Genomic DNA, 115,343 nt, shown 5'->3' with positions numbered 1-115,343 from the left:
CGGCACCATAATATCTTTTGCAACACGTTCATCAAAAGCAAATACATTTTCTAAATATTTCAGTTCTTGCTGGTCTATTTGGCCGCCCTGGAAACTTTGAGCCATAATAATTTTCAGTTCCTCTTCCGAATAGGCCTGCTCTTCACTTGCTGATTTAACACCGATTGCGCGTAATAATAAACGAGATGTTCCATTCAATGCCTGGATAAACGGATACATAATTTTACCGAACCAATAAAGCGGTCCTGCAAGCATTAATGTCACTTTTTCGGAAAACTGAATCGCTAAAGTTTTTGGCGCCATTTCCCCAATTACTACGTGCAAATAACTTACAATAGCAAGTGCAATTACATAAGAAGCAGCCGAAGCTACTACATCAGAAACATTTAACCAGTCAAATACCGGGTGCAGCAGTTCTTTTACATACGGCTTTGTAAACGCACCTAAACCGATTGCTGTAATTGTAATTCCAAGCTGACAGGCAGATAAATAATAATCAAGATCCCCTGCTACTTTTTTTGCAATGACTGCTTTTTTATTGCCTTCTGAAATCAATTGATCAATACGGGATTTACGGATTTTTACGACAGCGAATTCTGCTGCTACGAAAAATGCGGTTAAGCCTAAAAAGATAATTAATAAAATAATGTTTAATATGGTGTTTACGTCCAATTACTTCCCTCAGCGTGAGGGATTCACCTCCACAAATAATTTAATAATAATTGGTCTTTCTCTTATGTACCCAACTATCTTATTGAACATGCTAACAATGATGGTGAAGTTACTAATTCATTTAAGAGAATTCTGCCCTCTAAAACCATCACGTTATAGTTTAAGAAAATTATATAGTTTTTATTTTCAAATCACAATTAATTGTGCCCAAAAAATATAAAATTACAAAAAAAGCTTTCAACTTTGAAAAACCAAAGCTGAAAACTTTTAATAAATTTATTCTACATCGACAGAAGATTTTATAATTTTCCCGTTATATAATTGGACTTTTTCATAATCATCTTTCTCTACTTGGAGAACGAATGTATGAGGCATACCTTCGTCTTCACATTTTTGTCCGACATTGTCGATCAATTGAACAGCCAAGTAATTATCATGTTTGTAAACATTATCGACTGAAGTACCACAGCTGCCAGAGTAAGTGACAATAAATACTGCCATATACTTATCCATATCAATTGTGAAATTGTCTACATCAAAGCGACCTTGAAGTGATTCAAATTGTCCTTGTGTATTTGCATAGGCAATATGCGGAACGAGCGATTCATAAATGGGCGCAATTTTTTCATCATACTTAATAATTTCAAATGGTACTGCCTGTTTCTCGGTAAATGTAACTTTTGTACTTTCTCCATTACTACAACCTGCCAACAACAATAGGATTATAGCAAACAAATATTTTTTCATTATAAATTCCCTTCTCTTTCTTATCTACATAGTAAATTTTAGTCCAGTTACACACATTTTTCAAATCTTCTATCCTTATTTAAATAATTATCCTTTCATTAACAATTTCCCCTAATTCATTATGAAATAAAACATCCTAATGGAAATCACATCTTTGGGCGAAAATTATGATCATTACGGTATTTCATCTATTAATAGGCGAATTCCTATTGGCGTTTACCCGCATCTACATACATTACAAAGAATACTTAAGAAAGAAGGTATGCTTGTTGTATCAAAATCCGTTTGAACGCTTTGATGAGAGCCCTGAAGGACAACCATTTCAACAACAGTTTTTCCCTGCACCACCAGGACAAGGCCCGGGAGGTTTCCCTGGAGGCCCAGGTGGTTTCCCTGGAGGCCCAGGTGGTTTCCCTGGACCTGGACCGGGATTCCCGGGAGGTGGTCCTGGAGGTTTCCCAGGCGGTGGTCCTGGTGGCTTCCCTGGAAGTCCTGGTGGTGGACCGGGCGGCAATACTCAAATGCCAGCCGGACCGCCCCCTAGCTTTACTCCGCAAATGCAACAACTATCCGCTAGCCAGTCACAGCAAGGTTCCAGTGGTATAAGACGTTGTATTTTCCGTAATACGTTTATATGGCAACGAAACGGAAACACTTTCTGGTTCTTCCCGACGTTTGTTACGCAAAATGTTATTTTAGGCTTTAGATGGAGTCGTTTCGGTTGGGTATTCAGTTCCGTTAACCGAAATTCAATACTGACTTTCCAATGTTTCTAATTTAATTACAAAAGCTCTTATGCGGTAGTATTCATTACTACGCCATAAGAGCTTTTATTTATTGTTGTGTGCTTTTTTTGCAGTGTGACTTTTATGTAATTTTTTCATAGCAAAGAATCCAGGACAAACTATTTCTGTTGCTTTCATCGTTCCCCATTTATGCTCACGGTTAAATAAAATAGCAAAATAAATTAACTTGGATGCTGATTTTTATTCTTAACAACAGAAAAAGCAATGACAACGATATGCCATTGCTTTACTAAACTGATTAAATTAAGACTTTACAGTTTCAGCTCCTGGGGTTCACCATCATTCATTAATTTGATTGTAATCGGATCAAATTGAAGCGTAACCATATCCCCGTCTTCAGAAGTAAATACATCTTTAAAGAAGTTTGTGATTTTCAATTTTAATGAATCATCCTTTACTTCGCTTAGTTTTGCTGTAATTTCTAAATACGGTGCATTCAGATTTTCTTTTGTATAGCCCAGTAAAATATGAGTGTAAGGATTTTCATTTAAATCGTACACTTTCTGAGAGTCCTCAGTTGTTGTCGCATAGAGCGTGAAATCTTCATTTGTAAATGTCATGTAACGAACATAAGGGTGACGTCCGTTTAATGTAGCCATTGTCCCGATTTTATGGTCTTTAATAATTGAAAGTACTTTCTCTTTTAATGTTTCCATTACACTGCCTCCCTTAGTATAGTTGAATCTCTTCCTGGTTTTTTCCGTTTTTATTCATAATTCTCATTCGTGTCGGCGTAACTTGAATTAGCACAAAGTTTCCGTCCGCATGCTCCGGATATTTTTCAAGCAGCTGCTGCTTCACAGCATCGTTTAATGTTGTCGCTGCATTGCCTTCAATTTCTAAAAACGTTTCAAGTAAGCCATCGCTTTCATAGCCTAATAAAATATGGGTACCGCCATATTCGGTAATTTCGCGGACTACTTCAGAATCTTCCAGCGCCACCGTATACAGCTTTGACTGTACGTAGTCAAATGTCATATAGCGCGAATTCGGCACACCATTATTATTTGTGGCCATAACGCCAATACTGTTTTCATTTAAAATTTGCAATGCAATTTCTTTATTACTTTTACTCATATTTTCACTCCTCCGGTAAATTAAGTTCCATTATTCGTGAGATGAGAAGCACGTCCAACCGTATATAATTCCAAATTAACGGGAAAAACCGCTGTTGTGCTGATGCTTTTATAATTCCCTTAATAAATTTAAATAAAACAAATTTCTTCATATTTAACTTGGCTTAAGACCCTCTCCCCTTCTCCATTCCAGAAATTTCATCACAAAAATTTATTTTTTTCAAGTCAGCAACTGTAAAAATTTAAAAGTTATAGGGATATTTGTTTGAATATTAAAAAATTGTAGATAAAATGAAATTGGAATAGATATCCTTTTATTCTGAATGAAAAAGAAAAAACTTTATGTAAGGAGGACATCGGATGAAAAGATTTACTTGGCTTTCTCTTATTCTCACAACTCTTTTATTAGTTTTGGCTGCGTGTAGCGACGCCGAAGAGACGACAAATGAGTCAACGCAAGGCGATAGCGGCACGACAGAAGGTACGACAGAAGAAAATGCTTCCGGCAAGCTCGTCATTTACACAGGGCGTGACGAAAACATGGTACAGGGTGTTATCGAAAAATTTAACGAGCGTTACCCGGATATCGAAGTGGAATATATGACAATGGGTGCACAGCAGATTTTAGAGCGTGTCCGTGGCGAAAAAGCCAACCCACAAGGCGATTTTTGGTGGGGCGGTACACAGTCAGCGATGATGGTTGCTGCAAATGAAGATTTACTTTTACAGTGGGATCCTTCATTTATCGATTCCATTGACCCTCTTCATAAAGATGAACAAAATCGTTGGGTCGGTGAAATGCTGTTACCTGAAGTGATTATGATTAACAGTGAGGTAATGTCACCAGAAGAAGGACCACAGGATTGGGACGAATTACTTGATCCGAAGTGGAAAGATGAAATTTTAATTCGCGGTGTTCTTGCTTCAGGAACGATGCGCACAATTTATTCTTCCATGATTTTCCGCCAAGGTGCTGATGATCCGTCAAAAGGCTATGATTGGCTGATGCAACTGGATGCGAACACGAAAGAATATACACAAGATCCTAACGCATTGTATTTAAAACTGGCTCGCCAGGAAGGTTCAATTTCGTTATGGAACTTACAGGATATTTTACTGAAAAAACATACAACGGATTACACGTTTGACTTTATTTATCCGGAAAGTGGCGCACCGATTTTAGTCGATGCAGTCGGTATTGTAAACAATGCTAAAAACGAAGAGAACGCGAAGTTATTTATGGAATTCCTGTTCGACCAAGAAACAATGGTTGAACTTTCAAAAGAGTATTACCAAATTCCAACACGTACGGATATTGCGGCGGATGCAATGCCGGACTGGTATAAAGAGTTGGATTTAAAACCATTGGATATTGATTGGCAAGTAATGGCCGATAAAGAAGCGGAATGGATGGAACATTGGGATACAAATATTAAAGGAAAAGGCAAATAGCAGTTATATGACTGACCTCTGAATTAAGAGGTCTTTCTTTTCCTAATTTGTCGGTGTGAAGGGAGTTGGATTGGATGAAAGCTGTTCATATTAACGACGTTTCAAAAAAATTCGGTGATGTCGTAAGCGTCAAAGATTTAGAGCTGGATATAAAATCGGGTGAATTTTTCACATTTTTAGGTCCGAGTGGCTGTGGTAAAACAACAACATTACGGATGATCGCCGGATTTTACTACCCCTCTCAAGGAAAGATTTACTTTGACAATCAGGATGTCACAACATTGCAGCCTAATAAACGTAATATCGGAATGGTGTTTCAAAACTATGCACTCTTCCCGCATATGACAGTCAATGAAAATATTGCATTCGGTCTTGAAATCCGGAAATATGATAAAAAAACGATTAAAGAAAAGGTTGACCGGATACGCGAGCTCGTTCATTTAGGACCATATGGCTCACGCAAAATTAATGAATTATCAGGTGGACAGCAACAGCGTGTTGCTTTGGCACGTGCTCTTGTCATTGAACCTGATATCTTGCTGCTGGATGAGCCATTATCCAATTTGGATGCAAAGTTACGTGAGGAAACGCGTATTGAAATTAAACGGATTCAGTCAGAGCTGGGCGTGACGACAATTTACGTTACCCATGACCAGACTGAAGCCATGGCAATGTCAGATCGGATTATGGTAATGGAGCATGGCGTCGTCAAACAAATTGGTACGCCTCAGGAAATTTATCACCGTCCAAACAACCGCTTTGTCGCTACTTTTATAGGAGAGACAAACTTGCTTACGATGAAAGTAAAATCGATTGAAGACAATATTATTACTGTAACAAATGACAAAGGACTTGAATTGCAAGGCCTGACAGAAAACTTGGCAGCGGGGCTTCAAGTATCAATTGGGGACGAAATTTATGTATCCGTCCGACCTGAAGCATTTGAAAGCGGTCCTGGTGAAAACTCCGTTACAGGGATCGTCGAGCTGATTGAATTTACCGGACTCAGCGTAAATTACTTTATGAAATGGAATGATACAACGTTAAAAGCAATGATTATTAGTCGGGGTACTGCAATACTGCAAGCTGGCGATATGATTGAATTACATATCCCTAAACAAAATATTTATTTCCTAGGAGAATAAGAGAGGGGGCACACAATGAGCAAAAAATCCGTTGACACATACGAAGCGAGTTGGTGGTCTCGTCTTACACAATCACGCTATTTTGTCTATATCCTTATCTCCCCGCTGTTTTTAATATTGTTTGCCTATGTGATTTATCCATTTTACTCGACATTTATTCAGAGCTTTGCTGGCGACAATCAGCTAGCAAACTATCAGAAGTTTTTTAGTTTAGAAAGCACAGCCAATTTAGAGGCTCTCTGGAACAGCTTTTATATATCAATCATTAGTGTCATATGCTGTGCTGTTGTCGGAGTTATGATGGCCTTTTTACTGGAACGCTATGATTTCCCGGGGCGCCGTCTGCTCTCTATTTTAGTACTTGTCCCGATGGCATTACCTCCTTTAGTCGGGGTTTTATCTTTTACATTTTTATATGGTGAAAGTGGCATATTCCCTCGCTTATTTCAGCAGATGTTTCAATTGGAAGATGTTCCGTTTGCATTAAAAGGGATTTGGGGTGTCATTGTGGTTCATACGTTCACGATGTATACGTACTTCTATTTGACTGCTTCTGCTGCGATTAAAGGGCTTGACCCTTCTTTGGAAGAAGCCGCAACAAGTCTTGGGGCAAGCCGGATACGGGTTTGGCGGAAGATTATTCTGCCGATGCTTACCCCATCTTTAATCGCATCTTCCCTGCTCGTTTTCATGGTGTCGATGGCATCCTATACCGCGCCACTCATGTTCGGGGTTGAACGTACAATGACGATGCAAATTTATTTATCGCGGACAAACGGCAATTTGGATATGGCGGCAACTCAGTCAACCATTTTATCGTTCGTTTCCATCACCTTTTTACTTATTATGCGCTGGTATCAAAACCGACGTAACTATCAAAATTTAAGTAAAGGCGTAAGTGTTCACCGGTCGGAAGTGAGCTCGAAGCCTTTGAAATATTTAGCGGTTGCCTTGTCCTTCATTGGAACATTAATTTTAATCATGCCGATTTTAGTGCTGATCTTAATATCATTTTCAAAAGACGGTGCCTGGACAATTCAGATTTTGCCAACCGAATATACACTCGACCATTACAAAGCGCTATTTACTGATGAGCGGACATGGCGACCAATTTGGAACTCGCTGCAAATGGGCTTCATCGCAACAGTCGGCAATATTATATTCGGTGTTGCTGCTGCTTATGCGATGGTCAGACTTAGTTTCAAAGGGAAAACAGCACTCGATATTTTAATTACGATTCCTTGGGCATTGCCGGGGACGGTTGTAGCTGTTAACTTAATCGCTGCGTTCTCTACGGAAAGTGCGTTTACATTCAATCAAGTATTGATCGGTTCATTCTGGATTTTACCGCTTGCGTATTTTATCCGGCATTTACCACTTGTCTTTAGGTCAACATCCGCTTCCCTTATGCAACTGGATCAGTCCGTAGAGGAGGCTTCGCGAAGTTTAGGGGCATCGTGGTGGTATACATTCAGAAGAATTGTCATTCCGCTTACTTTGTCTGGTGTTCTTGCCGGTACATTGCTCGCATTTGTCCAAAGTATTGGGGAGTTCGTCGCATCGATTTTGATTTATAATACGTCGACGATTCCATTGTCGGTTGCAATTTTCCAAAAGCTGTATGCCTTCAAGTTCGGTACAGCATGCGCATACGGTGTGCTGCAGATTATTTTAATCCTCATTGTTCTGATCATTTCAGAACGCTTATCAAAAGGCTCTGCAGGAAGCGCTATATAACATAAAAAAGTAAAAGCAGAAAAAATGCTTTTACTTTTTTTTATTAGCTATAATTCTTTTGCCATCCACACTTGATCATAATAGTTGCCGTCAATCTTTAGTGCACGCTGTTCCTTTGCGAATTGCTTGAATCCTAGTGATTCGTAAAGAGAGATTGCCTGTGCATTTGTTGACTCGACAGTTAAATGCAGCTGTTCAAGACCCTCGTTTTCTCTTAATAGGCGCAACAGTTCTTCAATCATATCCCGCGCTACACCTTTTCCTCTTGATTCAGGCATAACATAGAGACCGACAAGAACGCCTTTATGATTTAGTTTTGCACCCGTTTCTCTTTTAAATGTCGCAATTCCGATCAGCTCGTTCTCTTCAAATGCCCCAAGCGTAAATTTATCGGCTTGTGGGCGAAGTCGTTGTTCAATTTCCGGAACCGTATAATTGTTCTCATGTTCAAAAGACGAGCTAAATAACGTTGGGGAATTTAAAAGCCCGTGCAATCTAACCTTTTTATATTGCTCTGCATCTTTATAACCTAATATCCGAATATTCATCTTTTCACCTCATAACATTGCGTTCGCGTTCTATAATCTATACCCCATTTCTTAATCTTTTACACTATTTCTCTATTATCGCTAACTCTATTTCGCTACGTAAAAGCGCGGGCGCGTCTGCATAAACCCCAATATACTTTGCCTTTTTTTCAAATCCGCCTACTACTTGAATTGTCTGCAATTCTTTCAGCTCAATAATAAAATCAGGCTGCTCCTCTGTATTTCCTAATACTTTAAAATGATGGATCTTTTCATCTTGTACGGACGTATGCAACCTGGAAATATTTTTCAGATCAATTTTTGTTTGTTTCAATAAGCCGTTGGAAAGATATAAATTTCCGTTTTCGATACGGACTGGATTTAGTACTAATGCGCGGGAATCTGCTAGCAAGAATATGAGTCCATAAAGTGAGAGAACTGTATGGCCCCAAGCTAAAATCGGCATACGGTCATGGAAGAACCAATGAAAGGCGACTGCTTCAAATAATGCCGCATGGAAAATCATCACTAAAACACCTACGTACATTGTATTTTTGTGAACGGTATATCCGCTTGGCTGTTTTTTCTTCCAACTGCAAAACGCATAATAAAAAACAAGTATCTCCTGGCAAAGTACTCTCATTAATACATTATCTTTTACTTTCTCTGCTACGATTCGAGGAAATGCAAAAATAAGTTGCTCCTGCTCTAATTTGACCGACCGAATGGTGCTAGGTAAATATTTTATGAAAACAAATAAAATGATTAATTCTATTAAAACCAATCCCGCTTCAACAGCGATTGCAGAAAAAGTTATATAACGGAAAGGTTCCATCAATCCATTAGGGATGACTAGTCGAGCAAATAAAATACCCGTAGCAACAAAGACAACAAAATTTTTGATAGTCCATTTTCCTTTTTGCAGCAGGAGAAGTGCCGGTGCCACAACCGCACAGTCTATTAGTGAACCGATTACCATTCCATGTACTTGCTCATCTGAAAGTGCGGAAACAAACGATAACTGATAAACAATCATATTGCCCAGTAAAATGACACATGCAATCAAGAGCCATTTATAATCAACTACTCTTTGAAAAACCATCGCAATCCCCTTCCTTAGATACACCGTATAAATTCCATAAATCTGGTACTTTCATTATAATTGAATATTACCCTTATATCATAAAAAAACGCAGAAGTTCACAAAAACTTCTGCGTTGTAATTATTCTATTTGATCGTACTAGCCGTTCACCAGAATGTCCTTCATTAGTTCCCTGTTGCGTTTTTCGAACACTTCATTATGCGAAGAAACTTTTGCATACTGATCTGCTGTTGGTTCAAGGCTAATTTTGATGGCATTGATCGCATTGACCGCATCCTGGAATGTACCGGTAATTAAATATACTTTGTTATCATATTTGGAAATATCACCAACAGCGTAAATACCGTCAACCGATGTCAGCCCTTTACCGTCCGTCAAATAATAATAGTCATAGTCTTTATCCTTTTCCGGAGAGAGTGCCGCATCAAAAGAAAAGGAAGAATCCCGGTCATAGCCGTGGTTGACAAGGACATCATCCACTACGATTTTCGATGTTTCCTTTGTTACGACATTTTCCAAAATGACTTCTTCTATTTTTGTTTTCGTCTCATTAGCCACAAGGGTTTTAATCTGTGTATTTGTAATGATCGGAACGCCATTATCCTGCAAATGTCGGATTTGTGCTTCGTGTGCAGATAGCTTTTCGCCTCGGTAAATAACTGTAATCTGCTTGGCAATGCCGATCAGATCCTTCGCCCAGTCAATCGCCGAGTTGCCACCGCCTGAAATCAGCAGTGACTTGTCCTTAAAGCTTTGAATGCCTCGAATTGTATAATGCAAGTTCGATACTTCATACTTTTCCGCGCCTTCAATATGCAATTTAATCGGACTGATAATGCCGCCACCTACTGCAACGATCACTTTTTTCGAATAGTGTTTTTCGCCTGAACTTGTCTCAATCACAAATAAATCTTCTTTTTTTGTTATGAAATCGACTTTCGTATTTAGACATACGGTTGGCTTAAATGTCAGCCCCTGTTTAATGAGATTTTCAATGACTTGCTGTGCTGGTGTTGGAGGCATACCGCCGATATCCCAAATGATTTTTTCAGGATAAACATGAAGTTTCCCGCCGAGCGTCGGCTGAAACTCAATGATTTTTGTTTTTAAATCTCTCAACCCTGCATAGAACGCACTGTATAATCCGCTAGGACCACCGCCAATTATCGTTACATCATAAATATCGTTCATTCGAAACACTCCATTCTTTTCATTTGTCGGACAATAACGCTTTTCGCGAAATCGCCTCCGGATTCCATTGACTAAGTTGCAGCTAAACGAGCATTCCGGATTTCGAATGGTGTCTTCCGATAGGTACAACAGAAGGCGAATCCGAAACAGGATCTTGTGTGACAACACAGTTTAAATTAAATATATCTTTGATCAATTCACTCGTAATGACGTGTGCTGGTGCTCCCTCCGAAACAAGTCGACCTTTATGTAAAGCAAAAATATAGTCGGCATAGCGGGCGGATAAATTAATATCATGAAGTACCATCACAATTGTCGTTCCGTGCTTACGATTTAAATCCGTCAATAAGTCCAAAATCTCCACTTGGTACGTAATATCCAAGTATGTAGTCGGTTCGTCCAAAAACAAAATGTCGGTTTGCTGTGCAAGTGCCATTGCAATCCATACACGTTGTCTTTGCCCCCCTGAAAGCTCATCGATATGACTGTCGGCAAGTTCGGTAATGTTCATCATTTCCATCGCTTCCGCAACTGCATCGTAATCCTCAGTTGACCAGCCTTTTAAAAAGCTCTGATGTGGAAACCGGCCCCTGCCAACTAAGTCAGCAACTGTGATGCCTTCAGGTACGATCGGTGATTGCGGAAGAAGTCCTAAAACACGTGCAAGCTGCTTCGGCGGGATTTTGTTAATCGATTTATCATCCAACAATACTTGGCCGGAGATTGGCTTGATTAATCGTGCCATCGTTTTTAAAAGTGTCGATTTTCCACAGCCATTCGAACCGATAATAATGCTGATTTTATTGCTTGGAATCGCTAGACTAACACCTTGTAAAATCGCTTTGTTGTCATAGCCTGCAACAAGATTTTCCGTTTGGAATGTATGTGTCGATTTCATCATAAATCTCCTTTCCGATTAATACGGATTAATAAATAAATTAAGTATGGTGCACCGATTATCCCTGTAATGACCCCTACTGGATAGCGTGTCTCAAAAGCAAACTGTCCGATAAGGTCTGCCGCCAATACTAAAATGACCCCGATTAAACCTGCAGGAATAAGACCTGAAAATCCGACACCTACTAATTTTTTTGCGATGGGACCTGCCAAAAAGGAAATAAAGGCAATCGGACCGGTTGCAGCAGTCGCCAATGCAATCATGAGCACCGACGTAATAATAAGGATGACTCTCGTTTGATTTGTATTGATGCCTAGAGATGTTGCCGCCTGTTCACCAAGTTCCAGCATTTCCAGACGCTTTGCAAAATACATTAAAATCGGAGTGCAAATACACACGATAAGAATTAGCGGGTATAAGTTCGTTAATTTTGCACCGTTTAAACTACCGCTCAGCCATCTCATTGCAGCCGGAATATCATGTGTATCCCCGATGAGCATTAAATAGTTGATAAAGGCCGTCAGCATCGCCTGAATGCCGATACCGATTAAAATAAGTCGACCAATCGAAAAGGATGTGCCTTTTGCCAGCAGATAGATAAAGATAGCTGTTGCAAGACCTCCGATTACAGCAGCGATGGATACGACCGTATTGCTTGCATTTAATACAATGATGCAAAATACAGCTGCCGCACTTGAACCTGTTGTAATTCCGATTACATTTGGATTTGCAAGCGGGTTGCGCAGCATCGTCTGGAAAATATAGCCCCCGACACCAAATGCAAAGCCTGCAAACAAACCGGCCACCATTCTTGGAAAACGAATTGTATTTACCGCAAAGGATGCTCCCTTCACTTGTTCACCTAATAAAACCTTTATGACATCCTGTACCGGATAAATCGTGTTGCCAAGCATAAGCATCAAACCGCAAAGTACTAGCGAAATGATTGCCATCAAAGTAGTCATCAATATAAACCGGCGTTTTCTTTTTAATCTTGACGTCTTAATCATCTTCATCGTTTCATTCATCATATTGCACGCATTTTCGCTTTCATCGTAATTAAAATTAAAATCGGCGCACCTATAAAGGCCGTCACAATTCCAACTTCGAGCTCACTTGGACTGCCAAGAAGCCTTCCGATCACATCGGAAAAGGTTAAAATAATCGCCCCCGACAATGCTGACATCGGAATAATATAACGTAAATCAGGACCTACTACGAGACGTACGATATGTGTAGCTAATAAACCAATAAAGCCGATTGGACCTGCCAATGCCGTTGCAGCACCACATAATAATACGCCACCTAATGCCGCTACAATTCTTACAGTACCTGTGCGTACACCCAGCCCTGTCGCAACATCATCACCTAATGCCATCGCATTTAATGCCGGAGCTGTAATTAAGGCAATAAATAGTCCTACTACTATAAATGGAATAAATAACGTGATCGTATCCCAGCTGCCGGAACCGACACTTCCGACTTGCCAAAATCTAAACTGATCCATTACATTCGTTCTTGGTATCATGACTGCCACAACCAGTGATGATAAAATTGCACTCGTAGCTGCACCTGCCAACACAAGCTTTAGTGGTGTCGCACCACCTTTCCCCATTGAACCAATCCCAAATACAAAAATAGCGGTAATAAAAGCTCCCGCTATCGCAAGCCAAATATACTGATTTGCTGAACTGATATTCAAAAAGGCAATGCCGCAAACGACAAAAAGGGATGCCCCTGTATTGACACCTAATATACTTGGATCTGCAATAGGGTTACGTGTCACCGATTGCATAAGCGCTCCGGAAACACCTAATGCTGCACCACATAGTAAGCAAAAAACTGTTCTTACTACACGCTGCCTTACGACGTTCGCTTCATGAGACTGAGCCTCTGAATGGAATAACCCATTCAGAAGGTCTGTCCAGCTAATCATCCGCGAACCAAATACAAGTGATGCTAGTATACATAGTCCGAGTAAAATTATTAAAAGCAATAATACTTTTATAAAATTGCGCGGCATCATAATTTGTTTCTTTTCTAAAACGGATGTACTTTTCATATTACTTTAACTTTTTTGCAACTTCCGAAATTAAAGTTACATATTCGTCGATTGTATATTGAATTGACAGCGGGTTCGGATTTCCTGCAGCAGCAAGTGGTGTGTTGTCAGGAATAATTAAAACCGTACCATTTTTGATTGCAGGTACTTTACCTAAAATCGGATCTGCCTGAAGTGCTTTTAATGTGTTGTCATCGCCATAGGCAATCAGAATTTCAGCATCATTTAAAGCATCTGCATTTTCTGCACTTAACTCGATATAGAAGCTGTTTTCATCCTGAACTTGCGCTTTAATGCTTTCCGGATATTCCATACCTAGCTCTTCCAGTAATTCACCGCGTGGATCAGCTGGTGTATAGATATAGAACTTCGATAAATCTGTCGCGTTAAACATACCGAACGCCGCTTTCTTACCTTTGATTTCCGGGAATTCGTTTGCTTTATCTTGGATTAATTTTTCTGTATCAGCGATCAATTGTTTACCTTCTTCTTCCATACCCATACCTTTTGAATTGTATAGGATTTGGTCACGCCATGTAATAACCCATGGAATTTCCGGATATGCAACAACTGGTGCAATCTCGCTTAATGTATCATACTCTTCTTGTGTAATTCCTGAATATGCCGCTAAAATCACATCCGGATTTGAATCTGAGATTGCTTCAAAATCTATACCATCTGTATCTTGGTAGATGTTCGGATTTTCTTCACCAAGCTCTTTTAATTTTTCTGCTGTCCATGGAAGCATACCGCTTTCATCTTGTACACCGTAATTTGCTGCTGAGAAACCTACTGGTACTACACCAAGAGCAAGTGCCACATCATGGTTTGCCCATGCAACTGTTGCTACACGTTCCGGTTTTTCTTCAATTACTGTTTCACCTAATGCATGTTTAATTACGATTGGGTATTGAGTTGCCGAATCTTCAGAATTCGAAGAGCCTGTTGTTTCATTTGACTTATTCTCATCTGTACTTGTTTCTTTATCTGAGCAGCCCGCAACAACTAGTAAGCCCATTGCTACGAAAAGCATTGCCATTAAAGAATAGAACTTTTTCGTTTTCATCTAATTAACGCCCCTTAAAATTGATTGATAACAATTATCATTTTCACTAATTAAAATAATAATGCTATTTGATAATGATTGTCAATGAGATTATTACTTATTGCGGATTATTTTTTATATAGTAAGAATTTTATACGAATATAAATAAAAAAGCGGCTTCTCGATTGAGAAACACGCTGAATTTAATAAGGGCTATTAACCTTATCATAACTTCTAAAGTATAACGATTGTATTTGACTCAAACCTCACTTCCCCATTATTTCATCCCTTAATAAATATTTTTTCTATTTTAATCTTTATTTCTCTTTAAATTGACGTTAACGTAAATGGTATACTTTCGCCAATGGGGGGTGTCTATGTGAAATCCATTAAAACAATCGCTAAAGAATATGCACTCACACCTAGAACATTGCGCTACTATGAAGAGCTCGGGATTTTAAAACCGACACGACCTCATAATGGAATGCGCCATTATTCCAAACGGGAGGAGGCAAAGATCAAGCTAATTATCAGAGGAAAAAAGTATGGCTTTTCTATGGAAGAAATTAAGGAAATGATTTTGCTTTTTGACCTTGACCGTACAGGTATTAAACAGCTGGAGCGGACAATCGAATACGGTCAGCAAAAGTTAAAGGAGATTGACCAGAAGATTCAAGAGTTGTATGAAATCCGTCAAGATATCGAAAGGACGGAAGCTATTTTTCGAGAAAAACTAATTCTATTATTGGAGGACCAATCATGAATATTTCTAATCTGTTAGCTCGTCATGCAAGAAAGTATCCGAATCAAATTGCTGTCATTAGTCTCGGTCAGGAAACGACGTATCAACAATTGGATGAACAAGTAAATAAAATCGCCGGCTCATTGCGTACAAGCGGAATCGTTAAAGGTGATAAAGTCGGGATTTTCATGCCAAATGTGCAAGAGTTTGTCACGCTTTACTTTGCCATTCAGCGTGTTGGTGCTGTCGTTGTACCGATCAATGCCAAGTTTGTCACGCGTGAAATTGAGTATGTGCTCAATCATAGCGATGCAAAGGCGATCTTTGTCCATGAGTTGATTTTCGAACAGGCTGCTACGATTATGTTCAATGGTCTAAAAGTAAAAACAGGTCCTGCTGTCCATGACTGGCAAAGCTTCGATCATTTCCAGACAGCTGCCCCTAATGAAGTTGTATGCTGTGATTTAGTGGAGGATGACGATTCGACTTTACTTTATACTTCCGGCACAACCGGCAATCCAAAGGGAGTTTTACTGACTAACCGTAATGTACTTGCTGTATCGCATATGATTGCAATTGAAATGGAAGTAAAGCCTGAAAGTCGAATGCTGATTATGATGCCGTTAACGCATTCAGCTCCATTGAATTTATTTTTAGTTACAGCTGTTTTAGTCGGGGCAACCGCTGTACTCACACCGACGTTTACGCCTGACTTGTTAATAGATACGGTAGAAAAATACAAAACGACACACTTTTTCGGGGCACCTGTTGCCTATCTTTTAACTGCCGGCTCACCGCGCATCGCAAATGCAGACCTTTCGTCAATGAAATGGTGGGTTTACGGAGGGGCACCGCTGTCTGAAAAAGAAGTCGTCTATATTCAACAGCAGTTTAATACGGACAACTTAGTATGTGTGTACGGTTTAACGGAAGCCGGTCCGAGCGGGTCGATTTTACATGCTGCCGACCATCCTCATAAAGCAGGTAGTATCGGAAAGCGTGCACCATTCGGAACAGAGCTGCGTGTTATTAACACATTAAATGAAGATGTAACTCCTGGAGAAATTGGCGAAATCGTTTTATATGGTGAAGGTAATATGAAAGAGTACTATAAAAATCCTGAAGAAACGAAAAATACTTTCGTTGATGGCTGGGTACGTTCAGGCGATTTAGCCCGCATTGACGAGGAAGGCTATATTTACATTGTTGACCGTAAAAAAGATGTAATTATTTCCGGCGGCGTCAATATTTATCCGAAAGAAATTGAAGATCAGATGCTGCTGCATGACGCTATTTTTGAAGTAGCGGTGTTCGGCGTGCCGCATCCTGAATGGGGTGAAACTGTAAAAGCGGTTTACTGTGCGAAAGTCCCTGTTTCCGAGCAGGAAATTCGCGAGCACTTAGAAAGCAAACTTGCCGCATTTAAAATCCCGAAAATCTTTGAACAAGCTGAAGCACTTCCGCGCAATGCTTCCGGTAAAATATTAAAACAACAGCTAAGAGGTGAAGCAAATGCAAGTGTTAGCCAATAAACGTGAAAAGAGCCAGAACTTTTATGAATTTGATCAAACATTGCATCAGCTATTACAGCAAAAGCTTTCGCCTTCTTTTTACCGTTATGCAGATGAACGGCTGACTGCATTCGGTGCGCTTTGTGCAGGACCAATTGATGCCCGTGCCAAAGTGACAGACCGGGAAGGCGAACCGAGATTACGTCGGTATAATGCATACGGCGATGAAGTGAGTGAAGTCATTGTAAACGAAGGCTATAAACAAACGGTTGCCGAGACTTATGCAACAGGAATTGTCGGCTATGTGCATAAAGACATTCCGGAATTAGGTCATAAAGGCAATTATGTATACAGCTTTGCACAAGGTTATTTATTGTCGCAAACTGAGCCCGGCTTTTACTGTCCTGTTACATTGACGATGGCCACGGCTTATTTATTCGAGCACTATGCATCTGATGAGCTCAAGCAGAAGTTTATGCCGCATATTTGTGCAACAGGCGAAACCGAATTATTTGAAGGAGCCACGTTTTTAACGGAGCGTCAAGGAGGTTCCGATGTCGGTGCGAACATCGTGGAAGCGCGATTCGAACAAGGTGAGTGGCGTTTATACGGCGAAAAGTACTTTGCGTCGAATGCGGGTATGTGCGGAGTGGCAATGGTACTTGCACGCCAGACGACCAATTCCAAGCAAGGCTCGAAAGGCTTAACATTGTTTGCTGTACCGTGGCGTGAAGACAATGGTGAGCTTAATCACATTACAATCCGCCGATTGAAAGATAAGCTTGGCGTAAAAGCGGTACCATCAGGTGAAGTTGAATTTAACGGTGCGAAAGCATATGTTGTCGGGGATCCGTCCAAAGGGATTTACTATATGCTCGAAGCACTGAACTTATCCCGGATTTGCAATGCCGCAGCATCAGTCGGCATTATGAAACGTGCCCTTGATGAAGCGGTCCATTATACAAACGGGCGTATTGCTTTTGGCCAGACTGTTGCCGAGTTTCCGATGGTGAAGCATTCATTAGGCGCATTGCACGCAAAATGGCATGCATCACTTGTCGCGTTATTTGATTTAGTATCGCGCTATGAGGAGGTTATCGGCGGTAATGCATCTGAAGACGAACAGCAAATCGTCCGCCTGTTAATTGCGTTAGTGAAAAAGGAAACCGCAGAATGGGCGATCGAATTTACCCATGAAGCAATTGAACTACATGGCGGCAACGGCTATATCGAGGATTTCGTACTCCCCCGTTTACTTCGGGATGCCCAAGTATTAACCGTTTGGGAAGGAACTGCGAACATTTTGGCACATGAGCTCATTCGCCTTGTGCAAAAAAATGCGCATATTACGCTCCTTCATGAACTACAGCAAACGAGCCATCCGTATTTGCAGCAGCTTGCCTCTGTCGTGGAGCAGCGTTTTGCAGTGTTTGTCACACTAGATCCGGCAATGCAAACGCTCGAAGCAAAAGCGCTGATGCAACAGCTTGCTCGTCTATACGAAGCAGTTGTCGCAGTAAAGCATGCTGAATCGGCCGGTGAACGCGAGCAGATGCTGGCGGAAATTTATATCGAAGAACAATTTGATCAAAAGCCCTTTGGTGAAGTGCCGTTAGCGGTGAAAGGGTTTAAATTGTTGAATAGCGGTTATTGATTGGTTGAGTGGAACGCCTTGGTTGAGTGGTTACCGGGCGTTTTTTGTTGGGCTGGATTATGTTGTCCGGGATTTGTGCCGGGTGTCACTAGAGTTTGGCCGGGTATTCTAACATAGTTACAGAAGTTCTAATATCATTTTATTTGTTCTAATAAAGTTGCGATTTTCAAATTTATTCTCCAGTTGTTCTAATATCACCTCCAGACTTTCCAATATCGGGTTGAGTTTTTCTGAAATCGTGTTTAATTGTTCTAATAAAAAAAGTGCGAGAAAAAAAGATTCCTTTTTTTAACTTTCTGTTGTCTAGTTACATAGTTTAATGGGTATGAGATTTTAGATAGGATATGGAGGATGGAAAATGATTCGATTATTAAAGAAAATGAACGGTGGCACACAATTTTGGCAAGCCTGGAAAATGAATAAGCAGATTCATATATTATCCGGGACATTAGGTGAGCAAGGTAAGGAGGAGGAACTGCCGTTAGGATTTTTCCAAAGTTCTAAACGCGTCATGGAAAAACTGGCAGCAGAGAAGGTCAATCAAGGCTATGAATATGTAGATCCCGGTTCTTTAATTAAAATTGCTGTTCAATACCGTTATGAACTGGAAGAGCAGTTTGAAGAAGCGGAAGAAAGAAGCCTGTTTGTGGAGGATTTATTAGATGATATTTTGCACGAAACTGGAAACGGCGAGCTTTATGGCTCCGAAATCGGGGATGGTGCCGGCATTACGTTCTGCCTCGTTGTTGATTTAGGATTAGCACTGAGATCAATCTTAACAGTACTAACCGAACATCAAGTAATTGATGGAGCGGAAATTGCCTATTTAAATGATGAGGAGACCTATATTGGCATTTATCCTGAAGGCATAGTGTTTGAGCTCGTATAAATAAAAAATAAGGGTGTGAACCATATAAAACACTGTCCACACCCGTTATATCTTTAAAGTTTACTTCGCTTCTTCAATCGCTTCCATTAAAGCAGGAAATAACTTTACATCGTCTGCATCTTCATCTGTTACTTCATTTAAAATCTCAAAATCATCTGCATCGATGACAAACAGGCTTATGCCTTCTTTTAAAAATTCATCGGCTTCTACTTCGCCTTCGTAATATTGATACGTTGCTAAAACGATGTTTGAACCTTCTTCTTCATCAAAGAAGAAATAAAGCTTTTCCGTGTTGCCGTATACTTCTTCTAACACATCTTCCAGTGCTTCCGTACCTTTACTCCACTTCACTTCATTATTTATTGTCGCTGCCACGAGCGATTCTAATAGTTCGTCTACTGTATTTGTCATAATAAGCCTCCAACTCCGCTCTATTTCGCGGTTAGTATTCCCACTGTAACATAAATCTAACGTTAAAACGTTAAAGGCAGAGTATTATTTGCTTACTATTTGTTCATTCACCTCATAATGCGCAGCGAATAATTTTTCAATTGTCAATTGCAATAGATCGACTAATGTTACAAATGCAAAATCCGCGTCAAGCCGCTCTGTCCACTTATGCGGATCTCTCCCAACCGGACCAATGTTCAGCACCGGTACATTCAGCTTTTTCATATCCCCGATCGGCAGCGAGTAGCCTTTATCCCAAACCGGCATATTGTTTATAAGCGACGCAATTGAACTGTTTTCATAGTTTAAACCTACATAACTTAAATCCGATATTCCGGCGAAATAGTTTTGAATGTGGAACTCCATATCATATGTTTCCTGCGTGTATTGCTTCAACTCATTTACAAGGTTGCTGATGCGTCCATTTTTGCCCGAACTGATTGCAGGATAAAATGGCGGCGCAAAGAAAATGACAATCATCGGTGCCAGTTCATTACATAACGCAGCTAATTGATCGACTAGATCAATTGTTCGTTTCCGATCATCTTTTTCGCTGTCCCGATTTGATAGAAGCCCTTCAACTTTTTCCTCACCGTATTTCTCTAGCGCATATTCATAAATTTCCTCATACGTCATGACCTTCACTTTTAATTCTTGCGGTGTAAACTCCGTATGCTGTGAGTACTTCGTAGCTTTGTTCATATAGGACTGTTCTATTTCACTTGCTGCTCTAATCGCTTTTTGCTGAAGCAATGAAACAACGTCTGTCATGCTTCTTTCAAATAGAAATAAATTAAACAGCGTCACAGCCCGGTGTGAAATTTGTGTGGAATACTCCGTTTTCAAGTCGTGATAAATTAAGTTCGTAGGAGGCGGTGTAATTTCTTTGCCCACCTTTTCACAAAAATCTGTATTTAATTCCATTTCAGCTGTGATTACCGATGCCATATAATTTGCATTCAATCCCCCGAACGGTTCCCCAACATGGGCTTCCTTCCCGTAGCATAAAAAGCCCGGCAATGCTTTTCCGATAGATCCTGTATAGAAGTAATTATTTTTATCACCCGGAAAATTGCTGAACATCGGCTCTGAATTTAAAACCGTAGTGTATTCAAGACCATGCTCTTTTGAAAGTTGTACAAGTTTTGGAACCGCTGCTCGCATTCCTTCAGAGTTTACTTCCTCATCAGGAACGGTCAATAAAAGAATGTTGCCGTCGTACTCTCCGAACGTCGCTCGCTCAATAATGGACATATGCAAGGCAAGCCCGCATTTCATATCCATTGTCCCTCTGCCGAATAGCCAGTTTCCGCTCTCCATATCAACTCGCACTGCTTCAGGCAAGTCGTCCTTGATCGAGTAAAATTGTTCCGTTAGCTTCTCAGGATCAAAAGCATATTGTTTCCATTTTCCGTAGTCCTGAACATCCACTACATCAAAGTGACTAATTAATACAATTGTTTTTTTTGTATCTGGAGATTTTTTGACCAACGCGTTAATAAAACTGCGCCCGTCACTCAAATATGTTCGATTTAAATGGCCAGGGTTTTCTTTGAAATACACCAGCTCCGACAGTTTATTCACTACAATATCAGGGAATTCCTTTTCTGCCTGTGAACCTGAAACACTTTGCACTTGTACAAGTTCACATAATAATTGCCTTAACTGCTCTTTGCTCTTCCATTTAATCACAACATACCCTCTCCTTTGTCTAATTCTAGCTGTCTCTCTATGTCGCCTCATTTTCCTCAGTGTAAATAAATGTGAATATTCAGTCAATCATTTGTTTAAGACTATACTATTCTTCGAGAGTTGAAATTGGTGTTGGTTATAAAGAAAAAGTTGAAGTTTGCTTAAGGATTAAATACTCTCGGTAAACGAACATACCTCTATGAAGATAAAAAATCCCGCTAACATAAAAGATAGCGGGATTTGCTATGTGCATCTAAGCTTATTTCTTTTCTTTACCCATTGAATGGAATAATTGAATTGAAGATAATGCGTTAAACGGCATTTCTAAGTTGTTGTTAATGCTGTCTTCGTAAGTTGCTTTTAAGTCTTTTTGTAATACTGCTAATGCTGTATCTGCAGTCCACTCAGATACATCTGACCAGTTACGTGCTACCCAGCTGTCGCCAGTACTTACTTGTAATAACTTAATAATTTCTTCTTGTGGTAATCCGTAGTGGTTACCTAATTTTAAGCCTTCTGCAACAGCATTCATGTTGATACCTAAGATCATGTTGTTCACTAATTTCGCTACTTGGCTGTTGCCTGCTTCAGAACCGTAGTAGAAAGTGTTTGAGCCCATAGCATCGAAGTATGGAGTGAAACCTTTCACGATTTCTTCTGCACCTGAAGTCATGATTGATAATGTACCAGCAGCTGCACCTGATGCGCCGCCGGAAACTGCAGCACTGATTAATTTTAAGCCGCTTTCCGTTTCAACACGGTTGCCCAATTCGTTCATAGCATCAGGAGAAAGAGTACTCATAACGATTACCGTTTTACCAGCAGCGTTTTCAGCTGAAAGGATACCGTTATCACCGAAAATAACGTCTACGTTTTGTGCATAGTCACGAACCATTGAGATGATTGCCTCATCTGCTAATTCAGCAACTTCTTTCACTGTATCTACCATTGTGAAACCAGCAGCTTCAGCTTTCTCGTAAACACCTTTCCAAGCGTCAAAGCCGATGACTTCAAATCCAGCTTTCTTTAAGTTAGCCGCCATCGGGAAGCCCATAGTTCCTAATCCGATAAATCCGATTTTTTTAGCCATTACAAATTCCTCCAAAAAATATATTTGATAAGACGATGATTTATAAAATCCAACTTCTTTTCATACTTAATTCATCAACTTCGCACCAGCGGACACGCCCCTGAATGAAGATAAAGCGTTTTCAAAAATTCACTTTGCTTAAGCTAAGCCCATTACCGCCATAATAACGACAATCGCCATTGCTACCCAGTGTGTGACACAAACAGAAATGAAACCATTTTTAAACGATTCTTTCATCGATAACCCTGTGATTCTGTTGAAAATCAGTAGGAATCCAGAATAAGGAACGATGGAAAGTGACACGGAACCAATTGCAACTGCACGGTGAATTGTTTCTGGATCTAAGCCTAGTTCTAAATAATATGGTACAAAGTTTGCGATCGAAATGCCGATTGCCCCTACAGCAGATGCCGTAATACCACCGATTAAACCAGTACCTACCATTAAAGAAAGAACTGGTGGTCCAGGAATCGACTGAATTAACGAGAAGATACCTTTGAATGCTGGTACACCTGTTGCAATACTACCGAATGCGATTGTACTACCAGTTGTAATTGTTGAACCAACAGATTCATTTGCACCGTCACTAAGTAATTCTTTTTGATTCTTAATTTGTTTTCGGAATAATACAGCGCTTAAAAGAATCGCGATAATTAATGCAATAAAAATAATGTAGTTTACTTTACTGAAGATTAGGATTGTACCTAATAACACAATGATTGGCAGTAAACTGATGAAGAATGACGGAAGTTCACGTTTTTGTTCAGTAGGAGATTCTACTGCAGCAAAGCGATCTTCAAATACTTCATTTTTACTTAAGCTGCGGTTCAGAACAATTTTCATAAATACTAAAATGAAAATGATTGCAGCGATAGAAGTCACAATACCGATTAATGGTGCTGCCGTTAATGTTGTACCTAAAGCTGTTGAAGGAACAATGTTATGCAGTGAAGGTGCACCAGGAAGCATCGTCATTGTGAATGTTGTCGTACCGCCAAACACCGGAATAACAACCAATTTCCATGAAATATTTAATTGCTGGAAAATCGGTCTAGCCATTGGAACTAAAGCGAAAATAATAACGAATACGTTAATACCACCGTAAGTTAAAATGGCAGAAATAATAAATAATGCTACTAACGCGTTATATGGGTTTTTCGTACCAACTATTGACAAGATTCTATTGGCAATCGATACAGTGGCACCACCCACATCCATGTACTTCGCTAAAATCGATCCTAATAGGAAAATCGCGAAGTTCGATGCAACGAAGCCGGCAAGGAACGTCATGTACGAATTTTCTTTACCAAATACCGATTCAAGTATCGGCACATCGTTAAACAGTAGAAGAACGATTGTAGCAATTGGTGCTGCAACAATTATGTTGTGCTTCTTAACGATAAAGAGAATAACTGTTAGAATCCCTAACAAAATCCCTATAATTCCTAAAATATTCATTATGATTAACCTCGTGTTCTATTAAAAATTTTTTAGATTGTGCATTTGATTAATGCAAGATGTTTGCCTTAATGACCTCCTTAATAATTAATGGGAATGTAAAAAGATAAATCTCGAATTAGTAGTTCAATTCGAGATAAAGTGAATGGTAAAATGAAAATTTATTGTAAATTTGTATTACAATAAGCTATTAACATTTTCGAACAAGGTGGAAAAAATATTCACAACTCGTACACATTTAGTATACAACCGTCCTTATATTGAGTAAAATTCATAGTTAGAATGTAAAGTATGCATAAAATTCATAGTTAGGAGGAGACGTACTAAATGGATATTCGCCAACTTACTTACTTCATTGAAGTAGCAAAGTATAATAGTTTTACAAAAGCTTCAAAGTCTCTCCACTTATCCCAGTCAACACTAAGTAAAGTAGTCAAAAGTTTGGAGGAGGAATTGAATGTGGAGTTGATTGACCGCTCTGCAAAAAAAATCAAGTTAACGGAAGCCGGAGAGATTATATTGGCGGAAGGCGAAAAGATCATGGAATCATTGGATGATATATCCGTTCATCTCTATGATTTAATGAATTTGAGAAAGGGAAAAATTAGAATGGGGATTCCACCCATTATCGGATTTTTATTTTTCCCGAAAATTATTAAAGAATTTAATGAACTATATCCCGATATTAAAATTCAAATATTCGAGGATGATTCAAAAACGGTCAAACAAAATGTTATGGAGGGCAGTTTGGATATTGGTGTTGCGATGCTGCCGGCAAATGAAAAGGAATTTAATGTCGTACCGTTCCTAAGTAACGAACTTTCGCTTTTCGTTCACCATACCCACCCTTTAGCGGACCGGGATCACGTGGATTTAAACGAGTTGGAACATGAAACGTTTATATTGATAAAACAAAAATTATTCCATGATCTTATTATCCAGCAATGTTTGCATGTCGGGTTCCATCCGGAAGTTGCTTTTGAAAGTTCGGAGTGGGAATTCATCAGCGGCATGATCAGCGAAAATTTAGGCGTTTCAATTTTACCGAAGCCGATGGAAACGAAAGTCGATCATAAGCTGATCAGGTCGATTCCAATCGTGAATCCGAAACTCCCTTGGAACCTCGGTCTCCATACAAATAAAAAGAAAAACAGCTCCCCGGCTGTTCGTGCTTTCCTGAAATTTATGGAAGAGAAGCTGCCATACGAGCTGTAATATAAAAAAGACGCTTAATCGCTGCTTGCCGGAGATTTTCCGCACATGCCACGATTAAGCGTCTTTCTATTATATAACTCTAAAATCTGTTGGTAGCCAAATTCAATGAGCAATAAATTGTTTCCAGTTACTCTTTTAATTCATAAACATTAGTTATCCGAATAGAATATTTCTGTTGCACATTATTATTATTGATAAGTTCTCCTTCATATAGTAATGTACCTTGTTCAATATCAAAAATTTGGATTACAAAATCATTATTCACTTCTCGCATGACGTAGAATTTTCCGTTTAGTGCTATTGTGCTGTTAAGTTCAGGATATAACATTTTTACAGGATACGATTCATTAATCGGTTCAAGCCATCGCTGCTGTCCGATATTATATCTGTAAATGACTATTTCCTCTTTTGTTGAATAGGCGATAACTAAGTAATTATCATCCACCTCAATACTTTGCAGGTTCTGTTCTAAACCTTCTGGTAAGTGAATATCTGTTATTTCATTCGTTTCCGTATTTAACGCACTGAACTGATGTGAAATAAGATCTTGTTCAGGACTCTTCATATCAAAAGAATTTATAGAATAGACATGGTATTTTTCATGACCTAAATATGAATACGAATTATAGGAATCAATACTTTTTCTTGTCGATTCATCTGTTGTTGCTTCTTCAAGTAAAGTTTCACTCAGCAGCTGCTGTTTTTTCAAATCGATAATTACATGATACATTTTTTCGCTTCCGTCATTATCAACTTGCTTTGTAATAAGTTTAAGCTCATTATCAACAACAGTAATATCACTGTAAAAAACCCAGTTATATCTATTTTTCAGCTGTGACTCGATAGTAAATGAAGTTTTCTCATCCTTCACTTTATCCAGTACATCAATTTCATAACTGTATGTGTTCCCCTCTTTTACCTTCCAGCCTTCCTCAGGTTCCTTCACATAAATAAGCTTCGTATCATCCTCAAAAAAGTTATTTGCAATTAATGCTTTACCGCGCATAAAGTTTTTATGTTCATTTATGAGTCTTTGAAACATTATCGGCTCTCTAAGGTTATTGGTAGAATCGATTAATGTGGATTCATCTTTACTAATAAGAAGTGAATTGTAGCTTATCCCATATTCAAAGCTTGTTTCGAACATCAATGAATCTATATATTTATCATCACCTGAAATTTTTTCGAATGTAAAATCGTACTCTTTGTTTTTTGCGTTCACTACTTGTATATAGTGCACAGTAAATGTTACAACGATTATTCCGGCAATTAAAAGAAGTTGCCAATATTTTTTCATGTAATTCCCCTCCTCTACACATTAATCTTTCGTTTTAATAAATAATCTGCTAAATAAATCGCAAGTGCAGTTGTTAAAATACTGAACCCAGTAACGATTAAATAAATCTCATTCCTATAAAAATAATCGGTGATCGTTTGAATGATTACTGGAACCATTACAATGACTACTGAAATCACACTATAGATTAATGCCAGGAAAATCCCTTTAAGATGATAGCTGCGTTCAAATAATATAGAAGTAAAGACTACTGCAACAGCTGTAATACCAATTACATAATAGAAAACAAATAATAACGGTGATTGTGGATACAATAAATCCAGTATTTCAGTAGAATAAATATAAATTACACTTTCATCCATCCATAATTGGTCAGGTACTATTCGTTGAGTAATTTGTTTCACAACTTCCAGTAAGATGATTTGCATTCCTGTTAAACCGAAAACAAAAAGCAAAATTGTTGTTAATTTGGCAAAATACACATTTCTGCGTGCTGTAGGCAGCATGAGCAAACGATAAATAACCGATGATTTTCCTAACCAATCACGATACCAAATAAAAAATACATAAATCATAAGTAACGCTGCTGCAAATACAAGGGATAGTATGAAGTATTCCGAGAATAAAAAGTTCTGCAGTGAATACGCACCATAGTTTTGTATATAGTCACTTACTGTCATTTGGTCACGCAGCATCGTTGTTTCCGCATTGCTTACATAATGTAAAGACGTGATAATAGCCCCGAAAATTTGGGCTGCTACTACCGCAATTATTAAAGCTAGAAAGAGTTTACTAAATCGTTTCACTTCAAAATTGACGAGCTTTATATAATGATTCATCCTACATACACCTCCCGCATTACATCTACTACGGATTTGCCTTCTGTTTCCCGCATCTGTTCTACATTCATTTCTCTTAATACACGGCCGTCTCCGATAAGCACCGCTTTGTCGATTAAATGCTCGATATCATTAATTTCATGTGTTGTAATAATAACGCCGCGGTTTTCGATTAAATGACTCGTAAAGACATTTGCAATCTGTTCCCTAGAAAAGATATCGATTCCTGAAAATGGCTCATCCATTAGTATGTAGTCTACATCCAATGCCAAGCCAAGCAGTAAATTGACTTTTGCTGTGTTCCCTTTTGACAAGCTTGAAATTTTATCGCTCGGATCCAGTTGAAAAAATGCGAGAAGTTCTGTTGCCCGCTGTTCATTCCACACTTTATAAAAATCGGCCATAAACTCGAAGCTTTGTGCAATGGTATAGTTTGGCGACATTGTCAGACGGTCTGGAATATACGTAATTCTTTCGTACGCATCTTTACTGATTTTTTTGCCATCGATTAAAATTTCGCCACGGTCAATCGGAGTGAGCGCCATGATTGATTTCATAATGGTCGTTTTTCCTGCACCGTTAATTCCGATCAGGCATGTAATTTGCCCTTTTTCTGCAGTAAAGCTCATATCTTTCAATACTTGCTTTCTTTTATATTTTTTAGAGACATTTTTAACTTCAATCACGCTGCTCCGCCTCCTCATACTGTTTCTGTACGAGCTCCATTATTTCGGGAAGTGGCGCATTGATTGATTTTATCGAACTGATAAATACTTGCACCGCTTCACTGATTAATTCTTCACGTACACTTTTTAGTACCGCTTCATCTTTCGTAATGCAACTTGGCATATTTCCTTCTGTATAAATCAATTTCTGCTCCTCCATTTCCTTATAGGCACGCTGCACTGTATTCGGGTTGATTTTGAGCTGATTAGCCAACTCCCGTCTAGATGGGATGACATGCCCTGGCGCAAACGAACCTTTTGCAATTTGTTCCTTAAAATGACGGATAACCTGCACATATACAGGATCCCGGTTATTGAATTTCACATCCACCTTGTTCAGCTCCTTTCGTGTATTACTCACTTAGTACACTATCTGCAAAAAAAATCCATCTAACCGAACTCTGTACTAATCGCTTAATACAGTATGCATAAAAAAATGTATTAAGCACTTCATACACCTAATAAGTGTATTATGTGGTTAATACATTATTTTGTCAATATTATTTTTTACAGGTAATCATTTACAGATGTTTTCGGATAATCCGCTTTAATCCATTCATGGTCATTCGAAAGTTTTTCATCGCTTATGAGGAAATATTGATAATGGACTCGATCTCCCTGATCCGGAACCGGGTCATTCCATGTAATATCGAGGTGATACCACTGTCCATCCACTTTCACCAAATTCCAGGCATGGGGTCCGCCGGCATTACCGACAACATATTTCGCCTCGATACCGAGCGCTTCAAACATTAATAATGCAGCCAATGCATATCCTTCACAGACACCTTCCCCATTCATTAAAACAGAATACGGTGTATGTGGATTCGCTTTACTGTTCACATTGTACTCAGTATGCACAACTAGATAATCATTCACAAATTTCACTTTTTCCGACACCGTTGCGTTTTCCGGAATTGTACTTATAATTTGATCGATTTTCCCTAGCACAATAGCATTTTCTTCTGCTGTTAAATCATAGTTTACCGTTGCATGCCATTCAACTTTATTGCCGTAGTATTTGGCGCGTGTTGAGAACTCGCCCATGACCGCCCATAAATACGGTTCATTTACTTCCAGCCATGCAAATACTTCATCTATTGTCGTTTCAAAATCGGAGACATCCCCTTCATAGTAAACCGTAAACTGATGTTCAAACTGCGACATATGATGGGCGATTGCCTGGCCTAACTGCTCCACATTGGTCACTGCCTGCGGTAAATCTTTTACATCATAAACCGGAACAACCTTCTTATTCGCCAAATCCTGAAAATTAAAGCTTTGCAGTTTATTTTCACCTTGCATAAAGCTTGTCACGATCTGATCGATTTTATCTTCCAAGTTAACATTCAGTTTTAATTGAATGTCTTGGTCAACTGTCGGCAATGTCAATGAAGAGGCTTTTACTTCCTCTTTCAAAATTCCTCCTGAAAGAATTGTCGCAATAAGAAAAAGACATGTAAATAACCCTTTTGAATACGTTAATGCGCTTGCATACAGTTTTGTAAAAGGATTTCTCGTCATACGGTTTAATTCCGTATTTGCTTTCAGTTCAAACTTATCTCGGTCTCTGGAGGCAAATAATCGATTTGGTTTTGATGTCGCGTTATTATAAACACTTTTATATACGTCAAATAGCTGTTGCTTATTGCCTTTTGCCAATTTAATTTGTTTAAAATTCTGCCTGATTCCTTTTCGTATTCTGCTTCGAATATATAATTGTGCAGTAAAGGAACGAAACAGCTTGATAAAAATTACTAGGACGATTAGAAAAATGATTGAAAAAATAATTAAATTACTCATATTACCCCCTACTAATTTTACTTATTTCTATATTACTTAATTATAGTTTCAAATGATAAATAATATGCATGACATTCTCATAAATAGTCCTTTTACTATTTTTCTCGCCCCTTATTTATAGATTAGTTTTACGGTAAATGAATTTTCCGAAAACAATTTACTTCCACTGCATAAAAGTGTAAAATTACACTAATAGAGTATCATTACTTTTATTGAAAGAGGTGATTGTGTGGAAAGAGATACAGAAATGCTGGAACGGATTGCGGCTTTGGAACAGGAAGTACGCTCATTAAAAACAGAAGTACAGCATTTAAAGCAACATGTGAAAATAGAGCAAGTTGTACCCGTTCAAAAAGAACCGGTAAAACCTGTTGTACGAAAAAAACTACCTGTACCAAGTAGTACGGTTGCTGTTCCTAGAGAAGACCCTATTCCAGAAAAGGAAAAGCGGTCACTGGAAGACTTGTTTACCCGGGCATTACCGCGAATCTTTACGGTCATTTTAGTGCTCGGTGTCCTCTGGGGCTTAAAACTCGTTAGTGATTACGGCTTCTTATCCGATAGCGTCAAAATTATTGCCGGCTTTGTATTATCGATTGGTCTTGGCGCATGTGCCTACTATATGGAGAAAAAGGAAAAAGGGTCACGGGTTGTCGCGTTATCGCTTTACGGTGGTGCCTTCATTGTCGGGATTTTAACAACTGCTGCGGGGGCCATTTTATATGATGTGCTCAGTTTATATGTAGCATTAATTTTTGCCCTAATTTATATTGTTTACGGCGTTTTCATCAGCTATGTTAAAGGAAATGAAGCGTTGACAGCACTCGTTGTCTTTACGTCATTATTACTGCCGTATTTATTGGAATACATGCAGTTTAGCGGAGTGATTATCGGCATTTTCGTCGTGTTGCTTTTCGCCGTTGTGCAAGTCGTTATTTTAAAACATACACAGCGTAGAGCACTTTATATCGGGACGGCCTTTTCAGTTTTAGCACTGGCGGTTGTTTCGATATTCCATGATGAACGACTGGCCTTTTTTGCATTTGCGATCATTGCCGTTTTCAGTCTGTTTCTCATAAGTTTCATACGGTTATATTCTAGTAATAGTAAGTTGCATGCTAGTTTACTATTCACTTTTACAGTCATCGTATTGTCACTCATAAACGGAATACTTGCTCGTGAAGAGACTCCGTTACTAATCGCTCTTATTTTGTTCTTTGCGATTGTAGCCGGCGCTTTATATATCGTATTCAAGCGTGCGGAACGACTGTTAATTGATATGTTCGGGACATTATCGATTATTGTACTGCTGAATATTATTACCCAGCTCAATATTTCAAGCGAAATGTCATTGCTTCTGATGATTGTCGTGTCATTTGGCGGACTGGTCGTTGCGTTGAAGCATGCGATTTTCTTCATGAAATGGGTTAAAGGTATTACGTTTTCTGTACTCGCCTTTTTCGTTTTAATGTTTTATGAAGTGGAGCCATTCTTCTCATTGAAGCATTTGAACATTGTTCTTGTTATAGCGATGCTAATAGGTCTTTATAAAGTCCTGCTTCAGTATAAAGCTGCACCGGTTGAAGAGAAAAAGAGACTTTTCAAATTGGAAGATATTTATCCGTGCCTATTATATTTAGTTGCCCTACTTTATGTTTGGAAACTGGACTGGGCGTATATGCCGCAGCACTACACAACGTTTTTAGCAATTAGTTTAATTGCATTTGCATTTGCTGCTGTTTTAGTCGTCAAACCCGAAATCGTCGGTCATTTTCTTCCTTGGCTTGCTTCTGGCGTTTATGTGTTTGCGGGACTTGTTTTACTTTCCACTGTATGGGTTGATGACCAGGCAGTTATCGTCGCCCTTATCGTTCGCATTTTGTATTTTGCCATTCTGTGGGCAATTGTTGCTGATGCTTGGGAAAAAGGATGGATTTATAAAAACTACAAAACGTTTTTCGGCCAATATATAGAGCAACTGACGATCGCCAGTATGATTATTTCGATTATGTGGATTTTCAGTATAACGAATTTCATGAATTTCCATGATCTTATCAATTGGAACTCAGCGGTTATTCTAAATACTGTATTTATTTTCACCTTCGCCTGCTTCTCGTTGTTCCTTGCAGCGAAACGAAGCTACTCGAATTTGAAGATGGTCGGTATTGGCTTACTGTTCTTCGGGATTATCAAGATGATTTTCTTTGATTTATCCGAGCTCGACATCCTTATTCGTTCGATTTCGTTCATCATTATCGGTGCAATCGGACTTGTCATTTCAAATAAGCTACTCGGAAAAGGAAAGGACGAATAATTGTTATATGAAAGTAGTCTGGGCGATTTTGCTCAGGCTATTTTTTATTTCAATTCGTCGAAATAGAAATGGCATTATGTTATATTTAGTGTATTATTACACGAGGTGATTCGATGGATCGAGATTTTATTATACAAATAACATCGGAAAGTTTGAAACTTATCCGCACTGAAAATAACTATACACAAGATAAAATGGCCGAAATTTTGGGCATTTCGAAAAAGACACTCGTACAAATCGAGAAAGAGCGTACTTATGCAAACTGGACAACGACGATTGCGATCTGCGCCCTCTTCCGTCATAGCGAAACATTACAAAACCGTATTGGCGGCGACCCGATGGAAGTCATTGAACTTACCGCACATAATGTCATCATTACCCCACGTGAAAAAACAATGGGCGGTTATGTTTGGTGGAAGAACATCGACGAATATAAACACCACCGACTTCAGCAAAATCTTTTAAGCAAGCATTACCGCATTTTAGATGACGAAAACTATCGAATCATTAGTACGTTTGATGAAGATGTCGTAATGGAAAAATGGCAAGCAATAAAAACGATTGTTTAATTGAAATTACGAGTAAATAAACGGTCCTGCTGAGTGAATTTCCCCTGTCAGCAGGACATATTAATTTAACCCCTCTTTTAATTCATTCACTAACAAATATCTCATAAAAAGAAATTAAATAATTGTTCTCCTACCCTTTTGTGCATTTTAACGAAAAATTTATATAAACTAGACAATTTGATGTTTTTTTAACTTTTTTAAACTTTTTTAATAATAAACATTGAAAATTACCTTAATTCAGAATATTATTATCTATAAATATTATGAACTTTGTTCACTATATTAATAATTTAAGTCGGTTCAATGGGGATTGGGGACTTTTAGGGGGAATGCATATGAAGAAAATTAACGTAGCACAGGTTATTGCAGACAGTAAGTTTAACCGCTTTCATTTCAGCTTATTGGCATGGTGTTTTCTCATTATTTTATTTGATGGGTATGATTTAGTGGTCTATGGTACAGTTGTCCCTGTACTGATCGAGGAATGGGGATTGACGACAGTTCAAGCCGGAGCAATTGGCAGTTATGGTTTGTTCGGTATGATGTTTGGTGCGATCATTTTAGGAATTTTAGCAGACCGTATTGGCCGAAAAAAAGTTACCGCGATTTCGATCGTATTATTTAGCTTATTTACAGTCCTATGTGGCTTTACAACAAATGTATTGTTATTTTCAATTTTCCGCTTTTTCGCTGGGTTGGGCCTCGGTGGCATTATGCCGAATGTCATCGCATTATTGACAGATTATTCACCTAAAAAAATGCGCAGTATGGTCGTTTCCATTGTATTATGCGGCTATTCTGTCGGCGGGATGTTAGCCCCTATTTTAGGTATCTTAATTATGCCAAGCTTAGGCTGGGAGTCAATTTTTTGGGTGGCCGGAATTCCACTACTATTATTACCATTGATGTATAAAAAGCTGCCGGAATCAGCAGTTTACCTTGCTAGAAGGGGAAAGACAGAAGAGTTATTCAAGAATTTACGAAAAGTAGATCCGAATATAACATTTGACGGAACGGAAGAGCTCGAACATATTCCGGTTGATAATTCCAAAGTTCCTGTTGTCGGATTATTTAATAATAAACGTGGTTTAAGTACGGTCATGTTTTGGACAGCGTTTTTCTCATGTCTTCTAATGGTTTATGGATTAAACACATGGTTGCCAAAGCTCATGATTGAAGCGGGCTATGGGTTGAACTCGAGCTTAGGCTTCCTCATTACACTTCAAGGTGGTGCAATGGTCGGTACGATTATTATCGCCCGGTTATGTGATAAATACGGTTCAAAGAAAATGCTCGTTCCGATGTATGCCTCTGGTGCAATCGCTTTAACACTTCTAGGGTTTGGCGGTAATACGTTTTACATTTATGTGTTAGTTGCTGTCGCTGGTGCTGCAACAATCGGTGCTCAAAATATTGTACAAGCATACGTTTCACAGTACTACCCTCCAAATATCCGTTCCACTGCATTAGGGATGGCATCCGGGATTGGGCGTATGGGCGGCATGATGGGTCCCCTTCTAGGCGGCTTCCTATTATCAATTGCATTGCCGATTGAAATGAACTTCATCGCATTTGCCATTCCGGGTTTAATTGCTGCGATTGCTTTAACATTCGTTTCGGATAAACGCTCGTATGTAAATATGCAAAATCGCGTGTCTCCAGAAAATGTTACCGCAACTAAAGCAACACTGTCCGAAGCAGTTGATTAACAGAACTGAATTTAAAGATAATGCAACATAATTGGAAATTTCGTTAGACAAGTAAAATCTCTTATTAAGAAACGTATATTTTTAAGCATAGTAAAAACACCCTTTTTCTTATAGAAAAAAAGGGTGTTTTCGGGTTTTGCCCCCTTCCTTTTTGCTTCGGCAGCTTTCGAATATCGTGACCACTGTCTGAGTTATTTAATATAAATAATCTTCCCCACGTTGAAAATAAACTTCGAATTTCGGGTATTATTTAAAAAACAACTCTTTTAAGGATGTGTGCATAATGTGGAAGGAAATTTATGCGGATTTACATATACATATTGGGCGTACTTATAAAGGACGCGCAGTCAAAATAACAGGAAGTAAAAACCTGACGCTGACAAATATTTTGGAAACCGCTACATCGAGAAAAGGTTTGGATTTAATCGGCATTATCGATTGTCATTCACCAGAAGTAATCGAAGAAGTAGAACAGCTGCTTCATGAACAAAAAGCAACAGAATTAGCGGAAGGCGGCATTCGTTATAAAAAGACGACGCTTATTTTAGGAACGGAAATCGAGATTTATGATGCCAATTGTCATGGACCGATCCATGTCCTTTGCTATATACCAACGCTTACGAAGATGAAGCAGTTTTCAAGCTGGCTGCAGCTTCATCAGAAGAACATCCATTTGAGCACACAACGTACACGATGTGATGGCCGTAGCCTGCAGGAAAAAGTCCGTGAACTTGGCGGCCTGTTTATTCCTGCACATGTATTTACCCCATTTAAAAGTCTTTTTGGAAAAGGTGTTAAAAGCAGCTTAACTGAAGTTTTCGATCCAAACCTCATTGATGGAATTGAACTTGGATTAAGTTCGGACACAATGATGGTCAAAGGGATTAGCGAGTTGGCCCCTTATAGCTTTGTAACAAATTCGGATGCGCATTCTTTAGGAAAGCTTGCCCGTGAATATCAGAAAATCCGGCTAAAGGATGCTAATTTTGAAGAGCTGAGAAAAGCGCTCCATCAGATAGAAGGCAGACAAATCATAGCCAATTACGGACTCAATCCCCTTCTTGGCAAATATCACGAGACGGTATGTGCCAACTGCGGTGAACAATTAATAGAGGAAGGTCATAGCCGCTGCCCTCATTGCGGAAAGGAGCAGTTGATTAAAGGCGTTGCAAAAAGAATTGTAGAATTAACGGATAACCCGCAGCTGGAAATCAGCAGACCTCCGTATATTCACCAAGTTCCGCTCGATTTTATTCCGGGTATTGGTTCTAAAACAATCGAAAAGATGCTGGATGTGTTTGGTACAGAGATGAATATTTTGCATGAGGCTTCATTGGAAGAACTAAAAAACGTCATTCCCGAAAAACTCGCAGTCCTAATCGACTTATCTAGAAAAGGACAAATTGCCATAACGGGAGGCGGTGGCGGGATTTACGGGAAAATTGATACGAATTAAATCCATTATATCAATTAAACATTGTAATTCTTTCCACTTTTTCAATCATCATATTCGTACACTCTACTAAGTTATAGTATACTTAGTTGATAGAAATTTTATATAAAGGCAGGGTAGGAACATAATGAAGAAAAAACGTAAATTGGGCATTGGCTTCAAAATTACGAGTGGATATATTATTCTCATAGTATGTTTAATCGTCGCAGCTCTTGTCTTGAATAATCAAATAACAAGTTTACAAAAAGAACGAAACGACATTATTAAATATGATTCTCAAATGCGTATGATGTCAAACAATTTGGAACGCCAAATTCTTAATATGGAATCCTCCTTACATCGTTATTTAATTACGGACGATGAAACGCATTTAGATAAGTTTAATGAAGAAATGGCAACATGGAAAGCTTCCTATGATGAATTAAGCACTATTGTTTATGACTTTTCAAGCGGTCAGGAACAGCTGGAAGTAGTACATAGCGGTATCGAAGATTGGATTAACAATACTGGACAACCTCTATTGAATGCGATACTTGCTAATAATAATGAAGAAATACTTGGAGCGTTCAACGGTGTTGAAAGCAGCTTGGCCATTAGTGAACTGCAACAAAAATTCACTGCTTTCCGTACTTTTGAAACAGAATCGATTCAAGAAAAAGTAGCGGATCTTAATGATCAAAATACAGCGTTAACGTATAGTCTTTTTGCAATCCTAACATTAATTGCGACAGTGACAATCGTTATTTTCACAATTATTTCACGTAATATTGCCGGTTCGATCAACGAAGTTACGGAAGCGATTCAGGATATGAATGCTTCAGACGGTAAAGTACGGAAACGTATTACTGCCAAAACAAACGATGAAGTAAAAGATCTCGTTCTGGCAACGAATTCGCTTCTTACGACATTGGAAAACCGTCAATGGTACCAAACGAACTTGGCCGAAGTTGTAACAGCCTACCAAGGTGTCGATACGCTTGATGAATTAGGTGAAGTATTGCTGAAATCATTAACGACTCGTACACATTCGGTGTATGGTGCATTTTACATTCAGGATATTCGCAACCATAACAAGTTCAATAAAATTTCTGCCTTTGCAGAAACAGGCGATAATGTAGGTCGTGACAGCTTCGAAGTTGGACATGGCTTCATCGGTCAAAGTGTAAAAGAAAAACGTGTATTGAGCTATGACAATAAAGATAACAGTTTCCACTACTTAGAAACGTCACTCGGAAATATTCCGATTTCGAACGGTATTATCGTTCCTGTACTTTTCGGAAGAGAAGTTGTAGCTGTTTTTGAATTGGCTTCACTTAAGCCTTATAGCCAACAGCATCGTGACCTTATTAAAGAAGTTGTTGTGCATCTAGGTGTAACGATCAACAGTATTATTGGTCGTATGGAAGTTATTCGTCTATTAAATGAATCACAGGCAATGACAGAAGAATTGCAAGTTCAGTCAGAAGAGCTTCAAACGCAATCTGAAGAACTGAAAATGCAAACAGAAGAACTGACAACAATTAATGAACGTTTAGAAGAACGTACACGTGATGCGGAACAGAAAACACATGAACTGGAAAAAGTACAGGTTGAGTTAAGACAAAGTGCAGAACAGCTGCGTCAAAGCTCAAATTACAAATCAGAGTTCCTTGCGAATATGTCTCACGAATTGCGTACACCGCTCAACAGCATTTTAATCTTGTCTGAAATGCTTGCGGAAAACCATGAGCATAATTTATCTGATGACGAGCTGGAATATGCAAAAGTTATCCATGATTCAGGCGAAGATTTACTGAACCTGATTAATGACATACTGGATTTATCGAAAGTTGAAGCCGGAAAAATGGATTTATGGTTCAGAGAAATGGATATTTATGAAATTCCACAGCATATTCAAAGTCTATTCCTGCCGGTAGCGAAACAAAAAGGTTTGGAATTATCGGTGGATGTAGCAAATAACCTTGCTGAAATTTTCCATACAGATGTGAAACGATTCCATCAAGTTTTAAATAACTTGCTTTCCAACGCACTGAAGTTTACTGAGGAAGGTTCGGTAACAGTGAAGGTGGATAAAGCACGTATAACACCTACCATGAGACAGCTAAGCGACACATGGATCTCGATTAGTGTGACAGATACCGGTATTGGTATTCCGAAAAATAAACAAAGCATTGTATTTGAATCGTTCCAGCAAGCGGACGGAGCCACTGTTCGTAAATATGGCGGAACAGGCTTAGGTTTATCCATTTGCCGCGAAGTTACTAAACTTCTTGGTGGCTGGATTACGTTAACAAGTACTGAAGGTCAAGGTAGTACGTTTACTGTGTACTTGCCAAGCTTACCTGATGGAAATGCTGTACAATCGACAATTGCTGAACAGGAAGCAGTTTATACAGATGCCACTCCAGCACTTCCGATGGGTGCATCAAAGTCGATATTTGATGAAAAGCATATTTTGATTGTTGATGATGATTACCGTAATATTTATGCGCTTCGTCAGGCATTGGAACATAAAGGTGTTCACATTATAGAAGCGTCTAACGGTGTAGAATGCTTGAATATTTTACAGACAGCAACACGTGTTGATGCTGTTCTGATGGATATTATGATGCCTGAAATGGACGGATATGAAACAATGGAGCGTATCCGCAAAGATTTACAATTACATGAGCTGCCGATTATTGCATTAACAGCAAAAGCGATGAAACAAGACCAAGATCGAGCATTTGAAGCTGGGGCTTCCGATTATATTAGTAAGCCTTTAAACTTGGAACAACTATTCTCCGTACTAACGGTATGGCTCACAAGTGGGGAAAGTTTACGAAATGTATAGAAAGAAGTTAGAAGTACGATTATTATTGGAAGCAGTTTACACATTATCGGGATATGATTTCCGAAAGTATAATCAACAATCTATATTGCGACGCATTGAACATCGCATGCGACTTAATAATTTTTCATCAATATCACAATTAACCGAATCGGTTATATACAATAAAGAGTTGTTAAAAGTGTTGTTGAACGATTTTTCGATTAATGTAACTGAAATGTTCCGGGACCCCTCATTCTTTAGGGCGTTCCGGGAAGAGATTATCCCACAGTTGAAACAGCTTGATAAAATACGGATATGGCATGCAGGTTGCGCAACGGGTGAAGAAGTTTATTCAATGGCTATCCTTCTGCAGGAAGAAGGTCTGCTGGATCGTACGATGATGTATGCGACAGACATGAACGAAGATGTGCTGAAAAAAGCAGCGCATGGTGCCTTCCCTCTTCATAAAATGCAAGCCTATACAAAAAATTATATTTTAGCTGGCGGAACTGAAAGCTTTTCCCATTACTATAAAACGGATGATAGCTTTGCCACATTTCAACCTTACTTAAGCGAAAATATTATGTTTGCACAGCATAATCTGGCGACGGATAAATCATTCCAGGAATTTGATGTTATCATTTGCCGCAATGTGCTCATTTATTTTACACCTGAGCTGCAGCATGAAGTACATCACCTCTTTTACGATAGCTTAGCAAGAAACGGATATCTTGGCTTAGGAGATAAAGAAACATTGCAGTTCACTCCGCTCGTATCCAAATACCGCACCGTTAACGGGACGGAGCGTATCTATCAAAAGAGATTTTAGTAACTATTTAAATATGTAAAAGTTGAAAAAATGGTACATCTAATACGGATGTACCATTTTTTATTTTGGATTAAACAGCAAAAAACTCAATTTTTCTACAAGAGAAAAATTGAGTTCTTTTATTTAAATCCGTTAATTAACTGTTGGCACGCAATAATAGTACACACATATCATCTGGCTGATTATGCTGCTGTTCGCCCTTCAACAAGTAGTCGATTGGTGAAGTTTCCGTCGACCAGTGGCTACTCGCAATTTCACATAGCTCTTTTTCAGATTCCAGATCACACGGACCCATCGCTTCCAGAACACCATCTGTAAAGAGGACAATTTGGATAGAAGAATTATATGGTATAACTGCTTTTTCAATTTTGATATCTTCCACAAATCCTACCGCATAGCTCGTCGACGTAATCGGTACTGTCTTTTCCCCATCAACCAAAGCATACCCTTTCGGATGACCTGCATTGACGTATTCCACTGTCTTTTTCTTCGTATCAATAATAAAATACACACCGGTGAAATAATACAATATATTTTCTTTTTCATTTTGCAGTAAATTCATATAACGATTCAACTCTGCAATAACAAGCTCTGGGTCGGTCAGCTTTTTAATTGCCTCACGCAAAACAGATGAAATATACATACAAACAAGCGATGCGGACACCCCATGCCCCATCATATCCAATAACATGACAGCATAGCGGTCTTCATCAAGCTTGTCCCAGTAATATAAATCGCCTGCCAGATTCGATGATGGTAAATAAGAAGCAGTAATTGAGATATTCGGTTCATGAACAGCTGGGCTTAAAAGACTTTGTTGGACACGGGCTGCCAGATCCAACTCTCTTTGAATAATCTTTTCCTGATTTGTATGCCAGTCCAGTTCTTTTTTCAACCTTTTCCCAACACGTATACGGGCTAATAATTCTATTCGATTAATAGGTTTTGTTATGTAATCAATCCCGCCAACATCTAAAGCTTCCGACAATTTCACTTTATCTTCAAGTGCCGTTACGAATATCACCTGGATATCTTTCCATTGAGGATTTTGTTTTAAAATACGACAAGCTTCAATTCCATCCATCTCCGGCATCATAACATCCAATAAAATAACATTAATGTCATAGCACTTAGGAGCATTGGATGGATCTAAGTAGTCAAACATTTCTTTTGCAGATTGTACGGAAACATACTTCTCATAACCATCACTTTTCAATATTTTTTCAATAACGAAGAGGTTAACTTGGTTATCGTCTACAACAAGAATGGTCATTACATCAACTTCTCTCTATTTTTTTAGATAAAGCATATAAATTCATTGCCCGTTCCCCATAATTATACAGAAAACAACAGTTAAAAGAAATGCGGAGGCTTTCTTGTCACATTTTCAGTCTATAAGTCTCATTAGCTATGTACTATGTATAATATAAGTAATTAATAAACCTATTACGAAAGCTCCTGCTAGTCTCTTTCACTGAGTATAAAAGTAATAAGTAATAACGAATAATTTTCTATGGATTATCCTCATATATGTTTCCCACAAATAACGGATGGGTAAACATATAAGTTATGTTTATTTTGAGAAATTTTGTATAGAATATTTTTTATTGGGAAATTAGCCAGGGTGTATAATACGTTGAATAATACTTCTCTATATAATCTTATCTATTGCATTTGTAAGAGTGTACATATATGATGAGCATAATTATTTAAAGAAAAGGATTCGATTTGATGAAAGAAATTTTACTTATTCTATTATTACAACTTCTTTACGTTCCTTTATTTACACTGCGTACAATTTTTTTAGTCAAAAATATTACAACGCTCGCTTCAATGATCGGAATCGTTGAAATGCTCATCTATGTGTTTGGTCTGTCTCTTGTTTTCAGTGGCGACCAAGGTTTTCTTGCAATGGTCGTTTATGCGGTCGGTTTTGGTCTAGGTATTATTATCGGGACTCGCATCGAACAAAAGCTGGCGATTGGCTATATTTATGTAACGATTAATACGCAAATCCGCAATGAAGAGCTGATCCAAGTTATGAGAAATGAAGGGTTTGCGGTAACGACATACGTTGGTGAAGGGCGTGACAGCCAACGTTATAAATATGAAATTTTAACAAAACGGAATCGTGAAAAGGAATTATTTATGCTAGTCCAACATCATGAGCCATCCGCGTTTATAATTTCCTATGAACCGAAATCGTTTAAAGGCGGTTTCTTAGTAAAACGAATGAAGCAGCATAAGAAATATAAATAAAAAAGTCCAATGAAGAAAGTGCCGTACTGTGCTCCCCCTTCATTGGACTTTTTATATTATTTCACTTTTTGAACTGTTACTTTTTCCAGTTCCTGCCCTAAAAACTTAGCAAGCTGCAGCATTGCATACTTCTCTTCTTTTGCCTCTGCATCCGGGTTGTAGTTCGTATTTGTATTGACATCATACGTAAATATTTCCCCTCTTGCATTGCGGATAAATTCAATGCCCGCTACATCAATTCCACTGTCTTTCAGGAAATTCGCATAGTTTTCAAGCAGCTTTGTTTCGTTGTTTTCGACGATTTCAAATTTTGCACGCTGTTCTTTCGGCTCTTCTCCTACCGGACAGAACAGATCGCCAATTTGGCATACATCTGCTGGACAAAGCTCGAATCCTTCCGACGTATCGACTTGAACTGAGTAGAAATATTCTCTTCCGATAAATTCAACACGTGTGATGTACGATTCAGGTGATTCAATATATTCCTGGATCAGCACAATTCCATCAACAGGCTCTTCATAGTCCGGTTTAGCCAAATGCTCTTCCAGTGCAGCGATTGAATAGAACAGCTGAACGCCCAATCCTTTACCTGCACGATTATGCTTCGTAATAAAAGGTACGATATTCAGTGCTTTTGCCGCTTCAACAATTTGCTGTTTTCCAACAGCCGCAATTGTTTTCGGTGTTTTAATTCCGTGCTTTTCCAGTGCCGTGTACTGTTTTACTTTACTTAACTCCAGGCGTAGTGCATTGCTGCCATTTAATACTTTTCTTCCGTGGAATTCAAGCCAGTCCAGTACTGCTCCTGTCAGTTCAGGTGCGTAACGGTGATCACGCGTATGTGATGAGGCACTCATTCGGTTGTAGAATACTCCTTCCGGTGGGGCCTCAGTCAAGTTGACGATCCCCTCGTCTAAATGCCAAGTTTCATATGGTAAGTTTAATTCTTCTAAACGATTTACTAAGTGACGCGTCCAATCATCATTTTCATGGATTACGTAGATTTTTGCCATCTGTCATTCCTCCGATATGTTGCAAGCTTTTACACAGAATTTTTCAACTTTAAAGATTATACTTCCATCATACATTAATCCATATGAAATTAGTATGATTTGTTACCCGGTAGTTAATAAAACTTCATTAGAAAATAATAAAAGAACACCATAGCGTTAACTAAGGCGTTCTTTTAACGTGAATACTCTGCTACTTTATTGCGTCCTGCCTGTTTGGCTCCGATATAAAGGGCACGGTCAGCGTTACGTAAAAGCCCTTTCGTTTCATCCGTATCATCCGGCACATTCGAAACGCCGATGCTCACTGTAATAAATACTAGCTCTTTCTGACCCTCTTCGGCCAAATCGGATTCAATTAAAAATGGTGTTACTTCTACACATTGACGAATTTCTTCACCTAATTGGACTGCCTCTTCCTTCGTCATATGCGGTAGAAGCATGACAAATTCTTCTCCCCCATACCTTGCCAAAACCGATTCTTCCGGAACAAAGTTTTCCAGTAGTTTAGCAAAATTTTGAAGGATAATATTACCTGCATGATGGCCATACGTATCATTAATGCGTTTAAAATAATCGATATCCATCATTAACAATGAGAACTGCAGATGGGGGTTCGCTATAATCCGCTCCTGCTCCATCACTAGCCTTTTATCTAAATAATGATAATTATATAAACCTGTTAATGCACATGTCTCACTTTTCTCAACTGCCGCGCTGAAATACTTCGCTTTTTCCAGCGATACAGCAAAATACGTCGACAGTAAGTGAACGATATCCATCTGGTACTTTTCGAAAGCGTTCTTTTTGCGTGCCGTTAAAATCAATGTTCCTTCCGTCTTTTGATTACGGTGTATTGGAACAATCATGACACTATTCATATCAAAAGGAATAAAATCCGGAGCATCCTTTTCCCATTCTTTCGCAGTGGAGAACACTTTTTTGTCTTCTGTCTGGAAGCAAATATGAATAAAGGAATCTCGGATTGAATCGGAATCTGCTTGAATTTCGATATCCTTTCCATCTACTCTTGCACGCAAAATCACATATTTCCCTTGAATATGATCGACAAGATACATCGCATCATGGGCAAAGAGCTGACCAACCCGGTGCATAAACAGTTCAATAATTTGCTGTGCGCTTAATCGATCTGCCAGCTCATGACCAAACTCACTTGCTTTACTGAGCGAATAGTTGACGCGTTCCGAAATATTGTACATTTTTGCAATAAACGTTACCGCAAAAAAAGGAATGCCTAGCAGGAAAATCGCCGGTGCTCCAATTCCATTAATCAGGATAACTAATGTAACCGCAAACGGGATCGTAATAGTCGCACTGCCATAATCCCATAATATATGTTCACTGAAAAACTTTTCATCTTCTCCTGTAAAACGGTCACGCACATACAAAATCGTATGATTGATAAACAAATGCAATACGACAAATACTGTTCCGTAAAGCAGTAAGTGCGTTAAATTCGTGTTCCCTACTTCAAACCCCGCTAAATGTACAATGCCAGCAGCGAAAAACGACGTATAGGCAAACATCCACGAAGTAAAAATAATCCGGTAAAATGCATCTTTATGATTTCTCATCTGGTAAATAATCGGCAAAATACTTAACTGGACGATAAGCATTTCTGCCCCGACACCGTACAGCAAAAAGGCTGCCAATGTCACCCATTGAGAAAGAATAATCGTCGTATTCCCGATTTGGAAAGGAATCGCTGTTGTTATGAGTGCGAAAATAGTCAGATACACGAAAATTTCCCAGTCGATTGGCTGACTTGGAAACAGAAAATATAAACCGTACATGAGGGGTAGCCCAGTAGCTAACCAAAGCAATAATACATTCTGTTTTGTTCTTTGATTAAATTCCATACCGGCCCCCCCACCACTTTAACTGAAATGTCTGACAACTATTAGTATATCATGACTACTAAGGAATGTAGCATGTTTTAGTTCCTAATTTTTTGTTTCTATTATCCTAATAAATAGAGAATTGATAGGTTTTTAGCTTTACCGTACTGTAAAATAATAACATAATTATACAATTTTTCAATAATATTATTTGAAATAACACAAAAAATGTAAATCTTTTATTTAGACCGTTGGATTACTTTTTCTACATTGTTCCATACATAAATCTCTTCATTTACTGTCTTACCTGCTATATTTAATTGAACCGTTTTAACATACTCAGCTCCATAATATTGATAAAACAGTCTTGTTTTATTATCTGCTAATACATCCACATATATTTTCTGATAGCCCTGCTCTAAAAAGGTACTCATAATTTGATTCAATAGTTTTTTCCCGACGCTTTTGCCTTGCCATTCTTCAAGTAAATAAATCGATGTTAAATCGCTTGCTCCTGCCTCTTTATTTGTATTACGTGTGCCCCCTGTGACAAAACCAATAATTTCTCCCTCATTTTCTGCAACGAAGATTGTATTAGTTTTATCTAAAATATTGTTTTCCCAAAGTTTTGTGCGTTGCGCATAGCTGAGCCCATCCAGAAAGCTCTGTGGAATAATTCCCTTATATGTAGTCCGCCAACTATCAACATGGACTTTGGCTATCCCAGTGGCATCACTTATATTTGCTTTGCGAATAATCATCCCGTCTCTTCCCTTCCTATTTAAAATATTTCAAATTGCTCAACGTCACCTGTTTTCATATCTTTCAGCTCATATCGTCCGCGTTGAATTTCATTTTCCCCTAAAATAACTACTTTCCGGATATTTTCACGATTTGCTTTTTCCATTGCTTTTCGCAATTTCTTCCCACTTAATTCAACTTCTACACGATTTCCTTGCTGACGTAATTGCCAAGCTATACGCAGGGCTTCCTTTTCCTTATTTAATGGAATAATATAAATATCCACCAACGATTGGTTGGCATTATTTTCTCTTTGCTCCATCGCTGTATATATAACGTCTAAACCAAATGAAATGCCGACAGTAGAAATTTTCTCCTCTGAACCGATCAATCCTCCAATGGCATTATCGTAACGACCGCCGCCTCCAATACTTGATTTAATGGCACCATCTTTTAGAAACAGCTCATAAATCGTTCCTGTATAGATTTCCAGACCACGTGCTAAAAATGGATTAAACACACAACTTTCACCGACATTTAAAACTTGTAAATAATCTAGCAGCTCGACTAATTCTTCATATCCTTGCTTAATTAATTCATTCTCCATTCGGTACTGTTCAAAATATGCCAGTGTCGGATTAGCATTTAAAAACTGCTTAATAAACTCAATTGTGGAAGGTAAAAGGTTCTGTTCTTCCAGTTCTTTCAGTAAAGTGATTTGATCGATTTTCTCCATCTTATCAAGTATAAGAATGACGCTGTTTATTTTTGTTTGAGGGACTTCAAAAAATTGCAGTAACCCTGCCAATAGCTTACGGTTATTGAATTGAATCACCATTTCAATATTCAACTTGTTAAAAGCATCGATTGTCATCATCATCAATTCAGCTTCTGCGGACTGGGATTCTATGCCGACAACATCCACATCGCATTGAGTGAACTCTCTAAACCTTCCTGCTTTAATCGGTCCATCCCGGAAGACTTTCCCGATTTCGTAGCGCTTAAAGGGCATTGATAATTGTGGGTTCATCGCAATTACTTTTGCAAAAGGTATCGTTAAATCATAACGAAGTGCTAAATCACGTTCCCCACGATCTGTTAATGTGTACATTTCCTTTAAAATTTCTGCCCCACCTGCATATTTGGAAGCCATTAACTTTGTATAATTTAATATCGGTGTCTCCAATGGCTTGCATCCATACAATATAAACGTATCTTCTAATGTGCGCCGTATGTTGCGTCTGATGACTTCCTGGCTTGGTAAATAATCCTGTGTTCCTCTTACGTTTTGATAGTCCATTTTTTTCATACAAATCCTCCTATTTTTGAGAAATAAAAAAATCGTATAATGATAAAGCTCCAAAACGGCTTTATTATACGATTCAATGCGAAAAAGTCTTCCTATTCATTATTAAAAATCTAATAAAGATAGCAAGACTACTTAGTATGAAGATGTAATTGTGTAAACTGCTGCTGAGTATAAATGAACCCTTTCATAAAATTTCCCCCTTTTTAATTACTACACTATACTGCATGCTTCCAGATTGTGTCAACATAAGTTTCAGAATTTTCTTTTTATAGTTGGAGAAGTACTCATCTAATTTGAGGTGTTCTAATATGACTTTACGATTTTCTAATAACGCTTGGATCTTTTCTAATATCCCCGAGTTATCTTCTAATAAAATTCCGATTACCCATAATCTCCCAAAAATTGTTAATTTTCTGCATAATTTTTTTATTTCATTTATTAAATGACAAGTATACGTTAAAATTGAAAATGTTGGAGGTCGAACCTCTACATAATGTATTTAAAGTAAAGGACTGGTGAAATGAAAAGAAGATGGTTGTTTTTGATGAGTCTTCTCGTTGTAGTCGTGCTCTCTGCCTGCTCTCAGAAGTCAGAGGAAGAGAATAAGGAACGGGTGAAAATTGGGGTCATGCTGTCAGATGCAGGACTTGGTGATCAGTCGTTTTCAGATCTTGCTTTTGAAGGTCTCGAAAAAGCACGCGATGAGTTAAATATAACGTTTGATTACCGTGAACTTGAATTTACCGGTACATATAAGCAAGGGCTGGAAGAACTCGTTGCGGAAGGACAGGATCTGATCATTGGAATCGGGTTTACAGTCCAGGAAGATATGGAAGCAGTGGCTGCTGCTAATCCGGACGAGCAATTTATATTAATCGACGCAGTGTCTGACCTGCCGAATGTTCATAATATAACTTTTAAAGAAGATGAAGGTTCCTATTTACTCGGGGCGCTCGCTGCGATGAAAACAGACAGCAATACTATCGGATTTATCGGCGGTGTTGAAAATGAAGTTATCAAGCGTTTCGAAACTGGGTTTAAAGCCGGTGCCAAACAAGTAAACCCTGACATAGAAGTATTATCTGAATATGCAGGTGATTTCGGTGATGATCAGCTTGGTGCTTCAATTGCCCGCGATATGATTGCGCAAGGTGCGGATTATATTTATCCCGCTGCCGGCTTCACAGGGGTCGGCTCTATTTTGGCGGCACAGGAATCCGGTGTACATGCATTCGGTGTGGACAGCGATCAGTTTTTCCTTGCTGAGGATACGATTGTTTCTTCAATGCTAAAACAGGTCGATACTGCTGTTTATCAGGCAATTAAAGAAATTGCGGAAACAGGGACACTTTCAGAAAAAGATAATGTGCTTGGCATTAAAGAATATGGTGTTAGTCTTGCACCAATCCGTGTCGTGAATTTAACTGCGCAGGAACAAAAGCAAATTGATCAGTTACAGCAGGAGATTTCGGACGGCCAAGTGAAGATTAAGTAGAAGGAAGGATCGTACAACAGTGAAATTAAAAAAGAAAATATTAATGTTAGCATTGTTACCGCTGCTTTTAGCTGTCTGTATTATCGGCTATAATATTAGCCAGCTTATGAGCCTGAACGCATCAACAGAAGAAGTCGTGGATTCCTTAGTTGCCGTTGAGGAATTAAACAGCTCAGTTCAAAGCCTGCAAAAATCATTGAGCGTCTATTCGATCAATGTATCCGAAAACAATAAATATAATATTGAAACGGATTTAGCGCGAACTGAAGAAGTTTATAACAATCTGAAAGGCAGTTTTTCAACAGAACGCCAACGTCAAATTAGTGCACAGTTTGAAGAAAAGTTCGCAAAAATTGCCGAAGCGACTGCCGCTTCCCTACAGGAAACAAATGTTGCTGAAATTAAGCGTCAATCCCAGCGTACACGAGGAATCGTTAATGATGTAATCGAGTTGAAACGTGATGTGAGCGCAAACTATAATGCGATGCAGCAAGAGCTTGGTAATAAAATAAACGCGATTACATGGATCTCCATTATTTCCGCTATCGCACTTATCATCGTAAGTGTCGTGTCGGCACTATATTTCACAAACAAAATTGTTGGCCGCATCAGTCGATTAACAACAGGTGCAAAAGAAATTGCTGCCGGGAATTTAAATGTGCAGTTTGAAGATCAGGAAGCTGATGATGAAGTTGGTGAATTACAGACTTCATTCCGCCAGATGACCGGTAACTTAAAGGAAATCATTACGCATGTTTCTGACAGTTCTGATCAGGTTGCAGCATCTGCCGAGGAGCTGATGGCCAGTGCCGATGAAACAATGCTTGGTACAGAACTGATCTCCACTTCCATTCAAAATGTTTCGGACGCAGCAGATAAGCAAAAAGAAATGTCGAGCTCCTCTGCTGCCTTTGCGCAAAAAGTATTGGAAGAAGCTGAAGAAATCGCGAATCAGGCAAATCAGGCGACAGCACTTTCTATTTCAACCAATGAGAAAATCGAAAAAGGTTCGGTGTATGTAGAAAACACCGTGTCTCAAATGAACCTCATTCAATCAACAGTAGAAGAAACAGCAGATTCGTTAACACTTCTTGCTAGCCGTACGACTGAGATTGTGAATATATTAAAGCTTGTACAGGATATTTCCGACCAGACGAACCTGCTTGCACTGAATGCTGCAATTGAAGCAGCGCGTGCAGGTGAAGCAGGTAAAGGCTTTGCCGTTGTCGCGGATGAAGTGAAGAAATTATCTGAGCAGACGAAGCAGTCCGTATCCGATATTTCGCGCATTGCCGCTGAAATTGAAAACGATACGACTACCACCGTTTCGTCAATCCAGCAAGTGAAAGACCGCGTCAATGCGGGAATCACGATTTCGCACGATACGAAGGCAACGTTTGATGAAATTCTTGTTATTATCGGTCAAGTACAAGCTCAGGTAAACGAGATTACCGCTGTATCTGACAGCATTCATTCGAAAATGGAATCGGTGTCAGAGCAATCACTTGAGATGGCGTCGGTTTCTGAAACTACAGCAGATAATGCCGTTTCAGTCGCATCCGCTTCAGAAGAGCAGCTTGCATCGATGTCCGAAGTGAATACCGCAGCAGGTTCTCTTGCCCACCTTGCCGAAGAACTGCAAGGCATCGTGGCGAAGTTTAGAACTTGATGCTACATGTGCCAACCGAAATCCTTTAATAGGGTTTCGGTTTTTTTGTTGGGGTGGGTCTACTAGAAGAGTTACAACTGATATTAGAAAATCCTCATTCGTTATTAGAACATTCACCACCTTTATTAGCACATCTCGGATACTTATTACAACTGACACTTATATTAGAAAATAAGACTTTTTTAGATAACTTTTCGCTATATTAGAACATCCCGGCAATTTATTAGAATATCTAACCTCTGCAATTCACCCCCATCCATAGAAATGTTATATGACAAAATTCCCTGCTTAAACCATAATAAATTTTACTTAATTCCAAAACTTCATTTTAAGCCTAAATAACTACCTATCACCTATAAAATTAGTCTTAAGTACTTTAAATTTAAACCGAAGTTATAAATATATTTTAACTATGAATTCGGAGGAAAATAAATATGAATATTGGAAAGAAACTGTTCGGTAGCTTTGGTATCGTTATTGTAATTCTCATTTTTCTTTCAATTTTTTCTGTCATTAAAATGACTGAAATTGATGAGGATTATTCGTATGTAATCGATGGGGCCGTATTTAATGCGATGGAATTATCGGCAATTCAAAATGCGACATCATTACAGGGACTATATATCCGTTCCTATGTTTTACGCCAAGATCCAACTGATATAGAAAGACTTACTACTCAAAGAGAAACAATTGCAGAAAAAATCGGTGAAATCGAAGGATTATTTAGAACCGCTAAAATGCAGGAACAATTAAGCATATTAAAAGAACAACAAGCTTTATATAACGGCTATGTAGAAGAAGTAATTGCGTACGTCGATAATGAAGAAACAGATAGAGCTTATAATATGTTATTCGAATTCGCTGTACCAGCTAACCGCAATATTCAGCAAACAATCAATGGTATGGTTGATTTCCAAAAGGAACAGATGAACACTACTAGTAAGGAAACAACTGAAAGCGCAAATATAATTAAAATTTCGCTTATTACAATTTCTGTGATAGGTACACTCATTGCAGTTGCTTTAGCCATCTACATTACACTCAGCATTACCCGTCCATTACGCAGATTAACAAATGCTGCAAATGTGATAGCGAATGGGGATTTACGCGAAGAAGATATTCATGTTAAATCAAAAGATGAGATTAGAGACCTTGCGACTGCCTTTAATGCAATGAAAGCCAATCTTGCTAGCTTGATCAGTAATGTATCATTAAACGTTTCAAGTACAACAGCAGCTTCTGAACAGCTGGCGAGCAGTACCGATGAAGTATCTGCAGCTTCTGCTGATATTGCAAAACGTGTGGAAACTGTTGCTGAAGGCGGTAGTAACGCTGCAGCAATCGGCAATGATTGTGCTGTTGCTATGGATGAGACAGCTCAAGGTGTAAGCCGAATCGCTGAAGCCGCGCAAGTATTGAACTCACATGCGATGGACATGCAGACAATTGCTGGAGAAGGCGGTCATACATTACAGACAGCTGAACAGCAAATGTCGGTTATTCAGCAGTCTTCTTATGAAACAAAAGAAAAAATTAAACAGCTGAGCAGACAATCTGCCGAGATCGAGAACATTACAAAAGTGATTACGGATATTACAGATCAGACAAACCTTCTTGCTCTAAATGCAGCAATTGAAGCGGCCCGTGCAGGAGAACATGGTAAAGGGTTTGCCGTTGTTGCTGACGAAGTGCGCAAACTTGCTGAGCAATCGAAAAGCTCGGCATCGCAAATTGCCGGCTTAACATCTACGATTCAAGCAGATACGAGAGAAGTTGAAGAAAGCGTTAATGCAACAGCTCAAAATGTTGATCAAGGTGTTATTTACTTACAAAATGCGCAAGTTTCATTTAATCATATTGTCGGGTCGATCACAGAGATGACTTCTCAAATTCAAGAAGTGTCTGCATCATCCGAACAAATTTCCGCAAGTACAGAGGAAGTTGCAGCATCTATTGCTGAAATGGCTCATGCAGCTAACGGAGCTGCCGGTGAGATTGGCATTGTCCTGTCAGCAGTTGAAGAACAAACTGCCACTATGCAGGAAATTAACGCTGTCGCCCAATCATTGAGCGTAGGCGCTGTCGGAGTTCAAGAACAAATTAACGAATTTAAAGTGTAAAATTTAAGACGCAAAAGCTGTAAAATCAGCTTTTGCGTCTATTTGTATTATTGGATTCTACTAAACTCTAATCCAACGAATTAATCTGCTTGTACCATTTTCACTAGCACACTTGCCAATGCTTTCTTTTCGCTTTCATCTGCTACTTTCCATAATTCCTGCAGCACTTTTTCTTCACTGTTTCGAGGTTCTTCGTTTTTAGCTAAATGCTCCGCTACAAACTTGGCGCCTTTTGCCAACATGTCATCGCTCAAACCTAGTCGTTCACCTTTAGCAAGCTGGTCGTTCAAATAGCTTTTGAACGTTGAAAAGCTTTCTAAAATCTGATCTTTTTTCTCTGGAGATAATTCATCAAGTTTCTTGTTAATGTTATTCATTTCACTCATTTTGTAATTCCTCCTAGATTGTGTTTTGGCGTTCCCCTAACAATTACCCGCCTCATTTGTGATTAAACTTTATTTCATAAAAAATCTTCTAAATAAAAATTATTATACATATTATAACTATGATTGCTAAAAAACGGGTACCGCTTCACCTGTTAGTGAGCAGTACCCGTTTTACGATTTATTTTTTGGGTTTATTTTCAGTTTTTTCGATATGCTCCATAATTCGTTTATGACGACGGACATCCCGCTTCGTAATAGGAATGACTTCATGTCGGATCATTTTGAAGAAGGAAACAATGAGTAAGAGCATGACGACTGTAAATGGAAGGGCTGATATGAGTGAAGCTGTTTGCAAAGCTTCGAGCCCGCCTGAAAACAATAGTACACTTGCAATCGCAGCAATTAAAACACCCCAAATTACTTTTAATCGATTATGAGGGTTCATCGTCCCTTTATCCGTCATGCTTGCCATAATAAATGTCGCTGTATCCCCTGATGTAATAAGGAAAATAACAATTAAAACAATCCCTAATATCGAGGCGATCGTTGTTAACGGAAGCTGTTCCAGCATTAGAAATAATGCGACAGTCAAATCAGTATCAACTGCTTCGGCAATTGTTGTGCCTTTGTTCAAATCAAAGTAAAGTGCTGAACCGCCAAATACCGCAATCCAGAAACAAGAAATAACCGGCGGAATGATTAAAACGCCGACGATAAATTCACGAATTGTACGCCCTCTCGATACGCGCGCTACGAAAGACCCGACAAAAGGTGACCAGGCAATTGCCCACGCCCAATAGAAAATTGTCCAATCCTTCACCCACGTTCCCCCTGCATACGGCTGCAAACGTAAGCTGTACTGCACAAAATTCGTAATATAATCACTGATTGCTAAAACGAAACTTTCCAATATGAAAACTGTAGGGCCTGTAACAAAAACAAATACTAGTAAAATCAAGGCTAAGTACATGTTTACATTACTCAATATACGAATCCCTTTTTGCAGGCCGCTTATAGAAGATGCCATATATCCAATGAAAACTACACCTATAATTGCTAGCTGTACCCAAATTGAAATCGGTGTGTTAAAGACGGCATTTAAACCGCCGTTTGTTTGTAAAACACCTAATCCAATTGATGTGGCAACACCCATTACTGTAGCAATAACAGCCAATATATCAACTGTATTTTTAATGCCCTGATTTGTTCCTGTGACAGGCTCTAACGCTGTAGATATTAACAAATCTCTTTTTTTATTGAACTGCATATAGGCCATAACTAATCCAATAATCGCAAATACGGACCATTGGCTAATCCCCCAGTGGAAAAAGGCATAGCCCATTGCGAGACGGGCAGCATCCGTTGTTTGCGCCTGGACATCGTTAAATGGTGTTTTAAAGTAATGACTCATCGGCTCGGCCACACCCCAGAAAACTAACCCAATTCCAAGGCCCCCTGCAAATAACAGCGCAATCCATGTATGGAATTTAAATTCCGGTTGTGCATCTTTTCCTCCTAAACGGATTTTCCCATACTTGGAAATAGCCAGCACTAATAGAAATACAATAATAATAAAAACGGAGAGCAAGTAAAACCAGCCAAAATAGTCGGTTGTCAAACCAAATAAATATGTAGCAACATTACTGAAGGCATCTGGTGCGATGCTACCAAAAATAACACAGATTAAAATAAATACTGCTGAAACTGTAAATACAGTATTCGAAAAATATTTCCCTTTCATATATTCACCTCTTTAAATACATTGAAGAGAAATTACCCATATTATGCTATTTCAAAACATCCTTACCATGAATGTTACTATCTTTCTATAATTATTTTGGTGATACTCATTAGATTTACCACTAATTTTTATTATTTTCCAAAATACCATGCCGACGCATTCGAATATAAAATCTTATCGCTAGCCTGTTCATCGAAAAGTTGCTGGATCAGTGTAATATCAGCAACCTCAAATGGCCTTTTTGCCCGGGTTGACGGCAAGTCCGTTCCGAACATCAGTGCATCCGGGTTAATGCTGTATACCTCCTGCAGTGCTTTTTGTACATTCAATTCGACACGGCCAAAACCTGTCGCTTTCACACGAACCCCTTTATCGACCAGCTTCAGTAAATGCGGCAGCCCTTCTTCGGATAACCCTAAATGATCGATGGAGATCGCCGGTAATTTTTCAATGGTTGCAGCTATTTCAGGCAGTTCTTTCGCATCAATATACAGCTCGCTATGCCAGCCGACCAATTCATGCACACGTCTTGCAAAATAATCAAGCTTCGATAAATCTTCCGAGCCTCCGCGTTTAATGTTAAAGCGCAATGCTCTCACTCCACTTTTGTGCAGTGCTTCAATTTCTTCGTCGGACACCGTATACGGCAATTGGGTTACGCCGCAAAATGCCGGTCCAAGTTTCTTCAATGAATGCAGTAAATATGTCTGGTCAAATCCTTGAAATGAGCCCGAAACAATTGCTCCGCCTTTAATTGATAGATCTTTTGTTTCCTTATTGTAAGCTGCAACGTCATAGCTTGGCGGCATATACCCCTGACTTTCAATAATCGGAAACTGATAATCGATAATATGAAAATGTGCATCAAAAATTCTCATTTCGCTTCCCCCTTTGTTTTACTATATATTTTTTGTTAAAATATGTCTCTTAAAGAAGCGGGGGGTTTTATTAGAACAGTTACCAATTATTTAGAACTTACGAATATTATTAGAAGATTTTCCATGATATTAGAACATTTTCAGTTTTATTAGAAAACCTCTTCTATAAAAAAAGACTGTAAGGAATTAACCCTTCAGCCTCTTTACGTTTAATTGTACACAAGCTCTTTTGGATTCATTTGTTCTGCCGGGGTACGTTCCCCTAATACCGATCGTTCAACTAGCTCGGCGATATCGTAAGTGCCGACAGTATCTTCCACTTCTTTTGCCTTCGTACCGTCTGTCAGCATTGTTAAACAATATGGACAGCCGGATGAAATGGCTGAAGCATTCGTTTCCAATGCCTGTTCTGTACGCGTAACATTGATGCGGGACCCTTCTTTTTCTTCCATCCACATTAAACCGCCGCCTGCACCGCAGCACATGCTGTTTTCGCGGTTTCGTTCCATCTCCACCAGCTTCACTCCCGGAATGGATTTCAGAATTTCCCTCGGTGCATCATATACATCGTTGTATCGCCCTAAATAACAGGAATCGTGGAAAACAATCGTTTCCTTTACTTCATGTTCCAACGATAAACGGGATGTACTAATTAGGTCGTACAGCATTTCCGTATGATGCAGTACTTCCCCATCCCAACCAAAATCCTGATATTCATTTTTGAAAATGTTATAAGCATGCGGATCAATCGTAACAATCTTTTTCACATTATATTTTTCAAACATTTCAATATTTGCAGTCGCAAGCTCCTGGAATAAAAATTCATTCCCTAGCCGACGCGGGGTATCTCCTGAATTTTTTTCCAGATTCCCTAATATCGCAAACTTTACGCCCGCCTCATTTAACAAACGAGCAAATGAAAGTGCTATTTTCTGCGAACGATTATCAAATGACCCCATCGATCCTACCCAAAATAAATACTCAAACTCTTCCTCAAGTTTTTTCAGTTCTTTTACTGTAGGAATGATAACCGATGGATCAAGATCACGCCAATTTTCTTTTTCTTTGCGGTTTAGACCCCAAGGATTTCCTTGTCGTTCAATATTGTTCATTGCACGCTGCGCATCCGAATGCACACGTCCTTCCGTCATTGTTAAGTAACGGCGCAAATCGATAATTTTATCCACATGTTCGTTCATTACCGGGCATTGATCTTCACAATTACGGCAAGTAGTACATGCCCAAAGTTCTTCTTCCGTAATGACATCGCCGATTAAACTTGGCATTTCTACCGGGATATTCGAAGCCCCTTGCATTGCAAGCTGATTGCCATGCGAATTACTGAATGCAAAGGCCGGTACCCATGGCTTTATTGAAGTAGCCACTGCCCCTTTTTCTGTTAAGTGATCTCGCATTTTTATGATGAGATTCATCGGAGAAAGAGTTTTGCCCGTATTTGATGCTGGACACATATTCGTACAGCGCCCGCATTCTGCACAAGCATACAAATCGATTAGCTGTGCCTGAGTAAATTCTTCAATTTTTCCGACGCCGAATGATTCCGCCTCTTCATCTTCAAAATCAATCTTCTTCGGTTTTCCTTTAGGGCCAACTTTTTTGAAAAAGACATTGATGGCTGCAAAAATTTCATGTGCCTGTTTAGACTGTGGAACAAACACCATAAAGGCAAATACCGATAAAATGTGAACCCACCAAAAACTGTAAAATAGTATCGTGCTGCTCATCTCACTTAACGAGCTAAAAGCAATGGCCAATATGCTGGAAAATGGCGCATAGGTAAAATCAGATTCTTTGCCAATCATGACCGCTTCAAAAGCAAGCATGAGGAAAATGGAAAGCGTCAATGCGCTTAAACCAATATAAACAAACAATGCTTTTCCGTCACGTTTCCATTGCAGTCTCGCCAGCTTCTCAAAATATCTTCTATAAAAACCATAAAGCACTGCAGCTAGCATGAAAAATACTGTCCACTCCTGCAAAAAGCTGAAGTACTTATGAAAATTTCCAAATGGAAGTTCATATCCTTCAATAAAGCCTTTAAGGATAATCTCGATCAGACCGACTTGAATAATAATAAATCCGTAAAATAAGATAAAGTGCATGATGCCGCTTTTCTTATCTTTAAATAGTTTCTTTTGGCCCACTACATTAACTAATACTGTATTCAAACGCTCTTTTAACTGTAAATCGAACTCCGTTTTTTTCCCTAATTTAATATAAGAATAGCGACTGTATAATAGGTGTCCTAATAAATACAGTGCATAACCTGCAACGAGCAAGAACAAAATTAAATTTATTGTTGTAAGCATGTATCCACCCCGCATTAATTTAGTTAAAGGTATGTTCACTCGTGTTTAGAAAAATTGTGAGAAGCGAAATGAATAATTGTGTAGGTTAAACTAAATTGTTCTTTTTACCGTTGTCTTTCATAGTAAACGTTCCATTCATATCAACTTCTGTATAATCGAAGCGGAGCGCCCTATTTTGCAGCCCCGCCTTGATTTAGTAAAGAATATTTATAATTGAATCTGGTGGGAAATCGTTTTAATATCGATATAGTCTTCGATTCCCTGTCTGCCGCCTTCTCTGCCGGATCCACTTTCTTTAATACCTCCGAACGGTGCCTGGGCTGTAAATGGCGCTGCATCATTAATGCCGACCATGCCGTATTCCAATTTTTCTGCAACTCGGTGCACACGGGACCCATCATTTGTATAGAAGTAGGCCACTAGTCCGTATTCAATATCATTCGCTTTTTGGATTACTTCATCTTCGTCGCTGAATTTAATAAGCGGTGCAACAGGTCCGAATGTTTCCTCATAAGTGATGACCATTTCTTCGGTTACATTGCCGAGTACGGTCGGTGCATAGAAGCTTCCTTTCGAAAGAGTCCCTTCATTGTAATTATTGCCTCCGCACAAAACTAATGCGCCTTTAGCGACTGCATCCTGTACTTGGCTATCTACTTTTTCAACTGCCGCTTCGTTTACTAAAGGACCGATATTCGTTGATTCATCGATGCCATCACCGACAACGAGTGCTTTCGAACGCTCCGTAAATTTACGGGCAAATTCATCATAGATCGTTTCATGGACATAAATGCGGTTTGAACAAACACATTGCTGACCGGCAGAAGAGAATTTACTTTTAATAGCCCCTTCAACCGCGAGATCAAGATCAGCATCTTCGAACACGATAAAAGGTGCATGTCCGCCAAGCTCCATCGAAACTCTCTTTAACGTGTCGGCCGCCTGCTTTACGAGGATCTTACCGACATCCGTTGAGCCGGTAAACGTGACCTTTCTTACCGTTTTGCTTTCCATAATCGGACCGACGATATCGTTAGTTCCGCCGATTAGTAAATTGACGACACCTTTCGGAAAACCGATTTCATCCATTAATTTAATAAGTTCCAGTGAAGATAGTGGTGCTTCCCTTGAAGGTCTAAGTACGACTGTGCAACCTACCGCCAATGCCGGTCCCAGTTTCCGTGCAACCATCGATAGCGGGAAGTTCCACGGAGTAATTGCCGCAACTACGCCTAATGGTTGTTTAATAACAGAAATTCGTTTATTCGGTACAGGACTCGGAATAATTTCTCCATATACGCGACGCGCTTCTTCGGCAAACCATTTGAAGTAAGATACCGCGCTATCCACTTCATAACGTGCATTGACAATCGGTTTTCCCATCTCCTTCGTAATGATTTGGGCAAAGTGTTCTTTTCGTTCGACGAGTTGATCCGCCAGTTGATGCAAGTAATTGGCGCGCGTGTCTGCCGTTAGCTTCGACCATTGTTTGAACGCTTCGCTTGCTGCATCAATCGCCTCTTTTGTTTCTTCGCTTCCAACTTGAAAAACTTCTCCTACCTTTTGACCATCTACAGGATTAAGCACTTCCAAAATAGAATCCGTTTGAATCCATTCACCGTTAACATACATACCTTTTCCACCTTTCCATTCGTAGGAGATTATTAAATTACATTGTTTTTAATGAGTTCTCTAATTTTTTCATCACTGTATCCGAGACTGCGCAATACTTCTTCCGAATGCTCTCCCAATAAAGGAGGGGCATATCTGACTTGAGGCTTCGTTTCCGAGAATTTCACCGGAAATGCAGGTACTTTTAAATTCGGCACATTCGGATGCTCTATATCGATCATCATTTCTCGTGCAATGACTTGCGGGTGCTTTAATACTTGATCAATTGTTTGAATTGGACCACATGGCACGCCCGCACGATCGAGTTTTCCTGTAATTTCTTCACTGGACATTTGAAGGAAACGTTCTTGAATCATTGTTTCCAGTTCATCACGGTATTTCACACGATCGGCATTTAGCTTGAATTTCTCTTCGTTTTCCATATCGGTCCATCCTAATGCTGTGCACATTTTATTCCATAGACCATCATTTGCAACCGCGATAACGACATCATGATCGCCGGTCTTGAATGCCCGATACGGTACGAGTGAACCATGTGCAGTACCCATGCGTTTCGGGTACGTACCCTCAGCCATGTAGCCGACTGCCATATGATTTAATAGCGCCACTTGGCTATCGAGTAAACTGATATCCAAGTACTGACCGATTCCTGTACTTTTTGATGCATGCAGCGCACTCACAATGCCAAATGCCGCAAACATGCCTGTCGTTAAATCCGCAATGGACATCCCTGCTTTAGCCGGTCTGTCCTCCTCACCGGTAATACTCATCAGACCTGCGAATGCCTGCAACAGAACATCGTAGCCGGCGCGGTTTTTTTCGGGCCCCGTACGTCCGAATCCCGAAATGGAACAAAATATTAGCTTCGGATTAATTTCTTTTAATGTTTCATAACCTAGGCCGAGTTTTTCCATCGTCCCAGTCCGGAAGTTTTCAACAAGAACGTCAGCGTCCTTTACGAGCTCTTTAATAATCTCAATGCCTTCCGAAGATTTTAAATTGACCGTTATCCCTCTTTTATTGCGATTAGCCGCTAAGTAGTAGCAACTTTCGTCATTCCACTTTGGTGGCGTAAATCTTCTTGATTCGTCGCCAGAAGACGGTTCTTCCACCTTGATAACATCCGCTCCCATATCGGCAAGCATCATTGTTGCATAAGGTCCTGCCAGTGTCCGGGACAAATCCAGTACTTTAAATCCTTCCAATGGTAGTCTCACGTGATCTCTCCTGTTCTTTGCTGCGTAATCAATTACCTTACCGCTAACTTACTGCCTTTAAATGCTCTGCGCAGTTCGCCGCTAATAATATTTTTCTGAATTTCCGATGTACCTTCATAAATTTTCGTTATTCTTGCATCGCGGTAATAGCGTTCAATCGGATAATCTCTTACATAGCCCATACCACCGTGAATCTGTACGGCAAGATCGGCTACTTTGTTGTAAACTTCTGAAGCGAACAGTTTGACCATTGCCGACTCTTTCACATTTCGAACGCCTTGGTCCGTCTGCCAAGCGACTTTATATGTTAATGCACGTAATGCTTCTGTTTGCATGCTCATTTCAGCTAGCATATGCTGTACTGCCTGGAACTCGATAATCGGCTGACCGAATTGTTCACGCTCATGGGCATAGCTGATTGAATGTTCCAATAATTTCTCGCATGATCCTAAGTTACGGGCAGCTAATCCTGCGCGGCCGTTTGCTAATATTTTCAGTGCATTCACATAGCCCATGCCTTCTTCACCTAGCACGTTTTCTGCCGGCACTTCCAAGTTGTCGAAGAACAGCTCGGCCGAATGGGAACCTCGCAAGCCCATTTTGTTTTCTACTGCTCCAAGGACAAACCCTGGCATGTCCTTTTCCACGATGAATGATGTAATACCCTTTGCACCTTTTTCACGGTCCGTTACTGCCATTACGGTAAAAACATGTCCATCAACTGCATTTGTAATATAATGTTTTGAACCATTTAAAATATATTTATCACCTTTTTTAACAGCTGTCGTTTTCATGCTTAATGCATTCGATCCTGCTGTCGGTTCTGTTAAAGCAAATGCTCCGATCCATTCGCCGGTCGCCATTTTAGGAAGATACTTTTGCTTTTGCTGCTCATTTCCGAGTTCGATAATTCCTACACTGCCAATGCCGTTATGTGCCCCGATTAATGTTGTATAACCGTTATGCGTTTTTCCGATTTCTTCAAAAATGGCACACTTTCCGACCATATCGAGTTCAAGTCCGCCATATTGCTCCGGAATGCTTAAACCGAACAGCCCCATATCCTTTGACATTTCAACAATATGTTCCGGAATCTGGTCGTTTTCCTCAATTTCCATTGCAACCGGCTCTACTTCTTCATATATAAATTTGCGAACCCCTTCACGTAATAGTTCGATATCTTCACTTAATCTAAAATCCATCCTAATCTCTCCTCTACCATTTAAATTTTTTGCATCTATTTTTATACTCGTAAACTTGCTTTCACCATTTGTACTTATCTTTTTTTAAGAATAAACGATACTTCAAGTACAATTTATGTATAATAATAAAAAGAATTGTACTTTTCATTCATTCCAAAAGAGGTGTAGAAAATGATCAAGCAACTTACGAATACCATTTTCAAAATAACATTACCGTGTATATACAATTCAGAAGTGAACTGTTATTTAATTGAACAGGAACACTCCTACCTGCTTATTGATACAGGAGAAAATAACAAAGAAACTCTGCTTTTCTGGAAACAATTAATCAATCGATTAGAAAAGCCCATATCCCATATTCTGCTCTCCCACACACATACTGACCATATCGGTTGCTGCCACTATTTACAGCAATTAACCGATGTAAAAATCATTGCTTCACAACATTGTAAAGAAAAACTAGTAACTTTAAAAAATAGCCCGAAAAATACTGGCTTAATCGATGCTGCTGCCCAATATGGTTATGTCTATCCATACTCACCTAAACATTTGATTGATGAGCAACAAGCTCATGATTTTGAAATCGATGAAACATTTGAAGACGGCGATACAATAAACATCGGTTCTTCCACCTTCCAAGCGATCGCAACCCCAGGACATTCGAACGATCTGTACTGTTTTTACGATGAAGCTTCATCTGTACTTTTCGCAAGCGACCATTTAATCCGGGATTTCAATCCTGTCCTGATTATTGAAAATGATCATTTCAATCCTTTAAAAAGCTATTTTCATTCTTTGGATAAAATAAAAGACCTCTCTTGTAATCTTGTCTTATCGGGACACGGCGATATTATTGAAAACTTTAACGCCTTAATCGAGACAAACCGTAATAAGCATTTAAAAAGGCTGCAGCAATTATCGGTACTTTTATCGGAGAAACCGAAAACTTTCTCATCCATCATTCAGGAGATTTACAATAAGGACATTGCAAAAGCTAAAACCCAAGTGATGCAAACTTTAAGTTATTTAAACTATTTACTGGAACAAAATGAGCTGAAGGTTATTAACAATCAAGATAGCATTGAAATAACAACAGCAGATCATGTAAATTCTTCCTCGTAAACAGTATTTGTCTTAAATAAACTCCCTATCTATTGTTAGTTGATAGATAGGGAGTTTTTATTAAAAAGAAAGGTGTATGATCATCCGTGTTCACTTAACTAGGGGATTGATTAAGTGAATCTGCTTAACATTTCACATCACTTTTTAATATTTACGTCACACTTTGGTCCAACACGTTTAGCCGAGTCATTCGTTAAGCTTTTCATTTTATATTTTCAAGAGGAATCCAATATAAATCTTTTGCCTGTCATTCGGGGAAAATGAATAGGCAAACATAAGCCATTTATTTTTTGCTAAGTGCGGATTCTTTTACTTCCTCTTCAAGAATCGGCAATGTCTCAAGCAATGTATGAAAACCAATAGATGACGTTAATTGAAATACTTCAAGCAGCTCACCTTGTGTTGCACCATACTTGATGGCATTTTTCAAATGTACTTCAATACCTTTTTCAAACAGGTGTGTTGTCGATGAATCGATCGCAATATAAATAAATTCGATTAATTTCGGTTGCAAAATTCCTCTTCTCGTCGGGATTGTTAGAAATTCGTAATACGCATCGAAATATTCAGTATCCATATGGATCAGATCATCCCTGAAATCATTCCAGTAACCCATTGTCGCGATAAATTTATCTTTAAGCGCCTGCTGTTCTTCTGTATAACCAGACTTTTCTTCTGATTTCGTATAATGTTTCATCATTAACGGTATGCCTACAGCACATGTATGAACACCTAAAATGCTGACAACTTTCAATACTTCGGCAATTTCCTCTTTAGTGGCACCTAATAGCAGCGCTTTGCGGATATGGTGTTGTGCTGCTGTCATATTCAAGTGGGTCGGTGATGCACTAAGCGCAATATTAATCAGTTCTCTTGTGACATCATCCAGGTGGCCATTTCTCCAGGGTGCTTCGGAAAAGCTTTTGTAAATTTTCAGAAATTCAGGATCGTCAGCTAAATAGTGCGCGATTTTTTCATTCCAGTACGAGTAATTTGGGTTCATCAACTCACTCCTTTTATTTGCCAAATGATTCGGGAACCGCACCAAGATTTCGTTTGTAATAGAGCATTGCTTCTTTATCCGCCTTATGAATATTTACTACTTGACCGATTAAAATATAATGGTCGCCAGCATCGACGACATTGTACTTTTTACACTCTAAATTAGCGAAAGCATTTTTAATGACCGGTACTTTATTTTCGGATAATTTCCAAGAACACTTACTGAAGCGGTCCGGCTCCTTTTTGCTGGCAAATGCCCAACAAGCATCTCCCTGGTCAGCAGCTAAAATATTTACCGTGAAATAGTCGGAGTGTTCGAATGCTGCGTAACTTGTTGATTTTTTGTCGATACACCATAAAATCAGTAATGGATCGATTGAAACCGATACAAAGGAATTGGCAGTTAACCCGACCGGTTGATTATTCGCATCTACCGTTGTTACAACAGTTACACCAGAAGGATAGCTTCCCATCACCTCTTTAAAAAGTTGTTCTGTGTTTGTCTGTACATCATTCATATTTATTCCTCCTCTTCTTCATTTCATTAATTTGCTTATATACATCACATATTTTTCCAGGATAGCGTTCATTTCCTGCTGAACTTTATCCGTCAGTTCATTTTTCTCATTGAAGTCCGAAGATGTCGCAAAAATATATTCCGGTAATACAAACATTTTCAAGTAATTGGCAACTGGCTTCACCGAACTTTCAATAGCAAGATAATGCAGTGAGTTTCCGCCTGTTGCTGCAAATAACACACATTTATCGGCAAAATGTTCAACCGGCACGAGCTCAAACAGATTTTTTAAAACGCCCGGCATCGAGCCATGCAAGATTGTCGTTCCAATAATATACGCATCTGCCTCTGCGATTTTTCCAATTACTTTTTGCGTATCCCTATTGTATTGATCAATTGGTTTACCTGCACAAAATTCTAACTGAACGTCTTTTAAATCGAGAAATTCCATTTCGGTATTCGGCATTTTGTGCTGCAAATCTTCAGATAGCTTTTTTGTTAATAAGCTCGTTTTTGAACCGACTAAAGTACCGCTAATGCTTAAGATTTTCACCTGATTCACCTCTTTTTATGGAGCTCCTGTTACATAAATCGTTTGGCCCGTAATGTAGCTCGCTTCGTCGGAGCTTAAAAACAATATTGTGTAGGCGATATCTTCCGGTTTCCCGGTACGTCGAATCGGGTTTTGACTGATCATCGTCTGCTTCATTTTTTGGAAATCTTCAATCCCCCGATTTTTTGCAAGGCTTTCGGATACGGCACTCATCTCGGTGTCGATAAATCCGGGCGCTACACCGTTTACATTAATATTGTCCGGTCCTAATTCAATTGCCAATGTGCGGACCATTCCTTGTATGCCTGCTTTTGCTGCGGCGTAGTTCACTCGTCCTTTAGCTCCCAATGCAGCCTGAGATGAAATAAGGACCACTTTACCGCTGTTTTGTTCCACCATATAAGGAGCTACAGTCTGTGTAATGAGGAAAGCCCCTTTTAAATTAATGTTAATGACTGTATCCCATTCTTCTTCTTTCAAATTCGGCAGTAGATTGTCTTGTAAAATGCCGACACAGTTAATTAAAATATCGATTTTCTTAAAATGGGCGATCGCTTTAGATACGGCTTCGTTTACGAGCGTTTTGTCCGTAATGTCAACTTTGAATGTCAGCACTTCAACATCCGCAGTGCGTAACTGCCCGGCTGTTTCTTCAAGCTTCGTTTCATTCCAGTCGAGCAATACAAGATGTGCCCCTTCCTGTGCCAACAAAGAGGCCGTCTTGGCACCGATCCCATTCGCCCCGCCCGTGATCAGGGCTACCTTTTGCTGAAAGCGCATAAAATTCTCCTTTGCAAAGAAAGTGAGGAAATTTGAAAATGCCTAAACTTCCTGCTCATTAAACCATTGGATGGCTCCTTTTAATCCAAGCTCCGAAATCTTTTGCTGAACTAGCTTGATGCCGTCTGCTGTATGGATAATCGCATCTTGCTCAGGACCGAACATGACACCTGTACGGAAGCCTTGTAAATCCATAATGCGGTTGTGCGCCTGCTTTTTCAGTTTCAAAATATCGAGCGGTGTTTTCGCGATGCCTTTAGCAATTTTTAATGTTTCCTCTTCCAGTTCACCTGAGTTCACACATTTCGCCGCAATTCCGTACTGCTCCGCTTCACGCCCTGAAATTCGGCTGCCTGCTGTTAAGTCGAGCATTTTAGCGCGCTGATGACCGATATGCCAGCCCCAGTAAATTCCTACGAAACCTCCGCCAAGCGGAAGTGAAGGGAACCCGAATTGTGTATCTTCATCGGTAATAACAATATCGCAGCTTGCAAGAAGCTGTGTACCTCCAGCAAGGGCATAACCATGTACTTGGGCAATGATCGGCTTCGGATATTCCCAAATACGCAGCCATCTGCGTGTATATTGCTCCAGATTATTTTTGTCTTCAATGACAGATGGCGATTTGTATTTTTCCACGTCATAACCAACACTGAATGCACGGCCGCTTCCTTTAATAATGAGTACGCTTACACTGTCGTCATGTTCCAGATCATCAAGCGCATAATCCAAATCTCTGAATAAATCTGCGTTCAATGCATTTAATTTCTCTGGACGATTTAAAATGACGTAGGCAATTCTCCCTTTCTTTTCTACTAATACAGCCTTTTCTTTTACGATTTCGTTTGACATGTATAAGCCTCCCTTTTCCTATGTTTTTTAGCTGAAATTCAAGTCACCTTTTAACAGACTTTTCGCTACTGTACGACGGTGGATTTCCGAAGTCCCGTCAGGAATTCTAAGTGTTCTTGCTAAACGGAAGCCTTCTTCAAGCTCCAGTTCATTGGAAATACCAACGCCACCATGAATTTGGATCGCTTTGTCATAAACACGGCCCATCATTTCCGTACAATATGCTTTCACCATTGAAATTTCTTTCGCCGGAGTTTTTTCCGAATTTTCAATCTTCCATGCACAGTGTAATGCCATATTGCGAGCTGCGTAAATATCCATTGCACAATCTGCCAACATTACTTGAATCATTTGGTGTTCGCCAATTTTTTTACCGAATGTTTGACGAATGTTTGCGTATTCTACTGCTTTCTTTAATGCCCATTGTGCGGAACCGATACATTTACCGCTCATACCTAATCGGCCGTTATTAATACCGTGAATTGCTTTTGTGAATCCATTGTCTACTTCGCCGATCACATGTTCATGAGGAACGCGTAGATTATCGAAACTTAAAATCGTTGCATCGCCGCCAAGTGAACCCATTGTCGGAATAACTGAATCGACATTGAATCCTTCCCAGCCTGTTTCCACGAAGAAACAAGAGATACCGCCTTTTCGCTGTGCGACAAGTTCAGGATTTGTCACTGCAAATAACATACAGTAATCGGAGTGCGCAGCATGTGAAATCCATTGTTTCGCACCATTGATCACCCATGTGTCACCGTCTTTTACAGCACGTGTTTTAATTCCCCAAACGTCCGACCCGGCATCTGGTTCTGTTAAACCGAAGCAAAGTGTTTTTTCACCGCTCGCAATACCCGGCAAATACTTTTCTTTCAGCGCAGGCTGCAGTCCTGTCAATACAGGCGTCAATCCATTTGTGAAAGGTGAAGGGATAATGACATGCTCGATTAGTTTTCGGTTTGGATATAATTTGTTCAGTGCTTCCGCTACAAGTAAAGATGTAACCGGTCCTAATTGTTCACCGCCAAGCTCTTTATCGCCGAACATTGTATAAAACCCGGCTCTTGCCGATTCCATTCGTACAGTTTTTCGCAGTTCCTCCACTTTCGGGGAACGGCGGCCATCTTCTAAGTAATAGTTTCGCGAGTTATATAAAACATCACGATTTGCTTCCTCCAACGGGATAACTACTTTCTCCACAAATTGCTTTAATGCACCGATAATTTCTTGTGTGTCTTCAGGAATACGAAAATCCATAACTGTTCTCTCCTCTATTAACGTAATTTATTAGTTTACTAGTTTTTAAGCGTAATTAAGCCGTCCGCAATTTTAACTCCGTGACCTTCATCGAAAACCATAACGGGATTTAAATCTGCTTCCAGAATATCCTCTTCAACTGTTGCAATTACTTTACTGAAGTCGGAAATCAACTTGCTTAATGCATCGATATCACGCGCTTTTTTTCCGCGGTATGCTTGCAGTACCTGACTTGCACTGAGCTCTTCAATCATCTCTTTCGCCTGTTCACGGGAAACAGGTGCTTTTCGCATTGAAATATCTTTTAACACTTCGATATAAATACCGCCAAGACCGACAATGACCATCTGCCCGAAAATCGGGTCACGCTTGGAGCCGACAAACATTTCGGTAAAGTCGCCTTTAATCATTTCCTGGATCAATATCCCTTCAAATGTTGCATTTGGCGTTGCTTCAATAATGGCTTTTAATTTATTGAATTCCTCAATCGCTTGTTCTTCTGATGTAATGTTTAGACTGACAAGCCCTTTGTCCGTTTTGTGCAATATTTGCGGGGACATCCCTTTTAGTACAAGCGGGTATTGGAAATCCTTTAATATTTCTATCGCTTCCTGCTCGGTTGTGACGAGCTGTTCTTTCGTAATCGGTAAATCAAACTGCTGCAGGAATTTTTTGCTCGTATATTCCGTTAAATCACCGCTAAGCCCTGTTAAATCGGCATTCATATTCGGGATTACTTGTTCAAAATTTCCATTGCTAAATTCACCAAAATCCTTCATTGCCCTTAATGCAATGACAGCTCTCGTCGGATCCTGAATTACCGGTACCCCTGCCTCCCTAAAGGCCAGGCTCGATTGCGGACTATTGATTGTGACCGTTATTTGAGGGATATGCGGGAATTTATCCTTCATCCTTCTCAATGTTTCAATTCGTTCTTTAATCGAATCATGCTTTAATCCTGCAAATCCTAGGAAAACAACGGCCGTATCATAGGAGCCGCTAGATAGTACTGCATCAATAAAATCCTCAAGCAACGTCGGGATATACGAAATTTGCGCTGTCGTATCAATCGGATTTTGCGTGCCTGCAATCGGCAGTATTGCCTTTAGTTTCTCTTTTACATCATCCGGTGTTTCAGGCAATGTAAAGCCGCGTTCTGCCAGCTGATCTGCCAGCATAATCCCTACACCTCCGGAAATTGTAAACACTGCTGCCCGGTTTCCTTTTGGTGATGGCAGTTGGGAAGCGACATATGTAACATCCAAAAATTCGTCGATTGTCGTTGCACGGTAAACACCGCTTTGACTGAATACTGTATCGAAAACAGCATCCGAACCAACAATCGAACCGGTATGCGACATGGCCGCTTTCATTCCAACTTCCGTCGTACCAACCTTCAGTGCGATAACAGGCTTATTGTTTTCTTTTGCAAGCTTGAACGCATTGATCAGTTTATTTCCGTCTTTTACGCCTTCGATATAGCAGGCAATGACATTCGTGTTTGGATCCGTCGCCAAATATTCAATACAATCGGCTACATCCACATCTGCCTCGTTTCCTGTTGCGATAAAATAGCTGAATCCGATATTTTGCTGTCTTGCCAGTGTAAAAACGTGAGAACCGAATGCGCCACTTTGACTGACAAACCCGATTTTGCTGTCCAGCGGTTTTTCATCTTCAATAATTGTTGAAAATGTACCGTAAAATCCTAATTGGACATTGAACAAACCGAGGCAGTTTGGACCGAGTACTCGGATGCCGTATTGCTTGGCAATTTGTACAATTTTTTGCTGTTCCAGTTCACCTTCTTGACCGATTTCTCCAAAGCCCGCACTGAAAATGACAACAGATTTTACACCTTGCTTTGCACACTTTTCCAGGTTTTCAATTACGGCAGAACTCGGTAATGCGATGATGGCAACATCCACTGAGTTTTCTACACTTAAAATGTCGTGAAAGCATGTTAAACCATTAATCTCGTCATACTTCGGGTTGATTGGATAAACGTCGCCTTTATATCCGTAGTTTTGTAGATAGCTTAAAGGTCTGCCTCCAATTTTTTTCGAATCAGGAGATGCCCCGATAATCGCAATACTTTTTGGATTAAATAATGCGTCTAAATTATTTAACGTCAACACTTCATTTGTCACGATGGCTAACACACCTTTCATCTGCATCATATATTTATTGGTTACACTTTCTATAAAGCAAAACGCGTGCCAAACATCATTTTTTCAGCAAAAAGCTGTATTTTCTTTTGTTTTTTTCGTTCTCCCCCTTTATAGACCGCTTATAAATAAAGAACTTTTGCACAGTTATTTCATGGTGTTTCATAATTGAAACGAATTAGTTTCAACAAAAAAACTCTCCAGTGTCATTCCACTAGAGAGTCTTCTATATTATTTCAAATTAAATTCATTCATTTTTCTCCACAGCGTACTTCTACTAATTCCGAGTATATCGGCTGCTTCTTTTTTATTCCCGTTTGTCTGTTCGAGAATTTCTTTGATTTTCAGCACTTCAATTTCTTTCATTGTCTGCTGAAACGTTTCATTAATCGATTGTGTTTCATATAGTAAGTATTCATTTTCTTTTATTGATTCTTCTAAGTATTCGATGATGAGATTTTCTTCAATTTCGTTGTCCGGGCCAATATATGCGAACAGCCTTTCGATTGTATTTTCGAATTCCCTTACGTTTCCTTCCCAATTATGGCTTTCCAATATAGAAACTAATGAATCGAAATATTTATCAATTATAGGGCTTAGTCGCTTATAGTTTTTATTCGTGTAATTACGTAACAGTAATCCGATATCTTCTTTCCGCTTGTTTAAATCCGGTAAAAATAAGTTAAGAACCGCAATCCGGTAATATAAATCCATTCTAAATTCTTTGGATCTTACACCTTCGATTAAGTTAACATTCGTTGCCGAAATAATACGTACATCAACCGGTACAGATGTTGAAGCTCCGACACGGCGAACATTTTTTTCCTGCAATACGCGCAACAGTTTCGCTTGCATGCTTAATGGCAGTTCACCGATTTCATCTAAAAACAATGTTCCATTATGGGCAATTTCGAACAGACCGGGTTTCCCGCCTTTAATCGCCCCTGTGAATGCTCCCTCGCTATAGCCAAAAAACTCACTTTCCAGTAAATTTTCCGGAATTGCTGCGCAGTTTACTGCAATAAACGGCTGGTTAAATCGGTTGCTGGCATTATGAATACTTTGAGCAAATAATTCTTTTCCGGTTCCTGACTCCCCTAAAATCAATACATTCGCATCTGCTCTGGCAAATTTCTGAGCCTTCATTTTCGCTTTGATCGTTTGGTTACTCTGACCAATAATATCATCGAATGTATAAATTGCCCCTTCGTATTTTTTATTCAGCTTTCTTCTTACTTTATTTTCTTTTTGCTGCAGTGCTTCAATATCGGATAAGATAATAATATTTCCATCAACTGTTTTATCGACGTGAATTATATGCTTATCCATCATAAGCGATTTGTTCTTATATTTTAAAATACTGTCCTTTGCTTCTTTCGGTGATAAAATCTCTTCCAGCAGTTCACCTTTATCTAAAATTTCTGAAATATAATTCGACTCGTAGTTCTTGTCCTGTTCCAATTCCAGAATTTTAATTGCGGCCTGATTGATATTAATGATCCGGTTCATTTGATTCAAGCTGATGATTCCGTCATGGAAATTTTCCATTACAATGCTTTGGCGCTTCTGATTACTTCTCTCCAGCACTTTTGCTCTTAAAATATCAAATGCAATTCCGACCGCCAATTGGATTGTTTCCTGGTCATACCATAATATACCTTTCATGCCATGCTTCTTTGCCAAATTTACAATTAGCCCTGAACCAATAATAACGTTTTGTGTATCTTTACTTAATTCTTTTACGACTTCTTCTGCATTTTCAGCCGAAGTGTAAACATGTTGTTCGATATTTAATCCAAGTATTTCTTTTAGTTTCACTTCATTATAATTTTTATCTTCGTTTATAAATTCTTTATAATAATTGACGACACATACTTTTTTCGAATATTTCGAAGCTTCCATTAATGCTTTTATAAAGTCTTGTGTTTGAACACGTAACGGAACAATATAGCCGCGAACATTCAATTTCTTTAAACGTTCCGCCAGCACTACTCCGCAAATTAAAATATCGTCATTATTTATATAATTCGGGTGATTTAAAATATGTAATGAGCTCACTTCTTGTACTACTAAATTTTGTACGCTGTCCCTGCGTTTTTGAATTTCATCTTTTACATAATCAACTAACGGATAAGAACCTGAAACCAATAATTTTAACAATAGTTTTCTCCCCCGCTTCACTAGGTGTTATAACATTTCTTTCGAATCCCCTCTCTATAGTATAACAAGAAATTTCTATCTTTCATTTATAATTATCGGGACATGTTGCAATTAATCTATTATTATACTAGAAATAAAAAAAGCCTAAACGCTATAAAATGAACGTTTAGGCAGTTCTAAGTGAATAAATTAAATAGCTTTGAACCATCTTTTTACATTGTCCACCATTATTGTCTCGAGCTGTTTATCTGTCACCCCATGCTCTTTTAGCACAGGGATAACAGTTTCGAGTAAATAGGTCATGGACCAGTCTGGATGAACATGCTTTTTCAAATCATTCGGTTTGTACATATCCGTTGTACAGCAATAATCCTGTGACAGGAAAATACGATTTTCATACCCTTTATCCAACAGCTGGAGTACTGTTTCATTCCTCTTTTGTGTTGAAAGCACTCTTGAAATACCATAGCGGTCCATACCGATAAACACGCCATAATCTAGTACTCTTTGAATATAGTCAATATTATCCGTATCGCCACAATGTCCGATGAGTACTTTTGATAAATCGACGCCTTCTTGTTCAAAGATTTCAATTTGTCTCAATCCCGTTTCCGTTGCCGGATGCGAATGCGTCATAATGGGCTTTCCTGTTTGCAGATGTGCTCTTGCTACTGCTCGAATAACCTTTTCTACACCAGGCGTAATCCCTTGTACATCCGTTGCACATTTCAGGAAACCCGCTTTGATCGGAGTATTTTGAATGCCTACTTCAATATCTCTCACAAATTGCTCCGCCAGAAAATCAACATCATTCACAGCAAACCGTGTAGGCAGTGTATCAAATGTATAAACTCCTGTTGCAGCAATAATTTGAACACCTGTTTCTTTTGAGATTTTCTCCATTAGCTTTACATCCCGGTCAAGCCCCATAACGGTCGGATCGAAAATTGTTTTTACGCCGTAAGCTTTCGCTCCAAGCACTTGTTTTTTCGCTAATTCAAATTCCTCCTGCTCATCATACAGGTGTGGAAATTGTACAGCCACCGCTTCTGACCTTGTCCGCATATGCTCATGTACTAATGTGTAGCCAAGGTCATCAATATGAAGCTCTCCCAAAACTGAATTGACCTTCAAATCATTCCCTCCTATCCTTTAACTAAATCAGGTAAAAATGTAGCAATTTCCGGGAATGCATAAAGAACGAAAATTAACGTAACAATCGGAATCATGAAAATAATGGCTCCTTTAAATATGCTTCCTAAATCCAGTTCCTTCACAACACCTCTCAATACGAAACAGTTCATGCCGACAGGTGGTGAAATTAATGCTACTTCGACAAGTAATACAATAATAACCCCAAACCAGATTAGATTAAAATCATAGGCGATTAATGTCGGTAAAAGTATTGGAATTGTTACGACAATCATCGCTAATGTATCCATAATTGCACCAAGAATCAGGTACATTACAATCATGAGCAAGAAGAATGTAAATGGTGATAAATCAGCTGAGAATAAGAAATCAGCCAATAAGTTTGGAACTCGTGTAATCGTCAATACATAGTTTAACAGGAAGGCACCGATAACGATTGCAAATATGAAACCAGTCGTTTTCAACGTACCGAAAATTGCCTCCGAAAATTTTGCAAGCGTCAGTTTTCTACGTAGCAGAGCAATAACAAAGGAACCGAAAGCCCCAATACCTGCTGCTTCCGTTGCAGTGAAGTACCCCGCATAAATCCCACCCATAACTACGATGAATAATAAAATAATCCATATATTTACTTTTAACGCGAGTAATTTTTCTCTAAGTGGAACAGGCTCGTCTAACTTATCTCCACCCATTTCCGGTCTGATTTTTGTCATAATAAGAATTGTTAACCCAAATAATAATGTCAGTAAAATTCCCGGAATAATCCCGGCAATTAAAAGTTTTCCGATGGACTGCTCTGTAATAACACCATAAATAATGAACATCGTACTTGGTGGTATTAGAATCCCGAGCGTCCCCCCGGCAACGATGGAACCACCCGACAATACTTTTGAATAATTAGCCTTCTCCATCTCTTTTGCGGCAGCTAGTCCAATCGTACTCGTTGTCGCTAAACTAGATCCAGAAGAAGAAGCGAAAACAGCTGAAGCAGCAATTGTTGCTAAACCTAATCCTCCTCGAATACGTCCGAAAAATTTGCGGAACGTCGCAAATAATTCATCCGTAAATCCTGCCTGGAATAAAAATTGTCCCATTAATACAAATAGCGGAATAGTACTTAATGTATAGTTGTAACTGCGATCCCATGCAATACTTTCAATAGCTGTGAACAATACCTTTTCATTTTTCAAATACATAATGGCAAAAAAGGCGGGCATAGCCATCGACAATACAATTGGAACACGCATAAACATTAATATAAATACTGAAATGATAACCAATACACCAACAGTTTCCGGACTCATCGAATACCCCCTTCTATTCCTCCCATTTTTCGTAACCTTTCATCCTCAACAGTACTGTAATCTTTTGAATAGCCATTAAAGCCCAGGCAATAAAACCGATAATCAGCAATATTTTTAAAGGATAAAATTTATATCCAAGCAATACTGATGAGTGCTGCGCATCAAATTTTGTGTAGAATGCATACGCAACCGTAAGACTAAAGATTACTGTAAGAATAAGAGAGAAGATATTTAATATTTTCTGTATCGTAGAAGGAAAATGATCTACTATAATTCCAACTTCCACATGTCCATTTTTATACTCTGTGTAGGCCAGAGCACCGGCAATTAAAATAACCATCCCTAACTGTACAATTTCGATATCCCCGATAATAGGTTTATGAAGTGCACGCGCTACTGCAGCTACTCCTACGAAAAGCATCATCAACGTCAGCGATATGTAAGCAATGTAAGCAACAGCCATGGAAAAGCCTTTCGCAAATTTATCAAAAAATGCCATGATTACCCCTCCTTTTTAGTAACAGGGGGAAAAGCAAATTCAACGCTTATCCCCCAATTAGGATTACTTAGGAACGTCTACCCCTGCAGTCTCCAGCAATTCCGTATAGTAATCGACCATTGCTTGACCATCATATCCGCGTTTTGTAGCTTCAGCTGCCCAATCTTCCATCTGTTTTTTAATCGGAGCTTTCCATTCAGCAAACTCCTGTTCAGTAGGCTCGTAAACACCGCCACCATTTTTGGCAACTAATTCTTCGTACTTCGCAATATTTTTCACAGCGGTATTGATATACATTTCTGTACAAAGCTCATTGAATTTTGGACCAAGGTCATTAATCATTAATTCCTGTAAATCTTCAGGAAGAGAATTTAAAAAGTCTGTATTGATATAAAACGGCATTACACTTACAGCTACGTCCGCTTTCGTCATCCATTTCGTAACTTCATCGAATTTGTAACCGATTGCACCAACACCCGTGTAAACAGCATAATCCGTAATTCCGCGCTCCAATGCTTCGTAAAGATCCGCATTCGACATGGAAACCGGCACCGCGCCTAATGTTTTCAGTAATTCAATACGTCCTGCAACACTATCCGAAACTTTCTTGTTTTTTAAATCACCTACAGATTTAATCGGCTCTTCACCGAAAATCTGATAGGCATCCGTTGATGTGACACCCAAATATGTTACATCATCTGAAATATCCATACCGTACTTTTCAATAAATGGTCCCATTACTTCAGGAACTAAATCCGGAGATTGAAGTAAAAACGGAATATCTCCAATTGTTGACGGGAATACATCCGTATCCGCATGTAAACCAGGAATGATAAATCCGGCATCATACACCCCTGCTTCAATATCCGCGTAACCAGAACTTAATGAGCCCAAAGCTGCTCCAGAATAAATATTTACCTTTAGACGGCCGTCAGATTTTTCTTCCATATACTCCGCCCAAGGTTCTGCAACATGTTTTATAAAATCGCTTGATGCCGAAGCCGAGAAGTTTGTATCGAATTCATATACATCTGAATCAGATCCAGCATCTGCACTACTACAGCCTACTAATAAAATTGATAACATTGCCCCCGAAAGATACATTCCTAACTTACGTGTATTCATCCCTTTTCCCCCTTGTTATTAAATATTTACGAGTTTAATTGTTCTACCTTTGCTCCGTTAAAATGAGGCATCACTTTTTCCGCGAATAGATTCATCGATTTCAGCACTTGTTCTTGAGGTTGGCCGCCAATATTCATCCATAAAATAATATTGTTCAGTCCTGTTTCTTTTTTGAAACGCTCAATATCTTCAATCACTTTTTCAGGAGAACCGACTAACGTATTTTCTGATTGCAGGAAGCGGTCATAATCAACATTACGTTCACGGTCAATAACACCAAACGTTGGGCGATTATCGCGTTCGCTCATATACCACTCAAGTCCAGCACGGTACTCCTTTTGTGCCTGTTCCGTCGTTTCAGCAACATAACAGAATAATAGCTTACCAGAACGCGAGATAGCGCTTTCAACATATTCTTCAGAAAGCCCCGAATTCAGCGCCGATTCACGGTACAACTTAATTTTGTGGTTTGTATCTTCGTTTGTGATACCACCAAGCATGAAAGAATGCCCTTGTTCAGCCGCATTGATCATTGACGCATCATTTCCTGATACCATTACAAAAATAGGCGGACCATCTTTTTGAATCGGACGCGGATATACCGGGATATTATTAATATTGTAGAACTGACCTGAGTACGTTACACGCTCAGACTGGATTGCCGCCTTTAAAATATCCAAAGATTCCAAATATTTTGCATGTCTTTCATCAAAATCGATATTATATGCATCAAACTCCAACTTATCGTAGCCCTTACCTACACCTAAATAAAGTCGGCCATTACTGATTACATCTACTAAATTCATATCTTCGGCTACTTGTAATGGATGGTGCAACGGTAAACGTGTTACCCCTGTAGCAAGCTTAATATTTTTAGTGATCGCAGCTGCCGCGGATAAGTAAACAGCAGTATTACTTACAACACCATAAGCACGTGCATTATGTTCAGCAATCCAAACCGCTTCATACCTTAAGTCATCTGCCAGTTTAATTTGTTCCAACCCGTCCTTCAGCTCTTCAGCGTCAGTTTTCGTCGGTGGAATTGAGTTCAGGAAAAATAAACCAAACTTCATTTCTTTACTTGTGTTAGTCATTTAAGTTCACTCCTAAGTTTTTTATTTGGTAGTTTTATGAAACGCCCTTGTCACATCGAGCTTATTTTTAATAAAGCAATTTTTGTACCAAACTAGCAAATATTATTCTTTTTATAATATTTTTTGTATTTTCTTCACTAAATAAAGAAAAAGTCATACAAATCGATCGGTACATCCTCTTAAATAATTTTTTTCAGGCAAATTAAAACGAAATGGACGTTTCAAACTTAAAACATCCATTTCGCTTTTGAAACGCGATTATTATTTTAATTTCTTCCTTATTATACTGCTTTCAACGACTGCTTTAATTCCTCAATCAATAGAGGAATCACTTCGAATAAATCTCCGACAATACCGTAGTCTGCAATCGAGAATATATTTGCTTCCGGATCTTTGTTGATCGCAACAATAATTTTTGAATTGGACATGCCCGCCACATGTTGAATGGCCCCGGATATTCCGCATGCAATATATAGATCCGGTGTAACCACTTTACCTGTTTGGCCGATTTGCAGTGCATAATCGCAGTACCCTGCATCACATGCACCGCGTGAAGCTCCAACTGTTCCGCCTAATAATTCCGCTAACTCACGCAGCATTTCAAATGTATCTGCACTTTTTATCCCGCGGCCGCCTGATACAATGACTTTCGCTTCCGATAAATCGATACCTGAAGAAACTTTGCGGACGACTTCTTTTACTACCGTCTTCAAGTCTACCAATTCCACTTCCTTCACTGTAATGTCACCTTGGCGAGAAGAATCAGTTTGTAATACTTCAATATTATTCGGACGTACTGTCACAAGTACTGTTTCTGTTTTCCCCTGTGTTTTTTCAAATGCTTTCCCGGCATATATCGGTCTAGTAAATACTGCATCCTGCTTTTGCCCTTCAATACTTACAACGTCAGATAACAAAGCCGCATTTAATCTTCCGGCAATACGTGGAGCGACGTCTTTTCCGATCGATGTATGACCAAATACAATGCCTGTTGGCTGTTCTTCATTAATCACTTGCATCAATGCTTGTGTGAAGTTTTCGGCAGTCGGTGTATGTAGCTGCTCATTGCTTACTAAAATAGCGCGATCTGCTCCGGCATGAATCATCGCTTGTCCATGCTTGCTGTCAGCAGTGCCGAGTACAACCGCCACAACTTCACTTTCATCATCCCACTGCTTTGCAAGACTAATTGTTTCAAAAGACACGTTACGCAATCCATTATCTCTTAATTCTGCAACCGCTATAATTTTACTCATATTATTTCATCCCCCTTAAATAACTTTTACGTCCGTACGTAAAATCTGAATTAATTCCTGTACTTGCTTCGAAGGCTCGCCTTGTAAAATAACGCCCGATGATTTCGGTTTCGGTAAATAAATCTCTTTTGTTTCCGTTAACCCTTCGAGATCTTCTAAATCCAGGTCATCCAGTTCCAATGTTTCAAGTGATTTTTTCTTCGCCTTCATAATTCCCGGTAGCGAAGGATAGCGCGGTTCGTTTAATCCTTGCTGACAAGTTACTAAAACCGGTAAAGGGATTTCGATGATTTCACTATTTCCTTCCACATCACGAGTAATGTTTGCTTTACCGCCTTCAATAGCCAGCTCGGTAATAGTCGTTACAGCATTAATAGCTAATAACTCGGCAACTAATGGACCAACTTGTCCTGAACCACCGTCAATTGCCATGTTTCCTGCTAAAATCAGATCCGGTTCTTTGTCTTTTAAGTATTCCGCTAAAATACGTGAAGTCGTAGATGCGTCACCATTTTCAACATCTTCATCTTCAATGAGGACAGCTTCATCTGCACCCATTGCCAATGCTGTACGTAACTGTTTTTCCGCGTCTTCTCCGCCTACCGAAACAACGACAACTTTCCCGCCATGTGCATCGCGTTGTAGAATCGCTTCTTCAACCGCATATTCGTCATATGGATTTATAATAAATTCGGCCTCATTGTCTTTGATTTTCCCATTCTCGATCACGATTTTTTCTTCCGTATGAAATGTTGATTTTAATAGAACATAAATATTCATCTTTGTTATCCTCCTATACTTGTAAATTCTCAACAATTGTAGAGATTCCTAAACCGCCTGCAATACATAATGTAACAAGACCGTACCGTTCTCCTCGGCGCTCCATCTCATGAAGCAATTTTGTCATTAAAATTGCCCCTGTTGCTCCAATCGGGTGACCAAATGCAATGGCCCCACCATTTACGTTAATCCGGTCAACCGGAATGCCCCACTCTTTAATAACCGCGAGCGACTGTGCGGCGAAAGCTTCATTTAACTCGATTATTCCGATGTCCTGTAAAGTAAGTCCGGCTTGTTTCAATGCTTTTTGTGTCGCCGGCACCGGGCCAATACCCATGATTTCCGGTGATACACCGGCTGCAGCCTGGGCAATAATACGAGCTTTCGGTTTAAAACCGTGTTTTTGGGCTGCTTCTTCTGATGCGATTAATAATGCAGAAGCACCGTCATTTCTTCCGCTACTATTGCCGGCAGTTACAGTCCCGTCTTTTTTAAATACCGCTTTAAGTTTTGCCAAATCTTCTACACTCGATAAACGTGGGTGCTCGTCCGTTTCAAAAGTGATGGTCGATTTTCTTTGTTTAATTTCATATGGCACGATTTCAGATTTGAAAATGCCTTTATTAATTGCATCATGTGCCAGTTGTTGGCTGCGGTACGCGAATTCATCTTGCTCCTCACGTGAAATACTGTACTTAACGGCTAAATTTTCAGCAGTTTCTCCCATTGTAAAAGAACCGTATTGATCTATCGGCTGTGAACGGGGCTGACTTTCTGTGTTCGGATCCAAAATCTGTCCGTTGCCTGCTCCATAACCGTAGCGGCCGTTGCGAATATAATATGGTGCCGTGCTCATGCTTTCTACACCACCCGCGATAATAAAGTCCGCCAAACCTCCTCCGATTTGCAGTGCCGCATTATTGATTGCCTGTAAACCAGATCCGCATTGGCGATGCACCGTGTATCCTGGAATTTCTATTGGCAATTGTGCTCTTAGTGATGCTACACGTGCTAAATTTGGTGTATCGGTACTTTGTTTTCCCTGTCCTAAAATGATTTCATCGATTAGCTGTGCATCAATATTTGTGCGGCGTGTAATTTCATTGAGTACAGTTCCGCCCAAATAATCGGCCTCTACATCTTTCAGGCTCCCGCCCAGCTTTCCGATCGCTGTTCGGACCGAATCGATAATGACAATGTTTGACATAGCAAGTTCCCCTTTAATCGTATTTATAAAAACCTTCGCCAGATTTACGTCCAAGCTTCCCTGCCTTCACATACTTTGTGAGCAATGGACATGGTCTGTATTTTTCACCGAGCGTTTCATACAAATATTGCATGTTGCGCAACCTTGAATCCAACCCGACCAGATCGGCTAATTCCAATGGACCCATCGGATGGTTTAATCCTAGTTTCAAAGCTTTGTCGATATCTTCAGCTGATGCAACCCCTTCCATCAGCATGTTCATCGCTTCATTGCCGATCAGACAGTTCATGCGGCTTGTTACAAACCCCGGGAATTCATTCACTTCAACAACTTCCTTATTCATTTGAAGTGCTGCCTGTTTCACCTTTTCATATGTTTCATCGGATGTATCCAAACCACGAACAACTTCAACAAGTTTCATGCGCGGTACTGGATTGAAAAAATGCATCGCAATCGTTTGGCTCGCCCTTTTCGTTTGAGCACCGATTTCAGTCGGACTCATCGTGGAAGTATTCGTCGCCAAAATTGTATGCGGCGAACAAAGCTGATCGAGTTTCTGGAATACTTCGATTTTCAATGCCATATCTTCAAGGACTGCTTCGATAACTAAATCCGCTTTCTTCCCTGCCTCTTCTAAACTCGTTGTATATTGAATATTGGCGATAGGTTGGCGATCTTCTTCTTTTGCATAGCCTCTATCAATCGATTTGTTTAAATCTTTCTCAATTTGCTCTTTTGCATTTTGAAGACTTTGTTCTGAAATATCATGCAGTGTTACGTTAAAATTTGCTAATGCAGCAGAATAGGCGATTCCTCTTCCCATTACACCTGCTCCAATTACAGAAATCGTTTTCATTTTCAAACCTCGTTTCTTATTTCAATTCTTTATTTGTTTCATAAATGGAATATTCAGTTTAATTTTGAAACACTTTACTTTCCTACGAAATGGGATTCTCTTTTTTCCAGGAAAGCTGTTGTACCTTCCAATTTATCTTCGCTTTCAAATACGATTGCCTGTGTAAGCTTTTCCAGTTTTAATGCAGCTTCCAAATTCAGATCAAAGCCTTGATGAACGACAGCTTTGACCAGTTTCAATGCAAGCGGCCCTTTTGAAACAATCGACTTTGTATAGTCAATCGTTTCTTCCAGTAATGAACCTGACTGAACAACCTTTGACACTAAGCCAATATGTTCCGCTCTGTCAGCATTGATGATGGCTCCTGTCAAAATCATATCCAATGCTCTGCCTTTTCCTATGATTCTTGATAAGCGTTGTGTGCCGCCCCCGCCTGGTATAATCCCCAAGTTCAATTCCGGAAGACCAAACTTTGCTGTATTTGAAGCAATTCGAATATCACACGCAAGCGCCAATTCACATCCACCGCCTAATGCATAGCCATTCACAGCAGCGATGACAATTTTTCCGCTCTCTTCAATTGTTTTGCATAATCCTTGCAGACCAGGTTCTAATGCATCCGCGAAGCGTCTTTGCTGGAGTTGGCCGATATCTGCACCGGAAGCAAAAGCTTTTTCTCCGCTTCCTGTCAAAATAACAACGATGACTTGTTCATCTTTTTCAAACTTTTTCATTGCCTGTTCAATTTCTTCATACGTAAATGAGTCCAATGCATTTCGTACTTCAGGTCGATTGATTGTAATAATCCCTATATGCTGCTCTTTAGCGACAATAATATTTTGAAAATCCATATGAACCTCCTATTTCATCATTTATAATCTACTAAGCAATTATTATGCCAACCTATAAAATTCCGGCTGCTACTTTTCCCCTTTTACATGATTCATATAGTAAAAGCTTAGCTGCTCCGTTAATCCTTTAGGTCCGAACTCCAATTTACACTCACGCGGAATATAAACAGTGACCCAGTACAGGAAACGTAAAATGGTCATTCTTCTTCGGATGATGTTCACAACTTGATGTTCGGCAAACCATTTGTCCACCGTATTGTACACCCCTCTGTTCACACTGAATTTTTCCTCGCAGAACCGAACAAAATCCAAGTCCGGCAAATGAATGACCGTTGTTTCAATATCGCGGTTGAACTCCTGCAGATAATGGGCTTGATAATGTGTTTCCTGATTTTTATTCAGCAGTTGTTCCTTCGCAGTATCACAGTCTTCGGAGAGCTGTTTTTTAAGGTCTTCCACATTTCTGAACTTCTTTTCTCTTCTGATGAAGCTGCAAATTTCCACTTTCAGCAACTCTCCGTAAATCTCTTTATCAAATTCGAATATATGAACTTCAAATACTTTTTCTTTCAGATCTTCTTCAAATGTCGGCTTTACCCCAATATTCATCACTCCGCCGAACCGCTCGTCGCCATGCTGAATTTCCACACTATACACCCCATTAAGCGTGGGGAAATTGATACCGGACTGAATATTTAAATTTGCAGTAGGGAAACCGATCTTCCTGCCGATTTTATTTCCTTCTACAACAATTCCTTCAAAACAAGACTCTATATTCTCGTAAACTTTTTGAATGACCATAGTGCCCCTCCGTTCCTTTTTACTTATAATTTTCAAAGCAATTTTCGTGCCATATGGACGATTTATAAAAGAAATTTTACGAAATTTATAGAAAATTCCGTCTACTTCGACTAAACTTTTACTTTGAGGGGGGAAAACAATGAACTTTGATATGAATTTTAATGTGAACCTAACACAGACGCTTACTCAAAAACTTTCTATGGAGCAAGTCCAGCATTTAGCGATTTTACAGCTCTCATCAGTAGAATTAGAATCTTACATACGTGAGAAAGCCAATGAAAATCCGTTACTTACACTAACCGAAGCCAATTTGCAGTCGATGGATAACTTAATTGAATTATCATCCATTCATACTGATTATCGGTCCGGCAACTATGCCAACAGTGAATTTTTGCAAAGCCTGATCGTCGAAAAACATTCGGATATGGATTTTCTTATTGAACAGATTCCGTTAAACATGAACCTTTCACCAACCGATCTGAAAATATTAAAATATTTAATTGACCATCTTGATCACAATTATTTTTTAGATGTGGATTTAAATGAAGTTGCCGACAAATTCGATGTTGACCTGTTTCATACTGAAAACATATTGCAACTTCTTCAAACTTTTGAACCGATTGGGGTAGGGGCAAGAGATTTAAAGGAGTTTTTGCTGCTGCAAGTCCAGAACGATCCAGATGCTCCGTGTTTGGCAGCGGACTTTATTTGCAACCATTTAGAAAAGGTCGCCAATCTATCGATTAAATTTTTAAGCAGCTATTACAAAATTTCAGTTAAAGAAACACAGAATATTATTTTTTATATTAAAAGCCTGAGACCCGTTCCTTCTGTCCAAAATCCTGCAAGCGAAGAATATATCATTCCTGATATATCCGTGGAAAAAATAAAGAATGAGTGGATTATTAATACACAAAGCCAACTAAAATCATCTTTGACCATCAACGAGGAATATGTGGAACTACTAAAACAGAATGATGAAAACGAAAGCTATTTTCAAGATTGTTTAAAGGATGTCATGCTTTTAATGTACGGAATAGAACAGCGAGACCGCACTTTATATAAACTAACAAGAACATTGCTCACTATTCAGTCCGACTTTTTTGAAAAAGGTATGGAAAGTTTGGAACCTATTAATTTAAAAGACATTGCAGTATTGCTCGATCTGCATGAATCCACAATAAGCCGGGCCATCAAAAATAAATATTTAAAGACACCACATGGCATTTATTCGTTCAAATCTCTGTTTCCGAAAGGGATTGCGAACAAATCCGGCAAAAAGGATTCGGTTATGCTGATCAAACAAAAAATAGCCAACTATGTCGACAATGAGGATAAGGATTCACCTCTGACTGATCAGCAAATTACCGAGAAACTGTTACAGGAAAATATAAAGATTTCACGCAGAACGGTCGCTAAATACAGAGAGGCATTAAATATTCTCAATTCGGATAAACGAATTTATTTGTACCGGCAATAATGCTCTAATTAAAAAGAATCAGCAGTATATTTACGGTCCACCTTATATTGCTCGAAAAATTCTAGTATGCTACTATCCTAAAAAGGATAAATTTGGGGAATTTTATTCTTTTTATTGGGGAAATGATACTAAGGGAGTGACGACATTGGGTAAATTGGAAGGAAAAGTAGCGATTATAACAGGTGCTGCTCGTGGACAAGGCGCTGCTCATGCAAAAGCATTTATCGAAGAAGGTGCAAAAGTAGCGATCACTGATATTTTATCGGAAGAAGGCGCACAACTGGCCGAACAACTTGGAGCGGAAAATTGCAAGTTTTATAAACATGATGTGACGAACTTAAAAGAATGGGAATCGATTGTTTCCGATGTTGAAAACACATTCGGACCCGTAAATATATTAATCAATAATGCTGGAATTGGTTTAAAGAAATCGATTGTCGATATGACCGAAGAAGAATACCGGAAAATTATCGATGTCAATCAAGTAAGTGTCTTTCTTGGAATGAAGTCAGTAATTCCATCAATGCTTAAAATGAACAGCGGATCGATTGTAAATATTTCATCTATCGCAGGGCTTTTAGGGAGTAAAGATGGTTCTGTTGCATATGATGCATCTAAATTTGCTGTTACCGGAATGACCAAATCTATCGGTCTTGAGATGGCGCATACGGGAATCCGAGTTAACTCAGTTCATCCCGGTATTATTATGACGCCAATGGTTATGACAAAAGACGAAAATCCTACTGTTACGGATTCAATTGGCAAACTGTTGAACCATGTCCCTATGAAACGGGGGGCTACACCTGAGGAAGTAACGAAGCTTGTGCTGTTTTTAGCAAGTGATGACTCCAGCTATTCAACAGCATCAGAGTTTGTAATTGATGGCGGTTTGACAGCCAACCGGTACGGGTGAACGAATAATTAAAAAACCGGATCATTTTGGGGCGCTTTATCGAGCGTCAAAATGGTTCGGTTTTATTTTTTGGCAAGCTAGTACTTGCCGCTTATTTAATTGAATGGGAGGGATTACGCCATCCAAGAATGATTTTTTCGAAGGTAACTCACTGTTTCTTTATTGAAAACCCGTTTATCATTCCGGTAATTCGTGCGCTGTTTGGATTTTTCATATAAATAGCGTTCTTCGATTGTTTCCGGATAAACTTGTGGAATTTTAGTAGGTTGCCCGGCTGAATCAAGCGCTATAAATGTAAAATAGGAAATCGCCGCAATCTTGCTTTCTCCTGTCCGCATATTTTCGGCATGCACTTTTATAAACACTTCCATCGAGCTCGTCCCCGTCCAAACTACAAATGACTCGAAGGTAACGGCTTCTTCCGGTCGGATCGGTGTTAAAAACTCTACTGTATCAACCGATGCCGTGACACATTCTCGTCTGCTATGCTTTGCTGCAGATATTGAGGCTACTTGGTCCATATCACTCAACAGCCTGCCACCAAACAAAGTATTATGATTATTAAAATCATTCGGGAATACCCGACTTGAACGAATGACTCTTGAAGCATTACAAGGTTTTGACTCTTCCATTTTTATATCATCTCCAACAGATATTTTTCTAAATTTTCTAAAAATTACTTTGTTGACCATAATAAATCATTCTATTTGAAGAATCAATGTAAATTTAAATTATTTTATACTGCCTATTACGTTCGATGGGCGATTAATTGATTCGATTGGGGGTGGGATTTTAGTTAGAAGTTTTGTGGTGGATATTAGAACATTTTACGTTTTATTAGAACATCCGGGGAGCCAAAAAGACTGTAAGGAATTGACCTTACAGTCCTATTTCATATACAAATCGACTAATTCATAGCATCGCTCTTTTGTTAACTGAGCTTGAGTGCTCACATATTGTAGTGTTTCCATTGATCCGCCTTTATATTGTAATGCGTCTTCTGTTGCCTTTTCGTCGCGATATTCCAGCCAGTCACGCTGCTCTTCTCTTAGTTTGCTCATGTCATTAGGTGGCAAGGTTTTCTTTAGATCTGCGTAGATTTCATTTAATAGCATATCCCATTTCGAGAATATTTCTCCCTCTGCTGCTGTCATTTCTACTTGTATCCCTTGATCAAAAATTTCATCAAACTCTTTCACACTTTTTTCTACATCCGCTAATTTAGCGAGGTACTTTTCCTTCAAGCTGACAGATGGATCTTCGGGTTCTCCAGGCGGGGGATTTCCTTCTTCGTCCCCGTTCGCGGAATTTTGTTCAAAGCTTTCTCTGATGCTCTTATTAATTTCCGTTTCGGCTTCTACAACCATGCCTCCAAGCTCTTTTTTTAAATTGTTGTCCAATGCCGGATTTTCCAGCAGTGAATGTGCTTTTTCCAAAACACGGTCCCAATCGGCCTGACTCTTTGCTTCCTTTACTTCATTGAATTCTTGAAGTTGTGCAGACAAAACCTTTGTTTCTTCATCGGCTAAACTATTTTCCTCAATCAATGTTAATGCTTCTTCGTATTCCTCATTTTCCAAAGCTACGATGATTTTGTCTTTTATTTGCTCCTCACTTTCAGAACCGCAGCCGGCCAGCAATAAGCAAGCAGTAAACATTCCTACTAATTTCTTCATGTTGTTTCCCCTCTCTCTATTACAGGCTACTATTTAAGGGCAATTCAATAAAAACTTCTGTACCTTTTCCGTATGTGCTATTCACCTCGATTGTCCCGCCGTGCTTTAAAATGATCGTACGGGAAATCGCTAATCCAAGTCCGGCACCAACGGATTTCATATCGGCTTTATAAAAAGAATTCATAATATGCTGTAGTTGTTCTTCCTTTATTCCAATTCCTTCATCCCGAATTATACAAATTGCCTTCCCGTTCGATTCATATTGATTAATAACTATTTCGCTGTTATGAGGCGAAAATTTAATCGCATTTTCGAGTGTATTCAATAAAACTTGCCGGATTTTATCTTCATCGGCGTAAATAGCAACTGGGGTACTGTTCAGTTTCATGCGGATATTCTTTTCATTTGCTTTACTTTGCAACTGTAATGTTACTTCTTCAACCAGTGTCGCATAGGCAAACTTTGTCAGGTGTAGCTCAATGCGGTTTGACTCATATCTTGAGAAATTCAGAAGATCCTCCACCAATTTTATGAGGCAATCAGATTCACTGTTGATCATACGTAAACCAAAGTTGATTTCTTTTTCCGTTAAGCCTTCTGGTGACTCCAGCATTTCAGCCCACCCTTTTATTCCTGTCAGCGGTGTCCGAAGTTCATGGGAAATTGAGGAGATGAAATCATTTTTTAACTGGTCCGTTTTGACAATCTCATCCGCCATATAATTCAGTGTTTTTGACATTTCGCCTAATTCAGCCGGATAATCTTCCTTGATTCTTTTTTCGAAGTGACCTTTCGCCATTGTTTCTGTAAATTGAATGATTTCATTAAAGGGCTTCACAATAGACTGGGCAAGCTGAAGGGCTACAAGAAAGACAATTGCCGCAACTCCGAAACATAGCAAGATTCCGTATCCTAACAGGCTTTGTATGAGAAGATTGGTCTCTGTTAATGACGTAGTATAACGAAGTACGCCTATCACTTTGCCGTCCAACAGCAACGGGATATACATAGCCAAAACTTTCTCTTCTGTCTGTTCAAGCTCCTCCTTTTCATAATAAGGGCTATAGGAAGAAAAGAGATTCGGATCCACTGTATAGCTGATGTCTTCATAAAACCCTGTAGAAGACTGGATCATTTCACCGTCACGATTCAACAGCTGCAGTTCCGCACCGTCAAACTCATAGCTTTTTACAACGAAGTCACCGAAATCTTTTATCCTGTCGGAAGTAAGCTCGATTTCATTTACCCATCTAGGATGTATCGCTTCAACATGTTGTTGAAACGTATTGGCGATTCCTTGGTAATAATACTTTGTCATTGCGCCCCAAAATACCGTCATCACGAGGGTTAACGTCAAAATGATGATAATCATGAAATAAAGAATGACTTTACGTTTCATTCGTTAACCTTCCAAAGGTATCCGCGTCCCCATTCTGTACATAAATACATTGGGGAGGAAGGATCTTTTTCGATTTTCTGACGAATCCGTCTTATATTGACATCCACAACTTTTAATTCGCCTACATAATTTTCACCCCATACAGCATCCAATAACTCATCCCTTGTAAACAAATCGTTTGGATGCCCCATTAGAAAATGCAGCAGGGAGAATTCAGTCGGTGTCAGCTTCACTATTTCGTCTGAACTGTAAAATTTGTTGTTTTTTAAGTCCATTTTGAAGTCCCCGGAAATCAGTAGATCGGTCATTTTGGATGCTGCCTCGTCACCTACATTTATTCTCCGCATAAGCGAAAAAATTCTCACTTCCAATTCCTGAAGACTAAACGGTTTACATAAATAATCATCAGCCCCTATCACAAGGCCCTCTATTTTATCCTTCTCTTGTGTTTTGGCTGTAATCATGATGATGCCTACCTTTTGATTTACTTTCCTAATCTCCTGGCAGACCGTAAATCCATCGATTCCCGGCAACATTAAATCGAGCAAAACAACATCGAAATTTCTATTTCGAAATAACTCTAATGCCTGTTCGCCTGATTCGGCTTCCATCACTTCATAGCCTTTCTTTCTCAAACTTAATGAGACAAAACTGCGAATGGATAGTTCATCTTCAACAACTAGGATGTTTGTCATATTTGCCCTCGCTTAAAACTCGTATTGTTCCAAATGAAATGCTTCAACAGGAAAATCCGGGTGTTCTTCTATTGTAGAATAATAAATCGTGTCTTTCGTTTCTTCTAATATTGTTTGAGCGGAATTGGGTGTTTCTTTATTCGCCCATTTCACTTCATACAGCAGATCATTGTTTGCAAGTGATACAAGTTGAATGCCGTTTTCTATCGATTTAATGGTCACTTTTCCGTGCCATTTTTCCGGAATATCTATATAAAAAGTATGTTCAAGGTTGGTAGCCCTTTCTGTTACTTTTTTAGAAGTACCGTTGAATAGGTGACATAGCGCACGAGATATGGGGTTTCAGTTGAATCTGCCTCAACCCACCTTTGCGGCAAATAGGTTTCACCGACTTCCATTATGTCGTCTTCATTAATATCCGTACTGTATAATGGCAGCGATTTAAGTGGAAGATCTCCTTGTTCAGCCCCTACCTTTATCAATTTCGTACCGTCATAAGCAATAATTTCAGTTAGCATAGCGTTCACACCAATTGCGCTATCGATAAATAATGCGTGATTGCCGTCATGTAACTTTCCGCTCTTCATCCGCTGATGAAATGCATAGCTGTTTAAAGAAACTGCAGATAGGGAGACTAAATCCCCTAATTCATAGTGAAATAATTCGGCGGTATACGACGCTCTTCTTTCACCATCCACAAGAAGAAGTTCCAATCTTTCATCAGTATTATAATCTGAAATATCAAGCCCTTCATAACTGCGTTCGACCGTCTTTTTCAAGCTTCTGTCCTGCCATACATAAATCATCATCTGTTTTTTCGTTTCAAACTCACTTTCTCCTAAACCGACTACTACTTCCATTACACCGTCTTTATCTAAGTCATGAAGTCCAAAATAATCGATTGCCTGCCCATTTGGTTCAACCTTCGTCGCTTCCCGCCATTCATTATCTTCTTGTAAAACAACAACATGAACTTGCGATTTCTGTTGTGGATTTCTGTATAAAACAATGGCTTCTTGCTGTCCGTCACCATCCAGATCCTCGATAAAAATGGACTGATTTTTGTCGCTTTGCACCGGTGTGACGAGTTCACTGGAGGGTGGCAACAATATCTTGAGCTGTTGTTCCAGTTTCCTTTTCTGTTCGTCTTGCTGGTCTGGTGAAATAATTAAATCATTTGGGGATTTTACAAGATCGCAGCCCGCAAGCAATGTGACCATTATAATCGTTATCCATCCAATGCCTTTTCTCATGTGCATACGCACCCCTAACTAACGCTGGCTTTAATCGTTTTCTGGAATAAGTTTATTATATAGCCAACTCCTATGGAAAGAGTTACAAAAAGGTTACAGTTCACTTTGCTTATGACACACTTTCCTAATTTTTAGGTAACGATCCTCCTGTATTTTACAGATCCCTCTTTAAGTCCATGATAATAAATATAAAAAAAGTCGAAAGAACCAGAGCGCTTGGTCTAATTGAATCAAATTGTTCATCAATTGTTGACGAGTAATCGTTTAAGGAGTAGCATAGCCGTTACAGTATATTGATAATGATTATCAATATCATTATTGATATGTTGATAATTAAAGATTTATTATAGGAGGTTTCAGCCCATGTTAGATGGTTTTACACCGTGGCCTGCTGAGCGAGCTGAGTTTTATCGGGAGTCTGGTTGCTGGGTAGGTTTAACTTTCGGCCAGATGCTTGAAGATCGTGCTCGACAATTTGCTGACAATGTGGCGGTTATGGATGATAAACGATCACTTACATATGCACAGCTTAATGAGCGTGTGGACCAGTTGGCAGCCGGTCTTTTACTGCTTGGGATTCAGAAAGAGGATCGTGTCGTTGTACAGCTTCCGAATGTGGCGGGTTATGTAGAAATTGTATTTGCCCTATTTAAGATTGGTGCACTGCCTGTCTTTTCACTTCCCTCTCACCGTTCCAACGAGATTCGATACTTCTGCGAATTTGCGGAAGCGAAGGCTTATATCGTAATGGATCATTTTGGGGGATTTGACTACCGAGATCTTGCGCGAGAAGTTCAGCACGCAGTTCATTCGCTGGAGCATGTCATCGTTCTTGGCGAGGCGCAGGAGTTTGTATCATTTGATTCATTATTCAGTACACAATCTATCGATTTCCCTGAAGTTAGAGGGAGCGAAGTAGCATTCCTGCAGCTATCTGGCGGGAGTACAGGACTTTCCAAGCTGATTCCGAGAACGCATGACGAGTATATGTACACGATTAAGTTGAGTGTTGAACAATGCCAGGTGACAGAAGAGACGGTATTTTTGGTTGTGCTACCGGTTTCTCATAATTATCCGATGAGTTCCCCGGGGATATTAGGGGTCCTTTATGCTGGCGGTAAAATCGTTTTAAGTCCATCGCCTAGTCCGGATGTTGCTTTCCCGCTTATTGAAAAGCACCTTGTGACAATGGTACCGCTTGTCCCGTCCCTTGCCCTGCATTGGCTGGATATGAAGCCGAATCATACGGAGGATTTATCGAGCTTGGAAGTCATGCTTGTCGGCGGCTCGAAATTCAGTGCTGAAGCAGCGAAACGTGTGCGTCCTGTATTTGATTGTCAACTGCAGCAAGTATTCGGTATGGCGGAAGGTTTGGTCAATTACACTCGATTGGATGATCCTGATGAAATTGTCATTCATACGCAAGGTCGCCCGATGTCCCCATATGACGAGGTGAAAATCGTGGATGATGAAGACCAGGAATTGCCGGTTGGCGAAACAGGTCATCTGTTGACACGTGGACCTTATACGATCCAAGGATACTATAAAGCGCCTGAACATAATGAAAAGGCGTTCACAAAGGATGGCTTTTACCGGACAGGTGATATTGTTCGATGCACGGAAGATGGTTATTTGATCGTAGAAGGCCGGGCAAAAGATCAAATTAACCGCGGCGGGGAAAAAATTGCGGCGGAAGAAGTAGAAAATATGCTGCTTGCCCACCCAGCAGTCCATGATGCGGCAATTGTCGGGATGCCCGATTACTATATGGGTGAAAAAAGCTGTGCCTTCATTATTCTAAGGAATACGGAGGTAACGAAACGCCAGCTGAAGTCATTCTTGCGTGAGCGCGGACTGGCTACTTATAAAATTCCGGATGAAATTTTATTTGTAGAGAAATTCCCATTGACCCATCTAGGCAAAGTTTCGAAAAAGGATTTACGCCTTTTACTTGAACAGCAATTAAAACGTTAAGATACAGAATATTAGGAAAAGAAGGTTGATAATATGACAACTCAAACTGATTTTACAATGGAACAGCTGCGCGAACTTGTTGCTCAATATGTGACAGAACCGATTGATACGATTTCGGATGAAGATTATTTACTGGATGTTGGAATCGATTCCATCACGATGATGACAATCGTTGAAGAACTCCGCCAAAAAGGCTTTGCACTTACATTCATACAGCTTGCCGATGAGCCAACAATCTATGGATGGCATCGTCTGATCAAACAATCGATGGCAGATTACGGAGGTTGAGTCGAATGGCTGAATTACGTTTCCCTTTAACTGAAGCTGCTGCAGGGATTTGGTATGCCCACCATTTAACGGAAAGCCATTTATACAATACAGCGGAGTACTTACATATTCAGGCTCCGGTGGACTCCACCCTTCTGTTACAGGCAGTCGATGCCACAATTGAGAGCGCGATTGGACTACATATCCAATGTTCAGAGGAAGAAGGTTCACTTTTCCAGACGGTTCCTTCTTCTGTTCAATTTCATTCTGAACAGATTAGGTGTTCAATGGCTGAAGCGTTTCAACATATGCAGGAGGATGTCGAAACATTGCTTGATTTAACAAAGGACAACTTTGTTCGCGCTATTTTATTTTCGGTGTCTGCCGAAGAACATTTCCTTTATTTGCGCATTCACCATCTTGTCAGTGATGCGTATAGTTTCCGGTTACTGTTCCAGCAAATTTCCGAGCGCTATTCGGCTTTGCTTCATCATGAATCATTCACAAAGCAGTTTGGTGACTATGTTCAGATGGTAGAGCAGGAAGTGAAGTACAGAACTTCCGATAAGGCAACGGCGGACGCTGCCTACTGGTTATCCAAAATGCAAGGAACCGAAGTCATTTCGCTCAGCAAAAAAAAGAGTGGCCGTATGGGACAGATTATTTTACACTCCTCTTCCCTTTCTGCCACTACATGGATGAAATTAGAAACATACAGTAAGCAGCTGCACGTCAACATACAGGAAGTCGTTACCGCAGCAGTTATTGCCTACACAAAACGGATGTCACAGGCAGAGGATGTGATTGTCGGCATTCCGTTGATGAACCGTTTTGGTCATAAGTCACTGTCCGTACCAAGTACACGGGTAAATGTTTTGCCTTTGCGTGCAACGTTTACGACTGAAGAAACTTTTGAACAGCTATGTATAAATGTGAAAAGCTGTATGACGGAGATGAAGCAGCATCAGTTGTACCGTCAAGAACAGCTGCGCCGTGATTTGCGGCTGACTACCGATGATCAGCTGTATGGTCCGGAAATTAATTTCATGCCTTTTTATGAAAACTATCTGTTCGGAAATGTCGAGGTAGAGCACAAGAAAGTTGTGACAGGGCCTGTTGAAGATATTTCTTTCAATTTCTATAGCACGCCAAATGGAATGCAGTTTGATCTTGTAGCCAACTCGGATCTTTATGAACAGGCAGAAGTGGAACGTCATGCCGCACGTTTCCTACAGTTGCTTGAGTTATTGGTAGATCAAGCTGACACACCACTGTTCAACTTCCCGATACTATTGCAAGAAGAAGCGGCAATGTTTGAGGCAAAACAAGGTACTGTCAGTGAGCTGAAAAATGCCACTGTATATAAATTATTCAAAAAGCAGATGGAAAATATGCCTGGTGCAACCGCTGTTCAGATGAATGATACATCTATTTCCTATGCCGAACTGGATCTGCTTGTCGGTCGGATTGCGCTTCAGCTGAAAGCGCATGACATTGGGCTCGAAGACTTTGTCGGAATTTGCATGGACCGTTCGATTGAAATGGTCGCAACGATGCTTGCCTGCTTCAAGGTTGGTGCTGCCTATATTCCGATGGATCCTGCTTATCCGGCAGAACGGCTACTTTATATGATTGAGGATGCTCGTCCTAAAATTGTGCTCGTAAATGGTGAGGTTTCATTTATTGCAGAAGGAACACCGATTGTGCCGTTACACCCTTCGAAGCAAATTTACGAACCGATTGCTAATTGTATTGGACAAACAGCTTATATGATTTATACGTCTGGATCTACGGGAAATCCAAAAGGTGTCGTCGTTGAAATGCCAAGCTTGGTTAACTTTTTACAAGCGATGCAGCATCAATTTACATTATCTGAAAAGGACAATTTACTGGCGATTACAACGATTTCTTTTGATATTTCGGCATTGGAGCTTTATTTACCGTTGCTGTACGGGGCATCGATTCATCTGGCGACAAAAGAACAGGTACAGGATCCAGTTGTGATGCAGTCGCTGATCGAGCAGCAAAACATTTCCATCATGCAGGCAACACCGACTGTTTGGCAGATGATGGTACAGTACGCAAAAGACGCGCTGAAAGGACTTACTGTACTTGTCGGTGGTGAAGCACTTTCAAAAAGCCTTGCGCAGGCACTACTGGAAGCAGGAGCAACCGTTCACAATATGTATGGACCTACCGAAACAACAATCTGGTCAACTTGCACGGAAATTCGCCCGCAAGATACTCCTTCATTAGGGAATGCAATCGACCGGACAGATATTTATGTGCTCGATAGCATGCTGCAGCCAGTTCCGATTGGTGTCGTTGGAGAATTGTATATTGCTGGTGACGGACTGGCGCGCTGTTATCATAATCGTCCAACCTTAACGGCAGAACGTTTTGTTGCACATCCATTTGCATCCGGCAAACGCATGTACCGGACAGGGGATTTAGTTGTGTGGCAGGAGGATGGCAGCCTTCATTATGTCAGCCGGGCCGACCACCAAGTCAAAATTCGCGGCTTCCGTATTGAATTAGGTGAAATCGAAAATGCGCTTGAAGAAATCACTTCAATTGAACAAGCTGTTGTGATGATCCGTGAAGATCAGCCGGGTCATAAACGAATCGTAGCCTATGTAGTTGGGAATGAAACAGAGGAACAATGCAGACTGCAGCTTGGAGAACGTTTGCCGGATTATATGGTACCTGCTCATTTTGTTTTCATGGAGACCTTTCCATTAACGAATAACGGAAAAGTCGACCGGAAAGAGCTGCCGCAGCCTCATGTTTCGATTATTGCAAAAGTGAAACCGACAACGCTTACCGAAGAAACGATTTGTACATTCTTTGAAAATATTTTGAATCTCAAATCAGTGGGAATTGATGAAAACTTCTTCCAGCTAGGAGGGCATTCCCTGCTAGCAACCGAGCTGCTATTGGCATTACGGAAAACATTTGCTATCGATTTATCGATCTCCGTCATTTTCAATCAGCCTACTGTAAAAGAGCTGGCACAAGCAGTGGATAAAGCAAAGAAAAAGACGCTCGCTGTAATCGACAGACAGCAAGTTGAAAAAATCCCATTATCGCATGCACAGCGCAGTTTATGGTTTATACAGCAGCTGGAGGAATCAAGTGCTTCTTATAATATTCCGCTTGTTTATACATTTGATCAGCCGATTGATGTATTAAAACTGATTAAAGCCATTGGTAAAGTGGTAGAAAAACATGCCATTTTACGTACGGTTTATCCTACAGTGGATGGAGTGCCCTATCAGAAAATCATTGAGGATAAGCCGAAAGTGCTGATTGAGGAAGTAAGCCCAGAAGTGGTGCCGGCTCAAATTAATGCGTGCACTCGCTATGCGTTTGATTTGAAACAGGAACCCGGCTTCCGTGTAACGCTCATCAATTTGAACACATTGGTCGTTGTTTTCCACCATATTAGTGCGGATGGCTGGTCACTTGCAACATTCACTGAAGATCTGCAGCTTGCCTATGAAGGCCATGAGCTAGAGCCGTTAACGATTCAATACCATGACTTTGCGGTTTGGCAGCAAACGCACGGTGTTTATACAGACGACAACATTAATTATTGGAAGGAAAAACTGAAGCATGTTCCGGATGAAATTGAGCTTGTCCGGGATGGAAAGCGTCAATTGCAGGTGAAACCGACTAGCGAAACTTTGACGTTTACAATCGATTGCGCGCTTCACAGACAACTGCAGCAGCTTGCAAAAGATGAACAGGCAACTCTTTACATGGTGCTACAAAGCGGATTCTTGGCCCTCATGACAAAGCTCGGTGCAGGGGAAGATCTGATTCTCGGTAGTCCAATGGCGGGCCGTGATCAGGAAGAACTGCTGGCAAATGTCGGTATGTTCATCAATACGGTGGCGATACGGACGGATACTTCCGGGGACCCTCGTTTCACAAAATTAATGGAACGCGTAAAACAAACCTCGATTGAGGCAATGGAGCACCAATATGTTCCTTTCGATCATATTGTCGAAATATTAAAACCGACTCGTGTCCCTTCACAGCATCCGATTTTCCAGATTATGTTCGCCTTACAGAACACGCCTCAGCCATCACTTGTAATGGAAGGCCAAAATGCCGACATTCAGCTGCATACGGTTGGGCAGCCGAAATTCGATTTGAATATCGAAATGCGGGAGGTATATCTAGCCGAGCAGCCTAATGGAATCGAAGTACAGGTGGAATTCCGAACAGATTTATATGAAGCAAAAACAGTTACCGCTCTTATGGAACGCTATGTAATCGTCCTGCAGCAGGCGTTGCATAATCCGGCCATTTCAGAATTGAATGTGCTGTTGGAACAGGAACAGGAACAAATTCTGCTTGACTGGAATCCGAAAGGCCATGTAAGCAAGCCAAAAACGATTGCCGAACAATTCGAAGCGATTGTGGAAATGCATGCCGAACGAATTGCTGTCAGTGACGAAAACGAAGAGCTTACTTATACCGAATTGAACCGTAAAGCGAACCAGTTAGCACATCTTTTACTCGAAAAAGGCGTTACATCCCAAACATTTGTCGCACTGTTAATGCCGCGTTCAACCGATATGATTGTCAGCATTTTAGCCGTTTTAAAAGCCGGCGCTGCCTATGTGCCGATTGATCCGGTTTATCCGCAAGACCGAATTGACTATATTTTAAACGATTCAAACCCGAGCTGTTTAATCACTACAGAAGACCTGAAGCCGTCTGCAGAAGCGACATCTGTGTTGGAAGTGCTTGTAATGGAGGAGGTTTCACTTACTTCATTCCCTGGTGAAAATACAAATCATAAAAATCATCCAATGAATCCGGCCTATGTTATCTATACTTCCGGTTCAACTGGCCGACCAAAAGGTGTGGTTATTCCGAACCAGAACGTTATCCGCTTACTTGATGCAACAGATGAATGGTTTCATTTTAACGAAGAAGATCGCTGGTCGCTGTTCCATTCCTATGCCTTTGACTTTTCCGTATGGGAAATATGGGGTGCCCTGTTATATGGCGGTGAGCTCGTAATCATACCGTACAATGTCAGCCGCTCACCTACCGACTTTTTGACATTGCTTGCAGACAAGAAAATTACGGTGCTGAACCAGACACCATCTGCCTTCTATCAGCTCATGACCGTTGATAAAGAGCATCCCGAACTGTCCGGACAACTGGCACTACGCTACATTGTGTTTGGCGGGGAGGCACTTAACCTGACGCGTTTACAGGAATGGTATGACCGACATCCGGAAGATGCACCTACCCTTGTGAATATGTACGGCATTACCGAAACAACTGTCCATGTCAGCTACTTAAGTGTAAATGAAGAACTGAGCCAGTCACAGGCGAATAGTCTGATCGGCACGGCGATTCCTGATTTAAATATTTATGTCCTTGATGGGCAGTTAAAACCTGTTCCTCCCGGTGTTGTCGGGGAAATGTATGTTTCTGGCGAAGGCTTGGCACAAGGCTATTTAAACCGCGCTTCCTTAACGGCAGAACGTTTTATCGCCAACCCGTATGGACCTCCGGGAAGCCGGATGTACCGTACAGGCGATCTGGCTCGCTGGACGAAAAATGGCGAACTGGACTATATCGGACGCATTGATCACCAAGTGAAAATACGCGGTTTCCGCATTGAGCTTGGCGAGATTGAACAAGTGCTTCTGAATCATCCGCAAATCGCACAGGCAGCTGTCATTGCGAGAGAAGATCGAAAAGAAGATGTCCGCTTGGCTGCCTACTATGTTCCGGAGCAAGGCACGGACGTAACCGAGCAAATGTTGAAAGATTTCGTCTCCCGTTCGCTGCCGGTCTATATGGTTCCTTCAAGCTGTACTTGCCTGGAGCAAATGCCGCTTACAGCAAACGGAAAACTGGATACGAAGCAGCTCCCTGCTCCTGTTATTACATTGCAGGAACTTGTATTGCCGAAAACACCGCAGGAAACATTGCTTTGTGAACTGTTCTGCGAAGTACTGAATCTGCCACAGGTCGGCACAGAGGACAGCTTTTTCGAACTTGGCGGCCACTCGTTACTAGCCGTACATCTGATCGGACGCATACGCGAGGCATTCGGGAAAGAGCTGGCAATCGGGCATTTATTTGAAGCACCTACTATATCCGGACTCGCACATATTCTGCAAAAAGGAAAAGAATCACAGGCATTGAACACCGTACTGCCGTTACGCAGCGGGGAGCAACCGATTTTTGCTGTCCATCCTGCTGGGGGGTTAAGTTGGTGCTATGCAGGATTGCTAAAAAATCTGCCGCCGGAGTTTGCCCTATACGGCATTCAAGCAAAAGGGATTGCCGAAGACTGTGAACTTCCGGGTTCTTTAACTGAAATGGCGCTCGGCTATATTGAAGCCATCAAAGAAATTCAACCAAAAGGACCTTATCGTCTACTCGGATGGTCACTTGGCGGAAATGTCGTACAGGAAATGGCTGTCCAGCTGGAACGCCAAGGAGAGGAACTGTCGCTTCTATGCATTATGGATGCCTACCCGTTCACATTCACCCCGCCAGTGGACCTGACGGAAGAACAGGAGGCACTCGTGGCACTTCTTGCCCTAGCCGGGTATGAACCTGATATAGAAGATGAAGTGACACAGGAATATGTAATGGATGCTCTAAAAGCAGAGGGCAGCGCGATTGCAACATTAGATGAATCGACCTTTCTGCGCTTAAAAGAAGTTTATAAAAACTCGATTCAGTTACTGAAAAATCATCAGCAAGAAACGTATAATGGCGATGCTTTATTTTATAAATCTACACTTGTGCCAGATTGGATCCCGGACGTTGATGTTACTTCGTGGAATCCGTATATCAAAGGAGAGCTTACACAGATTGATATTGCCTGTCGCCATAAAGATATGTGTCAATCCATCCCATTGAATGAAGTCGGTCAAACATTAGTCAAGCACTTAGTAAAGGAGAAAAAAATGTATGTCTAACCCTTTTGAACAAGAAGATCGTGAATATTACGTTTTGCGAAATGCGGAAGAACAGCACTCTGTATGGCCAGCAGTCATTCCTGTCCCTGCCGGATGGGAGGTCGTATATGGCCCTGCGTTAAAACCATTATGCCAACTCTATCTAGAAGAAAATTGGCTGGATATGAGACCTAAAAGTCTGCGTAGTGTTTTGGGATGAAAGCACAGCGAGCAGTCATCATCGCCCTCTATGTTGTGGCGATGTTCATGGTTTCAATCGACGGAACGATTGTCAATGTGCTACTTCCTACAATTGCCGTTGAATTCGGTGTAACGCCGGGGGCAACGAACGGCATTAATATCGGCTACCTTGTCAGCATCGCTGTTGCATTGCCTGCTGCCGGCTATTTAAGCAATCGGTACGGCGTAAAAAGAATGTATGTACTCTCTGTCAGTCTATTTACACTCGCCTCTCTTCTTTGCGGATTGGCGGGAAGCTTGCAGGCCCTTATTTTAGCGCGCGTGCTGCAGGGACTGGCAGGAGGAATCATTACACCCGTCAGCATGACACTGCTGTTTCGGACATTTTCTCCACCGGAAAGACAAAATCTGTCGCGTTCATTAGTATTGCCTATCGCCTTTGCACCGGCGATTGGCCCCTTAGTGGGTGGACTGTTTTCGGAGTATTTATCATGGAACTGGGCGTTCTTCATTAATATTCCGTTTGGTATCATCATAGTCCTGATCGGACTTTTTGCCTTAACGGAATTTGAGATTTTTAAAGCACCGTTTGATACGAAAGGCTATATACTCATTGCACTCGGGTTGCCGCTGTTAATGCTCACTCTGAGCCTTATTGCATCAGACGGTGTTTCCATTACGGTCGTCTTTTGTGCGATTGTCGGTGTATTTTTATTAAGCCGGTTTTATGTATATGAACGAAAAATAAAAGAGCCGCTGCTGGATGTGCGTCTGTATGAACAACCGCTTTTCCTTTCATCGAGTCTCGTCGCGATGTGTTCCATGGGCGCCTTGATGGGGATGCTGTATCTGTTCCCGCTCATGTATCAGTACGCGTACTCAGCTTCTGCTCTGGAAAGCTCACTTATTACGTTTACCGAGGCACTTGGACTGATGGTCGCATCCAAATTACTGCCTCGAACATCCAAGCGTTTCGGAATGCTGCATACAGTACGTCTCGGTTTGATCGGTACAGTAATGATTTTCTGCTGTATCGCCATCATTGGTCCTTCAGCAAATCCTTGGCTGTTACGCGGATTGATGTTTGCAGTCGGGATATGTTTAGGACATAGTGTAATCGGTTCGCAACTTTCGGCCTTTCATCATGTAGCAAAAAGTCAGATGAGCAAGGCGACAACGCTATACAATACGCTTAACCGCGTTGGAGCAGCAGTAGGAATTGCACTTGTAGCGACGACATTAACCGTGTCTGGTCGCTACTTTTCAGAGATCCTTTCTTATCAGTACGCCCTCGTTGCTACGGTTGTTCTGCTTCTGGCAGGACTCGGCTGTTCTTTATTTGCGAAAGAACAGGAAACTATTCTAAAGGGAGAAAAAGCATGACAACCATTGCCTATTGCAAGATCAACGAGATGCCTACTGATTGGCAACGTTATCTTCCCTTTTTGGAAAACGACGTGGTGCAGCGTATTGGACGCATGCGGAAAAAGGAAGATCAGTTGCGGACGGTTTGTGCCCATTTACTGACGAAGATGATGTTGGTGACGACTTACGAAATGGAATTGTCTGAAATTCGCTTTACCAAAGATTCAAACGGTAAATACCAACTAGGACAAGACCTTCACTTCAATCTCTCCCATTCCGGAAGTTATGTAGCATGTGCCATTAGTGATTTTCCGGTTGGAATTGATGTGGAACAGCAGGTAACAAGGGACTTCTCTCTCTTTCAAACATTGTGGAGCGAAGAGGAGAATCACTTCTATAAGCTTCTTGAACAGGAAGCATTCTATGCCCTCTGGACTGCTAAGGAAAGTTACGGGAAATATAAAGGGTTTGGTTTACACGATTCTTTAATAGAGGCAACGATTCGGCAAGATGGATCGATTCATCACCCCGCCTCATGTGTAAAAGCCCGTACCATACCTTTTTTCCTTGCACCTGGTTACAGTGCAGCTGTCTGTTTGGAGGATTCCTTGGAAAATGTGACGCACGTTCAGTGGGCACAAATTGAAACGTTTTTCAGGGAAAAGGTTGGAACATATGAGAAAATTGATTTAACGAATTAGCATTTAAAAAGCCTGTAACCAAGTAAAAGGTTACAGGCTTAATCCATTCATCTTATACTCGCTGAACATTATTAATTACTACTTTGCTTTTAGGCAAGCTTGGAATACTTACTTTGCTGTAGCTTAAATCCTGTTCCGGAACATCGTATGTCATTTGGTTAACTAGGAAATCCAGACTCACTTTCATCATCTCAATCGTCACCCATTCCCCCGCACAGCGATGGCCTAAATAGTAATCGCCGCCACCTTGCGGAATAAAGCTGAACGGACTGCCATCCCAGTTTTCAAAACGGCTCGGCTGAAACACTTCGGGATTCCCCCAAATATTCGTATCATGATTCGTTCCGTATAAATCCAATAAAGTTAATGTACCCTTTTCAAACGTATAATCCTTCCATGTAAAATCTGTTTTTACTTCCGCAGCGGCAAAAGGGAAGAATGGATAAAAACGGCGCACCTCCTGCACAAACATCTGTGTATTTTTTTCGTTGCCGGATTGAAGTTTCTTCCGCTCTTCCGGATAATGATGTGCAGCCAATGCTGAAAAAGTAATATAGACCGCAATCGCTACAATCGGCCTTAATATATTGATTACTTCTACAGAAGCGACCTCCTGATCAAGAAGATTCCCTTCCAAATCACGATGCATTGAAAACGTATACAGTGCTGTACCTTCTTCGGGATTCAGTTTCCCCTCGCGCACTTGGTCGATGAGGTTCCCCATCCACTTTTCCACCCGGTTTCTTGCATGTCTGCCAGCCCAGTGCGATGGTCCGATTGCCGTTGCCGATTCAAACATCGCTCTAAAATCGTCGGCGAGCTTTTTCATGTCCTTGTCTTCCACCGGTACCCCCGCCCACTCACAGGCAGTTCGGCACATAATTTCCAGCGCTTCCTCGTAAAGAACAACGTCGTCCATCTCCTGCCATTTAGTTAGAGCCGTGTCCCACTGCTTCGCGGCAATTTCATTCAGTTTTTTAAGTCTGTCCTGGGACATTATGGACATAAACATCTTTTTCCGGTGCTTATGGGCATCTCCATCCAGTGTCTGAACACCCTTTTTGCCGAATAATGTTTCGGCAACACGGTTTGGTGCAACGCCTGCCCTTTTAAACTTACTGTTATCGTAAAAAAGGTCGGCCGCTTCCTTTCCGCCCATACAGACCGCCTTTTTTCCAAGCAATCGTGTTTCGAACAGATCGGAATGAAAGCTTTGTCTTCTATTTAAAATATACAAATAGCCTTCTCTCAGAAGATTCAAGCTGTGGTCAATTCCTTCTTCCTTTGGCACCGAATTTGTCATCTACTTCATCTCCTTTTTTCTAAAAACATTGTCGGTAACCAATTCCCTGTTTATTCTTCAAAAAAACTTGCTTCCATTTGAACGCAAAAAACAGGCGGCGAAAATTTTCACCACCTGTTCATTCTTATACGAGCTCTGCTTCTGCAGATGTCTCACGCTTTAGCTGATCCATAATTTGTGCTGTAGAATAAACTGCCCCACAGCGTCCTGCCACATAGTTGATCGCCATTTCGTGCTCATCTTGTGTAAAATCAGCTACCGCATCGGCAATGAAAAAAGGCTTAATGTCCGACATGAAAGCTTCTCCAGCAGTCATGAGACAACCGATATGGGCGTAAACCCCGCAAATGATTAACTGATCTCGGCCTTGTTCATTCATCATTTCCAGTAAATTAGATTTTTTAAATGCACTGTAGCGCCATTTTTTCAATACGATATCGGCCTTGCCTGGCGCCAATTCATCGATCACTTTTGTAATATTCGGATCGTCTTTTAGTCCTGTTCCCCAAAAATCAGTCAGTAATGCGCGGTCCTCTGGTTGTTGATTTCCCGATTGTGCCGTATAGACAACTGGAATGCCAAGTTCATCGCATTGTTTTCTGATTGCTTTTATGTTGGCGATCATTTCACGAACTAATGATGAATCCTTCTCATAGTAATCGATAAAGTATTGCTGCATATCATGAATGAGTAGGACAGACTTGTTGGGATCGACTTCCCAACCTACTTTATTTTTTGGAAGATTGCTTTCTTTTGGCATTTTATATGATGAGATCGCTGGAATAGCCATCTAAATCACTCCTTTTTCTTTGTTGGTGAACCCTGTTGTATTTCCTATAAATAGTCGTTAAATATCCTTCAGCTGCTCTGTATCGATACCCATTGCGCGAAGCATTGTCTGGAATTTCGCACCCGTCTCAGCCAATTCTTCTTCAGGCTTCGATTCGCTCACAACGCCTGCTCCCGCAAATAATCGTAATGAATCGCCATTTGCCTCTGCGCAGCGAATCGTCACAACCCATTCCCCGTCGCCTTCAGCATCACACCAACCGATTGTGCCTGTAAAGAAGCCTCGGTCAAACGGTTCAATTTCTGTGATTGCCTGTCTTGCCTTTTCCGTTGGTGCGCCACAAACAGCTGGTGTAGGCTGCAGGGCAATGGCTAAATCCAACGATGAGATATCCGCTTCCAGGAGCTCTCCTTTAATGACAGTCGAAAGATGCATCATCGTTTCCGTATACACGACTGACGGTTTTTCCGGGACTTCGATCGTTTTTAGTAATGGACGCAATCCCTTGACGACTGCTTCCACTACGACCGCATGCTCATGTAAATCCTTTGGAGAAGAAAGCAGTTCCTCTGCACGTCTTTGGTTCTCTACCGGATCTTCACTTCTAGGTCTTGAACCTGCCAATGGATTCGCGATGGCGTACATCCCTTGTCTTGAAACAAGCAGCTCCGGACTAGCCCCGATGAGCGAAGCCTTTTGATTTCCGTATTCAATCGGTGCTGCAAACGTATATCCATGTTTGTTTTGATACGCAAGATTTCGTAACAGCTGCGGAAGGTCGATCGGCTTATTGAGACTTACTTCCAGTGAACGTGCCAGTACAATTTTATCGAGTTCGCCGTTTTTTATTCTTTCAATCCCTTGTATGACACCCTGCTTATAGTGCTCTGGTGATGGATTGGATACGAGCCGATTGACAGTAACAGATGCTGAAGCGGTCACTGCCCTTTCCTCCTGCTGCAATGATGGTGCGATTTGGATAGATTCCGGAACAAGTAAACATGCCTTTTTATAGTAATCAAATGGCACCGCGCCCGCTACGACAGGTCGTGGATGTCCTTGTTCTTTGGCTTTCTTCAACGCGCTCGCCACTCTATCGGACAATCCTTCCATCTGGTTTTGAAGTGGTTCACCCGCTGGCACGTGCATGAATACACCTTTGCCTAATATCGTTCTTTTTGGTGTTTCAATGAAAAAATCACCAACTTCATACTCATCTAAAAGTTCATGTTCGATTAGTGCTTTTTGTTTGCTTACCATATTACCGCTCCTTTTCGTTTCACTACTCTGAATTCAAAAGACAGACTTAGCTCGCTCCCAATGTTGCGCCGCCATCCACGACAAGATTGCTCATCGTAATATGGCTTGAGTGCTCGGACAGAAAAAACAGAATAGCACCGACAATATTGTCCGGTTGTGCAATCTTTTTCAGTGGAATCCCTACTTTATACGTTTCAGGCATTCCTTTAATCATAACTTCAGCTCCATGATCATCGGACCACATCGAACGTTGCATGTCCGTATCCGTCGAACCTGGTGAAACGATATTGCAGCGTATATTATGCTCTGCCAGCTCTAAACCGAGACATTTTGTAAACATGACCGTTGCTGCCTTTGATGCTGCATAGGCCGCCATAGAAATTCTCGGTACACTTGCGGCATTGGATCCGACTGTTACAATTGAACCTGCATTTCTTTGAATCATATAACGGCTTACCGCTCTTGAAACATAAAACACACCTGTCGTATTAATTGAAAAAATCCTTGCCCAGTCACGGTCAGTACATGATTCGACCGGTCCTGTAGCCAATGCACCTGCTACATTGACGAGCATTTCAATTGGCCCGATTTCGTTTTCCACTTTCTCTACAACTGCATCAATGGCGTTACTATCTCCGACATCTGCAGGAAAGGCGAAAACCTCGTAGCCATGCTCTATTAAACCATTCACATGGCTTCTCAATTTCTCCTCGTTATAATCGATTACAGCAACTTTTACTCCTAATGTAGCCAAGCTTTTGACAAGGCTTGCGCCAATTCCTTGGGCTCCGCCTGTCACAAGTGCAACTTTCCCTCTTAAATCCTGAAAGTTCACTTCAACACTTCCTTTCTCATTTACAGTTATGTAAAGACAGCTTGATTTCTTATTAGAATCAACAATCAATAATGATAATCATTATCAATTGATTCTATTAGCAATGATAGGCCTAACATTTTACAACGTCAAGAGACATTCAAACATTCCAATAGAAAGACCTAAGTTTTAGTTTAGTGCTGATTTAAAGAAGTAATATTCGGCATTTTTGAACAATTTATAAGGAAAACTGCGTTAATTAAATCCAAATAAAGGAATAAACATGAACTTCCTCTCCTCTATTATGTAGTCTTATCAATTCATTACTGACCTGTAGAGAAGCTATCATTGTGTAAATATTTTGCCAGAAGTACTTTCTGGGATAAGAGAGCGATAGGAATATGGAATTACTGCAAAAAAGATTATGGAATTTATTCGTTTTCCCTGTGAATATTAAATTATTTTCTGTTAATGTAGAACACCGTTAAATACCTGCTACTAAAACATTCCCAAGCTTTGAATCCCATAAAAATTACTACAAGCCCGAAAAAATTTTGTTTAACAAGCGCTTGTTTGTGTTAATTACAGTAATAATACTTTTTTTCTGTTAACAGAAAAAAGCTCTACATAAAAAATTTGCTGTGCATAAAAAGGACGTGGTTCATGAATGTTGGAAATCGTTAATTTTTTGAATAAATATGTTTGGAGTAATGCGTTAGTATTTTTATTTTTGGCGGTCGGTCTCATTTTTACGTTGAGAACTCGATTTGTTCAAGTAAGACGTTTTAAAGATATGATCACATTGCTGTTTGAGAAAAATCATGACAGTGCCGGCATTTCTTCTTTCCAGGCATTAGCGATGTCATTAGGAAGCCGTATTGGTACAGGTAATATTGTCGGTGTTGCAGCAGCCATCAGCCTCGGTGGTCCTGGTGCAGTTTTCTGGATGTGGGTTATGGGATTTTTAGGTGCAGCCACTTCATTTATTGAAATTACCCTTTCTCAAATTTTCAAAAGTAAAATTGAAGGTGAATACCGCGGCGGAACACCGTTTTATATTTACAAAGGCTTAAATTTAAAATGGTTTTCCATTATTTCAGCGACGATTTTAATTATCGTTATCGGGATTTTATGGCCGACAGTACAGGCAAACACGATCGCTTTAACGGTTCAGGAATCATTCAATGTTCCTCCACTTGTAACAGGTTTACTGCTTGCTGCATTAATGGCTGTGATCATTTACGGTGGGGTAAAGCGAATCGCTACTGTTTCGGAATATTTGGTTCCGTTTATGGCCTTAGCTTACGTAACAATTTGTATCGCTTTATTAGTCGTTAACATTTCAGAAATTCCGGCGATGTTTTCATTGATCGTGACAAGTGCGCTTAACTTGAATGCTACATTTGCAGGTCTGGTCGGTACAGCCATCGCAATGGGTGTACAGCGTGGTGTATTCTCAAGTGCTGCCGGGTTAGGTACGGAAACGTTTGAATCCGGTGCAACGAGTGTTTCGCACCCTGCCAAACAAGGTTTAGTACAGGCATTTTCTATTTACATCGATACGTTTCTAATCTGTACAGCGACAGCCTTTATGATTTTAATTACAGGTATGTACAATGTTGCGCCAAGTGCTGGCGAGGCCATCGTATCGAACATTCCAGGTGCTAACCCTGAAATTTATACACAGTCGGCAATGAGTACACTGATCTCTCCGACATTCGGTCAGTACTTTATGACAATTTCATTATTCCTGTTCTGTTTTACTACGTTAATTACGTACTTCTACAAAATGGATACGAACATTGCCTTCATTAAAGAAATGCTGAATATCGGCAAAGCAGGCAAAATCATTACGCATGCTGCCCGCCTCGGACTTTTAGGCATGGTTATTTTCGGCGCAGTGAATTCGGCTACCCTTATTTGGGCGATTACTGATTTAGGAGTAGGTCTGCTCGGCTGGGTGAACGTCATTACGATCGTGCTGCTTTCGAAAACCGCTTTAACCGCACTGAAAGATTACGATACGCAAAAACGTTTGGGGCTTAACCCAACGTTCAACCCGCTAGTGTTAGGGATTAAAAATGCGGATTTCTGGGAAGACCTCGAAGCAAGATCTTCGATACCAAATACCGTTCCTTCAAAAGGAAAAACGGTCGTTGCGAAGAAAGTCCAAGAACGTCTGCAACCAGTGCCGAATCCGTTTTCTGAATAAGTGATAGGCTGACCATCGCTCGTTGTTTCGGTTGTGGTCAGCTTTTTTATTTATTATTTACTTCATATATGGTTCAATTATAGAACAAACGTTCCAATTAAGAGGTGAAGTTTATGGACATTGAACGGCTGCATATCCGCATCCTGATTACGTGCTCGATTGTGGGCTTTGCCAAACGTGAAGCATTGGCCGCAAGCTATCCGACAGAGGCAATTGATGAACTGGAACAGCACGGCTATATTGCCCGGACGCGCTATGGCCATTATTACAATACGAAGCTTGCCGCGCAGTATTTAAGAAAGTTTATTACAACGTATAGCCCGCGCTTGAAGGTTGCGGAAATGGTGGAACTGTTGGAGCATGCACCCGAATATATCGTCGTCGATATTGAAACGACGGGAGGCTCTGCTGCTAGAGGTGATAAAATCGTGGAGATTGCTGCACTAAAAATACGCAACGGAGAAACTGTGGATCTTTTTCACCGGTTTGTGAATCCGGAAAAACCGATCAAAAATTCTCATATTCACGGGATTACTAATGAACGCGTGAAAGATGAGCAAACGATCTCCCCTGTCATTCACGCCTTTAAAGATTTTTTAGGTGATTTACCGATTGTCAGTCACCATATCGGGTTTGACTGGTACAGCTTTCTCGCGCTCGAGTTTTTCCGAAACGGTATTCGCCCAACGAATCCTGCTGCCTGTACGGTACTGCTTGCGCGAAAATATTTGGACAGTCCGAGAAATAATTTAAATGTCATTGCCGAAACGTATAACATCCCGCTTCTTAACCATCATACAGCCGATGCGGATGCGATTTGTGCCAATGAAATACTGCAGCTTATTTTGAAGAAAGCGACTGCACAGTAGTGGGACGGTTCCATTAGTGCAATCGCTTTTGAGTTATAAGATGAGTCACGGTTTCAGTAAAATAGTTGGTGGTCATTTTAGAAAATACAGATAGGTTATTAGAATATTATTTTAACATGTTGTCTTCTCTAAATAACTCAAGAAGCAGAAAACTAAATTGAATGTTACGCAATAAAAAAGCTAAGGGAAGTGAATCTGAACCTTGACGCAGATTCACTCTATCACATCAAAATATTATTGAATGAATTCATTCTCTTTTTTCTATTTAAGTAAGCTTGTTGCTGGTATTGACTAGGGCTAACCCCTTCATACTTTTTAAAAACTCTAGCAAAATAATTTGAATCCGTAAATCCACATTTCTTGCTTATTTCTACAACTGTATATTCACTTGAATAACTGAGATAATGTTTAGCTTTTTCAATTCGACAAGCTGTGATGTATTGCGTAAGCGTATATTTTGTTTCTTGTTTAAACAACCTACTAAGGTACTGACCATTAAAGTGAACCAATTCCGCTAAATAATCTAGCTTTAAATCTATATGAAGATTATCTTTTATATACTCTATAATCGTGACAATTTCAGGATGTCTGCAAAAGCCCTGCGATTTGAAAGGGCTCATCACCGGCCTTTGCTCAACAGGAATATGCTTTGTTAGGGCTTGTATAATGTCCTGAGGATGAGCTGGTTTTAATATATACTCATTGATTTCGCTTGAAATGATCTGATCGGCAAAATCAATTTCATTATTCGCTGTCAGAAAAATAATCCGGCAGTGCGGAAGATCTTTTTTAATCATCTTGGCAGCTGTCAATCCGTCCATAACCGGCATTTCAATATCCATAAGCACCAAATCAATTTGCTTTTCCCTAGCCAAATGAACGGCATCCATTCCATTTTTCGCTTCTACAAAGCGATCGATTCCTAGCTTCTCTTTTTTTATTATCATCGTTAATACTTCCCGCTCCAATGGTTCGTCATCTACAATTAGAAGATTCAAGCAATTCCTCCTCCTGAAACGGTAATACAATCTGTACAGTCGTACCTATACTTACTTCACTTTTAATTACACTAATGCCATATTCCTCACCAAAATAATGCTTTATGCGCTTTTGGACATTATCCATACCGATTCCTGTTGTATGACTATTTCTTTTCTTTTCTGCACGCAAAAAAATTGTAGATAATTCTTCTTCTGACAAACCTACCCCTGTATCCGAAATCTCTAAAATTACATTTCCATCTCTTAAATACCCAAAGAATTTGATTTTTTTGTCACCACTTTGCGGTTCTAGCCCATGAATGATAGCGTTTTCAATAATTGGTTGAATTGAGAGAATAGGAACTTTAATTGCTGTCGGATCTATTTCCAATAGTTCCTCATATTCAATTTGATTGCGAAAACGGGACTGTTGAATGGTTAAATAACTTTGGATGTAATCTAACTCTTCCTTTAAAGTCACCGGCTCTGTTGTATTACGCAAACTGTATCTCATAATTTTCGCCAAAGAATACGTCACATTTTGGGTTTGTTCAGCATTTTCTAAATAAGCAATACGAGAAATGGTATTCAAAGTATTGAACAGAAAATGTGGATTGAATTGAGATTGCAGTACTTTCAATTGAAGTTCTTTCAGAAGGGATTTCAATTCAATATGCTCCTCAAGCTCTTTCATCAGTTTTACTTGCTTCTCATTCAACTCTTCTTCTACAATAGAATTAGAACTTATCTTCGCAATATAATCCGCAATCAATTGTAGCAGTTGCAAGGTAGACTCGATTTGCTTTTGGTTAGTAAATTCAATCTCTGCCAAAAACTGCTCAAGCAATTCCTGCTCAATCGGTAATTTTTTAAATTGTTCATGCAAATAGTGCAGTTGCTTTTTGTCATGAGGTTCTATTAATACTTGTCCACATAAAACAGAACCAAGATGTTTTCCATTAAGGATGATAGGCGCTGCCAAATCAATTAAGCCTGCATGGCAATGATGGACAACCGGTTGTCCTAGTTGAGCTGCTTTGATTCCTAAGTTTCGATCCGATAACACACAGCATTGCAATCCTTCTTTAGAAGAACGCATTTTTGAGCAAAAATTGGTGAAATTAGACGGTGTGGTGATAGGTTCACCATGCTCATTTGCAATAATGACGCCTAATCCGATAGCTGTTGCAAAACGTTCCTGAATTTCCTGAAGAACCTCAACATTTACAAGATGGTTTAAATTGTATGTAGTCAAAATTTAACTCCAACTCCCTCTTGAATATTTTTTCAGAAATTTACTTTCGTTAAAATATATCGAATCTTTATTTTGAATATTCTTTCTTTTTTAAAAGTCACTATTATTATAGCTCATTTAATCTTTAGAATAAAAGTTTAGACGCTTTACAGCAGTATAAAATTTATCGCTGAATTTTTATAGGTACTATTATTCCTTTTCAAAAAGACCTTTAGGAATTTAAAAACTCCTAAAGGTCCATTTAAAGCCTATTATTTCTTACGGGATAATCTCCGTCTTTTCGTTAATCAGCAATACTAGCTGCCTTGCTTAAATTACTCAACATATCAACTGCAGCTTTTGCGACTCGTATATCCTCTTTAACGGAGCCACCACTTACACCTATGGCACCGATAATCTGATTGTCTTTAATCAATGGAATCCCTCCGCCGAAAATAACAACGCGCCCATTATTTGTTGTATTTATACCGAACAACTCTTTTCCGGAACCCGTTGCTTGCGCTAAGTTTTCAGTTGGCATTTTCATAGCGATTGAAGTCCATGCTTTGTTTTGTGCGATATCCACACTCACTAATAAAGCTTCGTCCATTCGGTGGCATGCAACCAGATTACCTCCTGAATCCACGATACTGATTACCATGGGTACGTTGATTTTGACAGCTTCTTGTTCAGCAGCCTCAATCAGCTTTTTGGATAATGCTAAAGTGATTTGACTCATCCTTTTCACCCTTCCTTATTCCTTATTCCTTATAAGATCAATGGTAAGCCTTTAACTAAACGAGCCGCATTCTTGCCCACTTTTCTCCCGTTTTGCAAGTCCCCCAGTAAGTAAGGCTCTTCCTTTTTTAACTTTTCATGATGAACACATAGCTCTCCTGTTTGATTAATTCCTATTCCGACTTGCAACGTAGAACTAGAAGCGGCCATTGCTGCCAGTTCAACGCAATTATCTAGCTGATTTTCATCTTGAAGTAAATATGGTACACCTTCTTCTTCTAGTCCAGCACAAACTTCTTTCATTGCTTTCCGATCAAGATTCTGATGATGAAGAATCAGTATATGAATTTTCCGTATACTCATTGAGCAACCTCTTTTCTAACTGACGACAATATTAATCCTGTCGCTACGGCATTCCGCGGCCCTTCAGTCCCTCGTATGTTAGCAAAGCCTGCTACTATTCCATATTTCCCTAATTCTTCTGTTATCATCTGCGGAATTTCAAAATCCAGAGCTGATCCACCTAACATTACAACAAAGGACAAATGTTTTAAATTTCCTGTAGGTATAACCCTTTTAAGTGCTCTAAGAGAATTTGTCACAAATACCCGACGTTTGGCACTCCGGCGTATGTCCCGAACCTTCTCCATTGATAATATGTTTGGTAAAGGTGTAAGTTCATTTTCTTCACGAATCAAAACTTTTCCAAATGTATGTGGTGGAAAAGGCGTATTCGAAAAAAGTATCGTTCCATCTTCTAATTGCATATGGAACAAGCTTAAGACCTTACCCAGTGGATTTTTCTTTATTTTTTCAGCTAATTCTTTGTTTTCTAAAGCCAATTCAGAATTGATGAGCATGGTCACCATATCCCCAGCACCTGCTAAGTGGATAGAAGTTATTTTACCGGCTTCATTCATCAAAGCCGCATCGGTCGAACCTCCCCCCATATCCAAAATGACAATCGGTTTTCTGGTCCCTGGAGTTGTTAATGCGCCACGAATTGCCATATCCGCTTCAATTCCTCCAATTTCTACATTTATGCCTATTTTTTCTTCCAATAAAGAGGCTACTTTTTGTATAGGAACTTTGTCTGTTTTAACCATGGAAGCTAAAGCAACGCCGCTTTCCATAGAAAGTTCACCAGCTATTGCCCCACTAATGGTCGTTGGAATCACCGCATCTACAGCTAGGAAATCTGAAATCATAATTTCTTGCGCGGGTTGTCCAGTAAGTTGTGCTAAGTCATGGCGGAGACCATTAAACATTCCACCTACATTGGTGCCAGTTTCTCCTTTGACATCTTGAAGAGTCCCCAGTTTTTCATAAATACCCATGATCGATTCAGCACCATCATTGATTGATACTTCTAACTCCTGCTTATTTGCCCCTTGCAATATGACGCGCCCTGCTTCTATTTTTCGCTCGACCAATTCTCCTTGAGGAGTTAGGATGACAACAGCCGAACGGTTTCCCACCAAGGCTTTCGCAACCAAGGCAATCTGTTTGGTCTGATCAGGATCCAATTCGAAAACAGTTGAAAGCCCATAAGGATTGCTTAATGTACGGATTACATATCCCGGTAAAGCTACTTCGATTGCAGCCAACTTATTGAGTGGCACTTTATCGATTAAGGAAACTTCATCTACAATGGGAATTTTTTTAGTTAGCCGGTTATGAATTAATACCCCATCGTCTTTTTGCACAATAGCTCCAGTAATAGTGATTCCATTCTGTTCAGTTTTGTTTATCTGATAAGCAGCCCATTCATAGTCAAATTCTTTCGGGATGACCACAATGTATTCCTGCTCTTTTTCTTCAAGGGTACTCAGCTTATCGATTAGAACCGTTATACCGATCCCCATACCTGCACCACCCGGCGTATCTGGATTATGTCCGATCATAGAAGATTCCGTGATAATCGTTTCACTGATTAAATCCATCGCTAAATCACCAATCACAGGAACGGCATCATTTAAACGAATCAGCTCAATATCATTTAATGAAATCGATGCCTTTTTGGCAGCTTCTTTTAAAGCAGTGCAGATACCTTTCACATTGTCAGTCGTTCCTTTTATTCCAGTGGTTTTAACCAAATGTTGAGAAAGGAACTTTACATAGCCTTCTTCTAACTGTGCGACGGCTACTTCAGTTGAGGAATTGCCGATATCTACGCCGGCTATTATTTTTTTCATAACACTTAGTCCTCAATTTCCTTTAATCTTCCTCTTCTTTCATATACATCTGCCGCTTCACGGATTAAGCTGGCATTTTCTACAGCACCATATTCATCTTCCAGTTCTTGGGCTATCCTCAATAATTCTTCTTTCGTTGAGCGATTCGGACGCAGAGCATTATAAATTTCCAATATACGCGCATCCGAAATATTAATCATTTCTGCTGCACGTCGGAAATTTTTGGCCAGTTGGGCTCTGCCTATACTTTCACTAATTTCAGCTTGCATCTCCAATGTTCTTGGGCTAATTCGCAAATCTCTGCCCGTAATTTCGCCCGCTAGAGCTGCATCCAATGTTAACTCGTCATATGCTTTATCAGTTGTAGTAAACAATAAATCTGGGCTTTTCAAGCCTAATGGATAATCTTCTTTTGTTAATCGCTTCTTTTGTTCTAGGATTTGATTTTCCATTTTCTATTCCTCCTATTCAGTAATTGAAAATTCCACTTTCAATTCTATCGGCTTTTGATGCGGGATTAGTGACTGGCATTCTTTTAAGTAAAGTAAAGCCGCAATTGCCTGATATTTTGGTCGTGTCATAGCGTCATTCACTACCAGGACAGGATTCGGGCTTTCTCCTAATGCATATTTGGCAGCATTTTGCCCGATCTTTCGGTACATATCTAAAGAAATAACCGGAGATTGTGGAAACAATTCAAGATTACTTAAGGGATCCAAGTCACGTTGGTGAACAACTACTGTTCCCCTTGATTGCAAGCCGATACTTATTCCGGAACCACTCAGTTGAGCTGCTCCATGTGCCATAAAAGCTAAATCAGCGGTGCGTAAACTTCGAATGACTTTTGGAACGGCTCCTTGTTCTTCAATGCCTGATAAAATTTCACGCAAAACGGCAGCATGATCCACTTTGACAATAGTTTTATTCAATTCTTTTCCATAAGCTGGACCCAGTACTACAATTACTTCTCTTGGATTGGTTCCTTTGGTTGCCTGTCCTATTTCCGTTAACTTCATGTCGATAACATAAGTCGATGTCGTCATATCAAACTCCCCCTAGTCAAAGTCTTTCGGACTGATTGCTTGGCGAATATTTTTAATTTCTTCCCATCGTTCAGGGCTGAGACGGTAGCCTGTGCCGGGACCGCTGTAATCATTTTCATCATTTACAGCACTCATAACCAGATTATCCTTATTGATAATGGCGGAAGTATGAAGGTAATCCCCTGCCACCCGCTGCTTCAACATATCGAAAATTCGTTCGGCTGTTTGTCGATAGCCCCTTTTCGCTAATATAAGTGCAATATCAAAACCGGAAATCCCATCTCGCAGGATTTGTTCGGCAGATTTCAAGTCTTCTACAACATTTCTCGTTGGCA

Annotated in this window: 98 protein-coding genes and 1 pseudogene (2 of these 99 running past the window's edge); 30 read left to right on the top strand and 69 right to left on the bottom strand. The window is 39.9% G+C overall.

The window, feature by feature from the left end:
• Both ACQKN3_RS13815 and ACQKN3_RS13810 read right to left on the bottom strand, forming a co-directional pair.
• Positions 1–672: the 5' portion of a hemolysin family protein gene (locus ACQKN3_RS13815; RefSeq protein WP_427712324.1), read on the bottom strand. The gene continues 657 nt to the left of window position 1, outside the view; only the first 672 of its 1,329 coding nucleotides appear in the window; the start codon lies at positions 670–672; the stop codon falls past the left edge of the window.
• A gap of 276 nt (positions 673–948) precedes the next feature.
• Complete coding sequence (locus ACQKN3_RS13810; RefSeq protein ID WP_427712322.1) at positions 949–1,419, bottom strand: Fe-S oxidoreductase; 471 nt, start codon at positions 1,417–1,419, stop codon at positions 949–951.
• A gap of 269 nt (positions 1,420–1,688) precedes the next feature.
• On the opposite strand from ACQKN3_RS13810, the gene ACQKN3_RS13805 reads away from it, so the two are divergent.
• Positions 1,689–2,195, top strand: a complete 507-nt coding sequence (locus tag ACQKN3_RS13805; protein ID WP_427712319.1) for a hypothetical protein — start codon at positions 1,689–1,691, stop codon at positions 2,193–2,195.
• A gap of 281 nt (positions 2,196–2,476) precedes the next feature.
• Here ACQKN3_RS13805 and ACQKN3_RS13800 read toward each other — a convergent pair whose 3' ends face one another.
• Both ACQKN3_RS13800 and ACQKN3_RS13795 read right to left on the bottom strand, forming a co-directional pair.
• On the bottom strand, positions 2,477–2,881 hold the full coding sequence (locus ACQKN3_RS13800; RefSeq protein WP_251690123.1) for a pyridoxamine 5'-phosphate oxidase family protein: 405 nt from the start codon (positions 2,879–2,881) through the stop codon (positions 2,477–2,479).
• Positions 2,882–2,894: 13 nt separating this feature from the next.
• Positions 2,895–3,302, bottom strand: coding sequence for a pyridoxamine 5'-phosphate oxidase family protein (locus tag ACQKN3_RS13795; protein ID WP_427712317.1), 408 nt, complete (start codon positions 3,300–3,302; stop codon positions 2,895–2,897).
• 359 nt (positions 3,303–3,661) lie between these two features.
• On the opposite strand from ACQKN3_RS13795, the gene ACQKN3_RS13790 reads away from it, so the two are divergent.
• The 3 genes from ACQKN3_RS13790 to ACQKN3_RS13780 all read left to right on the top strand — a co-directional run bounded on the left by ACQKN3_RS13790 (position 3,662) and on the right by ACQKN3_RS13780 (position 7,635).
• Complete coding sequence (locus ACQKN3_RS13790) at positions 3,662–4,753, top strand: extracellular solute-binding protein (protein ID WP_251690125.1); 1,092 nt, start codon at positions 3,662–3,664, stop codon at positions 4,751–4,753.
• 74 nt (positions 4,754–4,827) lie between these two features.
• Positions 4,828–5,898 carry an ABC transporter ATP-binding protein gene (locus ACQKN3_RS13785; protein WP_251690126.1) on the top strand — a complete coding sequence of 357 codons (1,071 nt, stop codon included), beginning with the start codon at positions 4,828–4,830 and terminating at the stop codon, positions 5,896–5,898.
• 15 nt (positions 5,899–5,913) lie between these two features.
• Positions 5,914–7,635, top strand: coding sequence for an ABC transporter permease (locus ACQKN3_RS13780; protein WP_427712312.1), 1,722 nt, complete (start codon positions 5,914–5,916; stop codon positions 7,633–7,635).
• A gap of 47 nt (positions 7,636–7,682) precedes the next feature.
• Here the strand turns inward: ACQKN3_RS13780 and ACQKN3_RS13775 are convergent, their stop codons facing one another.
• The 7 genes from ACQKN3_RS13775 to ACQKN3_RS13745 form a co-directional block, all read right to left on the bottom strand.
• Positions 7,683–8,183 (bottom strand): N-acetyltransferase family protein, encoded by a 501-nt coding sequence (locus ACQKN3_RS13775; RefSeq protein ID WP_427712309.1) that lies wholly within the window; start codon positions 8,181–8,183, stop codon positions 7,683–7,685.
• Positions 8,184–8,247: 64 nt separating this feature from the next.
• Positions 8,248–9,264 carry a hypothetical protein gene (locus ACQKN3_RS13770; RefSeq protein ID WP_427712307.1) on the bottom strand — a complete coding sequence of 339 codons (1,017 nt, stop codon included), beginning with the start codon at positions 9,262–9,264 and terminating at the stop codon, positions 8,248–8,250.
• Between the two features lie 139 nt (positions 9,265–9,403).
• Positions 9,404–10,456: an NAD(P)/FAD-dependent oxidoreductase gene (locus ACQKN3_RS13765; RefSeq protein WP_427712305.1), complete on the bottom strand. Its 1,053-nt coding sequence runs from the start codon at positions 10,454–10,456 to the stop codon at positions 9,404–9,406.
• Positions 10,457–10,538: 82 nt separating this feature from the next.
• Positions 10,539–11,354 (bottom strand): ABC transporter ATP-binding protein, encoded by an 816-nt coding sequence (locus tag ACQKN3_RS13760; RefSeq protein ID WP_427712303.1) that lies wholly within the window; start codon positions 11,352–11,354, stop codon positions 10,539–10,541.
• Positions 11,354–12,385, bottom strand: coding sequence for a FecCD family ABC transporter permease (locus ACQKN3_RS13755; protein ID WP_427712299.1), 1,032 nt, complete (start codon positions 12,383–12,385; stop codon positions 11,354–11,356). Before ACQKN3_RS13755 ends, ACQKN3_RS13760 begins: the two co-directional genes overlap by 1 nt.
• Positions 12,382–13,416, bottom strand: coding sequence for a FecCD family ABC transporter permease (locus ACQKN3_RS13750; RefSeq protein WP_427712296.1), 1,035 nt, complete (start codon positions 13,414–13,416; stop codon positions 12,382–12,384). The genes ACQKN3_RS13755 and ACQKN3_RS13750 overlap by 4 nt, the downstream gene beginning before the upstream one ends.
• Position 13,417: 1 nt before the next feature.
• Positions 13,418–14,482, bottom strand: coding sequence for an iron-siderophore ABC transporter substrate-binding protein (locus ACQKN3_RS13745; RefSeq protein WP_251690134.1), 1,065 nt, complete (start codon positions 14,480–14,482; stop codon positions 13,418–13,420).
• A gap of 358 nt (positions 14,483–14,840) precedes the next feature.
• Here ACQKN3_RS13745 and ACQKN3_RS13740 point away from each other — a divergent pair, with 358 nt between their 5' ends.
• From ACQKN3_RS13740 to ACQKN3_RS13725, 4 genes are all read left to right on the top strand, one after another.
• Positions 14,841–15,224 carry a MerR family transcriptional regulator gene (locus tag ACQKN3_RS13740; RefSeq protein WP_427712293.1) on the top strand — a complete coding sequence of 128 codons (384 nt, stop codon included), beginning with the start codon at positions 14,841–14,843 and terminating at the stop codon, positions 15,222–15,224.
• The gene (locus ACQKN3_RS13735) at positions 15,221–16,735 is read left to right on the top strand and encodes a class I adenylate-forming enzyme family protein (protein WP_427712290.1); all 1,515 of its coding nucleotides are present in this window, start codon (positions 15,221–15,223) and stop codon (positions 16,733–16,735) included. The genes ACQKN3_RS13740 and ACQKN3_RS13735 overlap by 4 nt, the downstream gene beginning before the upstream one ends.
• Positions 16,716–18,368, top strand: coding sequence for an acyl-CoA dehydrogenase family protein (locus ACQKN3_RS13730; RefSeq protein WP_427712288.1), 1,653 nt, complete (start codon positions 16,716–16,718; stop codon positions 18,366–18,368). The genes ACQKN3_RS13735 and ACQKN3_RS13730 overlap by 20 nt, the downstream gene beginning before the upstream one ends.
• Before the next feature lie 358 nt (positions 18,369–18,726).
• Positions 18,727–19,257, top strand: coding sequence for a hypothetical protein (locus ACQKN3_RS13725; protein WP_427712286.1), 531 nt, complete (start codon positions 18,727–18,729; stop codon positions 19,255–19,257).
• Between the two features lie 60 nt (positions 19,258–19,317).
• On the opposite strand, the gene ACQKN3_RS13720 is transcribed toward ACQKN3_RS13725, so the two are convergent.
• The 4 genes from ACQKN3_RS13720 to ACQKN3_RS13705 all read right to left on the bottom strand — a co-directional run bounded on the left by ACQKN3_RS13720 (position 19,318) and on the right by ACQKN3_RS13705 (position 23,947).
• Positions 19,318–19,668, bottom strand: coding sequence for a hypothetical protein (locus ACQKN3_RS13720; RefSeq protein ID WP_427712283.1), 351 nt, complete (start codon positions 19,666–19,668; stop codon positions 19,318–19,320).
• An 84-nt stretch (positions 19,669–19,752) separates the two neighbouring features.
• Positions 19,753–21,399: a M20/M25/M40 family metallo-hydrolase gene (locus ACQKN3_RS13715; RefSeq protein WP_427712280.1), complete on the bottom strand. Its 1,647-nt coding sequence runs from the start codon at positions 21,397–21,399 to the stop codon at positions 19,753–19,755.
• A gap of 259 nt (positions 21,400–21,658) precedes the next feature.
• Positions 21,659–22,489: an NAD(P)-dependent oxidoreductase gene (locus ACQKN3_RS13710; protein WP_427712277.1), complete on the bottom strand. Its 831-nt coding sequence runs from the start codon at positions 22,487–22,489 to the stop codon at positions 21,659–21,661.
• 138 nt (positions 22,490–22,627) lie between these two features.
• Positions 22,628–23,947 carry a GntP family permease gene (locus ACQKN3_RS13705; protein ID WP_427712275.1) on the bottom strand — a complete coding sequence of 440 codons (1,320 nt, stop codon included), beginning with the start codon at positions 23,945–23,947 and terminating at the stop codon, positions 22,628–22,630.
• A 327-nt stretch (positions 23,948–24,274) separates the two neighbouring features.
• Here ACQKN3_RS13705 and ACQKN3_RS13700 point away from each other — a divergent pair, with 327 nt between their 5' ends.
• Positions 24,275–25,162: a LysR family transcriptional regulator gene (locus tag ACQKN3_RS13700; RefSeq protein ID WP_427712272.1), complete on the top strand. Its 888-nt coding sequence runs from the start codon at positions 24,275–24,277 to the stop codon at positions 25,160–25,162.
• Positions 25,163–25,289: 127 nt separating this feature from the next.
• Here ACQKN3_RS13700 and ACQKN3_RS13695 read toward each other — a convergent pair whose 3' ends face one another.
• The 5 genes from ACQKN3_RS13695 to ACQKN3_RS13675 form a co-directional block, all read right to left on the bottom strand.
• Positions 25,290–26,459, bottom strand: coding sequence for a hypothetical protein (locus tag ACQKN3_RS13695; RefSeq protein ID WP_427712269.1), 1,170 nt, complete (start codon positions 26,457–26,459; stop codon positions 25,290–25,292).
• A gap of 14 nt (positions 26,460–26,473) precedes the next feature.
• A complete protein-coding gene (locus tag ACQKN3_RS13690) occupies positions 26,474–27,298 on the bottom strand; it encodes a hypothetical protein (protein ID WP_427712266.1) in 825 nt (274 codons plus the stop codon).
• On the bottom strand, positions 27,295–27,984 hold the full coding sequence (locus ACQKN3_RS13685) for an ABC transporter ATP-binding protein (protein ID WP_427712263.1): 690 nt from the start codon (positions 27,982–27,984) through the stop codon (positions 27,295–27,297). The genes ACQKN3_RS13690 and ACQKN3_RS13685 overlap by 4 nt, the downstream gene beginning before the upstream one ends.
• Entirely contained in the window at positions 27,977–28,354 is a 378-nt protein-coding gene (locus tag ACQKN3_RS13680; protein ID WP_340716140.1) for a GntR family transcriptional regulator, read from the bottom strand. Before ACQKN3_RS13680 ends, ACQKN3_RS13685 begins: the two co-directional genes overlap by 8 nt.
• 176 nt (positions 28,355–28,530) lie before the next feature.
• Positions 28,531–29,826 carry a transglutaminase domain-containing protein gene (locus ACQKN3_RS13675; RefSeq protein WP_427712260.1) on the bottom strand — a complete coding sequence of 432 codons (1,296 nt, stop codon included), beginning with the start codon at positions 29,824–29,826 and terminating at the stop codon, positions 28,531–28,533.
• Between the two features lie 229 nt (positions 29,827–30,055).
• On the opposite strand from ACQKN3_RS13675, the gene ACQKN3_RS13670 reads away from it, so the two are divergent.
• The 6 genes from ACQKN3_RS13670 to ACQKN3_RS13645 all read left to right on the top strand — a co-directional run bounded on the left by ACQKN3_RS13670 (position 30,056) and on the right by ACQKN3_RS13645 (position 39,512).
• The gene (locus ACQKN3_RS13670; protein ID WP_427712257.1) at positions 30,056–32,140 is read left to right on the top strand and encodes a DUF2339 domain-containing protein; all 2,085 of its coding nucleotides are present in this window, start codon (positions 30,056–30,058) and stop codon (positions 32,138–32,140) included.
• A gap of 113 nt (positions 32,141–32,253) precedes the next feature.
• Complete coding sequence (locus ACQKN3_RS13665; RefSeq protein WP_087618661.1) at positions 32,254–32,709, top strand: helix-turn-helix transcriptional regulator; 456 nt, start codon at positions 32,254–32,256, stop codon at positions 32,707–32,709.
• A 335-nt stretch (positions 32,710–33,044) separates the two neighbouring features.
• The gene (locus ACQKN3_RS13660) at positions 33,045–34,418 is read left to right on the top strand and encodes an MFS transporter (RefSeq protein ID WP_251690145.1); all 1,374 of its coding nucleotides are present in this window, start codon (positions 33,045–33,047) and stop codon (positions 34,416–34,418) included.
• 283 nt (positions 34,419–34,701) lie between these two features.
• Positions 34,702–35,874 (top strand): endonuclease Q family protein, encoded by a 1,173-nt coding sequence (locus tag ACQKN3_RS13655; RefSeq protein ID WP_427712255.1) that lies wholly within the window; start codon positions 34,702–34,704, stop codon positions 35,872–35,874.
• A gap of 124 nt (positions 35,875–35,998) precedes the next feature.
• A complete protein-coding gene (locus ACQKN3_RS13650) occupies positions 35,999–38,704 on the top strand; it encodes an ATP-binding protein (RefSeq protein WP_427712252.1) in 2,706 nt (901 codons plus the stop codon).
• On the top strand, positions 38,697–39,512 hold the full coding sequence (locus ACQKN3_RS13645) for a CheR family methyltransferase (RefSeq protein WP_427712249.1): 816 nt from the start codon (positions 38,697–38,699) through the stop codon (positions 39,510–39,512). Before ACQKN3_RS13650 ends, ACQKN3_RS13645 begins: the two co-directional genes overlap by 8 nt.
• 136 nt (positions 39,513–39,648) lie before the next feature.
• Here the strand turns inward: ACQKN3_RS13645 and ACQKN3_RS13640 are convergent, their stop codons facing one another.
• Positions 39,649–40,785 (bottom strand): SpoIIE family protein phosphatase, encoded by a 1,137-nt coding sequence (locus ACQKN3_RS13640; protein WP_427712247.1) that lies wholly within the window; start codon positions 40,783–40,785, stop codon positions 39,649–39,651.
• Between the two features lie 458 nt (positions 40,786–41,243).
• On the opposite strand from ACQKN3_RS13640, the gene ACQKN3_RS13635 reads away from it, so the two are divergent.
• On the top strand, positions 41,244–41,771 hold the full coding sequence (locus ACQKN3_RS13635) for a DUF2179 domain-containing protein (protein ID WP_251690150.1): 528 nt from the start codon (positions 41,244–41,246) through the stop codon (positions 41,769–41,771).
• 56 nt (positions 41,772–41,827) lie between these two features.
• Here ACQKN3_RS13635 and ACQKN3_RS13630 read toward each other — a convergent pair whose 3' ends face one another.
• The 4 genes from ACQKN3_RS13630 to ACQKN3_RS13615 form a co-directional block, all read right to left on the bottom strand.
• Positions 41,828–42,784 carry an ATP-grasp domain-containing protein gene (locus ACQKN3_RS13630; protein ID WP_251690151.1) on the bottom strand — a complete coding sequence of 319 codons (957 nt, stop codon included), beginning with the start codon at positions 42,782–42,784 and terminating at the stop codon, positions 41,828–41,830.
• 173 nt (positions 42,785–42,957) lie between these two features.
• Entirely contained in the window at positions 42,958–44,661 is a 1,704-nt protein-coding gene (locus ACQKN3_RS13625) for a sensor domain-containing diguanylate cyclase (RefSeq protein ID WP_427712243.1), read from the bottom strand.
• 218 nt (positions 44,662–44,879) lie between these two features.
• Positions 44,880–45,401, bottom strand: coding sequence for an N-acetyltransferase family protein (locus ACQKN3_RS13620; RefSeq protein WP_427712240.1), 522 nt, complete (start codon positions 45,399–45,401; stop codon positions 44,880–44,882).
• 20 nt (positions 45,402–45,421) lie between these two features.
• Entirely contained in the window at positions 45,422–46,690 is a 1,269-nt protein-coding gene (locus ACQKN3_RS13615; protein WP_427712238.1) for a histidine--tRNA ligase, read from the bottom strand.
• Between the two features lie 520 nt (positions 46,691–47,210).
• Here ACQKN3_RS13615 and ACQKN3_RS13610 point away from each other — a divergent pair.
• The 3 genes from ACQKN3_RS13610 (at position 47,211) to ACQKN3_RS13600 (ending at position 51,974) form a co-directional block, all read left to right on the top strand.
• Positions 47,211–48,185 carry a BMP family lipoprotein gene (locus ACQKN3_RS13610; protein WP_427712235.1) on the top strand — a complete coding sequence of 325 codons (975 nt, stop codon included), beginning with the start codon at positions 47,211–47,213 and terminating at the stop codon, positions 48,183–48,185.
• Positions 48,186–48,204: 19 nt separating this feature from the next.
• Positions 48,205–49,854 carry a methyl-accepting chemotaxis protein gene (locus ACQKN3_RS13605; protein ID WP_427712232.1) on the top strand — a complete coding sequence of 550 codons (1,650 nt, stop codon included), beginning with the start codon at positions 48,205–48,207 and terminating at the stop codon, positions 49,852–49,854.
• Positions 49,855–50,288: 434 nt separating this feature from the next.
• Positions 50,289–51,974, top strand: a complete 1,686-nt coding sequence (locus ACQKN3_RS13600) for a methyl-accepting chemotaxis protein (RefSeq protein ID WP_427712230.1) — start codon at positions 50,289–50,291, stop codon at positions 51,972–51,974.
• 80 nt (positions 51,975–52,054) lie between these two features.
• Here the strand turns inward: ACQKN3_RS13600 and ACQKN3_RS13595 are convergent, their stop codons facing one another.
• The 7 genes from ACQKN3_RS13595 to ACQKN3_RS13565 all read right to left on the bottom strand — a co-directional run bounded on the left by ACQKN3_RS13595 (position 52,055) and on the right by ACQKN3_RS13565 (position 61,360).
• Positions 52,055–52,360 (bottom strand): DUF3243 domain-containing protein, encoded by a 306-nt coding sequence (locus ACQKN3_RS13595; protein ID WP_251690158.1) that lies wholly within the window; start codon positions 52,358–52,360, stop codon positions 52,055–52,057.
• A gap of 178 nt (positions 52,361–52,538) precedes the next feature.
• The gene (locus ACQKN3_RS13590) at positions 52,539–54,101 is read right to left on the bottom strand and encodes a BCCT family transporter (protein ID WP_427712227.1); all 1,563 of its coding nucleotides are present in this window, start codon (positions 54,099–54,101) and stop codon (positions 52,539–52,541) included.
• A 131-nt stretch (positions 54,102–54,232) separates the two neighbouring features.
• Positions 54,233–54,979 carry an amidohydrolase family protein gene (locus tag ACQKN3_RS13585; RefSeq protein WP_251690160.1) on the bottom strand — a complete coding sequence of 249 codons (747 nt, stop codon included), beginning with the start codon at positions 54,977–54,979 and terminating at the stop codon, positions 54,233–54,235.
• A gap of 209 nt (positions 54,980–55,188) precedes the next feature.
• Positions 55,189–57,309 carry a (Fe-S)-binding protein gene (locus ACQKN3_RS13580; RefSeq protein ID WP_427712224.1) on the bottom strand — a complete coding sequence of 707 codons (2,121 nt, stop codon included), beginning with the start codon at positions 57,307–57,309 and terminating at the stop codon, positions 55,189–55,191.
• A 207-nt stretch (positions 57,310–57,516) separates the two neighbouring features.
• Positions 57,517–58,941 (bottom strand): NAD-dependent succinate-semialdehyde dehydrogenase, encoded by a 1,425-nt coding sequence (locus tag ACQKN3_RS13575; RefSeq protein WP_427712221.1) that lies wholly within the window; start codon positions 58,939–58,941, stop codon positions 57,517–57,519.
• A 32-nt stretch (positions 58,942–58,973) separates the two neighbouring features.
• Positions 58,974–60,158 (bottom strand): CaiB/BaiF CoA transferase family protein, encoded by a 1,185-nt coding sequence (locus ACQKN3_RS13570; RefSeq protein ID WP_427712219.1) that lies wholly within the window; start codon positions 60,156–60,158, stop codon positions 58,974–58,976.
• A gap of 32 nt (positions 60,159–60,190) precedes the next feature.
• Positions 60,191–61,360 carry an acyl-CoA dehydrogenase family protein gene (locus tag ACQKN3_RS13565; protein ID WP_008406088.1) on the bottom strand — a complete coding sequence of 390 codons (1,170 nt, stop codon included), beginning with the start codon at positions 61,358–61,360 and terminating at the stop codon, positions 60,191–60,193.
• A 171-nt stretch (positions 61,361–61,531) separates the two neighbouring features.
• Here ACQKN3_RS13565 and ACQKN3_RS13560 point away from each other — a divergent pair, with 171 nt between their 5' ends.
• Positions 61,532–62,482 (top strand): MBL fold metallo-hydrolase, encoded by a 951-nt coding sequence (locus tag ACQKN3_RS13560; RefSeq protein ID WP_427712216.1) that lies wholly within the window; start codon positions 61,532–61,534, stop codon positions 62,480–62,482.
• A gap of 283 nt (positions 62,483–62,765) precedes the next feature.
• On the opposite strand, the gene ACQKN3_RS13555 is transcribed toward ACQKN3_RS13560, so the two are convergent.
• The 19 genes from ACQKN3_RS13555 to ACQKN3_RS13465 form a co-directional block, all read right to left on the bottom strand.
• Positions 62,766–63,485, bottom strand: coding sequence for a carboxymuconolactone decarboxylase family protein (locus ACQKN3_RS13555; RefSeq protein ID WP_427712213.1), 720 nt, complete (start codon positions 63,483–63,485; stop codon positions 62,766–62,768).
• Positions 63,486–63,498: 13 nt separating this feature from the next.
• Entirely contained in the window at positions 63,499–64,002 is a 504-nt protein-coding gene (locus ACQKN3_RS13550) for a flavin reductase family protein (RefSeq protein ID WP_427712210.1), read from the bottom strand.
• Between the two features lie 18 nt (positions 64,003–64,020).
• Positions 64,021–64,554, bottom strand: a complete 534-nt coding sequence (locus ACQKN3_RS13545; RefSeq protein WP_427712207.1) for an NADPH-dependent FMN reductase — start codon at positions 64,552–64,554, stop codon at positions 64,021–64,023.
• Between the two features lie 15 nt (positions 64,555–64,569).
• Positions 64,570–65,334: an SDR family NAD(P)-dependent oxidoreductase gene (locus ACQKN3_RS13540; RefSeq protein ID WP_427712204.1), complete on the bottom strand. Its 765-nt coding sequence runs from the start codon at positions 65,332–65,334 to the stop codon at positions 64,570–64,572.
• Between the two features lie 42 nt (positions 65,335–65,376).
• Complete coding sequence (locus ACQKN3_RS13535) at positions 65,377–66,186, bottom strand: enoyl-CoA hydratase-related protein (RefSeq protein ID WP_008406096.1); 810 nt, start codon at positions 66,184–66,186, stop codon at positions 65,377–65,379.
• A 27-nt stretch (positions 66,187–66,213) separates the two neighbouring features.
• Complete coding sequence (locus ACQKN3_RS13530; RefSeq protein ID WP_008406097.1) at positions 66,214–67,449, bottom strand: acyl-CoA dehydrogenase family protein; 1,236 nt, start codon at positions 67,447–67,449, stop codon at positions 66,214–66,216.
• A gap of 38 nt (positions 67,450–67,487) precedes the next feature.
• The gene (locus ACQKN3_RS13525; protein ID WP_427712200.1) at positions 67,488–69,599 is read right to left on the bottom strand and encodes an acetate--CoA ligase family protein; all 2,112 of its coding nucleotides are present in this window, start codon (positions 69,597–69,599) and stop codon (positions 67,488–67,490) included.
• Positions 69,600–69,848: 249 nt separating this feature from the next.
• Positions 69,849–71,777 carry a sigma 54-interacting transcriptional regulator gene (locus ACQKN3_RS13520; protein WP_008406100.1) on the bottom strand — a complete coding sequence of 643 codons (1,929 nt, stop codon included), beginning with the start codon at positions 71,775–71,777 and terminating at the stop codon, positions 69,849–69,851.
• Between the two features lie 189 nt (positions 71,778–71,966).
• Positions 71,967–72,911 carry a phosphotriesterase family protein gene (locus tag ACQKN3_RS13515; RefSeq protein ID WP_427712197.1) on the bottom strand — a complete coding sequence of 315 codons (945 nt, stop codon included), beginning with the start codon at positions 72,909–72,911 and terminating at the stop codon, positions 71,967–71,969.
• 11 nt (positions 72,912–72,922) lie between these two features.
• Positions 72,923–74,233 (bottom strand): TRAP transporter large permease, encoded by a 1,311-nt coding sequence (locus ACQKN3_RS13510; protein ID WP_427712194.1) that lies wholly within the window; start codon positions 74,231–74,233, stop codon positions 72,923–72,925.
• Between the two features lie 13 nt (positions 74,234–74,246).
• On the bottom strand, positions 74,247–74,732 hold the full coding sequence (locus tag ACQKN3_RS13505) for a TRAP transporter small permease (protein WP_008406103.1): 486 nt from the start codon (positions 74,730–74,732) through the stop codon (positions 74,247–74,249).
• A 63-nt stretch (positions 74,733–74,795) separates the two neighbouring features.
• Positions 74,796–75,857, bottom strand: coding sequence for a TRAP transporter substrate-binding protein DctP (gene dctP, locus ACQKN3_RS13500; RefSeq protein WP_008406104.1), 1,062 nt, complete (start codon positions 75,855–75,857; stop codon positions 74,796–74,798).
• Positions 75,858–75,883: 26 nt separating this feature from the next.
• Complete coding sequence (locus tag ACQKN3_RS13495) at positions 75,884–76,951, bottom strand: LLM class flavin-dependent oxidoreductase (protein WP_427712189.1); 1,068 nt, start codon at positions 76,949–76,951, stop codon at positions 75,884–75,886.
• Positions 76,952–77,232: 281 nt separating this feature from the next.
• The gene (locus tag ACQKN3_RS13490) at positions 77,233–78,207 is read right to left on the bottom strand and encodes an electron transfer flavoprotein subunit alpha/FixB family protein (RefSeq protein ID WP_008406106.1); all 975 of its coding nucleotides are present in this window, start codon (positions 78,205–78,207) and stop codon (positions 77,233–77,235) included.
• 15 nt (positions 78,208–78,222) lie between these two features.
• The gene (locus ACQKN3_RS13485; RefSeq protein WP_427712186.1) at positions 78,223–78,987 is read right to left on the bottom strand and encodes an electron transfer flavoprotein subunit beta/FixA family protein; all 765 of its coding nucleotides are present in this window, start codon (positions 78,985–78,987) and stop codon (positions 78,223–78,225) included.
• 13 nt (positions 78,988–79,000) lie between these two features.
• On the bottom strand, positions 79,001–80,194 hold the full coding sequence (locus ACQKN3_RS13480; RefSeq protein WP_427712183.1) for a thiolase family protein: 1,194 nt from the start codon (positions 80,192–80,194) through the stop codon (positions 79,001–79,003).
• Positions 80,195–80,207: 13 nt separating this feature from the next.
• Entirely contained in the window at positions 80,208–81,050 is an 843-nt protein-coding gene (locus ACQKN3_RS13475; protein WP_427712180.1) for a 3-hydroxyacyl-CoA dehydrogenase family protein, read from the bottom strand.
• 74 nt (positions 81,051–81,124) lie between these two features.
• Entirely contained in the window at positions 81,125–81,901 is a 777-nt protein-coding gene (locus ACQKN3_RS13470; protein WP_427712178.1) for an enoyl-CoA hydratase/isomerase family protein, read from the bottom strand.
• Positions 81,902–81,970: 69 nt separating this feature from the next.
• Entirely contained in the window at positions 81,971–82,702 is a 732-nt protein-coding gene (locus ACQKN3_RS13465) for a riboflavin kinase (RefSeq protein ID WP_427712175.1), read from the bottom strand.
• 139 nt (positions 82,703–82,841) lie between these two features.
• Between ACQKN3_RS13465 and rpoN the strand changes: the two genes are divergently transcribed.
• A complete protein-coding gene (rpoN, locus tag ACQKN3_RS13460; protein ID WP_427712172.1) occupies positions 82,842–84,182 on the top strand; it encodes an RNA polymerase factor sigma-54 in 1,341 nt (446 codons plus the stop codon).
• Between the two features lie 145 nt (positions 84,183–84,327).
• Positions 84,328–85,095: an SDR family NAD(P)-dependent oxidoreductase gene (locus ACQKN3_RS13455; RefSeq protein WP_008406117.1), complete on the top strand. Its 768-nt coding sequence runs from the start codon at positions 84,328–84,330 to the stop codon at positions 85,093–85,095.
• A gap of 113 nt (positions 85,096–85,208) precedes the next feature.
• Here the strand turns inward: ACQKN3_RS13455 and ACQKN3_RS13450 are convergent, their stop codons facing one another.
• The 6 genes from ACQKN3_RS13450 to ACQKN3_RS13425 form a co-directional block, all read right to left on the bottom strand.
• Positions 85,209–85,727: an acyl-CoA thioesterase gene (locus ACQKN3_RS13450; protein ID WP_008406119.1), complete on the bottom strand. Its 519-nt coding sequence runs from the start codon at positions 85,725–85,727 to the stop codon at positions 85,209–85,211.
• A 255-nt stretch (positions 85,728–85,982) separates the two neighbouring features.
• Complete coding sequence (locus tag ACQKN3_RS13445) at positions 85,983–86,771, bottom strand: lysozyme inhibitor LprI family protein (RefSeq protein WP_427712169.1); 789 nt, start codon at positions 86,769–86,771, stop codon at positions 85,983–85,985.
• A gap of 19 nt (positions 86,772–86,790) precedes the next feature.
• Positions 86,791–88,170: a HAMP domain-containing sensor histidine kinase gene (locus tag ACQKN3_RS13440; RefSeq protein WP_427712165.1), complete on the bottom strand. Its 1,380-nt coding sequence runs from the start codon at positions 88,168–88,170 to the stop codon at positions 86,791–86,793.
• Complete coding sequence (locus ACQKN3_RS13435) at positions 88,167–88,865, bottom strand: response regulator transcription factor (protein WP_427712162.1); 699 nt, start codon at positions 88,863–88,865, stop codon at positions 88,167–88,169. Before ACQKN3_RS13435 ends, ACQKN3_RS13440 begins: the two co-directional genes overlap by 4 nt.
• A gap of 12 nt (positions 88,866–88,877) precedes the next feature.
• Positions 88,878–89,087 (bottom strand): hypothetical protein, encoded by a 210-nt coding sequence (locus ACQKN3_RS13430; protein ID WP_427712159.1) that lies wholly within the window; start codon positions 89,085–89,087, stop codon positions 88,878–88,880.
• A gap of 65 nt (positions 89,088–89,152) precedes the next feature.
• Positions 89,153–90,118: an FG-GAP repeat domain-containing protein gene (locus tag ACQKN3_RS13425; protein ID WP_427712156.1), complete on the bottom strand. Its 966-nt coding sequence runs from the start codon at positions 90,116–90,118 to the stop codon at positions 89,153–89,155.
• Positions 90,119–90,481: 363 nt separating this feature from the next.
• Here ACQKN3_RS13425 and ACQKN3_RS13420 point away from each other — a divergent pair, with 363 nt between their 5' ends.
• The 6 genes from ACQKN3_RS13420 to ACQKN3_RS13395 are packed head-to-tail and all read left to right on the top strand — an operon-like array spanning position 90,482 to position 101,570.
• Positions 90,482–92,092 carry a (2,3-dihydroxybenzoyl)adenylate synthase gene (locus ACQKN3_RS13420; RefSeq protein WP_427712154.1) on the top strand — a complete coding sequence of 537 codons (1,611 nt, stop codon included), beginning with the start codon at positions 90,482–90,484 and terminating at the stop codon, positions 92,090–92,092.
• A gap of 33 nt (positions 92,093–92,125) precedes the next feature.
• A complete protein-coding gene (locus ACQKN3_RS13415; RefSeq protein WP_014822959.1) occupies positions 92,126–92,380 on the top strand; it encodes a phosphopantetheine-binding protein in 255 nt (84 codons plus the stop codon).
• Positions 92,381–92,385: 5 nt separating this feature from the next.
• Complete coding sequence (locus ACQKN3_RS13410; RefSeq protein WP_427712151.1) at positions 92,386–99,324, top strand: amino acid adenylation domain-containing protein; 6,939 nt, start codon at positions 92,386–92,388, stop codon at positions 99,322–99,324.
• Complete coding sequence (locus ACQKN3_RS13405) at positions 99,317–99,523, top strand: MbtH family protein (RefSeq protein WP_427712148.1); 207 nt, start codon at positions 99,317–99,319, stop codon at positions 99,521–99,523. The genes ACQKN3_RS13410 and ACQKN3_RS13405 overlap by 8 nt, the downstream gene beginning before the upstream one ends.
• Complete coding sequence (locus ACQKN3_RS13400) at positions 99,520–100,887, top strand: DHA2 family efflux MFS transporter permease subunit (protein WP_427712145.1); 1,368 nt, start codon at positions 99,520–99,522, stop codon at positions 100,885–100,887. Before ACQKN3_RS13405 ends, ACQKN3_RS13400 begins: the two co-directional genes overlap by 4 nt.
• A gap of 29 nt (positions 100,888–100,916) precedes the next feature.
• On the top strand, positions 100,917–101,570 hold the full coding sequence (locus ACQKN3_RS13395; protein WP_427712142.1) for a 4'-phosphopantetheinyl transferase family protein: 654 nt from the start codon (positions 100,917–100,919) through the stop codon (positions 101,568–101,570).
• A gap of 52 nt (positions 101,571–101,622) precedes the next feature.
• On the opposite strand, the gene ACQKN3_RS13390 is transcribed toward ACQKN3_RS13395, so the two are convergent.
• The 4 genes and pseudogenes from ACQKN3_RS13390 to ACQKN3_RS13375 form a co-directional block, all read right to left on the bottom strand.
• Positions 101,623–102,873, bottom strand: coding sequence for a cytochrome P450 (locus tag ACQKN3_RS13390; protein ID WP_427712140.1), 1,251 nt, complete (start codon positions 102,871–102,873; stop codon positions 101,623–101,625).
• Positions 102,874–103,030: 157 nt separating this feature from the next.
• A pseudogene (locus ACQKN3_RS13385) lies at positions 103,031–103,663 on the bottom strand (isochorismatase family protein); the annotation flags it as partial.
• Between the two features lie 57 nt (positions 103,664–103,720).
• On the bottom strand, positions 103,721–104,923 hold the full coding sequence (dhbC, locus tag ACQKN3_RS13380; RefSeq protein ID WP_251690168.1) for an isochorismate synthase DhbC: 1,203 nt from the start codon (positions 104,921–104,923) through the stop codon (positions 103,721–103,723).
• A gap of 46 nt (positions 104,924–104,969) precedes the next feature.
• Positions 104,970–105,758 (bottom strand): 2,3-dihydro-2,3-dihydroxybenzoate dehydrogenase, encoded by a 789-nt coding sequence (locus tag ACQKN3_RS13375; protein ID WP_427712138.1) that lies wholly within the window; start codon positions 105,756–105,758, stop codon positions 104,970–104,972.
• A 646-nt stretch (positions 105,759–106,404) separates the two neighbouring features.
• Between ACQKN3_RS13375 and ACQKN3_RS13370 the strand changes: the two genes are divergently transcribed.
• Together ACQKN3_RS13370 and ACQKN3_RS13365 are read left to right on the top strand one after the other, a co-directional pair.
• Complete coding sequence (locus ACQKN3_RS13370; protein ID WP_427712136.1) at positions 106,405–107,949, top strand: alanine/glycine:cation symporter family protein; 1,545 nt, start codon at positions 106,405–106,407, stop codon at positions 107,947–107,949.
• Positions 107,950–108,062: 113 nt separating this feature from the next.
• Complete coding sequence (locus tag ACQKN3_RS13365) at positions 108,063–108,818, top strand: 3'-5' exonuclease (RefSeq protein ID WP_427712134.1); 756 nt, start codon at positions 108,063–108,065, stop codon at positions 108,816–108,818.
• 221 nt (positions 108,819–109,039) lie between these two features.
• On the opposite strand, the gene ACQKN3_RS13360 is transcribed toward ACQKN3_RS13365, so the two are convergent.
• From ACQKN3_RS13360 to ACQKN3_RS13325, 8 genes are all read right to left on the bottom strand, one after another.
• Positions 109,040–109,816, bottom strand: a complete 777-nt coding sequence (locus ACQKN3_RS13360; RefSeq protein ID WP_427712132.1) for a response regulator transcription factor — start codon at positions 109,814–109,816, stop codon at positions 109,040–109,042.
• Positions 109,794–111,053, bottom strand: a complete 1,260-nt coding sequence (locus tag ACQKN3_RS13355) for a sensor histidine kinase (protein WP_427712130.1) — start codon at positions 111,051–111,053, stop codon at positions 109,794–109,796. Before ACQKN3_RS13355 ends, ACQKN3_RS13360 begins: the two co-directional genes overlap by 23 nt.
• Before the next feature lie 283 nt (positions 111,054–111,336).
• On the bottom strand, positions 111,337–111,771 hold the full coding sequence (locus tag ACQKN3_RS13350) for a GlcG/HbpS family heme-binding protein (protein WP_427712128.1): 435 nt from the start codon (positions 111,769–111,771) through the stop codon (positions 111,337–111,339).
• Between the two features lie 29 nt (positions 111,772–111,800).
• Positions 111,801–112,133, bottom strand: coding sequence for a glycerol dehydratase reactivase beta/small subunit family protein (locus tag ACQKN3_RS13345; RefSeq protein WP_427712126.1), 333 nt, complete (start codon positions 112,131–112,133; stop codon positions 111,801–111,803).
• Positions 112,130–113,965 carry a diol dehydratase reactivase subunit alpha gene (locus ACQKN3_RS13340; protein ID WP_427712124.1) on the bottom strand — a complete coding sequence of 612 codons (1,836 nt, stop codon included), beginning with the start codon at positions 113,963–113,965 and terminating at the stop codon, positions 112,130–112,132. The genes ACQKN3_RS13345 and ACQKN3_RS13340 overlap by 4 nt, the downstream gene beginning before the upstream one ends.
• A 5-nt stretch (positions 113,966–113,970) precedes the next feature.
• Positions 113,971–114,417, bottom strand: a complete 447-nt coding sequence (locus ACQKN3_RS13335) for a diol dehydratase small subunit (RefSeq protein WP_427712122.1) — start codon at positions 114,415–114,417, stop codon at positions 113,971–113,973.
• 12 nt (positions 114,418–114,429) lie between these two features.
• Entirely contained in the window at positions 114,430–115,008 is a 579-nt protein-coding gene (locus ACQKN3_RS13330) for a propanediol/glycerol family dehydratase medium subunit (protein WP_427712120.1), read from the bottom strand.
• 12 nt (positions 115,009–115,020) lie between these two features.
• Positions 115,021–115,343: the 3' end of a propanediol/glycerol family dehydratase large subunit gene (locus ACQKN3_RS13325; RefSeq protein WP_427712118.1), read on the bottom strand. 1,345 nt of this gene lie beyond the right edge of the window; 323 of the gene's 1,668 nt are visible here — the last part of the coding sequence; its start codon lies beyond the right edge, outside the window — the gene reads right to left on this strand; its stop codon occupies positions 115,021–115,023.

It is taken from the genome of Solibacillus sp. NPDC093137 (genome assembly GCF_050280445.1).
Taxonomy (GTDB): Bacteria; Bacillota; Bacilli; order Bacillales_A; family Planococcaceae; genus Solibacillus; species Solibacillus isronensis_B.
The sequence above is the reverse complement of the archived record's forward strand: the minus strand, read 5'-3'. Positions and strand labels throughout refer to the sequence as shown.

Coding starts and splice junctions, on each gene's coding strand:
- ACQKN3_RS13810 (WP_427712322.1), bottom strand. CDS start 1,419: ATGAAAAAATATTTGTTTGCTATAATCCTATTGTTGTTGGCAGGTTGT.
- ACQKN3_RS13800 (WP_251690123.1), bottom strand. CDS start 2,881: ATGGAAACATTAAAAGAGAAAGTACTTTCAATTATTAAAGACCATAAA.
- ACQKN3_RS13795 (WP_427712317.1), bottom strand. CDS start 3,302: ATGAGTAAAAGTAATAAAGAAATTGCATTGCAAATTTTAAATGAAAAC.
- ACQKN3_RS13790 (WP_251690125.1), top strand. CDS start 3,662: ATGAAAAGATTTACTTGGCTTTCTCTTATTCTCACAACTCTTTTATTA.
- ACQKN3_RS13785 (WP_251690126.1), top strand. CDS start 4,828: ATGAAAGCTGTTCATATTAACGACGTTTCAAAAAAATTCGGTGATGTC.
- ACQKN3_RS13780 (WP_427712312.1), top strand. CDS start 5,914: ATGAGCAAAAAATCCGTTGACACATACGAAGCGAGTTGGTGGTCTCGT.
- ACQKN3_RS13775 (WP_427712309.1), bottom strand. CDS start 8,183: ATGAATATTCGGATATTAGGTTATAAAGATGCAGAGCAATATAAAAAG.
- ACQKN3_RS13770 (WP_427712307.1), bottom strand. CDS start 9,264: ATGGTTTTTCAAAGAGTAGTTGATTATAAATGGCTCTTGATTGCATGT.
- ACQKN3_RS13765 (WP_427712305.1), bottom strand. CDS start 10,456: ATGAACGATATTTATGATGTAACGATAATTGGCGGTGGTCCTAGCGGA.
- ACQKN3_RS13760 (WP_427712303.1), bottom strand. CDS start 11,354: ATGAAATCGACACATACATTCCAAACGGAAAATCTTGTTGCAGGCTAT.
- ACQKN3_RS13755 (WP_427712299.1), bottom strand. CDS start 12,385: ATGATGAATGAAACGATGAAGATGATTAAGACGTCAAGATTAAAAAGA.
- ACQKN3_RS13750 (WP_427712296.1), bottom strand. CDS start 13,416: ATGAAAAGTACATCCGTTTTAGAAAAGAAACAAATTATGATGCCGCGC.
- ACQKN3_RS13745 (WP_251690134.1), bottom strand. CDS start 14,482: ATGAAAACGAAAAAGTTCTATTCTTTAATGGCAATGCTTTTCGTAGCA.
- ACQKN3_RS13735 (WP_427712290.1), top strand. CDS start 15,221: ATGAATATTTCTAATCTGTTAGCTCGTCATGCAAGAAAGTATCCGAAT.
- ACQKN3_RS13730 (WP_427712288.1), top strand. CDS start 16,716: ATGCAAGTGTTAGCCAATAAACGTGAAAAGAGCCAGAACTTTTATGAA.
- ACQKN3_RS13725 (WP_427712286.1), top strand. CDS start 18,727: ATGATTCGATTATTAAAGAAAATGAACGGTGGCACACAATTTTGGCAA.
- ACQKN3_RS13720 (WP_427712283.1), bottom strand. CDS start 19,668: ATGACAAATACAGTAGACGAACTATTAGAATCGCTCGTGGCAGCGACA.
- ACQKN3_RS13710 (WP_427712277.1), bottom strand. CDS start 22,489: ATGGCTAAAAAAATCGGATTTATCGGATTAGGAACTATGGGCTTCCCG.
- ACQKN3_RS13705 (WP_427712275.1), bottom strand. CDS start 23,947: ATGAATATTTTAGGAATTATAGGGATTTTGTTAGGGATTCTAACAGTT.
- ACQKN3_RS13700 (WP_427712272.1), top strand. CDS start 24,275: ATGGATATTCGCCAACTTACTTACTTCATTGAAGTAGCAAAGTATAAT.
- ACQKN3_RS13695 (WP_427712269.1), bottom strand. CDS start 26,459: ATGAAAAAATATTGGCAACTTCTTTTAATTGCCGGAATAATCGTTGTA.
- ACQKN3_RS13690 (WP_427712266.1), bottom strand. CDS start 27,298: ATGAATCATTATATAAAGCTCGTCAATTTTGAAGTGAAACGATTTAGT.
- ACQKN3_RS13675 (WP_427712260.1), bottom strand. CDS start 29,826: ATGAGTAATTTAATTATTTTTTCAATCATTTTTCTAATCGTCCTAGTA.
- ACQKN3_RS13665 (WP_087618661.1), top strand. CDS start 32,254: ATGGATCGAGATTTTATTATACAAATAACATCGGAAAGTTTGAAACTT.
- ACQKN3_RS13660 (WP_251690145.1), top strand. CDS start 33,045: ATGAAGAAAATTAACGTAGCACAGGTTATTGCAGACAGTAAGTTTAAC.
- ACQKN3_RS13655 (WP_427712255.1), top strand. CDS start 34,702: ATGTGGAAGGAAATTTATGCGGATTTACATATACATATTGGGCGTACT.
- ACQKN3_RS13650 (WP_427712252.1), top strand. CDS start 35,999: ATGAAGAAAAAACGTAAATTGGGCATTGGCTTCAAAATTACGAGTGGA.
- ACQKN3_RS13645 (WP_427712249.1), top strand. CDS start 38,697: ATGTATAGAAAGAAGTTAGAAGTACGATTATTATTGGAAGCAGTTTAC.
- ACQKN3_RS13640 (WP_427712247.1), bottom strand. CDS start 40,785: ATGACCATTCTTGTTGTAGACGATAACCAAGTTAACCTCTTCGTTATT.
- ACQKN3_RS13635 (WP_251690150.1), top strand. CDS start 41,244: ATGAAAGAAATTTTACTTATTCTATTATTACAACTTCTTTACGTTCCT.
- ACQKN3_RS13630 (WP_251690151.1), bottom strand. CDS start 42,784: ATGGCAAAAATCTACGTAATCCATGAAAATGATGATTGGACGCGTCAC.
- ACQKN3_RS13625 (WP_427712243.1), bottom strand. CDS start 44,661: ATGGAATTTAATCAAAGAACAAAACAGAATGTATTATTGCTTTGGTTA.
- ACQKN3_RS13620 (WP_427712240.1), bottom strand. CDS start 45,401: ATGATTATTCGCAAAGCAAATATAAGTGATGCCACTGGGATAGCCAAA.
- ACQKN3_RS13615 (WP_427712238.1), bottom strand. CDS start 46,690: ATGAAAAAAATGGACTATCAAAACGTAAGAGGAACACAGGATTATTTA.
- ACQKN3_RS13610 (WP_427712235.1), top strand. CDS start 47,211: ATGAAAAGAAGATGGTTGTTTTTGATGAGTCTTCTCGTTGTAGTCGTG.
- ACQKN3_RS13600 (WP_427712230.1), top strand. CDS start 50,289: ATGAATATTGGAAAGAAACTGTTCGGTAGCTTTGGTATCGTTATTGTA.
- ACQKN3_RS13595 (WP_251690158.1), bottom strand. CDS start 52,360: ATGAGTGAAATGAATAACATTAACAAGAAACTTGATGAATTATCTCCA.
- ACQKN3_RS13590 (WP_427712227.1), bottom strand. CDS start 54,101: ATGAAAGGGAAATATTTTTCGAATACTGTATTTACAGTTTCAGCAGTA.
- ACQKN3_RS13585 (WP_251690160.1), bottom strand. CDS start 54,979: ATGAGAATTTTTGATGCACATTTTCATATTATCGATTATCAGTTTCCG.
- ACQKN3_RS13580 (WP_427712224.1), bottom strand. CDS start 57,309: ATGCTTACAACAATAAATTTAATTTTGTTCTTGCTCGTTGCAGGTTAT.
- ACQKN3_RS13575 (WP_427712221.1), bottom strand. CDS start 58,941: ATGTATGTTAACGGTGAATGGATTCAAACGGATTCTATTTTGGAAGTG.
- ACQKN3_RS13565 (WP_008406088.1), bottom strand. CDS start 61,360: ATGGATTTTAGATTAAGTGAAGATATCGAACTATTACGTGAAGGGGTT.
- ACQKN3_RS13560 (WP_427712216.1), top strand. CDS start 61,532: ATGATCAAGCAACTTACGAATACCATTTTCAAAATAACATTACCGTGT.
- ACQKN3_RS13555 (WP_427712213.1), bottom strand. CDS start 63,485: ATGAACCCAAATTACTCGTACTGGAATGAAAAAATCGCGCACTATTTA.
- ACQKN3_RS13550 (WP_427712210.1), bottom strand. CDS start 64,002: ATGAATGATGTACAGACAAACACAGAACAACTTTTTAAAGAGGTGATG.
- ACQKN3_RS13540 (WP_427712204.1), bottom strand. CDS start 65,334: ATGCGCTTTCAGCAAAAGGTAGCCCTGATCACGGGCGGGGCGAATGGG.
- ACQKN3_RS13535 (WP_008406096.1), bottom strand. CDS start 66,186: ATGTCAAACGAAATCGTAAAAGAAAAGGCTGTATTAGTAGAAAAGAAA.
- ACQKN3_RS13530 (WP_008406097.1), bottom strand. CDS start 67,449: ATGGATTTTCGTATTCCTGAAGACACACAAGAAATTATCGGTGCATTA.
- ACQKN3_RS13510 (WP_427712194.1), bottom strand. CDS start 74,233: ATGAGTCCGGAAACTGTTGGTGTATTGGTTATCATTTCAGTATTTATA.
- ACQKN3_RS13505 (WP_008406103.1), bottom strand. CDS start 74,732: ATGGCATTTTTTGATAAATTTGCGAAAGGCTTTTCCATGGCTGTTGCT.
- dctP (WP_008406104.1), bottom strand. CDS start 75,857: ATGAATACACGTAAGTTAGGAATGTATCTTTCGGGGGCAATGTTATCA.
- ACQKN3_RS13495 (WP_427712189.1), bottom strand. CDS start 76,951: ATGACTAACACAAGTAAAGAAATGAAGTTTGGTTTATTTTTCCTGAAC.
- ACQKN3_RS13490 (WP_008406106.1), bottom strand. CDS start 78,207: ATGAGTAAAATTATAGCGGTTGCAGAATTAAGAGATAATGGATTGCGT.
- ACQKN3_RS13485 (WP_427712186.1), bottom strand. CDS start 78,987: ATGAATATTTATGTTCTATTAAAATCAACATTTCATACGGAAGAAAAA.
- ACQKN3_RS13480 (WP_427712183.1), bottom strand. CDS start 80,194: ATGTCAAACATTGTCATTATCGATTCGGTCCGAACAGCGATCGGAAAG.
- ACQKN3_RS13475 (WP_427712180.1), bottom strand. CDS start 81,050: ATGAAAACGATTTCTGTAATTGGAGCAGGTGTAATGGGAAGAGGAATC.
- ACQKN3_RS13470 (WP_427712178.1), bottom strand. CDS start 81,901: ATGGATTTTCAAAATATTATTGTCGCTAAAGAGCAGCATATAGGGATT.
- ACQKN3_RS13465 (WP_427712175.1), bottom strand. CDS start 82,702: ATGGTCATTCAAAAAGTTTACGAGAATATAGAGTCTTGTTTTGAAGGA.
- rpoN (WP_427712172.1), top strand. CDS start 82,842: ATGAACTTTGATATGAATTTTAATGTGAACCTAACACAGACGCTTACT.
- ACQKN3_RS13450 (WP_008406119.1), bottom strand. CDS start 85,727: ATGGAAGAGTCAAAACCTTGTAATGCTTCAAGAGTCATTCGTTCAAGT.
- ACQKN3_RS13445 (WP_427712169.1), bottom strand. CDS start 86,771: ATGAAGAAATTAGTAGGAATGTTTACTGCTTGCTTATTGCTGGCCGGC.
- ACQKN3_RS13440 (WP_427712165.1), bottom strand. CDS start 88,170: ATGAAACGTAAAGTCATTCTTTATTTCATGATTATCATCATTTTGACG.
- ACQKN3_RS13435 (WP_427712162.1), bottom strand. CDS start 88,865: ATGACAAACATCCTAGTTGTTGAAGATGAACTATCCATTCGCAGTTTT.
- ACQKN3_RS13425 (WP_427712156.1), bottom strand. CDS start 90,118: ATGAGAAAAGGCATTGGATGGATAACGATTATAATGGTCACATTGCTT.
- ACQKN3_RS13420 (WP_427712154.1), top strand. CDS start 90,482: ATGTTAGATGGTTTTACACCGTGGCCTGCTGAGCGAGCTGAGTTTTAT.
- ACQKN3_RS13415 (WP_014822959.1), top strand. CDS start 92,126: ATGACAACTCAAACTGATTTTACAATGGAACAGCTGCGCGAACTTGTT.
- ACQKN3_RS13410 (WP_427712151.1), top strand. CDS start 92,386: ATGGCTGAATTACGTTTCCCTTTAACTGAAGCTGCTGCAGGGATTTGG.
- ACQKN3_RS13405 (WP_427712148.1), top strand. CDS start 99,317: ATGTCTAACCCTTTTGAACAAGAAGATCGTGAATATTACGTTTTGCGA.
- ACQKN3_RS13400 (WP_427712145.1), top strand. CDS start 99,520: ATGAAAGCACAGCGAGCAGTCATCATCGCCCTCTATGTTGTGGCGATG.
- ACQKN3_RS13395 (WP_427712142.1), top strand. CDS start 100,917: ATGCCTACTGATTGGCAACGTTATCTTCCCTTTTTGGAAAACGACGTG.
- ACQKN3_RS13390 (WP_427712140.1), bottom strand. CDS start 102,873: ATGACAAATTCGGTGCCAAAGGAAGAAGGAATTGACCACAGCTTGAAT.
- dhbC (WP_251690168.1), bottom strand. CDS start 104,923: ATGGTAAGCAAACAAAAAGCACTAATCGAACATGAACTTTTAGATGAG.
- ACQKN3_RS13370 (WP_427712136.1), top strand. CDS start 106,405: ATGTTGGAAATCGTTAATTTTTTGAATAAATATGTTTGGAGTAATGCG.
- ACQKN3_RS13365 (WP_427712134.1), top strand. CDS start 108,063: ATGGACATTGAACGGCTGCATATCCGCATCCTGATTACGTGCTCGATT.
- ACQKN3_RS13350 (WP_427712128.1), bottom strand. CDS start 111,771: ATGAGTCAAATCACTTTAGCATTATCCAAAAAGCTGATTGAGGCTGCT.
- ACQKN3_RS13345 (WP_427712126.1), bottom strand. CDS start 112,133: ATGAGTATACGGAAAATTCATATACTGATTCTTCATCATCAGAATCTT.
- ACQKN3_RS13340 (WP_427712124.1), bottom strand. CDS start 113,965: ATGAAAAAAATAATAGCCGGCGTAGATATCGGCAATTCCTCAACTGAA.
- ACQKN3_RS13335 (WP_427712122.1), bottom strand. CDS start 114,417: ATGGAAAATCAAATCCTAGAACAAAAGAAGCGATTAACAAAAGAAGAT.
- ACQKN3_RS13330 (WP_427712120.1), bottom strand. CDS start 115,008: ATGACGACATCGACTTATGTTATCGACATGAAGTTAACGGAAATAGGA.